Below are 115,343 nucleotides of genomic sequence, written 5' to 3'. Positions count from 1 at the left end.
AAGCGCCGGCGGGCAATTGAGCCAGCGAGGAATAATGATTTGAAACAAACACATCTCGCGGTTCTTCACGCTGTCCCATGACCGGCAATATCAAGCCGGGCGGAAGCTCCATAGGCACATCTTTCATGGAATGCACCGCGATATCCGCGCGTCCGTCCAGCAAGGCTTCTTCAAGTTCCTTGACAAACAACCCCTTACCCCCGATTTCGGTCAGGGTCACATCAAGGCGGCGGTCTGCCTGGGTAGTAATCCCCAGGAGATCAACGGAAAGATGCGGGTGATGCTGGAGCAGCGACAATTTGATCGATTCTGCCTGGGCCAGCGCAAGCGGGCTTTCGCGCGTCGCGATGACTATATGACGTTTGGTCATTCAAAACCCCTATTGCGTTTTCTCGGATATCACACCATAGTTATGTTATAAATTGATCATTACCTGGCGGGCATTATATACCCCATTAAACGCCCATTGAACCGCAAGATATGATAATCACCATTATTCTGGCGGCCGCAACCGGCTCAATGACGGAAAAAACATTATCCACACCTTATCGGAAGCTAGCCATGCAAGAACGAGCACGACAAGAATTCGCTGTAGACATCACACAAAAGCTTTATGAAAAACACTCTCCGCACGGGACACTCGCAGTTTATGAGACCACCCCCTACGGCAAATTGCTGACACTGGACGGTGATATCGTTTTATCCGAACAAGACGGCTTTTTTTATCACGAGATGCTGGCACATCCGGCGCTTTTTTCCCATTCGCGCCCACAGCATGTCGCGATCGTCGGCGTCAACCATGGAATCCTGCAGGAAGTGCTGAAGCACTCTTCTGTGGAAACTGTCACCTGTTTGTCAGAAAACTCCGATATCCAGGAACCCGTCGCGCTTTATTTTTCTCACTGGTCGCAAGAAACAAAGGACCAGAGAGTACGGCATCACCGCCAGAATCCCCTGGACTGGTTCAGGCGGCAGCCTGACGCTGCCTTTGACATCATTATCCAGACACACCGTTTGGAAAGCACTTTCAGCGGACATTATCAATATTATCTTTCAGCCCTGAAACCAAACGGCATTCTGGTTCAACCCTGTCTTACCTCTCTGATTCATTACAAGGCGTTAAAACCCATGATGCAGCAAATCCTGGCTTCAGGGTTCGAAGAGTGCCAGACGCTGAATTTTCCACAACCCAGTCATCCGTATGGTTCTCGCACCATTCTCATGGCTGTCAAATCTCCGGCCGTGAAACGCATTCGTGAAAAAGATATTTTTAACCGCTGCTTCACCACCCGTTACTACAACCTTGAATCGCACAAGGCAGCGCTCGCGCTGCCGGAATATGTGCGGCAGGAACTGGATTTCGCGGAATAGGATCATGGCTCGCCGATCCCCTGGCTTGACGGTCCCGGCCGCAAGCTGGCAACCGGCTGCATCAATTACAGAAGCGGTTTAGCGCCGTGTGTGAGCCTTTCAAACCCGCAATAAACGGCTATGTTCGGAAACCTCATCGTTTTCCATGGTTTCAGCGGCGTTAAGCTGGCAGGTTTTCACCATACCCACCGAGCACAGGACACCCGCGCTCAACAGTAACGTCGTCGCGACAACAGCTTGATGACCGATTCCTGTTTCATCCGCGTGCAGCAGCGAATCCAGCACCGGACCAGCATAATGGCTAAGCAGATTCAGTCCAATATAAGCCAGGCCCATGGTGCCCGTCATGGCGCTGGCCGCCATGATCTTTGGATAATGACTCACTGCGCGCTGGAAAAATGACAGGCAAGAATAACTTTGCGTCGGAAGCGGGCCCAGTGACCGGATTTTCACATCCAGCTCTTCGCGGCTATCCAGATGCGTCAGCGCAGTACGCCTAGGCTCGGATACGGGTTCAATAATCGACTGATGTGCTTGCACTTCTTGTTTCTGTTTTTTCGAATCCTGTTCTTTTTGTGAAATTTCCCTTTCACAGGCATTGCGAAACAGACTTAACTCGCGTGTACTCGCAAGCAAGCCCTTGATGAATTCTTCATTGTCCGCGCCGCCAGTCTTCTTGGAGCCAATAGAAAGCATGGTCTGATAAATTCCGGTGGAAATCGTAGCGACTATCTGATCAGCGCCATGAGGCATCTCGTCATCATAGACAAAATCCAGAGCCGCCGCACAAGCGAGGCGAATATCGCTGAATTCTTTCTGATTTTTGGGCTTGCCGCACTGATCATGGAAGTGCACCAGCTGATTAATCAAGGATTGGAAGTGTTCTCTGACACTATGACTGCACCATGACATAATTTTTCCTCATATTAAGATAAATGGATTTCATTGTTTATCCCTGGCGGATAATGGTCACATTTTCATGATTAATCCCGATTCCACATCATGATCGCGGCTGGCGCTGTTTGCGCAAGCACTTCTCACCGCGGCTGACGCGCATGCAGTCACGCCCAGCAATATCAAAGCCAGCGCAAAAATCGTATTATGATGCACGCCTGTCTGGTCGGAGTGAATAAGCTTGTCCAGTTCTTCTCCTATAAACAGACTGAGAGAAGACAATCCCCAATATCCCAAACCCAGTATGCTAAAACCAGTGCCGGCCATGATGGATTTTTGATATCCGTAAAAAGTTCGGCCAAAGAATGAATAACAGGAACTCGTGTTTTCTTGCGGCATTCTCTGCGGCAGCAGTAACTGTTCTTCGTCCGGCTGGTGATTATCACGCTGAATAACCAGAACGGGATCCTCTTCGCGCTCCGGCAAATAATTCAGGGATTCAATCAAGCGCAGCAACGGGTCATCAATCATGTCAGCTGAAACAGGCGGCTGCCCGCTGTCCGCGGTGCTGTCTTGCGTCCTCAATAACGACGTGGATGCGGATGATTGAGCGTTTGCCAGACAACTCTCATAGGCAGCGACCATTCGATTCAGATTCGTAACAATACGCACCACACTCTCCATCAGGCTGATCCTGTTACCTTTCTCGGCAAGATGGGGCGAGTTCTCTAATATGGATGCCGCGATGCGGGGAAGATGTGTTTGAATGACGCCGGACAATGTGGAGATAATGGTATTGGCCTCCGCAGGGATATTGTCAGCCACGATGAGTTCCCGCATCTGGGTGCAAATTTTTGCCAGAATGGCAAATCCTGCCTGGCTCTCTTTAATACCATAATTGTCATGAAAACTGGCCAGCAGCCGTAAAAAAGACAAAAACCGATCCCGCACATTCTGATTCGCTCTAAGCATAGCCGCCACTCCGAGATTTCTAATAATTGATAATTAAAAACCCAGATCGCAAAGAAACCATAAGGGAAAGAAAATACAAAGCACAAACCCTTGCGGCCAATCCTGGGTAAAGCTCGAGATAAACCAGGCATTTTTACCATGCTTTATCCGCAAAGGCAAAACACGCGGCAAGCGCACGCCGGCACGGTAAAACGAAGCAAGCCATAAAAACATAAAGCTAACGCACGGTATCTGCCAGCCGCCGGTGCACACATCGTCTATAATTAGCATATATCTCTAAATATACTAAAAAAACGGGGAAACGATGACCAATACCAGACCGACAAACCTTCCTCAATCCGGTGAGTTCTCGTTTGAAGCCATGATAAGCATGAAGAAAAATCAGCTGGTTACGCTGATCCGCGAAGGAGGCATATTTGATTCAGACACCCTGGCAGCATTCGACCAGTCCAGAAAACCGGACGGAACTTATACCATCCAGACAGGCGAACCGGCTCTTGTCAGCAATGCGAAATCTGTCATTAATATTCTGCAGTCCCTAGAAAAGCTCTTGCCAGCCATTCTTAAGCCGCTTCTGGAATATCTGCAGTCGGAATCTTCTTTCAGATCAGTCTGGCCATTAGGCAAAATGCTTGCCGGAGGCATCTGGAATGCCGGCAGCATTTCACAAGCCTACACTGATATCCGCAATCTTCCCTTCTACCTTAATCAATTACAATCCATACTCGCTACGCTTCCTGGTATTGATTCCACATTCTTCCCGCTGGTCGCAGAACTGAAAAACGCCATAGGCAGAGACATCCAGCCTGCGCTGGAACAAATCAAATTATTACAGGCAGATACCGACCAGCCCATGGCAGATTCGAAGGAAAACATTGATGTCGTTCTTCAGTCATTTGATCTGGCAGCAACCGGCGGCGGACACGAAAGCGAGAACGCATGGCTGCCCTTGGAAACAGGAGAAAAAAGCAGATTTGAATCCGTTCTCATCAATCTGGATAATGTAAAAAACAAGATACAGGTTTCTCTCAAACAGTGGAGCGATAAAACACCTGATCCTGAAACCGGCTGCTATGCCGTCCTGGAAGAACAAAACTCCAACACGCGCAGTCTGATGCACGCCCATAATTCCATCGTTATTTTTGGAAGCGCGCTAAATCGCATTGATCAGGCTCTCAATTTTAAAAAAATCCAGAGTATGGATATTTTCAAGGACCTGGGTGCCGCCATTCTTGAGCTGGAAAAAATTGATCTGGAAAGTATCAAACAGACCGGCGCGGAAGAACTTGTACGCATACTCGCCGGCGCATTACAAAAAATCGAACCTGTTCTGGTTCAAACCGTGCGCTGGCTGGAATACGCCGAAACCCGCCTGGGATTAAAAAACCAGGTTTTGCAAAAACATTTGCAAGGCCTTTGCGAACAATATGAAAGACTCGCCGCCACATTCGGAATGGATATAAAACACCGATACCCGTATTGGGAAGAACGGCTGCGCATACGCGAGGAAGGGTTGCAGCAAAAAAAACTGCTGTTGGAGCATTACATCCAGGCTGAAACTGCCATAAAAAAATTCAGGATTGAACCCGCCGCACCCTTGCGCGATTTGATCCACATGCGCGACGCCGCGCGACAGCTTCCCTCGCCGCAAACCTTTTATCTGGCAAAATGCCTGACAGCCCTTATTAACACCAGGACCGGCATGGACGTATTGGCAAAAGACATCACCGATATGGAAAAACGCGTATTGGAATCGAATGAAAAAGAACGCGACGCCGTGATCAAGCAGCTGAAGGAATTATATCAATTACGAGATGAAATCAGACAAAAACTTTTGGACATTGCCTCCAATCCTTCTGCGCCGCAAGACTTTTCCTATCAGCGGGACAACCCGCATCTGATCCCGGAACAGATACCCGTCACCTCCAAACATCTGCCAAAAGCTTCTGTTTATGATAATGCCTATAAAGCGGCGAACGGATTGGTCACCGCCGCAAAACAAGAAGTAGAACGCATGCGGCATTGGGTCAGCGAAGCGCAAGAACAAGTCCTTATCGACCGCATTAGCAGCCAGCCTGACGAAAGCCAGAAGGGCAAGGAATTGGCGCGTCTGCATGATTTTCTCCAGAATTTGTCGCCGTTAAGCCTGTACACCATGCCGGTGTCAGAGTTGCACGCATTAGAAGAAGCCTTGTCCAAAACCGGCTCTCCCGCTTGCACGGCATTTCAGAAAATCCTGGCGTCAGCCTATCGTGAACGCACCATGGTTGAGGAAGCCAAGATCCGTCTGCAAAAAAATGTTACCGATACAGGCATCTTAGCCCAGGCCAGAGAAATGCTGGTGAATGATAGATTCAGTGATTTTGATGGGATCAAAAAATCCGTTTGCGCCATTCTGGAAATGCCGCTAGAAGAAATGGAGAGGCAATTGAAGGAATTAAAATCCTCCTGGACGTATTATCTTACCGGTCGCATGGTATACGAGTATCCGGTAATCAAGCTGATTGACAGCAAATTAACGGATATTGAAATTCATAATCAGACATTACAAAAGGCGGGCAAATATCAGGGTACCCACCTGGAAGACTGGGAAGCAGCGCGGCAAGCCGCATTATTTGCCTTGCGTGAATCACGCTTCAAACTGGCCGCGCCCGATATTCCGCCTGTTGTCGCTCTGCCCGCCATGCCTGCGATACAAGGCGGCACTTCTCTCGCCGCTGAATCCAGCGAAGAGTTGGTCAGCCGTTTGGCCAGGGAAAGACTGGGCACGATTCGATCCACCCTGGAAATGACCCGCCAGCAACTTGTTTCTCTGATTGAAGCGGAATATTTTGATCCATCACAAACAGAATCATTCAAACAGACTCGTCAAGCCGATGCGACCTGGACGATTTTACCCGCAGATTCAGTTCTGCACAAAAATATCAAATCCTTATTGAATATTATCTCAAGATTCGATCAATTGTATCTTCTTGTTACCCAACAATTTGACACAGGCTCGTATGTGGCCATAGGGGCAAACCTTTACAAAAACACAGGCGAAATCAAAAAGAAATTTCAGGCGCTGCTGGCCGAATTTTCCGATCTTCTCTTTTATCTGGATGAAATCAAATCCGTCACTTCTTCCCTGGCCGGACCGGAACAAATGGCCATTCTGAGACAAATGAGCCAGATAGCAGCCCCGGCTGTGAGTAACATGGCAGCGTGGTTTAAAATGCCTGGATTAAGCGATGTATTGAATATCAACATGGATGAGGCCGCTCAGCGCATCAACAATGCGGCTGTCAAGCTGAAGGATGCGGCAAACCCTCCTGCAGTCAAGGAAATGGAACCGGCTGACCCTGAACAAGTGGAACATCTGCGGTTATTAAATCTTGCGATAGACAAGGTGCACCAATACAGGCAAGAGCAAACAAACAAATCACCGCGTGAAATCAGTGAAGCCACACTGGCAAATCTGAAGAAAATCGAACAGATGCTGACCTCCATGAAAAACGCCATGATATCCATGATTGATATCTCTCAAAGCAGCAATCCGCTTGCCATGATTCCCATTATGACCCATCTGATTCTGACTTATCGTGACTTGCAAAAAATTGACACGCGCGAGCTGGAAGACGTACTGAATATTGTGCGCAATGCCATTGGTTCCTTTCAGCCCCTGTTCAGTCAGCTGGCCGCTCACTCGGAACTGGCTGAAATGCGTCTCGGCCTGAAGCAAGGACAACTGACTCAGCCGGTTGAAAAACTTTGCAGAATGTATGAATCCCTCGCTGATCAATTTGATGTCCATCTCACCGATGGATATCCTTATGCTCTGACAAAAATCAAAGCCTATACCGTCTTGCTTGATCAGGAATCGTCCCGTCTCGCTGAGCTGCATGACCTCATCACCACCTTGCAGGAAAATAATTTTGACCAGCTTTCTTTTGCCGATCTGGTCAGAATGCGAAACACCCTGATATTGCTGCCTCCCTCCAAAAACCAGGCTGTGTTAACGCCGTTGAACAAAATCATCGCTGACGCTACCGGGCTTTCGACCCTGGAAGACAGGATCTCGAAAACCAGAAGCGGCCTGGCTGCGGCCGAAAACAAGATTGCCAAAGCAGAAGACTCTCTCAATTCTATCCGCCTGCAGTTGGATATGCTGGAAAAAAACAGACAGTTTCTCGGTGAAATTCAGGCTAAGCTGACAGGCCAGGCACTTCTTTCCATGCCTGAAATCAGACGTTTGCATGATATTTATTCCGATGAAAATGCAATCACCCTGAATGAATTTTGCAATAAACTCGCCTATGACAAGAGTGCTGTTTTACTGTTCGCGGCCAATGCCATTAAATCCGCCGATATCCAAATCAACCTGATGAAAGCAAATATCACTGATCAGGAAATAATAATTAACACCGAAACAAAATTATATAAACAAAAACAAGCCGAATTAAGCCGGCACGAAAATCTGGCAAGTGAATTACGCGGTAAAATCTCCGAATCAGGGAAACAGGGCGTGTCCGGCACAATATTCCGCTATGACTCCGCCTCTAACAGTCTTAAAACGGCGTCTGTCGAATTTGATACCGGACCGCTTCGCGACGCCGACAAAGCCATTGCCATTCAGGAATTACAAAATACCAGGCATATTCTCGATGCGCGATTTAGCGAACATTCGAAAAAACTGGAACGCACGATATTAGAACATGAAACGCATATCAACAACATGCTGAACAGCGTTGATAACATCCTGGCTATGATCGAAGAAAAATATGGTTTAAAAAACCGATCCCTTGCAAATATGCTGTTAAGCCCGCCGCCCAATGCGGCCGACATGAAATTAATTGAACACAAGACACATAGCGCATATCGCTTGAATCATTCACAAGGACTGCTCTCCGAACTTGTTATCAGACATCCCGATGCCAGCAGGCGGGCACGATATCAACGCGCCATTGAATCAACCGATGATTCCCACGCCCAAATCAAAGCTGTCGCCAAGGTGGCATCCAAGAAATCCAGGCGTTTGGGCAGACTGTTTCGCAGGTTCGCCAAACATCCCTCCCATGATGATCTGATTTATTACACTTCGCATTATTTATTGAAGGATGCGAATTATAGGAAAGCATATGGCCACGACAGCGGATCTTTCATCACACCATCATCCAGCAGCATGATCATGACATCCTTGCCCGAACATCCCTCTGGCGTCCGCGGTGAAACCTTGCCGGCGCCCGATCCGCAGCCATCACTTGATCCTGCCGAGGAGACGAAGGCCGCGAAACCAAAAATTCCGCCGACCACGCCGGTCTCTCCTCAACATACCGCCGAGGAAGAACACGACAATAAAGGCAAGCGGCCGCAGTTTCACTAATCCTGCGGTCGGGAATCGGTCATGAAGGATGACGTCCATTTCCAGACACGCTATAATCTTGTTATCAGGGAACCATCGGAATCCTTATATATGTCTAAAACCAATTTTTTAAAATCCCTTGCCACACAATTGTCTGAAGCTCTCCCTGCCCATGTGGGGACGCTCAAAAAAGATTTTGAAAAAAACTGCCATAGTATACTGGCGAAAGCTTTTGCCAAATTCGACCTGGTCACGCGTGAAGAATTTGATACTCAGACAAAAGTCCTGGGACGCACGCGTAAAAAACTGGAAGAGCTGGAACAGCACATTAAAACACTCGAAACCATGCTGAAAAGCAAACACCACAAGTAATGCTTGCGAGGCTGTGACAGCGAGGGAAGCTAGCCTGCTCCGAGCATGTTCATCGAACACGCTCCTCGCTTCTGCTAGTGAAAACGCTTTGTATTCTTCTCGCAATCTGCCCGCTGCGCGAATAAAATCATCATTTATACGTTTATTAATGTCCGGATCCCTGCCATGACTGAAGAAAAAATACAATCATTCACAAAAAACGATTTTGAAATCGTAAACCGCAAAACTGTTTATGAAGGTTTTTTCAGCATGGTGCGCTATCAATTGAGGTACAGGCTTTTTGACGGCGGATGGAGCAGTACGCTGACCAGGGAAGTCATGGAGCGCAAATCCGCGGCCGGAATACTGCCTTACGACCCCATTCTTGACCACGTGGTGCTGATAGAACAGTTCCGCCCCGGCTCTCTCGCCGCGCCCGACAGCCCCTGGCTGCTTGAAGTCGTGGCAGGGGTCCTTGACCCGGATGAAAACCCCGCCGATGTGGCCGCCAGGGAGGCCGTGGAAGAAGCCGGGTGCGAAATCCTAGACCTTTATCCCATTTGCGAGTATTTTGTCAGCCCCGGCGGCTCGAATGAATATTTTTCACTCTATTGCGGGCGTATTGACGCGAGCGAGGCGGGCGGGATCCATGGGCTGAAAGAAGAAAATGAAGATATACGGACTTTCACCCTGCAGGCTGATGAAGCGTTTATGTTATTGCAGGAAGGAAAAATCAGGACTTCACCGGCGATCATTTCTTTGCAATGGTTACAATTAAATAGGGACTGGTTAAGACAATTATGGCAGACAAAATAACTCCCAAGTCATCACGGTCAAAACCCGCGTATACCGCGGAAGCCATCGAAGTATTAAGCGGACTGGAGCCTGTGCGCCGCCGTCCCGGCATGTACACAGACACCACCAATCCCAACCATCTTGCGCATGAAGTCATTGATAACAGCGTGGACGAAGCCCTGGAAGGCTTCGCAAAACGCATAGATGTGATTCTGCATAAGGACGGGTCGCTGGAAGTGGCGGATAACGGCCGCGGCATGCCGGTTGACATCCATCCTGAAGAAAAAGTATCGGGGGTCGAGCTCATTCTCACCCGGCTTCACAGCGGAGCTAAATTTTCAAATAACCAATATCGGTTTTCCGGCGGTCTTCATGGCGTGGGCGTTTCTGTCGTCAATGCCTTGTCCAAAAAACTGGAAGTGACCATACGCCGTAACGGCATGGCATATTCCATGAAATTCGCGCACGGAGAAAAGACATCCGATCTGCAAACGCTGGGAAAAACCGCCAAAGGAGAATCCGGCACCAGCGTACGCTTTTGGCCCGAAGAAAAATATTTTGATTCGGCGCGCTTTTCAATCAACAAATTAAAACACACTTTGCGCGCGAAAGCTGTGCTCTGCCCCGGCCTGCATGTCACTTACACCGATGCCGTCTCCAACGAGACCGAAGAATGGTATTACGAGAATGGACTGAGTCATTACCTTACGGAAACACTGGGCAATGTAGAACGCATCCCGGAAGAACCGTTTCTGGGCTCGTTTGCCAGCGAGCGGGAAGCGGTGGACTGGGCTGTTGTCTGGCTTCCGGAAGGCGGCGACCTCGTTGCGGAAAGTTATGTCAACCTCATTCCGACCGCGCTGGGCGGCACTCATGTATCGGGATTCCGGACCGGGCTTACCGATGCATTGCGGGAGTTTTGTGAATTCCGCAACCTGCTGCCTAGAGGCATCAAGCTCACCGCTGACGATATCTGGGATCAGTGCGCGCATATCATTTCCGTAAAACTGCACGATCCCCAATTCGCCGGCCAGACCAAAGAGCGCTTGTCTTCGCGGGAATGTTCGACTTTCGTCTCCGGCGTAGTCAAAGATGCTTTCAGTTTATGGCTGAATCAGCATGTGGCGGTTGGCGAGTCTCTCGCCGGTCTCGCGATCGCCAACGCGCAAAAAAGACTGAAAGCGGCGCAAACTGTAGCCCGCAAAAAAGTGACCGCGGGGCCAGCGCTGCCGGGCAAACTGATAGACTGTTCCCTGCAGGATGTCAGACGCAGCGAACTGTTTCTGGTTGAGGGGGATTCCGCAGGCGGCTCAGCCAAGCAGGCGCGCAACCGCGAATTCCAGGCAGTGATGCCGCTGCGCGGCAAAATCCTTAATACCTGGGAAGTCGAGTCCGGAGAAGTTCTGGGATCCCAGGAAATTCATGATATTTCCGTCGCCATCGGCGTTGACCCGGGATCAGCGGACCTTGCGGGTTTACGATATGGAAAAATCTGCATCCTGGCGGATGCCGATTCTGACGGAAATCATATCGCAACATTATTATGTGCGTTGTTTGTCAAACATTTCCGTCCGCTTGTCGCAGCCGGACATATTTATATCGCCATGCCGCCGCTGTTTCGCGTCGATCATGGCAAAGCGGTTTACTACGCGCTGGATGAAGCGGAAAAGCAAGGCATACTCGACCGCATCAGTGCTGAGTTCAAGGACAAAAAATCCAAAGTGAATGTTATCCGGTTCAAGGGACTGGGCGAGATGAATCCCATGCAATTGCGCGAAACCACCATGGATCCCGACACGCGCAGGCTGATGCAGTTAACCATCAAGGAAAAAGACGATACTGATGAAATGCTGGACATGCTCCTCGCCAAAAAACGCGCCTCGGACCGCAAATCGTGGCTGGAACAAAAAGGCAACCTGGCGGAAATTGTGTAAGATCGGACGCACTCGTTAAGAGAGGGTTAACCATGGCAACTGCTAACAATATTGAACACATTCCCGTGCGGGATTACGCGGAAAAGGCTTATCTCGATTATTCCATGTATGTCATTCTGGACCGCGCCTTGCCGCATGTCGGTGACGGCCTCAAGCCGGTACAGCGCCGCATTATTTACGCCATGTCTGAACTAGGATTGAAATCGGTATCCAAATTCAAGAAATCCGCGCGCACCGTCGGTGATGTGCTGGGCAAATTTCATCCGCATGGCGACATGGCGTGTTATGAAGCACTGGTCCTGATGGCGCAATCCTTTTCATACCGCTATCCTCTCATCGAAGGACAAGGCAATTTTGGTTCACCCGATGATCCCAAATCATTCGCCGCCATGCGCTATACTGAATCGCGTTTGTCCGGTTACGCAGACAGCCTGCTCGCCGAACTTGAAGAAGGGACGGTAGACTGGGTTCCCAATTTTGACGGCACGCTGCGTGAACCCTCGCTGCTGCCCGCGCGTCTTCCTAACGTCCTGCTGAACGGAACCACGGGAATAGCCGTGGGCATGGCCACTGATATCCCCCCGCATAATCTGCGCGAACTGGTCAACGCTCTCATCCATATTCTGGATAATCCCGACGCGACACTCTCTGAAATCTGCAAGCATGTTCCCGGGCCTGATTATCCCACGGAAGCGGAAATCATTACGCCCAAGTCTGAAATCAAGAACATGTATCAGACAGGAAACGGCGCCATTCGCATGCGCGCTGTATATTCCCTGGAAGAAGATGAAATTATCATTACCGCACTCCCCTATCAGGTTTCCGGCAGCAAGGTTCTGGAACAGATAGCCCAGCAAATGCAGGACAAAAAACTGCCCCTCATCTCCGATCTGCGCGATGAGTCCGATCATGAAAACCCTACGCGTCTTGTCATCATCCCCCGTTCCAACCGCGTGGATGTCACCGCGCTCATGGATCATCTGTTCGCCACGACAGACCTGGAACGCAGCTATCGAGTCAACCTCAATATGATAGGCCTGAACGGGAGGCCCCAGGTCAAAGGTCTGGTGCAAATTCTGAATGAATGGCTGGAATTCCGGCTCGCGACCGTCAAACGGCGCCTGCAGCACCGTCTGGACGCCATTAATCACAGGTTGCATATCCTGGAAGGGTTGATCATTGTCTATCTGAACCTGGATGAGATCATACGTATCATCCGCAAGGAAGATGAGCCCAAGCCGGTGCTCATGAAGCGTTTCAAACTCAGCGAAGAACAGACTGACGCGATTCTTGATACCCGCCTGCGCAATCTTGCCAGACTGGAAGAAATGCAGATACGCAAGGAACAGGACAATTTGTCCAAAGAACGCGATGAAATTGAAAAAACGCTGCATTCATCCGCGCGCATGAAAAAATTGATACGCCAGGAATTATCCGTGAGCGCGGAAAAATTCGGGGACAAGCGTCAGTCGCCCATTATCGAGCGTAAAGAAGCGCAAGCCATGAAAGAAACGGAAATCCTCCCCAGCGAACCGTTGACTGTCATTCTTTCCTCCAAGGGATGGGTACGCGCCGCCAAAGGTCATGAGATTGATCCCGCCAGCCTGAGCTACAAAGCCGGCGATGAATTTCTGTCTTCTTCAACTGGACGCAGTAACCAGCCTGCTGTGTTTCTGGATTCCACCGGACGCGCTTATTCGATTCCGGCGCACACTCTCCCGTCGGCACGCGGACAGGGCGAGCCCCTGACAGGAAAATTGAATCCGCCGCCGGGAGCGGAATTCATCGGCACCCTGTTTGGAGAACCAGAGCAATTATACGTACTGGCTTCAGACGCGGGTTATGGATTTATCGTCAAACTGGGGGATCTTTATGGAAAGAACCGTGCGGGCAAAGCCGCTCTGTCACTTCCCAAAGGAGCGCGCGCGCTGATGCCAAAACTCGTAACAGATGTGGAAACTGAATTTCTTGCCGTGGTTTCGAATATTGGCCACTTGCTGGTGTTTCCATTAAAAGATCTGCCAGCACTCTCCAAAGGCAAAGGCAATAAAATGATCAGCATTCCCGGGAGTAAAGTGGCAACCCGCGAAGAATTCGTCAAAGACATGGTTGTCGTAAACGCGGGCCAGAATATTCTGATCGTCGGTGAGGGCAAGCCTTTTACGCTAAAACCCAATGACTGGAAAAACTTCCTTGGAACACGCGCGCACCGGGGACACAAACTGCCGCGCGGATGCCGCAGCGTCGGCAAATTAATGGTTGAAAACGCCGGGTGACCCTTTTACCCGGCGTTTTCAGACGGGTCTGGTTTTTAGCGCATGCCTCGTTTTTTCCCTCGCGTTATGTGAGGCCGCCCAAGGTCATGGAAGCGCCAAGATCGCTGATGACTTCACCACTTAACCCGCTCGCGACACTGGTATTCATTGATTTTGCCGGAGCAAAAAGACCGGATATATTCACCTGAGGTGAGGCGTTCTCATCTCGTGATGTCAAATCCTCTCTCTTTTCTGAACTATCAGAAACCAATGGCGGCGCTGCCAAAGCCGCGGGTTGTTCGTCATGTTTGATTTCAATGCGTTCGGAGTGAGAAGAGGCTCCGCATAACAGGCTGGCCAGCATCAAGCGTCTTGCATTATCAATTTTGGGAACCAATGTCAGGGTATCGCGCTGCGCGGATTCAGACGCTGAAGAGACTTCCTGTTCCGGCTGCTGCCTGGGCTTGAGCAGTTTGCCTATGCGTTCAGCCAATCGCTGAAATTGAGGGTTATCTGACTTGGGACCGCGCAGTTTCATTTCCTTGAATGCGCGGCGCGGTTTTTTGCCGTCCGCGACAGACACATCACCTCCGTGTTCGATCATTTCCAGCGTCTTGGCGTCGTTAATTTTTGTCCGTATCCCGTCCGAATACAACACCCCTAACGATTCACGCATCTTGGCATCCTGCTTTTCGTGCAATTCCTTTTGTCTTTGCTCTTCCAGCTTGACCTGAAAAAAGCCTTCCATGAAGGAACGCACCGCCTTGTCATTGGTTTTATTTCTTGCATGACACATCTGCTTGACTTCTTTCAATCGTGCCTCCCGCTCCGCCCTGGCAGCCTGATCTTCTTCTCCTGGTGCGGTTTGCGCCTCATCAGATGCATGGTTCGAGCCAGGCATGGGCTTGCCGGACAGCGAAGCCTTGGCTTTGGCGAGCGTTCCGCGCATCCCTTCCAGTTCGGCGCGTTTTCTTTCATTCGCGCTCCACTCGGCAAGATAGGTCTTCATGGCCACTTCGCCTACTTGCTTGGCTTCATCCATCACATTAGCGAGCTGGTCTGGCGCAAACTTCTTGATATCAAATTCAGGATTAAGCAGCAGCAAGGTCTGGCGCGCGGATTCCAGCTCTTCCTCTCTTCTTCTCTTTTCAGCCGCGAGCGCCATCAATTGTAATTCATAGGCATGTTCACGCTGGTTTTTATCTTCTTCCAGTTCTTTCAATTGCAATAAGAACATTTGTAATTCGCGTTTTTTCCCGGCCTTTTCCTGTTCAATATCGCTCAACTCCCGGCCTGTTGCGGATTTTGCATTCTGCAATTCCTGTATCCGCGATTCATTCTCGGCAATCTCTTCTTTTTTTCTCAGCAGCAGCTGTTCTTTGGACAGAAGCTCTTTTTTCATGCGCAGGGTTTCCTCGTCTATCGCCTTGAGCCTGGCTTCTTCTTCAATCAATTTGGCTTCCGCCTGCAAACGCTGGTCAATCGCAAGGAACAGCAAATCTTTCAAGACGCGGATTTCGTTCAGCGTCAATTCCACGCCGGGATCGTAGTTATGCAATTTCTTCAACATGGCACGCAGCAGATTGGTATTCGCCGATGTTTCTTCCCACCCCCCTTCTTGCAACATTGACTTGACTACTTCAATAATGGATTTGGGTTTGGGAGTTTGTTTGGAAATGGCAGACATCGCGAGTGCGCCATCCGCGCTTTTGCTCAGGGATCCGGCATCTTCCCTCTCTCCCAAATCGGAAGGCTTGATGATGTCAGACTTGGACAAGCTTTCCGTATCTGATTTTTGCAAATCGGGCATGTTATCGACAGGCAATTGCTCTTCATTGACAGGCGGAGTTTGTTTTAATTCATCTATAATCTGATCCAGCTGAGCCCGCCGCGCGCGTGAATAAAACACAAACCAGAGCCATGATTCGGCCGGCGCCCCGTATGACTCTCTGACCTCTGTCATGACCTGAAGAAATTCATCACGATTGATATGTCTCAGGTAAAAAGCCAGGTCACGGGCAGTTTGAGTCAAACTATGCAAAGGGTTAATTAGCCTTGACGAAATCATGGTCTATCCTCCATGGTGGACACTTGTTATTGACAATATGAATTAGAGTTAGATCAATAATTCAGGAGTGAGGATCCGGAACGCTTGAATCGTTATGCCATTATGTGGTCAGGCCAAGCTCTTATTCAATAAGTATTAATACCTAATTACTCTATGAATAATATAGTTTTCTTAAGGAAATCTTAAATGGCTTTCTCTCTTTCGCCCAGGTGTGCGGCAGCCTGATGTTATTGAAAAACAGCGAGCTGTGATCGGGTATGCATGTTGACAATAATTAACTAGATATGTAACCCTTGCGTGAAATAAGTTCTAGATCTCCCATGAATAATCGCTATGTGCATAGACAAAATGATACGCGGGATAGATGGACTCTCATCATTTATATGGCGTTTGTCATTATTCTGGTGGCCAGTCTCGTTTACACAAAAATTAAAAAATCTCTCCGGCGCCGCCGTGCTCAGACCGGAGAGATAGAGAGAATACGCAATAAACTCAAAAGTGAGCCCCCTTCCAGGCATCCGGAAAAAAGGCCGCAACCCGCTGCCAACACGCAGATAATCGCCTCCGGCTCGACGTCGTCAAAAACTGAGTCATTCCTGCCGGCGCCGTCCCGGCCGCAGCTCAAAACCGGCAAACCGGCTTCACGTGTCAAAGACACGCGTCACGATAAAAACTCACAAGCCTATATTCAAGCCGTGATTCAGGAACGTCAGGCGCTGAAAGCAGCATCCAGACAGGAAGCCATTGACGAAGCCGCGCGCAAAGCCAGGCTACAGGCTGAGCGCAGTAAACTGCATTTACAACGCTTGTCTGAAAAAAAACAGCTAAAGACCCAGTCCGGCACAGACATCCACGCTGCTGAAACACGCGCGCCAGAGAAAACAGAAACGGTAAAAAAGCGTGAGACCGCGCACCAGAAGCCGTTATCCATCCATAATGAAGCCAAATCCGGTCTGGAGAAACATGCCTTGTATTTGTTGAGTTTCACCTTTGACAGCAATCAAAATGCTCCCGCGAGTCATTTCCAGCGGACAGTTAAAACACTGGCATTTTTATATCATTTTCATCGCTATAATCTTGCCAGGCGCATCTTGTATTCAAGCCGCGACCCCGAGATAAAGGACGCCGTTCAATTACGCACGCTGCTTGTGCATTTGTCCAACAAAGTCAATATCGATGCTGATCTGGTCATGAAAACGCAGGCATCTATGCGTGAATTCTTGCATACTGAAACCGCGAGGTTAAGACAGCAGCATACTCATCTCTGGAGACCGACTAACAGGATTCAGGAAGCATTGAACAAGCTCGCCAGCCTGCCATTATATACCATTACCTTTGCATGCATGGAAAACCTCCCGTTGACCAGGATCTTGTATCAGCACGGCGCGGAAATCGACCAGCTGGAAAACTCGTGCCAGAAAGTTTCTTCTTCGGCATGCAGTCTCTGGTTTCAACAATACGCCATTCCTTTCATGGTCGAAGCATACAGATTATCCACGTCCTCAAGTCACTTCAGTCTGGAAGGCATGGTCTATAATGAATTCATGGCCGCCGTCAAAATGATGATCATCCTCGCCGGTGAATATTGTCCGCATGGAAAAATCAAAAATTTACTCGCGCACTTCGACTCAAAAGATCTGGAAGAAGAGGCGTCGCGCGATCAAATCCGGGATTATTTTCTCTTGTGTCATAAACTGAGAAATGAGCTGGCGCACAATATTTTCGAAATCGGCGAGGACGAACTGGATACCTTGTTAAAACTGGCTTCCGGTATTAGCCGCGATCCAGTCGATATTTTCTCGTTCCGCATGCAGCTTGCGCCGGTTTTAACGAAAAGTCCCGCGCTTTTCCCTGCCTTGTCAGCTGCAGAAACAGACCAGGCCGTCACGCAAGCACAACCCGCCAAACAAGACGCAAGCCTTGCGTATTCAGATATCCTTTAACCAGACTGCGATATCATGAGGCATGGATTTTCCCACTCTGTCGCTGATGTAAATGCCTATGTGGCCGCTGGGATAGAGTTTTTCGATATAAAGGCTGGGATCGACATAATCCTTTAATACACGCGTGGCGCTGACCGGCACAATTTCATCTTCGCTCGCCATGACATTAAAAACCGGGACGGCCAGGTTTTTCAGTTTAATGCGTTTACCGTTTACTTGATACGTCCCCTTGACAAGTTTGTTGCGCTGATAAAAATCACTGATTAAGCTTCTAAACGAAGCGGCGGTTTGATCAGGCGCGTCATAAAGCCATTTTTCCACACGGAGAAAACGTTCCGTCAGACTCTTGTCTTCAATTTTATCCAGATAACGCAGATATTTTTTTCCCACCAGTTCAAAGGGGCGTAATGATATGAAAAACTGGGTCAGCCACATTCCTGGAATATTCCCGGTCAGACGAATCAACGCTTCCACATCAATTTTTTTAAAAATCTTGCCAATTACATTGTCTTCCGTTTGAAAATCAACAGGCGCTGAAATCAAGACCAGCTTTTTGATGGTTTGAAAGAGTATGGAATAACATAGACATATCAGCCCGCCCTGACAAATGCCCGCCAGGTTAATGCGCGGCTGACGCGAACGCTCGATGACCTGCTGCACACAGAGATGCAGGTAATGAGTGATGTAATCATTGATGGAAATGGCGTAATCACCCGCGTCCGGATATCCCCAATCAAGCAAATAGACATCCATCCCGTTATCCAGCAACCCCCCGATAAATGAATGGTCAGGAAACAAATCCAGGATTTCAGGCCGGTTGACCGTCGCGAATACCACTAAAACGGGTATGGAATGCGGTTTTTTTTCCTTAGGCTGATAGTGATACAATTTCACCTTTCCGCATTCATACACTTTTTTTCGCGTATTATACTGATATTCAAGCTTATGAACCTGCGACAGCTCAAACAGTCCTTTCGCTGTCTTTTCCAGAAAGACGACATCGTCCTTCATGATGTACCGCCCGATTCCTGTCATTTCTGCAACACGGATTTCCAAAAGTGAATGGTTGCATTCATCATGTCGCCATAAGCATCCTGGAAGGATTTGGAATGCATGCCTTTGTTATACACTTCATTGCAGCAATTCAGCCACAACTCATAAAGGTCGCGCACGCTATTCACCGGATTATCCTGTTTGTTTCGCTGTATCCATTGCTGCACCATCATGTCCGATGCGTCAGAACACATTTTTGACATCATTTTCCAGTAATTCTCATAGGCTTTTTGTTGTTCATTCAGGTTTGCGTACTGCCATTGGCTCTTCAATGCTTCCAGCCATTGATTGATTTGCTGCATATGATCTTCAGGATTGGGTCTTGAACCCTGCTCAAACATTCCGCGCAGATTTTTATCCGCGCTGTCAAAAAAATCCTTGCTCTGTTTCATCCATAGATCGTACCAGTTTGTGTCAAAATTAAATTTTGTTTCCTTTTTTCCTTTGTTCATGACAACTCCTTAGACAATTTGACCGCTTCCTTCTTATGATGATCCACGCTTAAAATGGCCAGCGCGCATGCAACAGTGCTGGAATAAACATCGTTAATGCGGCTCATTAAAACGGGAACACGGCTTCCCAGCAATAATCCCGCGTTACGGGATTCAGCGAGATATTCCAGCTGTTCCGCCAGAATATTGCCCGTCTCCACGCTTGGCACCACCAGAATATCGGCATCGCCAATCACTGGCGAAGTGATGCCCTTGGACTGGGCCACTTCTGCTGAAATCACGTTATCAAAAGTCAGCGGCCCATCCAGAATGCCGCCTTTGATTTGTCCGCGCTCTGCCATTTTGCAAAGCCCCGCGGCATCCACCGTGGAACGCATCGCCGGACTTACATTATCCATGCCCGCCAATATGGCAACTTTGGGTTGTTCCACTCCCAGCGCCTTGGCGAAATCAATGGCGTTTTGTGTGATGCCGCGTTTGACTTCCAGACCGGGATCCACATTCACCATGGGGTCCGTTAAGATCAGCGCCTTGGGATACGTCGGAACATCCAGCACCAGAACATAACTCATGTGCCGCTCCGTCATCAGTCCTTTGTCAGGCTTTTGCATGGCATGCAGCAATTCTTCCTTGGTAACGCCGCCGCGCACCAGCATGCCCACCTCGCCGCTGCGCGCAAGCGCGATGGCTTTTACCGCGGCAAGATGACTGTGTTCCACGTCAATGATTTCATAATCACTGACATCGATTTCAGCCTCCTGCGCCGCGCGCAGGATCAATTCCTTCTTTCCCATCAGGACCGGAATGATAAAACCTGACCGCTGCGCGTCATGCACCGCTTCTATGATCTTGGCATGCACGGGATGGATGACACCCGCGCGCAAGGGACCAATCTTTTTTGCCTCTGTCAGATAAGGATCAAACAGAGAATAAGGCCGGCGCAATGCGATATGCGGCAGCACGGCTTTCAAACGGCGGATTTTTTTGACGGGCGCGACCACTTCGGCCTGGCCTTCCATGACCATGTCATTATCCTGGTTGCGCACTTCACACGCAAATGTTACACGTTTTTTTTCCGGATTCTTTTCCGTGGCCGTGACCTTCACTGTCAGGGTATCGCCGATTCCCACCGGCCTCTTGAAGCGGATTGTTTGACCCACATAAATGGTTCCGGGACCGGGCAGTTGAGTTCCCAGCACCGTGGAAATCAGCGCGCCGCCCCACATGCCGTGACCGATGATTTTATGAAACATGTCGCTTTGCGCATATTCAATATCGACATGCGCAGGATTAATGTCGCCCGACATGATGGCGAAAACCTGTATGTCTTTTTCAGTAAGAGTCCGCGTCAGGCTGTCGGTATCGCCTATCTGGATTTCATCGAAGGTGCGGTTTTCAAGGTATTCCATGTAATGGCATCTCATTCCATTGGTCTGATATTTCATTTTAGCTTTTTTTATTACAGGCTGTCACAATGAACCTGCCGCTTTATTCATTTGACCCTCGAATATCCGCCAAAACAGCAAGGGAAAAGATATAAATATAATAATTATCAATAGCTTGATAGTATTTATCCGCTACCGCGAAGATAAGATGATTGAATTATCAGGATAATTCAAATATGTCAGGATGTGATCAGCAGTTAATGTAGATATAAGGCAAAACTCCATTTACTTACTATACTGAAGTGTAAGGTATTCATAGTTATAACTGATAAGCATGAATACGATTAAAGTAAAATAAAAAATATTTATAATAATCATATGGTTATCACATAGCAATGAGGAGGGGAAAGTAATGACTTCTACACAATCCCAAACAACGTCTGGCATTCAAGATATCATTCAGCAGCTGGAATCCTTTCTCGCCTCTCCTCCTGACCAAAGACAAGGCGATATGAACGCTTTGATCAGTCAGTTTGATCAAGCCTTAAGCCGGCCAGAGACAAAACAATTGCTGGGGTCAAATCCGCAGCTTAGAGAAAAAGTCGCGGAAATGCAGGGCAGGATTATTGATGTATATGCCACCACATTAACACATGCTGCTGAAACAGCTTTCAATACTCTCAAAATTGAAGATGTCAAGAAACCGGGGGATATTGAAGATCTGGCAAAACATATCGCTGTTGCCTCCAGTAATCTTTCTGAAGGTATCAAATGGAAGATCCTGAGCATTGAAGATCCTGAAATTAGAAGACAGACGATTGAACGCTATATTTTTATTGCGGAGGAAATGACTAAATCAGGCAACTTCTTCGGCGCCCAGGCCATTTACTCCGGATTACATATGGATGGCGTTTATCAATTGTTCAGAACTGATGAGGGCTTATATGGTCTTTCACCAGAAGCATCAAAAGCAATGGAAAAACTGCGCGGATTATATAAAGGCGACATCTCAACAGATGAAATCCTGGAAGCAGAGACGACAAAATTTCAGGGCCATAAAATCCCGAATATTAACATATTAATGCGGCGTATCGGCGTCTGCATGGCCGGGCATAGTGATGCCATGCTATTCGCCTATTTAAATACAGAAGAGAAAATCAAACTAATAAAGCAAATACGCGAGCCCGCGGATAGTGATGTGCTAGAGGAAGCCAAGAAAAATCTAAATGACAGAGATTTTGCCTCTCTCAAAAAAGACTTGGCCGCCCTTCAACAGAAGCGCGCAAGCAAATCCACAAAAGAGGGTCCTGATGCGGAAATGCAGGCTATTATCGAAAGCCTAAAGGATTTGTTAAGTGAGCGCGGCTTGACCTTGGAAGATGTGGACAAGGCATTGGCAACTAAAAAGGGAAAACCGCTTTTGATTCTGGAAAGCTCACATTCTGACTACAAGAAGGATGAGCAAGAACAAATCGAAAGCATACTGAAAGGTCTTTTGAATGACCACCCTGTTGTTGATCTAGATGCAACTGAAAGAAAATTGAGTGACCACGCCTTATCCCTGAAACAACAGCGAAATGCTCAAGAGCAGAAAAATTTGAAATTGGTAAAAGAGGTATATGATCAAGCATATCAGCCATTCGGAAATGCAATAGACCAAGCCAAAGTCATACCGGCCGTAAATCCCGCCAATTTTCCCGAGCTGGTTGAAAACATGAAAATCCTGAATGTGAAAGCTGAACTTCTTGCTCTCACCAAAGAACTTGAGTCAGCTATAACGAAATCCATAGACAAGGAAAACAAGGATCTCTATCTAGAGGCAATTCAAAATTATCTTAATGGTGTTGGTCATATTATAAATCAATATCCGCAAGGTTATCCGAAAGAACTGGATACTGTCAAAAAGGCATTCGAAGAAATCGTCATAGAAATTAAAAATCCTGAATTTAAAGTGACCAAATCAGAGCGAATTAAATTGAACAGCAAAGCCTCTGATCCGGCTTCACAAGCGACGCAGAGTTTATCAAGAAAACTTTCTGATGCTGCAGCAAAGATGTTAAAAGCCTCTAAAAGCTATACTGAAGCCCCGCGCGAAGAGGCAAAACAACAGCTTATTGCCGCTGCTCCTGCTTATGCACAACTTCTTGAGTACCAGGCAGAACTGGCTGAACGCGTAAAAGAAATTAAAGATCGAAATCCTGGTGTCAAGGATGATGATCTTCGCGGAAACGATAAAATTATAAACCGTCGTTATGAGGCACTAAAAGAAGTCACCGCAAAAATGCTAAATATGCACCTTTGCGGCAAAACCGAAGACATGATGATTTATCTGCATGAACAGATGACCAGCTCCTGGCTGACCACGCACCATCAGGCAAAAATCAATGTGAGGGAAATGAAAAACCAGGATACAACAGTGGTTGCACTTATAAAGGAAGTATATGGTCAATTACTCACACCTGATGCAGAACTCAAAGTTTCGCCTATGGAACAAGCCCGCCGTGACCTGACTGACAAATGGATTGGCTTGCTTGAATACCGGAATTCTCTGCAACACGACACTTCCACTATTGGTATTGAACGTCAGAAATTCATTTTTGGCGTGATTGGAACACTCACCTTGCTGAGCACAACTGAGGAGAAATACCAATACATAAATCGCTTACTCGAAAACAAAGCTGATAATCCTATCCTGCAAAAGCGGCATAAAGATGCAACCTCGCTTGTCAGCTCGGTTAAACATGAGGAAATCAAACTGGTACGCGTGCTGGAAGCATACAGGGACAGCATCACCCAATTAAACAGTCTGGAAATGGAGCAGGCAAAAAAAATGGAACAGGTACAACAAAGCAGCGCTGCCCGCGTCCAATCCCCCAGCGGAGCAACTCCAACTTCTACGAAGAAGCCTCAACAACAGCGCAAAGCACCGCCGCCGACCCCGTTTGAGGCATTGGCGAAATACAATCAACAACCGCCAGAAAGCATTATCAAGGCCTTGAAAAATGTTGAAAATACCCTGTCAGCCGCCAACATCCAATTTACCGCTGATACAGGCCCCCGACAACTAACCCGGCAAGATATTCAATTTTTATATAATGAATTCCTTGACCCAGTGAAAAAATCATCCCTTGATGCCACGCAGGTTAAAAATGGCGAAGCCATGCTGCAAGCCATTGCTGTCAATGCCGCAGCACTGGAGAAGCAACATCGCGCAGGCGTGAGCGCAAAAGGGAAAGCACAGCCAGAAGCCGTGTCCGGCGCAGATTCCGTCAGCCCGGTTTCTACGCAACCAAAAAGCCAGTATGCGCGATGGCAGGATATGCAAGTACAAGTTAACCTTGCATTACAAAAATGTGAAGGATTACTACAAAATGATGCTACAAACCCCGAACTGATTCAAATCCATGAACATCTATTGAAACGCCGCGGTCAACTTTCCACATTCCCTCTCACTAAAGAGAACCAAAATGCAATTGACTCTGGCAAGTTTGACAAAATTGTTGAACTCATTAATGCTGATTTCAAACAAAATGTCGAACAACGACTTGATGTGATTTCCCGCCAGATAGAGGCAAAACAGGCTTCTCTTGCCAAACCCGAACCACAGCCGCAAATCGACCCGTCATGGGATAACAAGGGCGGAACCGTCATACCGCCAGCCATCTGGGAAATGATGAAATCCGGAGATGCAAAAGATCTTAATGAAATTGATACTTATTTTATGAATAATGAATCCATGTGTAAATTAATAGACTCTTATGATGCCGATGGAAAAACATTGTTTCATCACCTTGCTGAACGAGCCGCGGCTGCAAGTAAAGCAGGAAATCGTGAATTAGCAGATGAACTGAATCTTTTGGCAAATAACCTTATAAGACGAGGCGCTGATCCGTTACTGTCATCCAATAATGCTCAGAAACAAACCCCGTTTGATATTGCAAAAGATTGTAAGGAATTCAAGGAAACATTGGATGAGGCAATACGTGAAAAAATGAATACATCAAAAGATCCCGAAGCAAGAAAAGTTTATAATGATTGGCGCGCTGAACTGTATGGCATGAATGTGAAAGACCGTCAATTTGACACACACCAACCGTCACCTATTACACATCCAAAGCCTGTCACACCCGTCAAGCCAACTTCCGAGGCGGCATCCAAACTGGACGCAGGTCATCAACAGGATAAACGGAAAGTTCCCCACAAAGGCAAGGTCATACGCAATCCTATAAAACTGGTGACATCACTATTCAGAAGTAAAAAACAGGACAAATTAGCAACCGATCATTCTAAAGATTCAGAAAGCAGTTATAAAAACCGTCATTAGATGCATTAGTTAATTTGATCATTAGCTGCATATCCTATTCATGCCGACAATATGCGCATTATCAAGCTAAAAACTCAGGAAGAAATAAAACTGTTCGGATTTCCTTGAGGTCAGCGGCAAGGATTTTACGCTCTTTCCAGCTGACACAGGAGAGCGACTGACGGATTTTATGGACAATGCATAGCTGCACTTTCGCATGAGGATAAACCGTTTCAATCGCCTTAGGGAGCCCCGTCAGGCCATCAACGCAAGCAATGAATATTTCATCCAGGCCGCGATTTTTCAGGTCAGTTAACACATTCAGCCAGAATTTGGCGCCTTCATTTTGGCTGATCCACATTCCGAGCAGCTCCTTATTGCTGCTGACATTGACCCCTAACGCCAGATAAACCGATTTATTGATAATGCCTTTATCGGTCTTTACCTTAAAATCTTCCTGTGTCTTACAGGTGCTTACTATTTCTTTAATCAATTCATCTATATTTTTAGGCATAGTTTTTCTCTTTATAATTGTCCGCTCCTCATGGAACGAACAGATTATACACTATGGCTAATTACACAAGATTATTTACAGATCCTGCGGATGGCGCTGAAGATATTCTCTAGTTTTACTCGCCAATAAAATTTCTTCTATTACTTCAAGATCATTTAACTCGATATGAGTTTTTTCAACCATTAATACTATTAATTTCTTCCTTAACATGACTTAGCTCCTTGCTGACGTGACATATGTTTATCGCATTAAAATCCATTAATACGACACTATGCACCTCAAATATTAAGCAAACATTAAATCGGCAAGAATAGAGCTAGATTTTAAGCATTTTTTACAAAAACGTTTTAAATGGTTTTTTATAATATTCGACAAGACGCTCATTTAGTTCAGGTAGGAAAAAATTTTATTGATACCCAGCTTATGATTAATCCCACACAAATAAAAATTGCCGCTGGAATGAGGCTGCGAAATGGCAGGAAGCTAATCGCAATCACATTTAATATGACGGCTAGCCAGGGAATTATCATAGGAATTTGAAATGTTTTGGCGTCTATTTTTTTCTTTGCCAACTTGATTTTTATCAACGCAATATTACTAAACGAAAACACGACTAACACGATTGCACTTGTTGAACTTGCCAGTTCTTTTAATGTGCCTACTAAACCTAGTCCAAGAACCAATGGAAATATCAAAAGAATTGCAATATAAGGTGTATGATATTTACCATGTACGGTTTGCAAAAATTTCGGTAATAAACGCGATTCTGACATACCATATAGTAAGCGTGATGCCGTGATATAATTTAATAATGTCGTATTAAAAACCGCAAAAATCGCAATGAGTGAAAAAATATAAATGGGCATTGCCGGATAAGATTTTCTGACGACATCTAACAAGGGTGCCTCTGATTGATTAAGCACGTTCCCAGGAATAATTGCGGTAGCTGCCCAGCTTACTGTTAAATATAAAACACCAGCGATGCCAAGAGAAGACAGTATAGCGCGCGGTATATTTCTCTCTGGTTGTTTTACTTCCTCCGCCACATTGGCAATATCTTCAAAACCCGTGAAAGCAAAAAACGCTAAGGCAGCTCCTTGAAATATATCTACCATACCAGGCATTGCTTCAGATGACATAGCAATAGCTTGATGTTCTGACTTAAATAAATACCAAAATCCACAACCTAATACAATGAATAACCCGCTTACTTCAATAGTAGTACTTATGATATTAGCTACCGAAGATTGTTTAATTCCGCGCACATTAATTATTAATAGAATGACAAAAAACCCAAAGACGTCTAACCAATTTGGTAAATTAAACCCTATGCCTTTTATATAACCTGCAAACGCTTGCGATAAGGTTGACATGGAGAAAACAGTCGCGCTGAAAAGGAGTAAACCTACACAAATCGATAACCACTTACGATCAAAAGCTTCTTGAACATATACCGAAACGCCGCCGCTTCTTGGAATACGGCTGCCGAGCTCGCTGTAACTAAGTGCGGTAAGAAATACGATAGCCATTGCAATAGCGAAAGACAGCCACGTCAAGGGGCCCGCATGACCTGCAATTTTTCCCACGAGAGCATAAATTCCTGCACCCAGGATATCGCCTACGCCATAGATAATTAAGGCGCCCAGTCCAAGTGCTCGTATCAAACCGCTATGAACTTTTGAATTCATTAGAATATCCTTATTCTTTGGTGACATCGTATCATGTCAGCTCATGGTAAGGGCAACAATATCAATCCGCTTTCTATAAAGCATGCCATTCCATTCTGCAACAATGATTTTCTATTGATAAGTTTGCAAGTTTAGATAATAAAGCCTTACATATGCCTTGATGTCTATACGCTTCTTCAACAAATAAATCTTCCAGATAAAGAATAGGAGCGCCTGATGATGCAGAATAAGAAAAAAATATAAGGCATAACCTACCAATATTTACAGATCCTTATTAATCTTTGTTAATTGAAAGAGCCTCGAATTGAAGAGGGACCTTCAAATTTGTCAACTTTCAACATGGACTCACTTTCCACGTGAAGAGATTTTGTCTGAGGAAACTTTTCCCTTGCTTTATCCATAAAATCCGTCAATTCAGCAATATTCTCAAACCGCTTGACCATCAAGTGAGGCTTCTTTTGTGATTTTTCTTCCTGCCGTTCCAGCACTGATATTTGCTGATCCAGTTTTTGAATTTTCTCTTGATTCTCACTTATCTTGTCTTGAGACGGACATTTTCTGATGATTTTTTCCGCCTGATCTTTAATTTCACTAGCACGCTGCTGCATGACAACATCAACCTTATCAATGAATCTGTCTATGGCTTTATTTTCAATTACCCGGGATAACACATTGTATAATTTCTCATGAATTTTATTTTCTTTTCTCAGTTGATCAAGCCGTTCAATGGATGGATCTTTATTGAAATCCTTTAAAAAATTCTTCAGTTGTTCTAACTCCCTGAGTTTAGCATACGTCTGGCGCAATTCTTCGGGAATATGCATGTGCCACTCCAGTTTCAATGGAATAAGTGGTTTTCCACTGTTGGCAATGTCAAGAAATGAAACTATTCTGTCACATATTTTTTTCTGGATCATCAATTCATTTGATTCATCATTATTTTTGACTAACTGCTTTCTCTCTTCCCTCATATCCCTCAGGATTGACGCTTGCGAATTTCCGGAATCCGGATTAACGTCGGTAAAGCCCAAACCGTCAAACATATCTGAGCCATTCGGATAAACGCGCAGTTCGAAAAACTCCTTGAAACCGGTATGCCCGGCCGACAGGGAAATATCGCCGTCCTTGCCTTTCCAGTCATTCGCTCGCAATAATTCTCGCAGTTCGGCTTCCTGTTGTTTCAATAGATTTTTATGAGAAACATGCGGATGCTCGGCGAGATAATTTTGCCTGCATTTTTCTGTCTGTTTAATCATTCTGGCCACATATGGCTTGAGGCTTTCATTTGACTGTTTATTCAGATATCTGATCACGTCATCAAACACGCTCAATGTCTGATTTGTTTCTATCATTTTATCAATTTCTTTCTGAATACTTTTCAGGGCTTTTTTCTTGTCCTTTGATTTTAACACAGGCAGCGATTTTAATATTCGAGAGACAGTTTCCCGCAAAGGTTTTACATGCTTCTTCAAGTCGGCTTGCTCTTGCGCGCCTTTCAGGAGATTAGGCGCATTCATCTCCGGTTTCTCAATTTTCTGCCTGCTCTGGATTTCGCTCAGACGCGAAATAGCTGTGCCAATGACTGCGCTTACAGGCACATGCCCCATAGACAAGGTGAATGTCTTGTCCAATTTGCCATTGTGCCGCATGAGGACTTCCTGGAGTGCCTTGAATTTCGCTTCTGAATCGTTCTTGGCATTCACATAGTTATGCGCCGCCCGATATATTTCACCAGCGGCACTGCGAACCTTGCCGCGTTCCAGATGATATTCGGCGTTTTTCTTTTGTGTCCAGGCCAGAGAGGCGAGCAGTTCCTGCACCACTGTTTTTCGGGATTGGTCAAGAAACCGGTTTCTTGTTTCCTTATATTCAGCCAAATTACCAACTGTCACGCCAGGAATTTTTTGCGCAATTTCCGTTACAGAATCAAGACTGACCAGTACCGGGTAGAGCCGGGATTGCGCTGACGCAGTTAAAGAGGCATTCGCATATTTAATTGATAACTGGATCGCAAAATCCACGTTTTCCGCCAGTTTTTCCCTGGTTTGATTTTCAACCTTTCCTTTTGCAAATTCAACGAGCTTTGCTTTGTCTTCATCTGTCAATAAGGAATAATCGCCTGTAATATTCAAGACATCTCTAAAGACCAATAATAATTGCCGGTAGCATGACTTGACTGCATAATCCCTTTGAGGATCTCCATAGACGCTGTCATTGGTAGGCTGTGAAAATTCCAGATATGCCCTATCTGTATCCAGCGCATAATCCAGATTGCGTACCGCCATTCTTTTTTCTTTACGCTCAGCGCGTTTTTGCCGGTGATGCGTCACCTTTCTGGCCTTGAGTTCGTTACCAATATCGACATTTTCCAGGAATCCAATGCGCGCCTTGTTAAACGGCTCTTCACGCAGCTGCTGTGGTATTCTCGCTTGCAAATCCTTGCGGTATCCTTGCCACATGATTTGCACTTCGGCTTCAAATTTTTTGAGACATTTATCAAGCTCCGAATGATCCAGGCGCCCGTCACTCCCGCGTCTGATATACGGGTTTGCATATTCATTATTTGGGTCGGAATCATTCAGGATCTTGTTCCAGCGGTCTTCTATTTCAGTGATTAATTCTTCACGCTTGGCCAGCAATGACTTGGCAAGCGCAGGATCATCAATACCTAATGACACGAGCAATTTATTCCACTTGCCAAACTGTTTCATCAACACATTCTTGATGCCGTCCATCTCCTGTACATAGTAACGTTCAACTGCCGCTTCTTCACCCATGCGCTTTTGAATCGCTTTCACCCTGGCTTCACGTTCATTTGGACTCAGTTTGGACAGATCTTCATTATAACGGTGGATAATATTATTGCGGTCATAAATGGCTGAATATTTTCCAATCATTCCGTTACGCGCACTGCGGCCTATAATTTGCTGTGTGGTGCGGCTGGTATCCAGATAAGTCTGTATGACATGAAGGCCGGTATCTTTAGGAGGCTTGATATTGGTGCCCCTGCCCATTAATGAAGTCGAAATGGTAATGACGTTTTTTCCGCCTGCCTTTTTAGTCATTTCTTCGCGTTGTGCTTCTGTTTCATCACCAACGACCAGCTGGAATTCAATATTTTGTCCCTCAAGCTGCAATTTTAATTTTTCCAGTAACTGGCGGGCTTCGCTGGCATTTTCACATATCATCAATATCGGCGGACGGTCTCCTTTTTCATCTACAGCGTCATTCACGGCGTCGCGAATTGCCTGAACGTGGGCTTCACTTGTCTTTTTGACTTGCAGCGGTTCATATTGACGCTGATTGGTGTTATGCGGCGGAATACTGATGACTTCCAATCCAAATTTGGCATTTTGTTCTTTCAGTTCCACCAGTGTGCCAACCGTGCCTGATATCCCGACGATTCGTCCATCCTTGCGGTTGTAATAATCCACGAAATTTTTTGCTGACTCCGACGCCACGAACAACATTTCCGCGTCAATGGGAAATCGAGCGGTTTTTTTACCCGCCTGAAGACGTGCATGCAAAAACTGATGCACACCGTTGCTGTATGAAGAGCCCGGCTGCGGAATATTGTCAATCAAGGGGATGGCCGCATCCAGCTCAATCTCTTCTTCGCCTGCTTTGCGCTTGATTTTTTGCACGGTGAAATCCGTACCTTCCTTAAGCTGTTTGGCGCTGCAGGCGGCATTAATCCATTTATCCAGCTTTCTGTCTGAAATATCCTTTAACAGTATTTTGTGTTTGTTGGACGTAACATGTTCATAGAGAAAATTCTTCAACGCAATGACATCCTGCTCATCAGTCAAAACCTTTCCTGTCTTGTCATCAATATTTGCAAATTCATGACTGTCAATGAATTCATTGACTAACGGATATATCCACGCATAGGTATTTTCAAATGGATCACTCCCTGATTCCGGACTGGTGGCATAATTGAATAATGTTTTATCATCCAACAGCGCATAATCGGATTCGTCAAGAATCAGACTGACCGGCACCTTGCTTCCATCTCTTGTTCTGAGATGTTCTCCTTCAAGCTTTGCTCTAGACCGGTATAATGACATTTCCGAAACGGTAGAATAGTTAATGCCGCCCACCTTGTAAGTTCCCGGTTCCGATTCCGCTCTTACCATGGATGTCTCAATACCCAGCATTTGAAAGAATGGCAAGTGTTCTTCATAATCACGCTCAGCCAAATCCTTGTTTGCCGTGCAGACATCCACCGTCTGCCCCAGTGCGTGCTGCATGGCTGCGAGCAGCGCTGTCGTGATTCCCTTGCCCTCGCCTGTATTGATTTGCATGATCAGATTGTCTGGATACTGCAGGGAAATGAGCACCGACAGGATTTGCGTGGAATAGGGAAATGGCGCATCCTTTTCGGCTCGGTACATGACTTCCCTCATCACCGCCAGCAGCTTCAACTGAGCCAGCTCCCGTTTACTTTATCCTGACCGCTAACTTCCGCCCTGAGGTGCTTTGCCAATTCCTGTAATTCGGAGCGGGTGAAATCAATCAACGGTTTGGCGCTGCCTTTTCCCGGCACGGGCTCAATGGGATATTTATAGCCAATGTCATTGATATATACGAGTTTTCGCGCCAGTTCAAATTGCAGCTGCCCTGAAATCGCAGATCCCTTGAACATGTTCTGGATTTCTTGCAGAACCGGCTTCACGCGTGACAGTGAAAACTGATCTTCCAAAACCTGTTTATTTTGTCGTTTCCCGCTGGGGTCTTTGTCAGCGCGGCTAATAAACTTATCAATTTCCTCATCCGATTTTTTCAACTCCGCAGCTAGTCGTGCGATATCAGGCGCGGGTGAAAACTGGTAGACAGAAGCAATTTTCTCTATAAACAGCTTGTCGTCAATCCGGGAAATCAGCCCGGACATGACGCTGTCAATTTGCTCTGGCGTCAGCTTGCTGACATCACCCGCTTTGATCGCACTGACAAGGATATCAATGACCTGTTTGTATTTTTCAAGCTGATCTTCCTGTGCAGGTATCTTGTTCAGAATTGCCAGACACTGATTCGCAGATGCATCTCCTTCAAGGCATTTTACCAATAACAGATTACTGAATGTCGTTATTGAAGGAATCTTGTCTGAACATTGACGGATTTTATCCGGAACCTGATCAAGTATCTTTGTGAACACTTCTCCTGTCACTGAAGGAGTTGTTATTAATTTTGTCAGGTTTTTAAATAATTCAGCGCATTGTTCCTTGGATATATTTTCATTGGCACGATCCAATGTTTGCACAGAAATAAATTTGGCTATGGGGAATGGTGAATCTTGCGTCAGGTTATGCTGCAGGGAAACCTTCAGCAGCTGGCTGAATTGTTCGCGAGACAAGCTTTTCTGGGCTTTGACAAGAGACTCAAGCCCTGTGAATGCCTGTTCAAATTTATCAGTATTGTTGTTTGTATTTATAATTTCATATGCATCCCTGACAAGACTGGCAAGCGGAATACTCTCATGTGCGCCAAGAATTTCCCATATTCTGTTATGCATTTCAGGCGCAAACAGTTTCTGGTTTGCTTCATATAAGGTGACTAATTGACGAAAACCTTCTTCATTGCGCTGCTTTTCCCTGATCAGCAGATCACAGAATTTTTTGGCATGGGTAAAGCGTTTATTATAGCCATCCAGTTCTTCCGGAGAAGGTTTCAACGGCAATATGCCCAGATAACTCTTCATTTGCTGCGCAAGCGTGTCATCCTTAAGTCTTAGCATCCGCAGAGACATTGTAGTTTCATTTTCAAATTTATTCACCAGTTTGGCATGTATCAGGTGCCAGATCGTTGGATCGCTGATGAATTTGTTGATATCACTTTCATTTTTCGATCCTATCAACTCACCCACCGCTTCATTCAGTTGCTCCTTGTTGCCAAGTTTTCCAGCCAGTCCCAGCAGACTCTTGAATGATTCATCGAGTTTTTGCATGGCATCAAGAAGCACATCCGCGCTGGTCACGGATTGTGACATTATATCGGAAAAGCGTTTCAAATTGAGATTGAGATTATCAAGCATCTTGATGATGGAAGCACCGATAAGCGGAACGCTTTCAATTTCACCGCGGTTTTCATTGAAAACCTCATAAAAATCCGTCAGCTTTTGAATAAACCCGGATTCCTGTATGTATCCCTTGATCAGACTGACGGTATTTTCCAACGAAGCTTCCACGGGTTCCTTGCCGATTTTCGTCTGCGGTAATTTCTCTTGTACCAGTTCACGAATCAATTCTTTCTGCTTGCCGGCTTCCTGTGTCTGAATGTCTTTTTCTTTTTCAGCCACAACTTTGACAATTTCAAAGATTTGATCCAGAGTTGGCAGTTTGGCGGAGCCTGCAATATCTATATCACCCAGCGCCTCCAGCAGCAGCATCGCCACATTCCTGTCAAGCTTTGAAATATGCGTGGCCAGGGCATTTTTATTGGTTTCCTCGATTTCAGAAGCATCGACAAATGCTCCCGCTCCCCCGATCTGCGGATAACCTGCAATCTTCTCCTTTAAATCGAGTAATTGATTTTTGTCCTTCAAATCAAACGTTCGCAAGTCCACTACGCCCAGCATTTTGATAAATGCATTTCTTAGCGCGGGATCCTTGTCAAATTCCAGAATGCGATCAAGATCTGGCTTGATTTCTTTCGCCATGTGGCTGAATCCGTCCAGATCCAAAGGATGGATATCGACTGACTTGTTGCTGTCCAGTTTAAGCCTGTCCGCATGCATATCCAGAATTTCATAACCGGCATCGCCGTATATTTTCACCAGACCAAATATCGTCTTATAGGTATTGATATCCGAGACCTTCATTAATTTGATCAAATCCCTGAACGTCGGCATGGCATCAAGCGAGCACTGATTCATTTCCTGATTAAAATTCACCATGATCGATCGAATGTTTGTTCGAGTAGTCTCAAGCACTTCGAACAGCGCTTTAAAATCTTCTTCCGGATTATTCATGGTTTCCAATGCTCTCGGTCCTGTGGCCGCCATGACCATGACTTGCAGAAGATTGACCTTGATGTACTCATCATCTTCTGGTCTTTCCGAAAAATTCCTTTCATTCATTTGTCTAACCAGATTTTTATAGACATCCAGCGGATAAGCATATTTTTGCTGACCGATTACTCTATAGAAATGTTTTAATGCTTCAGCATAGGGCACACCTACCGGCAATTTAAGAAATCGAAACTTTTCATCCCTTGGCGTTTCATAGCCTGAAGCCAGTTCGTTTTGTTTGTTGAGTTTGGCAAATTCGGAGCGGATTTTCGCGACATCCAGCACACTGGTGTCTGTCAAGACATCTTGTTTCTTCATGGCACCGGGGACAAAATAATCTCCCTTTCCAGAATAAGGATAGGTGGTGAGCTGCACCATGGTGGGAGCGGCGCCCATCATTTTCCCCACTTTGGCACTACTCTCAGCTTGCAGCTGTAGGACGACAAAATAAGGTTGGCCTTTGGAAACACCCTTGTAGATTGCCTGTATAGGATTTTTTTTATCGTGTAATCTGCCGTCATCATACAAATGACCGAATTCAGGATCGCCCGGCGAGATTAATTCAAATTGTGATTTTAATTTTTTATCATGCGGCGGATTGCTTTGTGTGCTGAACATGGCACCGACAATATCACTGGGCGGACTGCCAAACAAATCCAGCGTTTTGGGGAAGCTTTCACTAATATGCTGGCGCACGGGCGTCAAACGCATATCAGACGTGACCAGTTTATAGTCCTGATAACGGCAGGCGTAATATGCGCCATCCTGGCTCATATCCAGACGGTCCAGATTCAATATCTGTTCTTCCTTGTCAACAGCGCCATTCAAGATAAATAACGCCCTGTCCATGGCCAGTTTCATGTTTTTAATACCGTCAAATGGACAAACTGACGGTAACGTGCCCATATTGGCGAGGTTCTTGATTTCATCAATGAAATAGCGGTATGCCCCGAATAAATCATTGAAATCCGTTCTTGCGCCGGAGGCATGATGCTGACGCACCAAAGATACCCACCAGTTTCTTTCAGCGGCATCCATTTTCACCAAGGCATCAAGATTGGTTAAACCCTCAGGCGAGGTGAATGATGTAAAATCCTGGGTCTTGTCAAGAAAGATTTGCCTGAATTCCTGATAAAGATTCTTTTGTTTCAATTCCTCCATGCGGGTAAAAAACATCGCGACACTCTCAAGGCCGCCCTGCGCGAGTAGAGTTCCAATGCCGGTCAGATGCGAAGCGGTGAGATCAGGATACTGATTCAGATATTCTGTCAGCTGGCTTTTTAATTCGGATTTGCCTTCACCAAGTACCGCAATCAGGCCCAGCAAAATTTCTTTTTTTGTCTCTGCCGGGGTCTCCGGATTCATCAGGCGGTCAAACTGTTCAGCCGTGGCCTTGCCTTGCGGGATTTTTTCAGCTAGCGCACCAATATCACCATTCAATGCTTTCAAAAGATCTTCTTTCCCGGCCTTGCTGTCAAGAAAATGCAGCAACAAATCCCTGCCTGACGGAAGCGTTTTTTCTTTGGTGTCCACTGTCAGTGTTAATGGGTTGATTTTTTGTTTATGCTGCGCAATTAACCCGGCATCATATCTTAGTATTAATTGACCCGGCTGATCTTCCGTCTCTTGCTTTTGCAGATAAAACCCGGGCGGCAGATTATCAAACATTAATCCATAAGAAAAATCCGGATAATGGCGCAAAATTTCTTCCATGGCGGATTTTTCAACATGCGTGATTTTACACTCGAAATGCTCAGACGGCACTTCCATACGGCCGACCAGGTCGTACCAGATTTTCGCCAGTTGACTGCTCTCAATCTTTAACTGCCCCGCGAGCCCGCCAAGTTTTGTATCGATATTCTCTCTGGTGATCAATTCTCCTAACGGGGATTTATCCGATCCATCAGAGATAACAACCTGCGCGGCGGGTTTATACTCTTCCAGCATTTGTGCGCGCTTGCGCGCGAATTGCTGCTGTTGTTGCTGCTGTTGCTGTTGCTGCTGTTGCTGCTGTTGCTGTTGCTGCATTTTGGTGGCAGCTTTGGTGCCGTTAGCCAGATTGACTTTCGCGCGCCTGACGCGGCTGAGATCGACGGCTTGAGAAGTGGAAGTTTCCAGCTTGACCCCTTTGGCAACCTGATGCAGTTGCTGATTTCGGGAGAAAAGACGCTCAAGATTACGATTGTTTTCTTCAAAACCCTCGCCCTTGACAATAATCCTGCAAGGATATTTTTTCTGGTAAAGATAATGAAGCAACTCATCCAGCTGCGCCTTGTTTTCATTATCCACATCCAGGGTCAATTGAATGACAGTGTCTGGTTGATTATTGTAGATTGCTTCCAGAAATTCCGTGATTGACTTACTGTCATTCCTGATTGCCTGGCCATTATGATCGAGCGCGGAAACAATTTTTAAATGATTCAGTTTCGTTTGCGGCTCTGTGATTTGTCGATGAGAATCTGTCACATTCGCCCCCGTCTTGTCATTTATTCTTATTTAATTTGGCAATTATACATTTAGTATATACGACCAGAGGCGGGAACATTGTTGTTGGCGGCGTAGAATAAACCCAAACGCTTATTAATTGCTAATCATTTGATTATTAATCAAAAACTCCCGTCTTTGATCCCCGGCGGGATTTTCAGGCTGCGTGTAAATATTACCTGTAAAATCAGTAAGATAATGACATGAACCGGGTAAGGTGATGCTTAATCTTGCGAATTGCGGATAAGTATATCGCTGGAAACGCGCGGGAATTAGGGGGGATAAACAGCCCTTCGAGACGGACACTGACGTGTCCTCCCCAGGGTGAACGGAGTGGTGAAAATCCCGTTCGTGGTGAGGAGCCGCGCAAGCGCGGCGTCTCGAACCATGAACAGCATAACAGGAACGGAATTTTCAATCCCGCTTTAATACCACCCGATAAATCCATGCGCACAGCATAAATGTCACGATAATGCTTAAGACACCGGCAAATGACATATATTGTTCCGGCATGAGACGCAAGGCATCCGAGCTTTGCTTGATGGCAAACGGAATGGCCAGCATCACGCCCATTAGCGATGCGCCAGCCACAATACCGCAGCACAACAACAAACCGCGATGACGGTGAGCATTCATTTTAATTTCAGTCTCCGGTTCACCGCGATGACGGTGATAAATACTGTCGAGACGGAACTGAACAAGATAAGCCAGTATGCCGCCGATAACACAGGGCACGGAGCTATCCAGAGGGAGATAAATACCCAGACCTACGGCAAGCACAGGCAAACGCGTACCATAATGTTTTTTAAGAAGCTCATCAATCACGATGCAAATAACCGCAATCAAGGCGCCTATGCCTATCATGTTCCATTGCAGCTGATGACTGAATACTCCCTTGGCCACTGTTGCCATCAAGCCGGCCTGCGGCGCAGCGAGCATTTGCGCCGGATTCATGTCTGGCCGCGGGAAAACGCCGCCTATGCCGTAAGCGTTATACAACAATTGCAGGATAGGCGGAATAACAAACGATGACACCACCACGCCCAAAATCAGCATGGTCTGCTGCTTCCAGGGAGTTGAGCCGACAATCTGGCCAACTTTCAAATCCTGCATGGTGTCATTAGAAATCGAGAGTGCCGCGCCTATCACCACCATGCTGCCAATGGCGACTACCGACCCTATCATTTCCTTGGTCTGGCTGTCCCACTCTGTAAAACTAAAAAATGCCATGAAAACCAGACAAATGATCAGAAGCGCTGAAACCAGCAGACCGGACACGGGACTGTTGGTCGAACCAATCAATCCGGCGAAATAAGCCATGATGGAACAAAAGGCAAACCCGCCGACCAGGATATAAAACGTGCCAAAGCCGGACAGAAAATAGCGGAAACCCGGCGCGATATTGAATTCAGATGGAATAATGGAATTGGCAATGAGAAAAAAGATAGGGATCAACAGCACAAGCGCGGAAATAAAAACATAATGAATCGGAATATCGCGTTCGGTGCGCAATGTATCCGTCTGCTGGCCCACGCGAATTTGTCTGACCGCCGCAAAAGACATGGCCATGCTGTGAATGACCGGTTTGAACAAGGTGGACAAAGTCCACAATCCGCCAATCAACATGGTGCCCACCCCCATATAGCGGATGTGGGATTTCCAGATAACCATGGCCATCTGATTTGCGGTTTCCGCATCGGGCAAGCCATAAACATACGAAAGCACGGGTACGCCCGCCAGCCAGCCGATAGCGATACCAACCAGAAGGCTCAGCGCCACATTAATACCGACAATATATCCTGCCGCGATCAAGGCCGGTGACAAACCCAGGCCAAATCCGAAGATGGCGGCGGATGATTTCACCCAATATTGAAAAGTATCCGTGAGAATCTGAAACCCGGATTGAAACAGCGCGATGACGCCGCCAATCAATCCTCCAAAAACCAGCTGGCGCAAATCGCCTTCTTCGCGCTTGGCGCTCGCTTTCAGCACGTTGCCTATGGCCACGGCTTCAGGGTAACGCAGCGTTTTGTCCTGCAATAAAGCCCGGCGCAGCGGGATGGTAAATAACACTCCCAGTCCGCCGCCCAGCAGGCTGGTAATGACGGTCTGCCAGTAATTGAAGCGGTCCCACACATGCAAAATAATCAGCGCGGGCAGGATAAATGCGATTCCCGCGGTAAGGGCTTCACCGACTGAAGCCATGATTTGCACCATGTTATTTTCAAGAATATTGGAGTTGCGAAAGAAGCGTAAAATACCCATGGAAATGACCGCGGCCGGTATGGATGCCGACACAGTCACGCCGACCTTCAGGCCAAGAAAGGCGTTGGCCGCCGCGAGTACCACTGTCAGTATCACGCCTAGCACCAGGACTCTTATCGTAATTTCGGGCAGGGAAACATTTGCTGGTATGATGGGTTGGTCGCTGTCCTGTCCGGTTATTGCATCACTTGATTGGATATTTCCCGCCATGTTTTATCCTCACTCATTCAATTGTTCTTGTTGTGTCATTTATTTAAAGCCGTACCATTGGTCCAGCAATGCGTGCAGTTCGCTTAACCCCCGCCCTTTCAAAGCGGAGAAGACTTGGAAAGTAACAGAATTGCGATACCCCGTCAAAGCGGCTTTGGTTTCCCTCAGGGTTTGCGCGACCTGGCTGTTGGTCAGCTTGTCCGCCTTATTCAGCAGAATATGCACCGGCAAGCCCCGGTGATCGCAATACTCCAGTAATTTCACGTCTAATTCCTTGAAAGGATGACGGATATCCATCACCAGTATCAAGCCTTTGAGACACGCCCTGTCACTAATATACTGGTCTACCGTTTTTTGCCACTTGAGCTTGGCGGCCAGCGGCACCCTGGCATACCCGTATCCGGGTAAATCCGCGATGCGGCGCCCGGGGTCCAGAACGAAGATATTGATCAGCTGGGTCCTGCCAGGCGTTTTGCTGACCCGGGCCAGGTTTTTGCTTTGCGTAATCCGGTTCAGGACACTGGATTTGCCAGCATTGGACCGGCCAACCATGGCGACTTCAACCCCTTCATCCGGGGGCAATTGCTGCATTGCTGCGGCGCTAATAAGAAAATAAGCTTTTTGATACTGTCCAGTCATATTAGAATACGTCACTCATATTTTTAATTGATAATTTTCGACATGATACTCAATTCGCTCAATCCAGCACAGCAAGAAGCGGTGCGCGCGCCGCTGGGCCATCAATTGGTGCTTGCCGGTGCCGGCAGCGGCAAGACCCGCGTGCTGACACACCGTATCGCGTGGCTCGTTGAAAATGAAAAGATCGCTCCATCCCGTATCCTGGCGGTAACCTTTACCAACAAGGCCGCCAATGAAATGCGCGCGCGCATTGAAAAAATGCTGCATGTGCCGGCAAAAAGCATGTGGATAGGGACATTTCACGGCCTGTCTCACCGCTTTCTCCGTGCCCACTGGCAGGAAGCGGGATTGCCGCAGTCTTTCCAGATCCTTGATTCGGACGATCAGTTTCGCATGATTCGCCGTGTCATTCATGCGCTCAACCTGGATGAAGACCGCTTTCCGCCCAAGGAATCACAATGGTTCATCAATGCGCAAAAGGAAGAATGCCGCGAGCCGCACCAGGTTGAAGTCCGCGACTTTACCGTCCAGACCCAGATCCGCATCTATCAGGCATACCATGAAGCCTGTCTGCGCGCCGGCGTCATTGATTTCGCGGACCTGCTCCTGAAAACCTACAAACTTCTGCTGACCAACGCTGAATTGCGCGCACACTACCAGGACCGTTTTCGCTGCCTGCTGGTGGATGAATTCCAGGATACCAATACCATACAGTACGCCTGGCTGAAATTATTCGCCGGCGACTCCAACTCGGTCATGATTGTGGGTGATGATGACCAGTCCATATACGGCTGGCGCGGCGCGCGCATCGAAAATATCCAGCGCTTTTCCAAGGACTTTGCCGGAGCCAGGATCATCCGCCTGGAACAAAACTACCGCTCGACCGGCACCATATTAAAAGCCGCCAATGCGTTAATCTCGCAGAATGCCGGCCGCCTAGGCAAAAACCTGTGGACCGAAGGCAAGGACGGCGAACCCATCACGGTTTATGCCGGCTTCAATGAAACAGACGAAGCCTTTTTCATCGTCAACCGCATACGAGAATTAAAACAGAAAAGTGATCATGTCTTGCGGGAAATGGCCGTTCTCTACCGCTCTAACGCGCAGTCGCGCGTCATCGAAGAAGCGCTCATGCAGTTTGGCATCCCGTATCGCGTCTACGGCGGGCTGCGTTATTTTGACCGGCAGGAAATCAAGGATGCCCTCGCCTATTTGCGTATCATCGCAAACCGCTCGGACGATCCGGCGTTTGAACGCATTATCAACACTCCCGTACGCGGCATCGGCGACCGCACACTCGTTTCCATACGCGAACACGCGAAAAGCCATGCCCTCACGCTATGGGACGCCTTGCTGCAGCTGATAGAACAGAAACATTTTTCCACCCGCGCGGAAACCGCGCTGCTCTCCTTTGTCAACCTCATCAACACCATGACGGAGCGGACGCTGGCGCTTGAATTGCACAAGCAGGTTGAATATGTATTATACGCCAGCGGATTGATTGAACATTACCGCAAGGAAAAAGGTGAAAAAGGCTTGACCCGCCTTGAAAACCTGGAAGAACTGGTTAACGCCGCGCATCAGTTTTCACAAGACGGCGTCACCGACGACATGCCGCCGCTCGCCGCCTTTCTCGCTTATGCCGCCCTGGAATCCAGTGATGAACAGGCGGATGCGTATGACGACTGCGTGCAGCTCATGACTCTGCATTCAGCAAAAGGTCTGGAATTCCCCGTGGTGTTCCTGGCGGGCTGTGAAGAAGAATTGTTCCCGCATTACCTTTCCATGAACGACCCCAAAGCGATTGAAGAAGAGCGCCGGCTTTGTTATGTCGGCGTGACACGCGCCATGCGCAAACTCTATATGACATACGCGGAAGTCAGGCGCACCTACGGCAAGGAAGCTTATCACCGGCCATCGCGGTTTTTGCATGAAATCCCCGCGGAACTCATTGATGAAATACGCTTCCGCACCAAGACAGCCCGGCTCGGTAACCATGCGCAAGCTTATTCTTCCGGCACAGGCGGAAATCATTTCACAACCGCTGCCGAAACACAAAATGCTTTCCGCGTTGGACAGGAAGTGCGTCACCGGATTTTTGGCGAAGGCATCGTTCTGGATTGCGAAGGCGACGGCGAAGACATGAAAGTCAAGGTGCGCTTTGCGAATGTCGGCACCAAGGTACTGATTGCGAGTTACCTCAGCGCGAAATGAGTTTTATTTCTTCAGGCATGCCGGCTCAGGGCAGACTTTTTGAATATTTCCGGATGCCAGCTAAAAACATGCTGGCATGACAGCGCAGCTGATTCTAGAGGGACAGTGACTCACCGATCTGATTAATGAGACCGATCAAATGATTTTCTTTTCCATCAAAGCTGCTATTTACAGTGATTGAAATGAGCGTCTGCCGTTCAGGATAATAAAAATAGATAGCGCGATAACCCAGCGTCATTCCCTGATAAATGTAATAACTGGTGTTGAACCCTGGCCCGAACTGCGCGCGAATACCCAGTCCAAAACCCACCGGGTCGTTCACCGACAGTGTGGCCACCGGGCGTCCGCTTTGTTGTGAAATCAGTGTTTTCATTTCCAGCAATTCAGATTCGGTCAGAACCAGGTCGGGCGTAAACAGGGATTTTATCCAGACAGCCATGTCCGCACTGTTTGATATCATGCCGCCGGCAGCATCCATATATGACAGGCTATATTCAGTGACATCTTCTCCACGGGGTATGTAATCATGAAACCCCTTTTCAAACTGATACCCCCGCACCAGCCTGGAAAAAACACGATGACCGGGATAATGTGCTACATAATAAGTATTTTTCAAGCCCAAGGGTTTAATGAGCCGGCGTCTGATTTCATGACCTGTGGTATGTCCGGTCAGTTTTTCAATCAGCATCCCCAGTAAAAGATAATTGGTATTTGAATACAGATAACCCGCTCCAGGGCTAAAGCGCAAGGGATGTTGATACATCCGGTCAACCCAGAATGACGGGCTGTGCCTGCGATAGGGATGCGCGGCAAAGTCTGAGAACATATCCCGGTCAGTAATATAATCCGGTATGCCGCTGGTCATGTTCATCAACTGTTTCACACTGATTCCACGCCACTTCGAATATTGCGGAAAAAACTTGTCCACAGGATCATCCAGTCTAAAGTGATTTTCCGGATCACGCGCAAGCTGCAACAAGACGGCGGCGATGAATGATTTGGTCAAACTGCCGACCTGAAACAGGCTGGAGGCATCCACTGTCTTTTCCTGTTCAGTACTGACTGTGCCTGAATAAACTGTCAAAGGGTGTGTGATCCGGGCGGAATCAACAGTGACCGCCAGACCACTGATGTGTTCTTCCACACGATGCTCCCGCAAGAATTGATCCGCCAGGAATTGCAGGCTGATGTGATCTGACGCTTCATCCGCCATGACCAAACAGGGGATCAAGAGCATGAATATAAAGTGTATTATTTTTAACATCTTTATGAATTGATTATGATTAACTAGATAGCATAATATCATTTTGTGATTATTTTTTTAACTACTTATTAAATCAATGAGAGAGAAACTGTATTTAAAGGAAGTGTAAAGCCGTCCATGGTTCGAGACGCCGCTGACGCGGCTCCTCACCACGAACGGGATTTTCACCATCGTTCGCCCTGAGGAGGCACGCAGTGCCGTCTCGAAGGGCCTGTCCTGAGGAGGATACGTCAGTGTCCGTCTCGAAGGGGCTGTCCTAAGGATGACAGAGAGATGATGTTGTGATAGAACACCACAAACGGTGGCAACACCTATAAACGGCAATGAATCAATTTCAACCTGATAATACTTTCAGACTCAACCATGTATTCGATTTTAAAAAAAATCTTCTTCGCCCTGGATCCGGAAACAGCTCATTATGCCGCGCTAAAGAGTCTGGACCTGGCAAAACGCTCCGGTTTGTCCCGCTGCCTGAAAAACCAGCCTCTGCGCCCGGTCACGGTAATGGGACTCTCGTTTCCTAACCGGATTGGGCTTGCCGCTGGTTTTGACAAGAACGGGGATTATATCGACGCCCTGGCTGAGCTAGGCTTCGGATTCATCGAAATCGGCACTGTGACTCCCAGGCCCCAACCCGGCAACCCCAAACCCAGACTGTTCCGCCTGGCGGAACAGCAAGGCATCATCAACCGGATGGGATTCAACAACAAGGGGTATGATTACGTCGTAAAACGGCTGGAAAAGACGGATTATCGCGGAATATTAGGCATCAACATCGGCAAAAACAAGGATACGCCGCTGGAAAACGCCATAGATGATTATTTGCTGGGTTTCAGGACATTCTGGAAATACGCGAGTTACATCACCATCAATGTTTCATCGCCCAACACACCCGGACTGCGTGATTTGCAGCACAGTGATTTTCTCGCGCGATTATTGTGCGTGCTTAAACAGGAACAGCATGCTGTTTTTCTGAATGAGAAAAAACATGTGCCTCTGGTGTTAAAAATATCACCGGACCTGACTGATAACGAACTGGCTGACATTGCTGAAATCGCCATCAGGGAAAAAATCGAAGGCATTATTTCCACGAATACGACCATACACCGTGAAGGCGTGGAAAATTCGCCTTATGCGCATGAACCTGGCGGATTGAGCGGCCTGCCCCTGTTCAAGCGCAGCACTCTTCTCACTTCGCGGCTGCATAAGTTTGTTCAAGACCGCATTCCTATCATCGCATCCGGCGGCGTCATGGACACACGCACCGGAAAGGAAAAACTGAATGCCGGTGCGCAATTATTACAGGTTTACTCAGGATTTATTTATAGCGGCCCCGACATTATCAGTCAGCTGGCACTGATGGATTAAATTAATCATCAGATTGCCGCCACAGATTCTTCCTTCCATAATTAATATGGAAGGAAGTATTTAACGATAGTGACCGGGAGCGTTTATTCAACCGTGACGGATTTAGCCAGGTTTCTGGGCTGATCAACATCCGTACCCTTTAGCACCGCCACATGGTAAGCAAGCAGTTGAAGCGGTATGGTGTATAAAATCGGAGCCAGGGCGGCATGCAGGCAAGGCATGGCGATAATATGGGCGCCCGCAAACGAATCCTGATCAAACAAATGGACTTGATCAGTCAGGACATAAAGCTTGCCTCCGCGCGCGCGTACTTCCTGAAGATTGGAAAGACTTTTTTCCAGCAGTTCGCCGCCGGGCACGGTGGAAATCACCGGCATGTTAGTGTCAACCAGAGCGAGAGGGCCGTGCTTGAGCTCGCCGGAAGGATAACCTTCCGCGTGAATATAGGAAATTTCCTTCATCTTCAGCGCGCCTTCCATCGCAACGGGATACAAGGCGCCCCTCCCTATAAATATCGCGTGTTCCTTGTTCATCAGCGCGCGGGCCCAGTTCACGATCGCGGCATCCTGCTGCAACACTTTTTCCACTAATGCCGGAACACGCCGCAGCTGGGCAACCAGCTCGACTTCCAACTGAGTGTCTGCCGTCCGCTTTTGTCTCAAGGCAAGCACAAATAAAAACAAGGCGGTTAATTGCGTGACAAAAGCCTTGGTTGAAGCAACACCGATTTCAACACCGGCGCGGGTCAGAAATTGCAAATCCGCTTCGCGCGTCATGGAACTGCCCGGAACATTACAAATGGCAAGAGTGCTGAGATAATCCATTTTCCTGGCCAGCCGCAATGCAGCCAGTGTATCCGCGGTTTCGCCCGATTGAGACAAGGTCACAAACAAACTGTTTTTGGAGGGCGCAATTTTTCTGTAACGGAATTCGCTGGCCACTTCCACTGTGCATGGTATGTCAGCCAGTGATTCCAGCCAGTATCGCGCCACCATCGCAGCATGGTAGCTGGTTCCGCAAGCAACGAGCTGGATATGTTCGACTTGTGAAAAAATCGCATCTGCTCCAGGCCCAAAAATTGCGGGTAACACATGATCATCCGTCACCCTTCCTTCGAGACAGGACGCAATCGCTTCCGGCTGTTCCATGATTTCCTTTTTCATGTAATGCCTGTACTCACCCCGTTCGACCGCATCATGGCTGATGGACAAGGTATGCTGCTCACGTTTGACTTCTTGCATGTCCATGTTAAAGATTTTGATATCTTCCAGCGTGATATCAGCCATATCATTATCTTCGAGATAAATAAATTGCTGCGTCACTGACAAAAGGGCCAGCGGATCGGAAGCAATAAAGTTTTCACCCTGGGATTTGCCTATGACCAGGGGGCTTCCCTGCCGCACCGCGACTAACCGTGACGGGTCATGTTTGGAAATAATACCAAGCGCATACGCACCTTTTAATTCCATGACAGCGGCGCGGACAGCGGCTAGCAAATCCTGATTTTTCTTGTAGTTTTTATGTATGAGATGGACTACCACTTCCGTATCCGTATCAGAATGAAAACAATAGCCATCGCGCTGCAGTTGATCACGCAACACCGAATGGTTTTCAATGATGCCGTTATGAACCAGTGCAAATTCATCGTGGGAAACGAAGGGGTGGGCGTTTTTCTCGGAAGGAACGCCGTGAGTTGCCCATCTGGTATGGGCGATGCCGGTCTGTCCCTGAAACAGATGGTCATGCATGACACTTTCCAGCTCCCGCACCTTGCCAGCCACGCGCAAGCGTTTAAGCTGGTAGTGAGCGTCGATGACAGCCACTCCCGCCGAATCATAACCCCTGTATTCAAGTTTTTTGAGACCATCTATCAATAGCTTGGCTATTGGCCTTTTCGCTACCGCTCCAACGATACCGCACATGAAATCTGTTCCTTAAATGAAGGTTTGCACAGCTGAAAAAATGTCAGCCATTATAGCTTGCGGTAATCCAGGATGGGAAGGGCGTCGCAGCCTGACGGCCGGATTGATCAACCGGTTTGTGTCCGTGTGAGTTGACGGTTGGCAGCCAAGTCCGTTTCATTCATTAGTTTCAAAGGCTTATGAGCCAGCTCCTGATATCTGTCCGAGCACCGCTGCAACAGTGACGCCTCCTGCTCCATTCTATGCTCGTATTGCGCTTTCAACCGGGTATTCTGGTCTTTTTCCACCATGATGCGATATTGCTCTTTATAAGGAGCAGCCGTTTCAACTTCCGCGACAGCAGCTTCAAGAATGACAGGCTTGTTTTTCCCCTTGATTTCCTTGAGCAGTTCCGAACCCCAATTGATTTCTTCCACGCCTGAATCCTTTTGCGCGCGCATGTCATTGATGCAGCCCAGGCATATTTTAAATGCCGCGGCGATAGCCTGGTTTTGCGGCAGTTTCGTGATGGCGTCTTCCATGGTAGGCAGCTGATAACTCTTTTCATCCGCGATTTTTTTGTCATCTGCCATTTTCACGTCGTTCGCCGTTTCCCGATCATTTTCCTGCTCCCGGGCATTCTTCAGTTGCCCAGTAAACGCGTTGGACAACTCCCGAATTAACAACGGCGGAGGCGGTGATGAATACGCATAGACTAAAATAGCCTGGGCTTGTTCGCTGCGCACATTCACCACGCGATATTCCCTGGTAATGGCGTCCCGGACATACAAGGGTGTTTTCGCGGCTTCCAGTTTTTGAGTCACTGCCTGGACCCGCTTTTGAATGCCTGTCTGCCAGTTCCGCAAATTTTGCACTTCATCGCGTTCAAGATGCGTCAGTTTCACATCAAGGGTTTCAATTTTTTCCTGCAAATCTTGAATGACTGACCAACACTTTTCCGCAATGATTTTAATTTCATCGGAATTATACCGCTGCAAATCCCCAAACAGCATTTTTCCCTGTAACGGCTCCGGACGCGCGAAAAATTCCTTTTGCCGCAGACTTTCCCGTTCGATACTGTCTTTGAGCTCTTCTCTCTCTTTTTCATCCAGCTCGATGCGATGCTGCAAATAACGTTCTATCAATTTTAACATGACCAAATCAATCGCCATGCCGGCAATCAGCATATTCATCATGTCTCTATAAGCAGGGGATCGGGGATTTTGTAATGCAAGAGCCAGATCTTCGGGCGTTCGAGGTTCGAAAACCCGGCGTATATATTCTTCCTCCCGCGAGACTTGCGCTCCGCCAGCCGGTTGTGCCGCCGGATCACTAATGAGTTGAGAGATATTTGTTGTCTTGTGCAGCGCCATAATCATGCCACGCTAACTGACTTATTTTTTAAGTATAGCAAATGATAAGGGAATCAAACGGTGTGGCCGGCGTTTTCCATGCTCTTGAATGCGTTGGTAAAAAAGCGTTTGGCCGCGTGTAGGGATTATTTTGAGAATGCTCATTGAACCGTGTCAGTCCAATAAACATTCTCATTATTTTTGGGATTCTGGCAGAGGACGCTGCCAGTGATCGATGGTTTGCTGGGGCGCGCGGGACAGCGTCAGTTTATCCGGCGGCGCATCATGTATGATGGTAGATCCCGCTCCTATGGTTGCGCGCGCACCAACCGTGACTGGCGCGACAAGCTGGGTACACGATCCGATGAATGCGTTATCGCCTATGATAGTCCGATGTTTATTGACGCCGTCATAATTACAGGTAATCGTACCGGCGCCGATATTGACCTGGCGGCCGATTTTGCTGTCGCCTATGTAACTCAGATGATTGATCTTGGTGCCTTCCGCAATCCGGCTTTTTTTAACCTCCACAAAATTGCCAATATGCACCTTGCCGCCAAGCTGTGTGCCGGGACGGACTCGCGCAAACGGTCCGATCACGCACTCGTCCGCGATTTGCGCGCCGTCTATCAATGAATGCGGCCTGATTTCCACATTTTCCCCTAAAGTGGTATCGCGCAGAATGGTATGCGCGCCTATCAGGCATCTGTCGCCTATCACCACGCGTCCTTCCAGGATAACATTGACATCAATGACGACGTCACGGCCAATCCGCACTTCTCCGCGTATATCCACCCTCTCCGGATCAAGCAAGGTCACCCCCTGGCGCATCAGATTCTCAGCGGCTTCCCGCTGGTAGAAGCGTTCAAGACGCGCAAGCTGAATGCGGTCGTTGACACCCAGGATTTCTTCTGTTTTCGCGGGCTGCACCGCCTGCACAGGGATGGACTCATTGACAGCAAGCGTTATGACGTCTGTCAAATAGTATTCACCCTGGGCATTGGTGTTCCCCAGACGCGGCAACCATTTTTTAAGGTGTGATCCCTGCAGTAAATAAATCCCCGGATTGATTTCCGTGATGGCCCGCTCTGTTTCGGTCGCGTCTTTTTCTTCCACAATGCCCACGATTTGGTTATGGGCATCGCGCAGGATACGGCCGTATCCTGCCGGATCCGGCAAGCGCGCGGTGATCATTCCCAAGCCCTGAGCGGGTGTCGCGGCGATCAGCTTGTTCAGCGTATTCACTGAAATCAGCGGCACGTCACCGTAAAGCACCAGGACCCGATCCTGATCCTTCACTGCCGGCATGGCCTGAAGCAGCGCGTGGCCTGTTCCCAGCTGTTCCTTTTGTTCCACCCAGCTTGCGTCCTGCTCTCCCAGCTGGTCTCTCAGGATTTGCCCCTGATGGCCATACACGATGACAGGCTTTTTCCCCGGCGCCACAGCAAGCGCGGTATCAATTACATGTTTTAACAGCGGCTTGCCGGCCAGCGCATGCATCACCTTGGGTAAACTGGAATGCATGCGCTTGCCTTGTCCGGCAGCCAGAATGACGACTTGAATAGTCATGAGTAACAGGCCTTATTAAACTCGCAATGGTTCATCATTATAACGACAGTGAGAATAGGTAAAAAGCTTGTCATACAGCTGTCATTAAACCAGCCTGGTTCCTGGCCCGTTTTGTCTTTCAATTGCCGGTTCTCGCTCCTGGTCGGTCATCGCAGGGCGCGGGACAAGGAGGGTCAATCCGGTTTGATAAAGAGAGGGTGACACAGCCGGACGCGGACGCTCAGCCTCGACGGACGCCGGCTCGGAAGGCGCAGGAGCAGGAGAAGAAGAATGAAAACTCAGACCCGAACTGACTTTCTGCCGGCGCTTTGCGGGAGAAGACGAGGATGACTTGGGCTTGTGAGAATCAACCGCCTGGTCGAGAAAATCATCATGTGTTCTTTTAGGGGTGTGCGATGAAGTTCGCGACCTCCTGACCCACGTGATTTTCCGGCCATTCACAAGAACAGTCCCATCCGGATTGAATTGCGCGCTTCTCAGGCTGGCGGAAGAAACCGGATTGTCCGTTCCGGCAAAAACATAATTTCGACGGCAAAATGCATCAAGTGTGATGACTTTTCCATCCACTTCCACTTTCGCCTTTAGTGTATCGTGATTCTTACGACGCTTTTTTGAAGCAGGTAAAGGCGCGGCATCATCAAACAACCGTTCAGGCCCTGGAACAGAATCCGGTACTCGCCGTGCGTCAGGAACCGCCGTCCGCGCTGTTTCTTCTCCAGATAATCTGTATGCAGCCAATGGGGAGGGCGCCGGGTTGGGTGTAGCCGGTGAAGAAACATGGTTGATATCGCCAAGGATAGCGGCCATGAAATCCTCCGGCGAACCGGAATCCGGTCCATTCAGGCTTGACGCTGCCACCGGCATGGACTCGAATAATTCGGAGAAAAGAGAGTCTTGTTCAATTGAACCATCAAGCGCGTACGAGTCACCGGCAAAACTGGCAGAAACCGTGCCAGGCTGCGGCGGTAAAACTCCGCTTCCTGATCTCTGCAAGGCGGGATCTTCGCCAAACTGAAAATATTCCTTTCTTTCGCTGGCTCCGTCATCGAGCTCATATGCCGGAAAAAAATCGGGTAACGAATCAAAGTTTTCATCAAAATCCAGAAATGGATATTCACGAAGATAATCAAACCGGGTGTCATCGATATTAAAGTCATATTCCGGATTTATATTATTGCGATTATTGCGTAACACAGCGAAACTCCCCTTATTTTATAATGTTGACAATAAATTATAGGCTGAACTCGCTGGAAACCAGTTCCAGCTTCTTGATGAAATGCTTCATTTGCTCATCTTCGGCGATCTTTTGGTCTACCGCGAGAAAAGCCACGTGTTCCAGACGATCGGAGATGGCCTTGATCATGAAGGAATAATCACTGATTGGACGTATTTTCCCTTGCTCGCTCACGACCAGAATAGGGTCATCCTCGCCGCTGTATGAGCGATGCGGGCTTTGTATCAGCATCAGCTGCCAATCCTGCATGGCATCGCGGCGGCCTGACTTGAACACCTTTAATTCATTTTCAATGGCGGGCAGTTCGGCATGATTCAACATCACAATCTTTGGCATCTCCCTGCGCTGCAAGCGTACCGCGATTTCACAACAGGAACTGCCATCGTTCACTTCCGCGAGCTGCTTGATAAGCGCAAACACATCGTAATCACACAACTCCTTATAGGAAGGGTAATTTTGTTCGATAAATTCGCGTTTGAAAGCATCCGCGTTACGTGAATTCTCCACCGACTGATTGAAACGATTGGCCGCGATAAGAAATTTTCCCAGACGGGTATGCCGGATGTCCGCGTAAGCCCCATGATATTCAAGATTTTCAGCCAGATTCGCCAGCAGCTGCACCAACAGGGATTCCAGCGCAAGTTTTTTCTGGGAATGATAGATGTTGCGGGTCATCAGGCGCCGCGCCATCAGATAATGCTCCACCGCGCCAATGCCTTTATGAGTGATGCCCAGCCGCTCACCGTCGCCGGACTCGACTATCGCCATGCAGTGCAGCATCCAGCGAAAATCAAACTCGCCATATTTTACGCCGCAAAAATGACTGTCGCGCAACAGATAATCAAGACGGTCCGAATCCATCTGCGAAGAAACAATGTCCGCCAATACATTTTTGGTCGAGGGGGTATGCATGATCATTTCGGCGATGACGCGAAACTTGTCTTCGGTAAGATGGTAGCGGGGATTTTGCCGGTTATAATGCTGGAAAAACTCCTTGGTGCCGTAATCCGCGAGAAAAAATGGCGTCCAGTCTTCGTGTCTGATCAGCTTTTCATGAAAAACACCTTCGAAAGCATGTGAAAAAGGCCCATGCCCGATATCATGCAGCAGGCATGCAATCATCACCAGTTGCCGCTCTTCATCCGCGAGGCCGATCTTGTGCGCGATCTGGCTCGCGACATAGCTGCAACCCAGGCAATGGTTGAAACGGGTATGCACGGCCCCGGGAAAAATGAAATCCCCCATTCCCAGCTGTTTGATATGCCGCAGGCGCTGAAAATTGGGACTGTCTATGAATGGCTTCACCCAGGCATCTTCGATGGAAGTGAATTGCATGGTGCCATGCACAGGATCTTTGATGACGTGAAACAAGTTGTTCATGATTATACGTTTCCCAGTGCTTCCAGCGCCTGTTGATAAGCTTCATAGATGGCTTCGTCAAAGCAGACAAACAACACTTGTTCGACTTCCGGATGCAGCTCCAGAAACTGCGTGGTTTCCTTGACGGCGATCATCGCCGCCTGGGAGGCGGGAAAGCCGTAAATACCGCAGCTGATGGCAGGAAAGGCAATGCTTTTTACCTGGTGCTCCTGGGCCAGTTTCAGGCTGGAAGCATAACACGACGCCAATAATTTATGTTCGCCTTTTGCTCCGCCGCGCCATACCGGCCCAACGGCATGAATGATATATTTTGCGGGAAGCTTATGTCCCCTGGTAATTTTTGCCTGCCCGGTCGGGCATCCTCCTAACGCCGCGCATTCTGCCTGCAATTCAGGGCCCGCAGCGCGGTGTATAGCACCGTCCACCCCCCCGCCGCCCAGCAAAGTGCTGTTGGCTGCATTAACGATGGCATCCACTTCCAGTGCGGTGATATCACCTTTCACTAGCTGAATCTTATTTTTGGTCATACTTAACCCATTTTATTTTTCATTCTGACGAGAGTCTGGCATTGAAGACAACCATAGCATAAGATCGCACAAATTTTCCGGCTTGTCATGGATTGGGAAACCGGACCCTGGCGCGGCCGTGCATGCAGCCGCGGCGACCCGCGTTGAACATTTTGACGTTAAACGGATTTTTTATTGGCCGCAAACCGGCCGGATTATAACTTTTCACAATATATATATCAGGAGCACTGCCATGACTGCCGCCACGTCCGCTTACCCTGTCGCAGCCGATTCACATTCAGGCCATCAAGCCGCAAACACGAAAGAACCCCTGATTCTGGTGCTGAAACAAGGCGAGAATTTATTTGAAAGCCTGCTGCGCTTCGCCAGGGAGGCACGGCTTCAGTCCGCCGCGTTGAACGGATTGGGCGGCCTGTCTGATATCACCGTGGCATATTATAATCTGGATACAAAGCAATATCAGACCCGATTATTCACCGGCATGTATGAACTGATTTCGCTCAACGGCAACATCTCGTTCTTTGAAAACAACCCTTTTCTTCATATTCATGCCGCTCTGGGATCTAAGGATTATTCCGTTTACGGCGGCCATATCATGGACGCAACCGTCAATCCCTCCGCGGAAATCACCCTCATTCCCCTGCCCGGCCGAATCGAAAGAGCCTATGATGAGGTGACCGGCCTGAAAATCATGTGCCCTATCAAATGAACATGCCGCTAATGAAAAGACGTTCATAGATTCATGGAACTGCGCCAGTCTTTAAGCATGACAGATGAGCGACTGGATTTCAGGATGAAATCCTTGCCACATGGATGTGGCGTTTGGAGCGAAGTAGTCATGCTTAAAGACTGGCGCAGTTCCATGAACATTCTTGTTAATAACGATGGAATGGCCTGGTTGTCACAGATTACGACATATCTCTTCACAGAAGAGATTTTGAATCTGCCGCGGCGTTCAGCGCAATGCGTTCCAGCACAGAATAGGCCGATCCTTCCGGCTGCGGCTCGCTGCGAAACAGCACGACTTCTCTCACCGGCAGAATTTCAAACTTTGGCACTTCGCATTCATTTAAAAATCCAAGATTGATGCCATGAGGCTGCTTGATTCGCCCCAGCGTCAAATGCGCACGAAATGGACGACTTTCAATTTCATAGCGTGTCGCCTTAATGCCTTCGCCTATCTGGCTGGACAAGCTGAACAAACCCTCTTGTGGAAAAACATCCAGAACAATCACGCGCGGGCGGTAGGGATTGGGAAACAAATGCAGTGATCCCAATGAAATCTGCAAGCTGTTCATGGTCTTTTCTATCCTCGCGCGCACGTTCTCAATCAGCGCTGGCAAATGCTCGGTCTGCACTTCCGCAAGAAACTGTAATGTGATATGGAGATTTTCCGGCCTGGTCCAGCGAATCCCGTGCGTTCTGGATTTTTTCTTGAGCACGGCGATAAAACCACCCAACTTTTCCCTGGCAGACTCCGGCAGATCAACCGCGAAAAAAATCCGGATAACGGGAGGCAACATCATTCCATTTCTCCTGATGATTGATTAAGATGTTTGATGCCAGGATGGCGATCACACATTTTAATCTGCGGCCTTTAGTATATCCCGCTTATAACCAGCCTGACACCCCCGGCCTTGCCGGGCCGTGATTTTTCTGATAAGCGGCCGCACGGTTTGTTATACTATGAGACGCGGAATAAAAAGCTATCGTTCCCCTGCCGGCACTGGTTGGCGCAAACAGAAAGTTTTGGGATGGTCAAGTCAAATTAGTCAAACAGGATTGCAATATGGTTAAAAAACGTGGTCTAGGTAAGTCGTTAGATGCCTTGCTTGCTTATAAAAGCTCGGAACCTCAAACGTCTGTTGATCCGGATGACACCAGCCATGAAAAATTGGCCCGGTTATCAGTCGACTTGATCCAGCGCGGCAAGTACCAGCCCCGGCGTGAAATGGATTCGCAAGCTCTCGAGGATCTGGCCAACTCCATTCGCGCGCAAGGCATCATCCAGCCGCTGATCGTGCGCCCGGTGGGAGAAAAATTCGAGATCATCGCGGGCGAGCGCCGCTGGCGGGCCGCCCAGCTTGCCGGATTGTCCGATGTGCCCGTCATCATTCGCCAAATACCCGATGAAGCAGCCATTGCCATGGCGCTCATTGAAAATATTCAGCGTGAAAATTTAAATCCCATAGAAGAAGCGGCAGCTCTGGAACGATTGATACAGGAGTTTGGCATGACGCATCAGCAAGTCGCCGAAGCCGTGGGCAAGTCCCGTGCCAGTGTAACCAATTTATTGCGTTTGCTCGCTCTTCCCGAAGAAGTCAAAAACATGCTGGAACGCGGTCTGCTGGAAATGGGACATGCCAGGACCTTGATCACCTTGCCGGAATCCGCGCAGCTGGAAGCAGCCGAACTCATCATTTCCCGCGGCCTTTCCGTGCGGGAAACAGAAACGCTGGTACGGCAGCTGCAATCAGGTGAATCGGGAAATATCAGAAAAAAACATCAGGACCCGGATATTTTGCACTTGCAGGAGAGTCTGGCCAAACAGTTAAAACTGCGCGTTGCCATTCATTGCAATGCCAAAGGACGAGGCAAGCTGGTCATTCATTACCGCAGCCTGGCGGAACTGGACGGCATTCTTGCTCAGTTTCAGGACTAAATCCAGGTGCATTCATAAGAACCGTGTCATCCCTTGACCATGGCAAATGAGTTTTCTCCTCAATCCTGTTTCTTTGCAGTTTACATGATAGAAATGTCTGCGGTTGCCGGGCTGGCCGTCACATAATTGATGCCGTCAGAATTCAGCTGGAAAGTTTCCATCACGATTTGCTTCAAGGTGTAAAATATGGTCATACAACTGTAACCCATGCCAATAATGGATTTTAATCGAAAAGCATCGATATCAATGACATCGCCTGTTTTGATTTCTTCCGTTCCCAGATCATAAGCCGCGTTATATTGACAAGTCCCGTTAACCAGCGATCCCACATAAGCCTGTGCGTGTACGGGAAACGAAGCATTATTGGGTGTGGTGAAATAGGTTGAATGAATGGAGGGGCCGTTAACTCGTCCTTTGGAACCGATATTCCATGCAAAACTGGCATGAATCATCAACAGGCATACCGCCATGACACAAGTCCATTTTATTCGCAGATTCATGCCGTTTTCCCTCATATTTACATTCAGTATATCATTTATGAGGAAGTGAGCGCAGTTAGGACCCGCCCTAATCCCAACCTGGTTTACATGCCGGGATTTCACCCAGGCCGGTTGAGTCACAGAAATTGATAATCAAATATTATCAATCGCTTGAGTCTTTGTTATTTTTGGGCTTGTTGGCGTTCAGCATATTGAGAAATGTCTGCGCGTCCTGCCTGGAAATGCCCGAGATGAGAAAATCTCCCGTGAGCGGCGTCTGTATAACCGTCGCTGTCACTATCACCTTATTGAAAATGAGATTTAGCCGTCGTCCCGTTCCGGCCTGAGTCATTTCCGTAAACTTTTTCGCAGCCTCAGGTTTCAATTCAATATGCAATCCGCCATATTGGCGGCCAGCCTTCTCAACGATGGCTGCATTTTTCACTGTTGTGTTATCCAGCATGAATTCATCCTGAATAATGGTGAATACCAGAGCATGGTCCCTGGAATCACTGAATGGTGCTGACGGCGCGGCGGTGTTAGCGGGCTCTTGTGCATAGACGGATGCCGCCGTCAGCAGGAAACCCAAAACATAAAAATTCTTAAACATCGCGCTTCTCCTTTCTGCTTGTTTCACTTTCAGGATTTTAATTACCTGATCAGGGAGATGCAACGCTGGGCGGTTCAATATTCTGTTTGATTCCATGACAAGCGCACATCACTATGAGAAAATCATGAGATGGCGTCATGGCTCACTTCTCAAACTTTATTTATCCCGGCCCGGTCCGTCAGATATGAAGAAAATTAACAGCGCGTTGATTGCCGCGATATCGTCACTGCTATTCGCCGGCACGGTAAAATCCAGCGACTGGAGCGAGGATAATATTTTTCTGAGCGATCATACCCGTATCAATCTTATGCAGGCACTGCAGTCAAAAACTTCCATGAAACATTCTCGGCCTTATACCGTCATGGATGTCCGGCAATATCGTCAGGTTTTCGCCCAATCACGCGCCAAGATCGTAGAAATATTAAAGCTGGCGCGTCCTTACCGGCACCTGGACAAGAATGTACAGGTTGCTTTTATTGTCAGCCAGCTTGCGGATATTCCTTACCTCTATTCTCACGCCATGGGAGAAGGAGACTGGCAGCCTGGTTCATCGGTCTATCAACCAGGATTCATGCATGTTAATCAAAATCCGGTCTATCGCCTGGATGGATTGGATTGTCAAACCTTTGTCCAGGACGCCATGGCATTACTGTATTCTGACAGCCTGGATCAATTCGACGCCAACCTCCTGAAAATAGCCTACGGGGCGGCTGGAAATCCCGGCGGAGAAATCGTCCGCTATTATAATCGCAATCATTTCATTGATGCTGATTTCAACCCGGTCAATCAGAACCACGGCTGGCTCACGGATGCGACTCGCAGCGGACCCTTGTCAATCTATGCGAAAACCATAGAAACAACTGTCACGCGCCAAAAATGGTTTTCCAGGCAATTGCAAAATCCCGCCGATCATGTCCAGGTGTTGTCCGAATCCGCAGGCCCAGGCATGGTGAAACGATTCAGGAACGTTTACGCAAATCTGGAATTTCCCCGGTTCAACGCGGAACACATACGCCTGCATTACATTCCCAAGGAATCAATCGCTATCCTCCAGCCGGATGGAAGTTTTCGTCCCAATCAGGCACTACTCGATAAGATTCCCGCGCCTGCGGTACTTGAAATTGTGCGCGACGCGGACAAATGGAATTTCTATGGGATAAAAATCAAAAACATCATAGGCAGCGAGCTGGCAGTTTCACACCTGGGTCTGCTATATAGACAAGCTTTTAATAAGGGAGACTTGATTTATCATCAAACTTCCTGCCAATTCGATGCGCTGTATCGAAAGGTGTGCAGCGTCAAGCCCGTTACCTGTCAGAAAGCGAAGTGTACCGAACTCATGTATGCGCACGCGACTGACGCTTATCCCATCGGCTATTACTGGTATCAGTCATCGCCTGGCAATTATGTCTGCACGCCGCGTCAGCCTGCGCGCGGCGTGGCATATACGCGATGCAACCGCGTGGTCACCATGCCGCTTTATGATTATTTGACTGATTATCAGGCTGGCGCATACTGGAACATGAATTTGCGTTCGCTGATAGGCGTCCATATCGAGAAACTGGCTTGAATCCGTGAAACGGAGAGCATTCATTGAACTGTGTCAGTCCTTTGTCATGACAGATAAGTGACAAAAGCGGCAGCGCAGCCTGAGTTAATCATTCATGCGCCACTGCAAGCGCGTCTGCATGGCGGCGAGCAGGCTCGCGTAATTCCAGGTCAAATCTCTCGCACTGGTTTGTTTGCCGGTAGCCCTATCCAGCTGCTCGGCAAAATGCAGGCAGCTGAAATCCGTGTAACACACCGCGTACTGTCTGACCCTGGATAAAGTTTTATCGCCTTCCAGTATCAGCGCATTGATAAAGGAATAAAACCTTCCCGGGTCACCCGTCTGAGTGATGACCGCTTCCCGGTCAGCCAATCGGGAATCGATTTGCTGAAAGAACAGCAAATTTCCGGATGTCACCGTGATTTTACCCTGCTTTAAAAATACATTGGCCAGCGCGTAATAATATTGAGCCAGCGCATTGGTCGCAAGAACCCACGGATTGCCATAATCATTCTGGTCACCGTCATAAACATCATTGGGATATCGGCCCAGCATGGGTGGACTGGCAGCATGATCAATATTGATCCGATACAAACCGGAAAAAGAATTGCGAAGATAATAGACAGAACTCATGACCCGCTCGCTGGCCACACCGAACCGGTCATCAGGTTGGCCGATATCGCCATGCAGCACACCCAGGATAATGGAACTATTGATGCCGCCGCCCTTGTAATATTGCTGATTAACTGTTTCCGTAAAATATCCCCTGCCGGATTTCCAGTGTCTGTCCAGTGATTCAGTAATCTGATTCGCTGTATAGAGATAACCGTTTGCGCGTCCGGCATCACCCAATTGTTCCAGCAACGCAGCGCCATTTATCAACCCCTTGCGCTGCACCATTTTCGTATAGAAATGGTCTTGATCGTTCACTTCTTCCCATAAATCAAAACTACTGTTTCGCCACTCCCGGACTATGTAATCCAGGTCCAGTGTAATCATGTCAATCAACATTTCGCGCACATATTTTTCTTCTCCTTCCCGAAGAAACTCTTCCGCGATGGCACACAATGCGATAGCACGCAACGCCGCACCGTCATTTTGCGGACGGCCCCATTCACCCTCCCAAACCGTTCCATCAATATTATATTTCGGCTGTCCCAGCGTCTGTTCGCCAGGGCGGGATGTCTGCTTTTGCGCCTTGTTTTCAAAATTGATGTAATTGATCAAATATGGCCGCAAGCGTTTTTTTTCCGCCAGCGTCGCCTTTGAATAAAGATAAATAACTTCCTGCATGGTGATAGCCGCATCTCTCACCCAGTGAAACTGATAATCCTGTATAAAAGCGGAGCCTTTATTTGCTGGCGAGGCCAGCACAGCGCCGGGTATGGAGCGTATCACTCCTCCGCCATTCTCCTTGAGAACCACATGATCTTCTGTCGTGATGTTGTTAAACAGATACTGCTTGATGGTATTCAATTCTCCGTCAGAAAACGGAGGTGTTGATGAAACATTCAAACCGGATTGGTTGAGCGCCAAGACATTGGAAAAAATAACCAGCGTACTTGCGAAAACAAGAAAAAAACGCAGCGTCCCTTTGCCAGACATCATAATAAATTCCATATAGATAAGACAATTATGCTTGTGAAGTGTAGTGACAAGCGTGACGTCTTGCAAGAGGTGGGCATGACGCGACCCGGATTAATCTTCTCACTCCATTTTGATATCGACATCCGTGATCTGTTAGATTAGTGTTTACGTGTCGGAATCAAGCCGCGGGCGCAAAACAATGAAATACCTAAAACCATCTTTTTTATTTATTGGCAGCGTGTTTTTCACTCTTGCCGTTCACGCATCGGGTGCCTGCCCTGAATTTCCTTATTTTCAACCGAAGAATGGTCCGCTTGCCCTCGTCAATTGTGATTTTCATGTGCAATATGAAAAAAGAGTGATACAGATCATGAATTCTTTTGGCACACCAGATGGACGGCCCGTCATTCTCAACCTGGGTGGAGCTTTGCTGTTAAAATATAATGGCCGCACTGAAAATGTGAATATCACTCCTTCAACTTATCATAATCTCAAATCGTTTGCGCACGCTGCGTTTGCCATTTTTCTGGTTTTGTCCTCAACACCTCCCGGGCCATTATCAACCGCCACACAGAATACGCTGCGTGAAATTCAAAAAAATTTACAACTTGCGGCAAAGTCCCTGACAAAGCTGGAATTTTCCACTCAAGAGCGCGACAACACTAAAAAGCTGGCTGATCTGACTAATGCCTATCTCGCCCAGTTACTGCTTCGGCCTTATTATACCAGGCGGGATTTGGATACCTATTATAAAAATGCGCGCCCTCTTATGCTCAAATCTGGCAAAATGGCCGCTGAAATCGAATTGACCTTGTTAAACAAGGCCGTTAACCGTTGGTTGAGTCAGATGACACCCCAAGAGAAAAACCGCATCGGCATTGTGGTCGCCACCGCGCACCAGGCTAGAGCCCAAGAGATTTCCCTGCAATATTTCGCCAGAAAATTTAAACTTAAATTTGGCGAAGGCGCCGTGAATGAAAACGGTTTTGTCGTCATGGAAGATAAGTTTGATGAAGCATCTGCGCTCAAACTTTTAGCCCGCCATTTTCTGGATAGAGAAGCAGCAAAAATCATCTTCAATGACCCGGGCCGGTTACAGCGTGACTTATTGGCTGACGGCGGCAAAGCGGTCTTGAATAGCGCAAATTTCAAATAAAGATTCCTGTTGAACGCAAGTTTGCGTTTGTGACCCGGAGCCGCCGCATGGATTCCCGCTGACGCGCAGAAGTGTCCGGTAAAGCGGGATGAACAGCTCTTCGAGACGGCTGCTACGCAGCCTCCTCAGGGCGAACGGGCGCGATTAATAAAAAATTAAATTAAAAATCAATTGCTTAATAACTATTTCCATGATTTTTGCAATTCACGCCATCTGTATATATAATGTACAGTTAAATATTATATTAAATACCAACTTCGCCAAACGAGAAGCCTGCGTGGAAAACCAAAAGAAACTGATTGCACAACTGAGCCCGGAAGAAAAAACTGCTCTTATCAAAGCCATGCCGCATAAATTGACTCCCGATATCGGCACACATCTTGGCAGATTTCTACCTGATGACAGGTTAAAAGAGCTCGCGCTCTCATCCAAACAGTTCCATCAATTTTTTGCCGGCGCTTTACATATGCGTCTTCAGTCTAAACTTATTGAATTTGCCTCATTCGGCGAACAAGCCAAAGTCCGGCGATTATTGGAGCGGAATCCACATTTTAAAAACAATCAGCAACTCATGCTGGACTTGCTGCTCCATCACATTGCTTTTGGCCAACAAGATGAAGCGGAAGCCATCTTGAAAGCCAATCCTCATTTGCTTTACATGAAAGGAACTGTCACCGATTACGCTGATGGCCCTCGCCGCACGTTTGAAGGTATTACAGCCTTCCAGCTTGCACTTTGGTATAAAGACCGCCACATGTGGCAAATGATTATGAAATATTTGCCAGAAGATGAGGCAAAAAAGCAATTAAAACAGCATCAATCTGACACCAATCCGCCTGCGTATGTCAAAGCACATGGAAAATACTTCAATTTTGCACCTATTAAAGCGGCATATCAGGAATTCATTGATTATGCAAACCAGGTAGATTGGGCTCATTTTGAATATGGCAGCGCAGAAAACAAGAAGTTAGACTGGCTGTGGTCAAGCGTTGCGTATCAGCAGCTTAGATTACCCGTGCATGTTATCAATGAATTTCTCCGTCCTGACCGATCACTTCTTGTTAATGATAAGCCGCCAAATTTCGACGAAACAACGCTGCCCAGAGGAGCGAAATTATCGAACGGCGATCGCGTATATCCTTTGTCTGCCTCGTATCGTGTGTGGGGTTCATGGGGACTCGCTCGCGGAGGCGGGACGTGCAGGTTTAAGCCTTGTCTATGGACTAATGATGAATATGCATTGCAAGTCGTTCCGGCGCCGTATGATTTGGCGGCTATCATCCGCCTTGACGAAGTCAGGACTATCGAATACACACTGCTGTCAAATCAGCTGAACCCAAAGCCGGAACCGGAACATGTGCACAGCCTAACTGCTTAAAATGCAGCCCAAGAAAGCTGCAATACGTCCATTTTAAAACAATGCCGCGAAAGAGCCTTAACTCATTTCATTGAGCTTCAAAGCGATATCCCAAATATACCCAAAGGGATCGGCTAAACGTGCTTTTTTATCGCCCCAAAACTCCATATGCGGCTCTTCGATTGATTTGCAGCCTTTTTGTAATGCTGTCGTGTAAACTTCATCTACATTATCAACATATAAATAAAAGACGAATGGAGGAATTGTATTAGTGGTCAGAGGTGCCTTTCCCTCAAGATTAAATGACCCTTCTTGATTTAACGTGAAATTTATTCCTCTATAACGCATTCGGGCAAAAATTATTTTTCCCGATTCCTCTGGCAATTCAAAAATTGGCACAATACCAAAAACCTCTTCATAAAAATTCATGGCTTGTTTCACATCGGTCACCACTAACATAGCTGTCAACCAATTTAATCCTGGCCATGGATGCGGTCTTTCATTCACATTATCAAACCAATTTAATCGCGAAAATGAAATAGTAGTCATGAAGAGTCCTTAATAAAAATGGTCAATGCCCAGGAATAGTATTGTTATTTCATGTAAATTTAAACGTTCCGCATTTTTAAAATCATTTCACAACATCTTCCTTCTACTAATTGTCGCGGAAAAAGTATTCCCAAGGTAATATTAAAACATATCGTCAATTTTATGAAAGGATGTAACATGTCTAAACCCAAGGTTTTGGTTTTAGGAGCAACAGGACAAGTAGGCAAACTGCTTGGTGATCATTTAAAAGACGATTCCTCCCTGGAGTTGATTGTTGGAACAAGAAAAAAAGAAAAATTAGATCAACTTTCCAAGCTATACAGGCAAGCGGTTTATATTGACCTGGATAATCCACAAACGTTTGCCGGCGTCTTACAAGATATAGATAGGTTATTTCTTTTAACAGGTTATTCCGTTTCCATGTTAGTGCAAAGTAAAACCATCATTGATGCAGCAATCACCGCCGGTGTTAAACATGTTGTGCACCTCGGTGTTTTTTCTAGAGCATGGAATTGTACAGCTCCTCATTTTGCCTGGCATCAAATGATAGAAGTCTATATAAAAAATACCCCATTAAAATGGACCTTTTTGCATCCCAATTGTTTTCTGCAAAATCTAACGGCATTTTCTGTTTTAACGGGAAATGAATTACGCTGGTATACAACAAAACCCTGCGGCTGGATTGCCTTAGAAGATGTAGCTGAAGCGGCCGCAACCATACTCAAGGAAGGCGAAAACAAACATCATGGGAAAGATTATTGGTTTTCAACGGAATCCCTAGATATTTATCAAGTGGCAGACGTCATCTCGGAAGTCATTGGCACTAAAGTCATAGCATCTCCTCGTTCAGCAAATTTGTTTATTCCTGATATGGGCGGTGATCCCAAAACCATAGATCCATACTTTTTTAGTGTCGCTGAAACTTGTGAACAAATTGAAGATGGAAGAATGAGTTATATTGGCGATGTAAAAGATGATATTTCTCTTTTATTAAATCGTAAGGGGTTATCTTTACGTGTCTGGGCAGAAAAACATAAAGAAGAATTAATCAGATTAATACATGAAACAACAAGCACTAATATGAAATGGGGCAAAAATGAATAAGCAGGATCATTTCGCGACACCTTAAGTTACTCACAGATTCTGTGGATAAGTCTTTGGGTAAGTTTCTGATAAGCTGGGGAAAGACGGCAGCATCGGGGCTTGGCGAGATATGTAAAAATTTTAACCTGTGTACAACCCGGTTGATAAAACCGTCTTGGAGCCGGCTCCCGCTTCTTCGCAAACCAACCTGGGGACCAGGTAGCCGGGCAATTCCCTTGAAATTTCCGCATGCAATGCATTCGCGGTTTCTGGAGGCACATCAAAATGCGCGGCGCCTCGCACCTTGTCCAGCCTATGCAGATAATAAGGCAGCACGCCGCATGCGAACAATGCTTCACTCAAATCAGAAAGCACGCGCGCGCTATCATTCACTCCTTTCAGTAATACCGTCTGATTCAGGAGCGTCACTCCCGTGAACCGCAACAAATTCAATCCCTCTTTTACATCCGGGCTGATTTCATGGGGATGATTTGCATGCACAACAACAATGGCTTTCATCTTCACATTCGTCAGCCATGCCAACAGTTCCGGTGTGATTCTTTCCGGCAGGACAATGGGCAACCTTGTATGAATCCGCAGCCGGATAACATGCGGGATTCCGCTTAACTGATCGCTAAAACGCTGTAACAGCCTGTCATTGACTGCAAGAGGGTCACCCCCGCTTAAAATCACTTCGCTAATGGCAGGATTTTGCCTGATATAAGCAAAAATACTTTCCCATCCCATGCTGCCGGGGTTATTTTCTTCATAAGGGAAATATCGGCGGAAACAATAGCGGCAATGGACAGCACAAGCGCCGGTTAACGTCACCAGCACCCTGCCATGATACTTGTGCAGCAATCCAGGCACTGGATTCACCGCCGCCTCTCCCAGAGGATCTCTGTCAAATCCTTCTGTTTCCTGTAACTCCGCGCCTAACGGAAGGATTTGCAGCAATAGCGGATCATGGGGATCGCCTTTGCGAATGCGCGCCAGAAAACCGCGAGGAACCTTGAGAGGAAACACGCGCGCAGCCGCTTTCGCCGCATCCAGCAAGCCAGGATCCAGGTCCAGTAATTCCAGCAATTCCCTTGGGTCGGTCACCAGATCCGATAATGCTTTCTGCCATGTGTATTTTTCAGTCAACCCAGGCATAGAGAGTCCGCATTCTTAATTCAGAGAAGTGGTCAACAAGATGCGGGAACTTACCAGAATATTGCCTGAATAAACAGGACTTCGTGCGGCAAAACTCTCTCCCGTATCCCGGCTTGCGGCCGCCATGCGTGCCCAAATCCAAACCGGGCACGCACCTAACGGGAAACACATTCGCTATAATGAATTCAAGTTATTGAAAAAATTGAACTTTATCCGCTTGATGCCGGGCCTTAAATCCCTCCACAGCCAAAACATTGCTATAATGTTTTCTAGAGAGGTCTATTAATCAAACGGAAGGAGTGAGCCCGTGTTTGATGCCGACCGTCCCATCACGAAAAGCGAGCAGGACAGACTGGGCCGGTCTCTGTTCGCGAAATACCTGGCGCGCTGCATGCTTGATCATAAAGACCCTGACAGTCTGGTCATAGGATTGTACGGAGGCTGGGGCGTAGGTAAAACATCAGTGATTAATCTGGTTGTTCAGGAGTTGAATTTTGCAGCCACAAACATGGAAGATAACGAAAAACCCATTGTTCTTAATTTCAGCCCCTGGAGTTATTCAGGTCAGAATCAGTTGATTTACAGCTTTTTCCGCCGGTTATCCTCTACACTGCGCAGCGTTCCCTACCTGGAAAACTCCGACCGTATCATCCACCTGCTGGAATTATACGTTTCCTATTTCACCCAGAAACCAGTCCCCAAGCCGCTCAGAAGCCGCCGCAGCCTGCTGGACAGACTCACCTTCAGAAAGCAGGAAGATGTCTACGCCTGGGAATCGGGCCGCGATCTTACCCTGATCAAGGCGGAACTGAATGAATTGCTGCGCCAGCAAAAACACAAGATCATCATCATTATTGATAATATTTCCCGTCTTTACGATTACGAGATCAAACAAATTTTTCAGATTGTGAAATCCATGGGAGATTACGCCAACACCGCTTACCTGCTGGCGTTTGACAAGGATTATGTCGTGCACGCCATCAATAAACTGGATGGCATAGGCGGAGAAGAATATGTTGAAAAAATCGTGCAGCTTCCTTTCGACATCCCGCCTATCCTGCAGCAAGACATTGAAAAAATCTTTTCGGACAGACTGAGCGACATTGTCGCGATGGTGCCGGAAGATGCCTGGAACATAGAATACTGGGCAGACATCTATTATTCTTCCCTGAAATATTTTTTCGAAAATTGCCGCGACATCACCCGCTATGTCAACACATTGAACTTCAGTTACTCACGCCTGCGCGACCTGGTCAATCCGGTGGATTTTTTCGCCCTGACCGCCATAGAAGTGTTTACACCCGATGTCTATTTCGGCATACGGGAAAACAAGGATTTGTTCACGGATTTACTCGATCATGTCTACGTGCTGGACAAGGAACAATTAAAAAAGGACAAAAGCCGCTGTGAAGAAATTCTCTCGCGCACTCAGCGCGTGCCGCGCGAGGTTTTGCTGGATTTGATCATGCGCCTGTTTCCGCGCATACGGCATATTTATCATCCCGATGAAGCCTTTTATCACTCCGACGCCACCGCGCGCAAATTGCGTAGAATATGCAGCCCGGACGCCTTTGACATTTACTTCCGACTGTCCATGCAAGTGGGCCAGATACCGGAATCCGAGTTTGACACCATCTTGTCCCTGGCTTCCGACGCCGAAACATTTGACCAGGCTTTGACCCGCCTCAATCAGGATGAACGCATCACGAAATTCCTGGATATGCTGGACAGCAAGGTATTGACCAGCCTCCCCCGCCGCGATATCCAGGCTGTCATCAGTGCGTTACTGGATAATGGCGACCTGTTTCCCCAGGGATTGAGCGACACGCTCAGCCTGGACACACCCATGCGCATTCACCGTATCATTCATGGTTTGCTGCGGCGTTTTCAGACCCCCGAAGAGCGTTTCGTCATCTTGCAAAACGCCATCGCGAACGCGAGTAAAAGTCTTTACATCATCATCCATGAGTTGCGTGAACAAAGCCGGGAGCATATTGAAGAAACCGATACGTTCGTGCCGCGGGAATTTCGCGATCTCGCACCCGAACATCTGGATTCCCTGAAAAAGATGACGGTCAAACGCATAGAAGGATGGGCGAAGAACGGCAGCCTGACAGATCACCCCAAATTACTTGACATTCTTTACGCATGGAGCGAGTGGGGCAACGAAGAAGATGCCAGACTGTTTGTCGACACCATCACGAAAACAGACCGGGGATTGATATCATTTTTGACTTCCACGCTGGATCAGGCCATCACCCAGGCCATGACGGAATATCTGAAAGACCCCGGCTGGGACAAATACCTGGACGATATTAATGCCTTTATTCCCGCCAACCTGCTTGAAACGCATGCCAAGACACTGTTCGAAGATGAGTATTTTGAAAAATTACGTGAACGCGAGCAACTGGCCCTGATGATTTTTCTGGACTTGATCAAGGCGCCTACCAAAAAGAATATCCGCAAGACGACCGTCTAGCCGATATTATTTAACACCTTTTGCCAGCATTACAGTAAAATAATCTATTCAATAATTGACTATCCCATGTAAAATATGCTCTCATGTTACATAACTTTATGTTTATCCCTTTTGTTTGAATAATGGAGTCTACGTCAATGGAATTGAAACCTACGTTTAAATTAAGCCTGATTTTTCTGTTAGCCGCCGCACCTGCTTCCATGGTATTGGCCCAGCCTTCTGACGCCAGTCCCTGCAGTTTTAGCGGGTTCACCCTGGGTGTCGGCCTTGGCGCAACCACTTTAATGTCCGACCTGTCCAGCACCACTGCCGGCGTCAGCGAACTGCCCGCGATTGATATTATCATCCCTGCGCTGGCTCCGCTGAATCCAACTCCTGGCAACACCGTCAACAATTATGCCAGAGCCAATACCTATAAATATGGTGTCATGGGCAACATCTTCGTTGGCTATGGTTATGTATTTGATAACCATGCCTATCTGGGCGGTGAACTGGGCTTGAACTTCCTGGGTGCCAATGACGCCACCTTGAAAAACACCACCACTACCAACACCACCATGACTGTGACAGACAGCGGCCAGGAAGCCTTTGGCACAGGAAATTACGCCAATTCGCTGTTTACCAAAACCAAGGCTACCCGCAATTCCGTTGAACCCTTCCTGGATTTAAAAGCCGGCTTCCTGATTACCCCGACCGCGTTAGTCTATCTGAGAGGCGGCATCAACTATAATACTTTCAAGGTCAAAACCGAAGGTTCTTTCAACGCGGCTGGAAACACGTCGTATAGCTATAATGACGGCATTGAAACAGGCGCGTCATCCACATCAACAACATCCGCATTTACCGCTTCACGCAAGAAGAGCGAAATCGGTTACCGCGCGGGTATAGGCATGGAAGTGATGGTGACACCGGCATTTGGTGTAGGCGCTGACTATGTCTACTCTTTCTATCGCACTGTGAAAGCCAGCTCTAACACTTCTTCCAGCGATGTGGCATGCGATATATACGAAGGATGCCAGGTGGTTGGAGCCAACATGACCAATTCCAGCAAGGCGAACTTAAGCGACCAGCAAGTGACAGCACAGTTGATTTATCACTTTGGTTGATTGATTACTCCCGTTTGACCGTGACGAAAAGAGAAAACTTGTTTCAATAAGTTTTCTCTTTTTCGTATGTAGAGTAACCGCATCCATTAGTCGAAAAAAACCGAGGGGTTTTATGCTGAAACAAAACATTTCACCTTTTCATATCCGCAGCGTTGAATTCTCTGATATGGATCAATTACTGGAACTCGAAAAAGAATGGCCGGTAGATGCCCGGGCATCCGCTGAAACATTAAAAATGCGCATCGATAAATTCCAGCAGGGGTTTTTTATAGCCGAAGATGAAACCGGGATCATTGCCAGCATAATTTGCCATCCTTACCATTACATGCCGGGTGACGTAGCCAATTTTAAAAACTGGGAAGCTGTCGTCAGGCATTGTTATCATTCCATGTCTTCTGAAACCGGGGCCAACGCCTTATATATCATCTCCGGCACCACCAAACCCACCCAGCACGTCAGCGAATTGTTTAACGGCGGTGTCAATCATGTGGTTGAATTAGGCAAAAAACTGGGAAAACAATATGTGATAGGCGGCTGCCTGCTTCCGGGCTATTCACGCTACATTGAAAAACATGAAAATATTTCGGCGAGTGACTATGTATTCAAGCAATCGCAAGGAAGATGTGTAGACCCTCTGATTGAAAAATACCGCCGCCTGGGATTTCATGTTCCGGATAAAAACCATGTTATTGCCGATTATTTTCCCCATGGCCCCAGCCTCAATTATTCCGCACTGGTGGTGAAAAAATTAGGCGCATGATGATTTTGGCATCAACAGTATCTTGCATTCATACTTCTATCTGATGATGGAACATTCCCATGATTAACAATTCTCCGGCGTTTTCAGATCCTTATCCTGTTTATGGTAAAATGCTAAAACAACGCCCGATTTTTCAGGATGCCAACGGCACCTGGCACTTCACCCGTTATGACGATGTGAAAATGATGTTCACAGACCCGCGTTTCACCCGTCACCCTCCCGGCCGGTTTGGTTATGTCAACCAGGAAAAGGCGGAAACCGAACTGGACAAAGTGATAGGCAAATGGTCTCTATTTAACGACCCGCCTGAACATACACGCTTAAGGGAAATGTTAAGTGTCATGGTGAATCCGCGTTTTATCAAGGACACCAGAAGCATTATCGAATCTGTCGCCGAAGATTTGCTTGCCTCCTTGCTGCAAAAGAACTCCGCTGATTTCATGCTGGAATTTGCCTACCCCTTGCCAGTCAGGGTCATCAATAAACTATTGGGAACTACCCTGGACAATCTGACTCTCAGAAAATGGTCGCTTTCCATAGTCAACGCGCTGGATAGAGGATCACCCGATGATTTCGCCTCCATCAATTCTGTCATGGTGGAGATACAACAGTATTTCAGGGAATTAATTCATGCCAGGGAACAACACCCTGAAAATGACTGGATTAGTGATCTTGTACGGATTAAAAATGAATATCAGCTTAATGCGGATGACATGATAGCAAATTGCATATTCCTGCTGCTGGCCGGACATGAGACCGTGCAGCTATCCCTGGGATTGGGGCTTAATGCATTATTGAAAAGTCCTGAACAGCGGAATTTGTTAGTGGCCAACCCTGATCTGGCCGCATCCGCGGTGGAAGAAATTTTGCGCTTTGAATCACCCCTGAATAAAATCAGCCGCTGGACCAGTGAAACCGTTGTCGTGAACAACATCATCATTCCTGAAAATCAACTGGTGGTCGGTCTGCTGAACGCGGCCAACCGCGACCCCGAACGTTTTGATAATCCTGATAAGCTGGATATCACACGCAAGAACAACCGCCATCTCGCCTTTGGGCTGGGGATACATAACTGCCTGGGAGCGCTATTGGCGCGCCTGGAACTGCAAATTGCCCTGCAAAAACTGATTCCGTATCTAAATCAATTCAGGCTGATGGGTGACCAAACAGAATGGGTGGGAAATTCCTCCCTTAGATATCTTTTCAAGTTAATGGTCCACGTCCGGCCTGAGTCTGCATGATCATGAACGACCAGATGCCGGCGCTGTTGAACATACTGGAGAAATCCCAGTGGCTAACGGCGGAGGAAATCCGGCACAAACAGCAAAAGCATTTGAGCCAGCTGATTTTGCACGCCCGTGAAACCGTGCCATTTTATGCACGGTTTTATGCGGATATCCACTCCCAGGATTTTCAGCCCGACAATATTCTCGCCAGACTGCCTGTGCTGAAACGGGAACACATACAGGAAGCGGGAGAGGATTTCATCTCCCAAAAAATTCCCGGGGAGCATGGCAGCTGTTCTGCGCTGGAAACATCCGGCTCAACAGGAAAACCTGTCAAGGTTTTGGGTACCGATTTCACGCGTATATTTTATGATGCCTTGATGCTGAGGGAACATGCCTGGCACCAGCGGGATTTCACCAAGACACTGATGTCTATACGCTGGGCCAAAAGAGGTTTTGCCGAAGCGCCCCAAGGCCTTGCACAATCCACGTGGGGACCGCCGGTCAATAAATACAAAACGACCGGACCCAGTACTTTTATCAATGTCGCGAGCAGCACGCCCAGCCAGATCGATGCCTTGTTGTTATATCAGCCTCATTATCTGATGTCATACCCTTCTCAGCTCGCGGCCCTGGCAGAATATTGCGTCAGCCGCCGCATTGAACTTCCCTGGCTGGATGAAATCAGGACCACAGGCGAAACATTCCATCCCGCCTACCGGCGCATGATAGAACACGCCTGGCCAGGCGTTAAAATCACCGACATCTACAGCACGGAAGAAATCGGCAATATTGCCCAGCAATGTCCGGAAGCGGGTAATTATCACGTCAACACTGAACATGTCATTTGTGAAATTGTCGATGAACAACACCGCCCCTGCCAGAGTGGACAGCCCGGAAAAGTCTTGCTGACCGCGCTGCTGAATTATGCCACCCCCCTGATTCGCTATGAGGTAGGCGATTATGCCGAATTCGGCGAAGCCTGCCCGTGCGGGCGCGGAATGCCGGTCCTTAAAAAAATCCTGGGGCGTAAACGCAACCGGCTCATTCTGCCAGACGGCGAATCGCGCTTTCCCTATCTGGGAGAAAGAGCCGAAAGAAACGCCATCACCTCGGCGGTGAGGAAATTCCAGTTCGTGCAGCACACGCCTCATGACATTGAATACAAGGCGGTTGTCTCCGAACCGCTGACTCTTCTGCAGGAAGAACAGTTAAAAGCATTTTTGCAAAGAAACCTGGGATTTTCCTTCAACATCACCATTACCTATCATGCTGAAATTCCGCTGAGCGCCACTGGCAAGTATGAGGAATTCATTTCTCTGGTCAGCCAGGAATCCATTCATTCGAGCAGACAGACAACATAGGGTGCAGCCAAAGCCCATTAATCTGTATCAGTCATTGTTAAAAGTTGACGAACATCCTTATTCAATACATGCGACAGTATTATCGCCAGGAGATATTTCCGGATACCGCAGCGTAAGTCTTGCTGTAAGCTTTCCGCTGCGCCCCTTTCGAAGAAATATTCCTGAAAAACAAACAACCATCTGATTTCCGCCAGGCATCTCTATAAAACAACCCGCAAGACAGAATTGACGCTATTTTTTTCAAGAATTGACAACCATCCGTTGAAGCTTCCAGTATTTTCCTGTTCCTGTCCTCATGCAATTCAGATTGAAAATCATCCACGCCGGTTTGTAATTGCCGCACAGTCGCATATCTAGTCTCACTCAGGACCGGCAGCTTTTTTTGCGCCTTGTCCAGTATGGTGTATTGTGACGCCAATAAACGGAATTCCCTGCTTTGTTCGCGAAACCTATTCAAATTATTGGAGCAATACCGCGATTCGGGGGTATTTTTCAAATGCCCTGTTATCACTTTTCGTAATGCCTCCGGCGGCAGACTGCCGAGCAGCGTGCTTTGATTATCAAGCCTGATGTCATGAGCGACTAACAAGGCCGTCATTTGCTGTACTAACACTTCCCTGAAAGCATCGCTTTCCTCGTGATAACGCTTGATCCTGTACTGCAACGGTAATATCCGCTGGATGGTCTTTTTTTGGTTTTCGGTCAATGCCGCCCGATTCTTTAATCTGTTGATTCCTGCTTCCAGCTTGCTTTCATGGGCACAAGCAGGGTTGACTTTAACAGTAGCTGCGGCAAGAAGATTGGTAAAATTGCTTGCATCCACAGACACTTTTCCTAATACGCCAATCAACACATTCAGCTTGATCCGCAATTCATCTGTCACCTGTTCCTTCTGCAACAGGGAAGAAAAGCGGTCGACAATATGGTCGGCTGAGCTGTCCATGCCAAAATGAATGATGCAGTTGCGCATGGCTTCGATAGATTTTTTTATAGATACAGGGCAATGAACTGATTCATGAATTCTATCCAGCACGGAATCACGCTCATCATCAGACATATAGGCCGCCTGCTCCAGACGAAATTTCAATTCATTAAACCTGAGCAAATCGGTTACCTTGATTGTGTTCAACTGTCGCAACAGAATAGCCAGCGCTTCTCGCTGCTGATGCTCGCTTCTGGTTTTCTGCGCGTTCAACACAAGATTATATAACACTTGCTGGATGGCCGCACATTGATAGGTCTCTTCACTATTTGCATCCACATCCCAATTCGACAGACACTCCATGAAATCGGCAACCTGGGTTTTATTTTCCAGATCAAGATTGATTAACTCCCTGGCGAGAATCGCCCCCAATTCGTTCGCAACATCATCCGCGCCGTAAAATCCCGTTGATACTTTCAGACGCGCGGCCCCGTCTGCCCGCGCGTAAATTTTCAGTGCCGTCCGTTTTAGATGAGGACTTTTTTGTAAAAATAATTTAATCAGATTAAACATGATTCCACCCCTCGCTATGTTTTTCAGTCTGTTATGTTATTGAGACCTGCTGAAACATATTCAATTCTTATTGGTCATGGTTTAAAGCCTTATAACAAGAATAGTATAAAAACCAATTTTTGATAATGGACCCATAAATCATGATTGAATTAATAATTGGTTAATGATCATTTTCCGGCTAACGCCTCCCATCTCTTTGTCAGGCATGATAAAATGGGAAACAAATCTGTATGTAATTGGTTTTATATAAAAAACTTCAGAGATTAGTGACCTCTGCCCCGAATAAACGGAAAGCAAGTAAACCTTGCGAGGAGTGAAAAATGGATCCCAGGTCTTCAGGCAAACGCCTGAAAAGAATTAACACTAAGCTCGCCTCCACTGAAGACAAGTCTTTGTATGGACAGATGTCATCCCTGCACTTCCTTGAACATGCGCCCGTTCCGCTGTCAACCATGGAAATGCATTCCGCGTCAGGTGATCTCATCCTAGGCGCGAAACATGAAGTCTTAATGATGTTTTATAAATTTTCTTCCGATTCGGACGGCGGCAGGGAAATATTGAATGCGCTGACCGCTCTTAAAAGCCGGGCGGAAAGCGAAAAAACACCGGTCAGAGTGTGCATGATTGTTAACAGCCGCGGAAAACTGGCCGAAGCCCTTTACGGTTACAACCAGCCGCTGGGTCTGGAAAAATTGGGCGGTTCGGAATTTTTCCATCTCAAGGTGACGTATCATCCCACTTCCGCATTTGGTACGCTGCATAGCAAATTAATCCTGGTCGATTCCACTTTTGCAATGATCAGAGGTGGCGATCCACACAGCGGAAATGATCGTGACAGACACCAGTTTGAAACCGCAACCTTGATCCAGGGTCCGCTGGTTGCCATTATGCGGCAGGATTTTTGCGACGTGTGGAATGCTTACAATATCGATCCGCTGCATGTCAGCCCGGCACCCGCCACGCTGACTGATAAAAGAGACAGCACCGCCTCTTCCATTCCCTGTCTGTTTCTTTCAAAACGCGAAAACGGTAATCCTTTTTACTATGGCAGTTGCGCCGCGCCTTACAAAATTGCGTTCCTGCAGGCAATTGAAGACGCGGTGACATGCATTGATATCATGACATCCAATATTAATGATCCCGATATCTGCGCAGCCCTGGCGAAAGCCTGCAATCGCGGGATATTTGTGAATATCCTGACAGGAAAAGACCTCAATGATTCCAAGGAATACTGGTGGGGAGGTACCAACTTATATGCCCTGGCAAGCATAGTCAGACAGGTAGATACTGCCCATTTACCCTTTCTTTCCATTCGCTGGGCGACAAACGATCAAAACAACCTGGTCCACCATGGCGAGAAATTCACTTTACATGCCAAATATGCCTGCATTGACAAGCTGGTGGTATTCGCAGGTTCTTCTCCCCTGGATAAACAGGCCATGTATTATTCACGTGAAGCGGACATTATTTTTGAAGATGCCGATGCCGCGGCGCAATTCGATTTGAAGTTTTTCAGACCCTGTCATGCCGCATTCCGGGATTATTTTGATGATGCGTATTTCATTCTTTTTAACGCTATTGAGCTGGAATCAAAACGCATATCACAGTCTGCTGACACCGACTTGAAACGCGAAAAAGCAGAACGCCTGCGCGAAATGCTGGCCGCCCTCAGCCAGGTGACACGGCCGCCGCGGGATAAGCTGCTCTTTCTGCTGGACGCGGCCGGTCCATTGCTGGAAATACGGACAGGAAACAAACCCGGCATGCCTTATTCCTACAATACCGTCATGAACATGATTTACAAATACGGGCTGGAGCATCATCTTTCGGCAGCGCCGCTGATGGTTGTACCAGAAGTGGAAAAACAGAAGCATGGTTTTTTCACGCCTCCCGCTCTTCATCGCTCCAAATCCATGGGCAGTCTACACACGCAAACAGAAGACAAAGGGGAATCCTTGAAGCTTAATAGCAGTATGTAAAATCTACTTTGGAATTTATCCCGGAATGGCTTAAAAGGTATATACGCTTACTGTGACTATTTACCCAATAGATTAATGTGAGCGTCATTACTGACGCCTTTAACCGCGTGAACCGGCTGCCTGAAAATAGAATGATGATGCAATTTATTCTGGCGTGAAATTTCCGATAAAAATCTGACTGTTTTTTTCTGATCGGCATCCGCGGCCGCTTGCATGGGATTTACACCGCACGGCGCGGTCTTGCCAAGATCAACACCGCATTGTTTCAATGCTCTTAAAACACTTATCTTGCCGCTTGCCGCGGCCACCACCGCGGGAGTCATGCCGCTTTGGGTGGATTCATCCACTTTCGCGCCCAATTCATGCAATTTCAACAGATAAAGCGCATGGCCCGATTTGGCCGCCAAATGCGCCAGTGTTAAACCAGAGCCGGATTTCTTGTTCACATTCACGCCGGATTGATGCAGCGCTAATAATGTCGCGATATCGCCCGCTTGCGCCGTCAACATGGCGGGAGTCATTTCTGCCTTGCCTGTAAGGTCCAGTTTCGCACCTGCGCGGCCGAGCGCCTTGATTGTTTCAGCATGCCTGAATTTCGCAGCCAGATGCACAGGCCTGTTGCCGTCAGATTGGGGCGAATCCAGATCACTATTCAGGCTGCCCAGCCTGGTTATCACGGCATGATAACCATGCTGCGCAGCAATACTCGCCAGCGAAACCCGATTCAAGGTCTTGCGTCGGGCTTTCTCCTCCGTGATATCATGCGTTAGCGCGAAATCTTCAGACGACTTCACCTGCTCAACCATGTTCTGGCACGCCAGACGGTTGATGCCCAGTGACAAAACACTGGTCTCAAGCGCGACAAATTCGTCATGCTCTGAAAAAAAGGCCGCAAAGATGGCATTCACAAGTCTATCAGGCACTTCCGCAAGATCTTGATCATTCCGTTGATTTCCTCTGTCATTTGGAATAAAAGGAATCGGAAACCAATCGGCATTAATCACATGCCAGCCATGAATATTCTTATCATAATAAAGACTGACACTATGGTTTTCGGATTTCAGATTCAGGGCAATATTTTGCCGGGTTTTCTGCGCCGCCGCGAGAAGACTGCCTAGCAAAGCTTTTAACTCCGATCGAGTATAAATCCCCGGCCAGGAATCGACTCTCTGCAAGCCTTGCTGTTCTTCTATGCTGACAGGCACCGTCGCCATGGCGATTGTTTCGACTGACTGCTGTGTCACGTCACTGGAAAAAATATGTGAATAATTTTCCGGTTTGACATGCAATACCATTCCCTCAACCAGCGCAAGAATATCCCAGATCCAGGGATTCAGATTGACATAACAGCGAAACTGAGTATTCACCCCGTCCGGGGGTTGTGTACCCATACTGTCATAAATCCATTTGACCGTATGCTGCAAATAGGGATTTTTATAAATGAAATCCACCCGACTTGAGAAAAATCCGATTTCACCGCACATGGCGGCATGTAATCCCTTCATGGCATAACCCAGACAAACACCGCTTTTTTCCAGGTTAAAACCCGCTCCTTCAATGAAGCTCACGAGGAATTGATGGAAATCCTGATATTGATATTGTCTGCAATGCACGCGGGATCACTCGAAAATCGTTTTGTGTATTTTCAAATTTTAATGGTCATCATGATACTCAAATTTGATTAAATCAGTATTAAGCCATTTGACCAGTGCCGGCGTGGAATAGCGGCATACTGAGACACGCTGGCACAAACCAGAATAAGTCTTTGAATTAACAGGATGAAAATCAGCCGTTTCCGACGCGGTCACGCAGGTTAAAACACCGGCCTTTCAGGACGGTGTAAACAGGCCATCCGCATAATGACAAGCCCTGATACGGTGTCCAGGCACATTTGCTTTCCGTTCGGGTGACGGTTTCACGTTTCTCAAGATCCACCAGCACAACGTCATCGTAAGATGGAATATTAAAAATCCTTCTGGCGCGCTGCGACGTCAGAGAAACAATTTCTTCCAGGCTCAGTAAACCCTCATGACGCGCATTGAGCAGCAATGGCAGCATGAATTCAATGCCGGGCATGCCTGACGGGCATTCGCCATAAGCTCTGGATTTTTCCTCCAGCGTATGGGGCGCATGATCAGAACCTATCGTGTCTATGACTTTTTCACGAATGGCGGAAAACAGAATTTCCCGGTTTTTTCCATGCCGCAACGGCGGATTGACAACCGCTTTGCCGCCTAAGGAGGCATACGCGGAATCATCAAAAAACAAATGGTGAGGCGTGGTTTCCGCAAACACGGGCAAACCTTCCTGCTTGGCCGCCCTGATCAGTTCGACCTCTTCCGCGCTGCTGATGTGCAAAACATACAATCGTGTTCCATAACGCCGGCTCAATGCGATAGCTTTTGCAACCGCTGTCGTCGCCACTTCAACGTCGCGCAAGAGGGAATGCGCCTCGTAACGCATGGGTCCCTTGTAATTCGCTTTTCGTTCCTGAATCAGGTGCTCATCCTCAGCATGTACCGCTACCAGCATTTTTTCCCTGGCGGCAAGAGAAAAAACCGCATGCAGGCTTTCATCATCATCCATCACCAGATTGCCGGTGCTGCATCCCATGAACACTTTGATACCGATGACTTGATCGCGGACCAGCGGAATTTCATTTAAATGCTGTTTATCGGCGCCAAAAAAAAGATCGTAGCGCAAGGGAATCCCGGTTTCGTCCAGCTGGGAATCAATAAGGGCTTTTTTTTCAGCCAGCAGCGCCGCGGTAAAAGTCGGCGGGCGGGTGTTAGGCATGTCAAACACCAGGGTGCAGCCGCCGCGAATAGCCGCTTTCGCGCCGGTACGCCAATCTTCCTTATATTCGAGACCGGGCGTGCGGAAATGCACATGGGGATCAATCACGGCGGGCATGACCGTCAAGCCCCTGGCATCTATCACCTGGTCGCTGTCGCTCTCGACGCGAACATCAGTCTGTTCGCCAAACATGGTACGCGCGCCCTGAAATATAATCATGATTGTCGTCTCGAAATTGAAATGTGAAGATCAGATTTTTACCTTGACCAGATTGCGGTCAAATGTTTTTTCACAATATTTGCAAGCAAGAAGAATGGCTTTTCCATTGGTTTCTATATTAAAAAAGGTGTCAACCGGCTCGGTTTGCGTCACACAGGCGGGATTGGGGCAAATGAATACACCGCGAATGTGCGAAGGCAGAGAAGTAATGATCTTTTCCGTCACTTCAAAATTCCGAATTACGTTGATCGTTGCCTCGGGTGCGAAAATGGTAATGTCATTGGCTTCTTCCGTCGTCAGGACATGATTCTCGATCTTGATCAGATCTTTCAGTTTCAGGCGTTTGCTGGGCAGGTTGATCCCTATGGTGACCTTGTATTTTTTTTCCTGAAGCTTGAGCAAATGCACAATCCGGAAAGCCTGCCCGGAGTTGATATGGTCAATGACTGTGCCATTATGAATGGCGGACACAGATAATGTTTTCGTCATGAAATGATCTCCCGTCATTCTTTGTTCAGCAAGAGTGTCAGCAATGCCTGTCTGACATAAATACCGTTGGCAGCCTGTTGAAAATAATGCGCGTACGGCGTTTCATCCACTCCCGTATCGATTTCATTCACTCGCGGCAGCGGATGCAGGATTTTCAGATTCGGCCGCACGGATGACAACATGTCCGGCGTCAAAATATATTGTTTGCGTATGGCCTGATATTCCGCCTCACTGAAACGCTCTTGTTGTATGCGCGTCATATACAGAACATCCACTTTGGGAATCACTTCCTCAATTGACTGATGAAAGGAAAAACGCACGCCGACTTTTTTCAGCGTGTCGCAAATGGATTCCGGCAGGGCAAGCGCGTCCGGCGCCACTAAAAAGAGGCGGATGTTAAACAGCATGCAGGCCTGCGCGAAAGAGTGAATCGTGCGGCCGTACTTCAGATCGCCGACCAGCGCGATAGCAAGACCATCGAGGCGCTGCTGGCATTCCTGTATGGTGAACAAATCCAAAAGCGCTTGTGTGGGATGCTGATTCGCGCCGTCTCCGGCATTGATCACCGGCTTGTTGGAAACGTCTGCCGCCAACCGCGCGGCGCCTTCCTTGGGATGACGAATAATGATCAGGTCCGCGTATTCAGAAACGATGCGTATGGTATCATGCAGAGTTTCGCCTTTGCGTATGGACAAGGCTTCGTCACTGGAAAAACCAATCACGCTTCCGCCCAATTGCAAAGTAGCCGCTTCGAAGGAAAGACGGGTGCGGGTAGACGGTTCAAAAAAGCAGTGAGCGATGACCTTGTTTTTTAACAAATGCAGCGCTCGCTGTGACTTGAGCCTGGCCGCCGTTTCCAGTATCAGCTTGATGCGGGACAAAGGCAGGTCCTGCATGGAAACAATATCACAGCCATATAAATTGTTTTTCATTATGCACTCTCTTTCGCCAAATACGGATGGGGCACATGTCTCTGTATGTATTCTTGCCATGACAATACTGACTCCGGTGGTTTTCCTCTGAAATCGATAAGACATTGCAGCATGATCTGCGCGATCTGCATGTTTGTGATCAACGGGATGTGATGGTCCACAGCCATGCGCCGGATGACAAAACCATCCGAACTGGTATCCAGCGCGCTGGAAGTAGGCAGATTAATGATGAGTTCAATCTTGCGCTGGGCTATCAGTGTCTGAATATTCGGCTCATTGCCTTCACTGGATTTATAGACAAAATAAGATCCCACACCGTTTTTCGATAAATACGCATGTGTTCCGCTGGTACTGTACAATTCCCAGCCCTGTTCATCCAGTTGTTTGAGGTAGGGCAGCAATTTCGCTTTGTGGGCATCGGCGAGGGATACAAGAATCCGTTTTTCCGGCAAGGTCTGCTCGGTGGCCAGCCAGGCTCGCAAATACGCTTCGTACAGATTTTCACCCAGACACGCCACTTCTCCGGTGGAAGCCATTTCCACATTCGCGACCGGGTTCGCGCCTTTTAATCTGTGGTATGAAAATTGCGGAGCTTTCACGCCGACATAATCCAGTTCCAGTGTTTCATACGTCAGCGGAATCTGTCTGCCCAGCATTGCACGCGTCGCGATAGCGATGAAATTATAGCCCGTCACCTTGGAAACAAAGGGAAACGACCGCGATGCCCGCAGATTCAATTCAATAACCTGAATGAAGTTGTTTTTTGCGATGAATTGAATGTTGAAAGGTCCGGTGATTTGCAAGGCCGCTACGATTTCCCGGGTAATCTTTTTGGTCTTGCGTATGGTTTCCAGGTAAAGGCGCTGGGGCGGTATCACAAGCGTGGCGTCGCCCGAGTGTATTCCCGCGTTTTCGACATGCTCGGTGATCGCTTCAATAATCACGCGCCCCCTGTCAGCGACACCGTCCATTTCCAGTTCTTTCGCATCCTGAATGAATTTGGAAATGACAACCGGGTGCTCGGAAGAAACCAGTGACGCTTCCTTGAGAAACTGTTCCAGCGATTTTTCATTGTAAGCCACATTCATGGCGGAACCGGATAAAATATAGGAAGGACGAATCAGGACAGGATAGCCGATCTGCTCCGCGAATTGTCTGGCTTGCGTCAGGCTCGCGACCGTCGCCCAGGACGGCTGATCAATATCCAGCTGATTCAACAGCGCGGAAAATTTTTCACGATCTTCAGCCTTGTCTATTGATTGCGCGGAAGTGCCTAATAGCTGATATCCTCTCTTGGCCAGGGGAAGCGCGAGATTATTGGCAATCTGGCCGCCCACTGAAACGATAATGCCTTCAGCATGCTCAAAATCCGCGATATCCTGCACTCTTTCCAGAGTCAACTGTTCAAAATACAGGCGGTCAGACTCATCATAATCCGTGGATACGGTTTCAGGATTGGAATTAATCAGAATGGATTTCTTTCCCAGCTCCCGCAGCGATCGGGAAGTATTGACCGCACACCAGTCAAACTCCACTGACGAACCGATTGCGTACGGGCCCGAGCCCAGAACCAGAATAGGCCGCTCGGGAGAAGGCTCGATGTCGTGCTCACAAGCATGGTAGGTAAGATAAAGATAATTGGTTTGCGCGGCAAACTCTCCAGCGAGCGTATCAATCTGTTTGACATAAGGAACGACATTTGCCTCAATGCGACGCGCTCTCACCGCTTCTTCCGGCTGGCCGGTCAGCCTGCCGATTGCGCGATCGGAAAATCCCATGCGCTTGGCTGACTTAAGCAATGAAAAAGACAATTCTTCTGAAACCAGCCGCTTTTCCTCTTCCGCGATGGAATGAATATGGGACAAAAACCAGGTGTCGATATTGCTTAACTGCTGCGCCTCTTTCACGGTACCGCCGGACAGGAAGTATTGATATAAGGCAAACAAACGCCTGTCTGTGGGGAATTCGATTTCTCTTTTTGGATCCGGAATGATATGCGGATAATCACTGATGCAGGATGCGCCTATGTTCAACATGCCGACCGCTTTCTGCAGGCTTTCTGGAAATGACCGGCCTATGCCCATGACTTCGCCCACGCTTTTCATTTCTGTTCCTATCGTGCGCTCAGCCGCTTTCAGCTTGTGGGTGTCCCAGCGCGGGATTTTGACCACAATATAATCGAGAGCGGGCTCGAAGAAAGCGCAAGTCTTTTGTGTCACGCTGTTCCTGATTTCGTGCAGCAAATATCCCAGGCCCAGCTTGGCAGCGACAAACGCGAGCGGATAACCGGTCGCCTTGGAAGCAAGCGCGCTGGACCGGGACAGACGCGCATTCATTTCTATCACCCTGTAATCACCATTGACCGGATTCACGGCGAACTGAATGTTGCACTCACCGATGATATTAAAATGATTTGCGATCGCGATAGACATGTTGCGCAACCGCTGGTGTTCATTGTTACTCAAGGTTTGGGCGGGCGCCACGACTATGCTTTCGCCGGTATGAATCCCCATGGGATCCAGGTTTTCCATATTGCAAATGGTCAATGCGTTGCCGCCGGCATCCCGCACGATTTCATATTCATATTCCTTCCAGCCCAGAAGATATTCTTCTATCAATACCTGGGACACCGTGGCAAAGCATTCTTTAGTCCGTCTGACGAGATCCGTTTTATTGGTAATCTTGCCAGACCCCAGACCACCCAGGGAAAATCCCGCACGCATCATGATGGGATATCCGATTTCTTCCACGGCCGCCAGGGCTTCTTCCACCGTGGTCGCGCAAATACTTCTGGGTGAGTGAATGCCTATGCTTTCCAGCCCCTGCTTGAAGAGGTCGCGGTCTTCCGTCAAACGTATGGAGGATACCTGCGTCCCTAAAACCGCCACACCGTATTGAGACAAGACACCGCTCTTTTCCAGCGCAAGACCCAGATTGAGCGCGGTTTGTCCGCCAAAACCCAGTAGAATGGCATCGGGTTTTTCCTTTTGGATGATTTGCGTTACCACTTCCGTGTTGAGCGGCTGAAGATACAAGGTATCTGCCATTTGGGCATCTGTTTGCACCGTTGCAATATTCGGGTTGGCCAGAATGACCTTGATGCCTTCTTCCTTCAACGCTTTGATGGCTTGTGAACCAGAATAATCAAACTCACCCGCCTGGCCGATTCGCAATCCGCCCGAGCCGAGTAGCAAGACTTTTTTGCCGCTAAACCGCATAGTTCCGCCTCTTGTTCATTTTTCGCACCCGCTCAAACTCCGCCCGCTCTGACACTTCCGGGCGGACAAGACAAATGTGCGTTACTTGGATTAGGGCCGGCCTTGATAAATTTCTATCTTCCCGCAATCACCCGGCCCCCGGTGTGTTGCCTGAATGCCAGTCTTTCATTCTATCATCCGGCGCGATGAGTCATCGCGCCTATGCTTGCCGGGTACGAGCTGGCAACCCGACACCCCGGGCATTCCTTTTTGCTAGGACACTTCCGGCGTGCCGGAAGACACGCAGATTGCGTCAAAAAACTTTTGAAACAGCCATTGGGTATCTTCGGGCCCCGGAGCCGCTTCAGGATGAAATTGAACTGAAAAAAACGGCAAGCTGTGATGCTCGATTCCCGCGACACTCTGATCATTCAGATTCCTGAACGTCACGCGCCAGTCAGAAGAAAGACTGGCTTCATCCACGGCGTATCCATGGTTTTGCGAAGTCAGATAACAACGGTTTGTCATCAAGTGCAGACAAGGCTGATTATGGGATCGGTGACCAAATGGAAGTTTGTAGGTTTTCGCTCCCGCTGCCAGTGCCATTAACTGGGTCCCCAGACAAATTCCAAAAGCGGGTTTATGCAAAGCCATGGCTTTGCGGATAATCGTTATGGTTTTTTGACAGCGGACCGGATCTCCCGGACCGTTGGAAATAAACACACCATCGAATTTTTCATGGGTAAAATCATAATCAAATGGAACTCTTTTGACCCGGACCGGGTATCGCAGCAATGATCGGAGTATGTTTTCTTTCATTCCACAATCAATAGCGATGATCAGTTTGTCACCCGAACCGTAATATTGCGGTTCCTTGATGGAAACTTCTTCCACCCAGTTGATGGCATCAAAGTTTTCAAAATGGTCCAGTTTCGCGTTCATGGGCGCGATCGCACCGGGTTCTACTCCTTTGGTGCGCAAGCATTTGGTCAGGGCACGGGTATCGACGCCGGTCATATAGGGAATTTTTTGATCGGTTAGCCATCTTGCCAGAGAAAATTGCGAAGAATAATTTGAATAATAAGGAGAAAGTTCAGAAAAAACCGCTCCTCTCACATGGATTTTCTCCGATTCCCAGGACTGGGATGAAGACACACCGTAGTTACCGATAAGAGGATAAGTAAAAACAAGAATCTGGCCGGCATAAGAAGGATCAGTCAATGCCTCAACGTAACCTACCATTCCAGTATTAAAAACAACTTCACCAAATGAGATATGTTCCTGATGAACAGGGACTTCGCCGTAAAATACCTCTCCCGATTTTAAGACTAACTGCGCAGTGAGAGTCATCGTATTCATGCTGTACTTATAATAGGTGCGTATTTGTACCATTTTTAGGCTAATAATGTAAATAATCTTTTTTTATGATTGTGCTAAAACCTCAAACCACATTTAAAACCTGCTGCACCAATCAAAAAAGCGTATCTTCATTATAGATGTCATTGAGCGGCATAAGCAGCTGACGCCACTCAATGACGCGCTTCATTATCCCCGGGCAGCTCCGTGTTATTTACAAGCTTTTCATTATCGAGTATTTTTCTATCCAATCCAGACCCTGTAGAGACCGCCATGACTAAAGCAGCCCTGATTACCTCCCTCTATCAAATTGGCGCCATCCAGTTTGGCGAATTCAAACTGAAAAGCGGCCAGACTTCTTCTGTATACATGAACTTGCGCAAGATCATTTCGCATCCCGAGCTCTTGCGCGGCATTGCGAAAGCGATGCGGGAAGCGACAAAAGACTGTCAATTTGATCTGGTCTGCGGCGTACCCTATACCGCTTTACCCATCGCAACCTGCATTTCACTGGACTATAACATTCCCATGATCATGCGCAGAAAAGAAAAAAAGGATTATGGCACCCGGCAGATGATAGAGGGGGAATTCAAGCAGGGTCAGCGCTGCCTCATCATTGAAGATGTCATCACCACCGGCGGCAGCATTATTGAAACCGCAAGCGAGCTGGAAAACGCGGGACTACAGGTCAGCGATCTGGTCGCGCTTATCGATCGCGAGCAAGGCGGCCGGGAAAACCTGTCACAAAGAAAATATCATACCCACACCATTCTCACCCTGTCTGAAATTCTGCAATTCCTGCTGCAATCTCCATTGCTAAGCACTGCGGAACAACAGTGCGCCGAACAATTTCTCGCGGAGAGAACAGCGAAATGATCATTTCCCGGCATTCTTACACGGAACGCGCGCATTATTGCCTTTCACCGCTAGCCAAGAACCTGTTTCATCTCATGGCGGAGAAAGAAACCAATCTCGCCCTGTCAGCCGATGTGACTTCCGCGCAAAAATTACTCGACCTGGCGGAATTACTGGCGCCGGAAATCTGTGTGCTCAAAACACACATTGACATCATAGAAGACTTTACACCCGCCCTGACTCAGCAGCTGCGCAAACTCGCCTTGAAACACCGCTTCATGTTATTCGAGGACAGGAAATTCGCTGATATCGGTAATACAGTCAAGCATCAATACAATGGCGGGATTTATCACATTGCCGATTGGGCGGATCTGGTGAATGCGCACAGCCTTCCCGGACCGGGCATTATCAGCGGACTTGCCGAAGTGGGGCGCAAAAAAAACCGCGGATTGATTTTGCTGGCCGAGATGAGTTCCGCGGGACATTTGATGGGCCCGGAATACATGCAAAACACCTTGAAGATGGCCGAACAATTCTCGGATTTCGTCATTGGATTCATCACCCAGCATGCCTTGTCCCGCGATCCGCACTGGATCAACATCACCCCGGGTGTCAAAATAGGTTCAGGGTCTGACACCCTGGGTCAGCAATATGTCACACCGGAAAAAGCGATCCTGGAAAATGGCAGTGACATTATCATCGTTGGCCGCGGAATCATTCAGGCGAACGATCCTCTCACCGAAGCCCGCAAGTACCGTCAAAGCGGATGGGACTGTTATCTGAAAAGATGCGAGAAGTAAGAACACTCCCTGGCAAAATCCGGTTAATCAAAACCCTGTCACACCTATCAAAAGTAAAAAAAGCCCGGCTACGTCTCCGGGCTTTTATGTCAGACCCGGCGGTCAGGCGCATTGACTGGTGATTACACCCACCTTGTCAAAAACGCTGACAACCGCGGCCGTGTCATACTTATAATCCGCCGCTGCCTTTATCACTCCGCAAGCGCCCTGCTCAAAAGTGCTGGTCGGCACCCAATAACTGCGATTAGCCTGCACCATCACATCAAACGCTTTTCTGACGTTCCATCCCGGTGTCGTGGCCAGGAGATAAAACGCGCGATTATAGACGCCGCTGCTGAGATGAACATTGAGCCCCGGCCGGAATAACTTGGCCGAACTAATGGAGCAGTCATCGCCTGCCTCCACAAACTTGCAGTCCTTGGCAGGATCATCCAGATAACGCAAGGCAAAATCATCAGGTTTTGCGACTTCAGAACCTATCATCCAGTCGTTTTTGCCAGTGGCATAATATTTTGCCGCCTGATCCGCCATGTCTGAAAAAGATTCGTTCATTCCGCCTGACTGGTCATCGTAAACCAGGTTGGAGTGCTGGGAAGTAAAACCATGGCTGATTTCATGCGCCGTCACCCCCAGTGAAGTCAAGGGGTAAAACGTGTTGCCGCCGTCACCAAACATCATTTTTTCCTGGATATCATCCCACTCCGCATTTTCACCTTCTTCAGCAGAATGTGTTTCCATCTCCATAACCATGGGTTGGCCGTTTTTCTGCAAGACAGGAATGCCGTACCAGTCCTGGTACATGGCATTAATCGTTTTGGCAGCGAACAAGGCGTCATTATTTGGTGAATAACCGCCATTGACATGATCGCCGCCTTCATTCCAATAGATACTGGCGTGCCGGCCGTCAGGTTTCGCACATCTGTATGACGCCGTTTTTTGGGTTCTCCAGTCAGTGACCCGTGCCAGAGAATTTTGCAGATAACAGATATTTTTTGCCGCATCCCTGGTAACTTCCAGGCTGGCCAGGCTGCCTGGCAGTCCATCGTACATCAGCTTGCCGGTTCTCAGATTACCGCCCATCCCACCGCCTTTGACCGAATCGGCGGAGGCGGTTTTTCTGTCATCCCAGGTTTTATAGACATGAAAATCCAGCGCATCCAGAATGTACGCAGGCTTGGCCAGCCTGCCGTTTGCCTTGACATAGGCGCTGATCTGAAATGCCCAATGCGCCTTATTCTGGCTGTCTACATACACCATCAATTGATTGCGTTGATGCCGGACTTGTACTTTTACTCCCGCGCGGCTTTCATAATCCGAGATCGCCTGTGAGAAAGCTTTGCGTGCCTGATCCTGGTTAAACACGTAATCCGGCGTATTTTGCAGGTCTTTCTGCAAGTCTTCGTAAATCACGCCGTTCATGGTGGAAGAAGAGGCTTCAGGACCGGCAACCATCAGACTGCGCAGGGTTTTCTGGCCGCCGTGCGGTGTATGAATGACTGCGTCACCGCCGAATACGGGATAACCCGAGAAAGTCTGCTTAACACGGGTATGCACAGTTTGATTAAAATCGACCGTCTGGCTGACTTCTTCCAGGCCTGCTCCCGCCGGACCCGCTGCCGCGCCAAGCCTGGCCTTGCCCGATGCGGACAGGGATTTCAGATATTGAAAAGACTGATGGCTCAAATCAACAGGCCTGGCCGCATAGGCGGGCAAGACACCACAGCAGAAGATGCTGACAACGCTAAGCTTTATGAATCTCTTTCTGGTCATGACTCACCTCTATGAAAAATTAAATCCGGGGATTTAATTGGATTAAAACAAATGAGCGTAGCCGCTTCTGACAAATACGAAGCCGGAAAAGTGATTTTTTCTGTCCTTAGAACCCGGTTAAAGCAAAGATAAGCATTCCCTGTTTTATTCTTTTGCCTGGCCTGCCGACTTTTTTACAGTCTTACGGAATGTTACCAAGAAAAGCATAATAGCCCTCCTCTGTCAACTCATGAGAGTCTTGTGTACAATAGGCGCACCAAAAGCCTGAAAAGAACTAGAAAAATCTGCCAGATCATCGACTTAGAATTTAACAGGAGGCCATCTCAATGGTTCAGTCCACAAATGAAGTCTTTATACAATCAAAAAACCATCTCAATTTGTCTGCGAAAGAACTCGTTGAGCTAGCACTTGCCCGCGGTGAAGGTGAGCTGGCCTCCAACCAGGCGCTGGTCGTTAAAACAGGTTCCCGCACCGGCCGCTCTCCCAAAGATCGCTTCATCGTCCGCGGCCAGGCCACGGAAACCCAGGTTGACTGGAACCAGATCAACCAGCCTATCAGTGCGGACAAATTTGAAGCCCTGTGGGAAAAAGCTCTTCATTACCTGAATTCAAAAGATGCCCGTTTTACATCCTATCTCAAGGTAGGTGCTCACGAAACCCTGGGCGTGTCCGTCAAAGTGATGGCGGAACTGGCCTGGCATACCCTGTTTGCCCATGTCTTGTTTATCCGTCCCGTCACTCCTCCGACAAGCGACCAGCCCAACCAGTGGACCATTCTCAGCACACCCGGTTTCAAGACCGATCCGGCGCGCGACGGTGTCAACAGCGATGCCGCTGTCATTCTGGACTTCGAAAAACACCGGATTCTCATTTGCGGCACCTATTACGCGGGCGAGATGAAAAAAGCCATGTTTTCAGTATTAAATTTTGTTTTGCCCCAACATGACATTCTGCCCATGCACTGCGCGGCGAACGCCAGCAAAGAGGGCGATACCGCCCTGTTTTTCGGCCTGTCCGGCACCGGCAAAACCACCTTGTCCGCCGATCCCAAGCGCTTACTGATCGGCGATGACGAACATGGATGGGGAGAAGACGGAATTTTTAATTTTGAAGGCGGCTGTTACGCCAAATGTATTGATCTTTCGCCCGAGCGCGAACCGCTCATCTGGAATGCCATACGCTTTGGCACCGTCATTGAGAATGTGGTTTTAAATCCGCAAACCAGGGAACCCGATTACGCGGACGCCAGCCTCACCCAGAATACCCGCGCAGCCTATCCGCGTGAATTTATCCCGGAACGGGTTGAAAATAACCGCGGAAGACAACCGCATGCCGTTTTATTCCTGACCTGCGACCTGTACGGCGTATTGCCGCCGGTCGCGCGCCTGACGCCTGAACAAGCTGCTTATTATTTCCTGAGCGGATACACCGCTCTGGTTGGCAGCACCGAAGTCGGCCAAGGCAGCGGCATCAAACCAACCTTCAGCACCTGCTTCGGCGCACCCTTCTTCCCGCGGCCGCCCGGTGTATACGCGGAATTATTGATGAAACGTCTGCGCAATTTCGATACCCAGGTTTATCTGGTCAATACCGGGTGGACTGGCGGATCGCATGGTGAAGGCGGCAAGCGCTTTTCCATTCCAACAACTCGGTCCGTCGTCACAGCCATCGTGGAAGGAACCTTGAAAAACGCTGAATTTGAAACTTTGCCCGGATTTAATATCGAGATCCCCAAAGACGTGCCGGGCGTAGACACCCGCTTATTGAATCCGCGCAAAACCTGGGACAATCAAGCTGCGCATGATGCCAACGCGCGCACGCTGATCTCGCAGTTTATTGAAAACTTCAAACGTTTTAATGTCAGTGATGCCATCCGAAACGCCGGACCCACACTGGATTAAAATCATATCAGCCTCAAAAACCCGGATCCCTGCTTGTGCCAGGCCCTTCGAGACGGACACTGACGTGTCCTCCTCAGGCCTGTCCTGAGCTTGTCGAAGGAGCGAACGGATTCGGATTTTTCCGTTCGTGGTGAGGAGCCGCGTCAGCGGCGATGAAAATCCCGTTCGTGGTGAGGAGCCGCGTCAGCGGCGTCTCGAACCATGAACCCAAGCTGCGGATTCCCGCTTTACCCGACATGACTGGGCGAAAGCAGGAATGACGCGCCTTCTCGCCATTTCCTGCGCAGACGGTATATAATCAAATAATCCCTGCAAGGAGGTCACGTGCGTTTTCTCAAGGAATTTCAAGCTTTTGCCATGCGCGGAAATGTCATTGACCTTGCCGTGGCGGTCGTCATGGGTGCTGCGTTTAACAAAATCGTAGGCTCTTTGGTCGATGGCATCGTCATGCCTTTTATCGGTTTGCTGATAGGCGGGGTCAATATCGCAGATAAATCCCTTACCATAGGCCAGGCAGTGATTAAATGGGGCATGTTTTTGCAATCCATTATTGATTTTGCCCTGATAGCCTTCTCGATTTTCATGGTCATCAAGGCCATGAATACCCTGCGGTTAAAAAAGGATATGACAGCTTCTGCAAAACCTTCCGACGAAGTCCTGTTATTAGGTGAAATTCGTGATTTGTTAAAAAGCCGGCCCATGACCGCTGATTCTCAGTAATCCGGATGTCTTATGACCGCCATTTCAGATAACCTCGCTGCCTTGCTTGAATCCATACGCGCTTTTGAAAAAAAATATGGTCGCGACCCCGGATCCGTGAAACTGCTCGCTGCCAGCAAGAAGCAGTCTGTTGACAGTATCAAGGCGGCGTTTGACGCAGGCCAGTGCTGTTTTGGAGAAAGCTATTTACAGGAAGCGGCAGGCAAATTTTCCGCCCTCCATAACTTGCCGATAGAATGGCATTTCATCGGTCCTGTCCAAAGCAACAAGACCCGCAAGATTGCTGAATTTTTTTCCTGGGTACACAGCGTGGATAGCATGAGGATAGTGAAACGCCTGAATGATCAGCGGCCAGACCATTTGCCACCGCTTAATATCTGTATAGAAGTGAATGTCAGCGGAGAAGCTTCCAAATCAGGCGTCCTCATGGATCAGGTCTTGGGACTGGCGTTGTATTGCCAGAACCTGCCGCGTATCAGATTGCGCGGGCTCATGGCCATACCCGCCATACATCATCGCTTTGATCATCAACGCCAGGAGTTTCACAAACTGCAGTCTCTCTTTCTTTACCTGCGTGAGCACCATTTCTCCGTGGATACCTTATCCATGGGCATGTCAGATGATTTTGAAGCTGCCATCGCGGAAGGGTCGACTATCGTGAGAATCGGCACCGCTCTATTTGGTCGGCGAGTATAAATATCGCGAAATTCCTGCTTATTATACCACACCCTGATACCCCCGATTTAGGTTATAAATAACTTATGGGGTTGCGGCGGGGGAAGGGTAAATGATGATTAAAAAAATAACATTCTCCATTCTGATTTATTCATTTTGCTCACTTATCTTGTTTAATTACGCTTATGCCGCCGGCAATCCGGTCAAAGGTATTTATGTGACACAATGGAACCTGGAAAATACCACTTATCTCAACTATTTGATTAAACGTGCCAAGAGCGCCGGCATCAACACTTTTGTCGTCGACCTGGAAAAGCCCGGCAAGCGATATAAAGAAAACATTGCCTTGCTGAAAGATAACCATATCCGTTATGTGGCCCGAATCGTCATGTTCCCGGATGGCGGCACAGCCAGTCAGATTGAAAACCCGGCTGTATGGCAAAAGAAATATACTCTGGTCAAACAAGCCATTGATTACGGTGCAAACGAAATACAATTAGATTACATCCGTTATAATACTAAACAGAAACCATCCGCAGAAAATGCCAAACGTATACATGAAATCATTGCCTGGTACAAAAACAAATTATCGGGGCAAAACATTCCGCTTCAGGTGGATGTTTTTGGCATCGCAAGTTTTGGTGAGTCAAAATATATCGGCCAGAACATAAAATTATTCTCACAAAGTGTCGATGCCATTTGCCCCATGGTTTACCCGTCACATTACGCGCCTTTCCCCAAACACTTCAAACAGCCTTATGAAACCGTCTATAACTCATTAAAGAGCATAAAAGGGCAGTTTGATGATAAAATGCCCGTCAAAATGTATGCTTACATCGAGCTTTCCAATTATCATTTCCCTATGTCCCGCCCGAAAACCATTGAGTACATCAAGTCTCAATTGCGCGCTGTCCAAGCGGCGGGAGCGGATGGTTTTTATGCCTGGAGTCCGCATAACCGATACGATAACCTGTTCAATATTCTGGAAGCCCAGTCTGGCAAAAAATAACCATGATGCTGTTCCTTGTTGTACCGTGATGGCAAACAACCCCTTTAGGATGAAGGGGTTTTTGCTGTTTGTTGCAATACTTCGCGAGACACCGTCGCTCACAATTGCTTGATGAGGTGTAACATGAGTTAATAAGTCTTTGTCTCAATCCGGCATCATGCAACAGACTTCGGAGCAATCTTTCATGAGTCATCCCATCATAGCAATCATAGGCGCGGGCAATATGGGCAGCAGCCTCATAGGCGGACTGATCAGGAATGGCCATCCCGCAGACCGTCTCTGGGCCACGGATCCCCGTTCCGAAAAACGGGAAGAGTTGAAAGAAACGTTTGCCATTCATACCACCGGGGATAATGCCGCTGCCGTTCAAGCTGCGGACATTGTGGTTTTTGCCGTCAAGCCGCAAATATTTTCAATGGTTGCGGGTTCCCTGCATGAAGCGGTGCAATTGCGCAAGCCGCTGGTGCTTTCTATCGCGGCCGGCATCACCCTGTCCAGCATTCAGCACTGGTTGGGCGGCAATATCGCTATCGTGCGCGCAATGCCCAACACGCCGGCACTGATCAGCTGCGGTGCTGCGGCACTTTACGCGAATGAGGAAGTGACCGCTGAGCAGCGCAGCAAGGCTGAATCGATATTACGGTCCGTGGGTGTAGCCATCTGGTTATCGGATGAAAAACAGATGGATACAGTCACCGCCCTGTCTGGCAGCGGACCCGCTTATTTTTTTCTGATGATGGAAGCCTTGCAGCAAGCCGCGCAACAATGCGGCCTCCCCGAGGAAACCGCGCGCCTGCTGACCTTGCAAACCGCTCTGGGTGCGGCACGCATGGCGATAGAAAGTGGAAAGCAGCTGGATGAGCTCAGACACAATGTCACTTCCCCCGGCGGCACGACTGAACGAGCCGTGACCGTCCTGGAAGAAAACAATATCCGTGACGTGTTTCTGAAAGCAGTACAAGCGGCGAAACAACGGTCGGAAGAATTAGCCCGGCTTATGGAAGGGAAAGGGCAAGGATGATCTTTTGCAGCCTGCGGTCATGGTGCAAAGACGGAAATTTTAGAGTAGGCTCATAGTGTAACTCCGTCATCGTGATGGTAATATAGACAGCAACAATTCTGGTGGATAGAAGCTAAGAGGATAAGGAAATGTCAGGAACCAGTCTCAATGCGATGCTTTTTTTAATTAGCTGTGTATTCGATTTTTATATCATTGTTTTATTCATGCGGCTTGTTCTTGCCTGGGTGAATGCCGATTATAACCACCCGATCACCCAGTTCGTTGTCAAACTAACCAGTTTTGTTGTCAAACCCGTCAAAAAGTTTTTACCGGATTTTCGCGGTTTTGAAACCTCCACCCTGATCCTGATTATCCTGATTGAAGCATTGAAATATTTTGTTATCACCATCCTCAGCTTTGGGATGCCCAATATTCTCGGACTTTTCATACTTGCGGTAGGGGACTCCCTGCGTCTGATGCTGGAAACACTCTCGCTGGCGCTGGTCTTCCAGGTCATCCTGAGCTGGATGCAGCCCGGTTCGCCGATTTATCAGGTATTGTTCAAATTCACTTCTCCGGTGGTGCGTCCATTTCAAAAACTGATACCGCCCATTGCCGGCATAGATGTTTCTCCTATTCCAGCCATCATTCTCCTGCAGTTGCTCATCATCATAATAGTTAATCCCATGAAGGGCACAGGACTGGGTATAGCCATTGGCGGCTGAAGCCTCACCCTGGCATTACTGGCGGGGCAGCTCGCTTTTCATTCATGTGTTTATTCAACCGCGGGCAAGTCGCGACCAGATTACCGGCCTGATGACTTGCCCGGGCCCGGCCGGCACTGAAGAAAATTGTCTGAAAGTCAGGATTACCGCTCCTCCGCTGGAAGGACGCGCCAATAAATATCTGATAAAATTTCTCGCTCGCTGCTTCAAAGTGCCCGTGCAGCAGGTCATAATCCTCCAGGGTGAACATGGCCGCAAAAAATGGGTTCGCATTGATACACCAACCGATTTGAGTATGTTAAATGAAAGTCGTTTTAGCGAGTAATAATCCGGGAAAAGTCGGAGAATTTCAGGAATTATTAAAAAATCTGCCGATAGACCTTCTTCCTCAGTCCGAATTAGGCATAGACGAGGCCGAAGAGACCGGCTTGTCGTTTGTGGAAAACGCCATCATTAAAGCTCGCCACGCGGCACAAGCCGCGGGGCTGCCCGCCATTGCGGATGACTCGGGGCTGGCTGTTGATGCCCTGAATGGAGCGCCTGGAATTTATTCCGCCCGCTATGCGGGAAAAAACGCAGCGGCGCAAGATAATATTCACAAGCTATTGCTGGATCTGGAAAATGTTCCCGAGGAAAAACGCACCGCCAGTTTTCATTGTGTGCTTGTTTTCATGGCCCACGCACTGGATCCCACGCCGCTTATCTGCCAAGGCAAATGGTCCGGGATGATTTTACGCGCGCCGCAAGGCGGCAACGGGTTTGGTTACGATCCGGTTTTTTATGTCCCAGCGGAAAAAAAATCAGCAGCCGAACTTCCCAATCAGGTAAAAAATAAAATCAGTCACCGTGGAATCGCCTTACAATCCCTGTTAAAAATGTTACCGGATAAATTATGACCGCGCTTTCCGTCAAACAACTTACCAAGGTCTATTCCAACGGCCTGACCGCTTTGAAAGGCATCAGCCTTGAGGTCGCTGAAGGTGATTTTTTCGCCCTGCTGGGCCAGAATGGCGCCGGCAAATCCACAACGATTGGCATTATTTGCAACCTGGTCAACAAAACATCCGGCAAAGTGCTGGTATTCGGCCATGACACAGACGTGGAACTTGCACAGGCGAAATCACTGATAGGCGTGGTGCCCCAGGAAATGAATTTCAGTCTGTTTGAAAAAATTTCTCATATCCTGATCAATCAAGCGGGTTATTATGGCATCCCCAAAAAAATCGCCGCTGAACGCATGGAGCTTTATCTCAGGGAAATGGGCATCTGGGAAATGCATAACCAGCCGGCTTTTCGATTGTCCGGCGGAATGAAGCGCCGGCTCATGATCGCGCGCGCTCTCATGAATGAACCGAAATTGCTTATTCTTGATGAACCGACTGCGGGAGTGGACATTGAACTTCGCCACACCTTGTGGCGCTTCCTCACCAAGCTCAACCAGCAGGGCACGACCATCATACTGACCACCCATTATCTCGAAGAAGCTGAACAGCTTTGTAAAAATGTCGCCATCATTGATCATGGCGAAATCATTGAAAATGCCAACATGAAATCACTGATTAACCGCCTGAATGCGCAAACACTGGTTCTGGACACGCAGCAGCCCCTGCATGGCAAACTTTCACTGGATGGCTATCATTACCGCCTGGTGGATGACACTTCGCTGGAAATCGAAATTCAACGGGGGCAGTCCATCAATCAGTTATTCTACCTGCTGTCTCAGCAGCAGATTACGATTACCAGCATGCGCAACAAAACCAACCGCCTGGAAGAATTATTCATACGTCTTATTTCTGACAACAAACGCCAGGAAGCGTCCGGAACCCCGTCGGAGAACACATGATACATCGTACCGGTTTTTATCCAAACATGATTGCCCTGCAAACCCTGTTAATCAAGGAAGTCATGCGTTTTATGCGTATCTGGACACAAACACTTCTGCCGCCAGCCATCACGATGGGACTCTATTTCATCATTTTTGGCAAATTCATAGGTTCGCAAATCCGGCATATTGACGGTTATGAATATATCCAGTACATCGTGCCCGGCCTGGTCATGATGTCTATCATGACCAACGCTTACGCTAATACCGCTTCGTCTTTTTTCCTGACCAAATTCAATAAAAGCATTGAAGAAATGCTGGTTTCACCCATGTCCAATTTCATTACCCTGCTGGGATTCACGCTGGGCGGCACCATACGCGGCATCCTGGTTGGGGCGATCGTGATGGTAGTTTCACTATTGTTCACGCATGTCCCGTTGTCTCATATGGGCTTCGTCGTATCCATGGCGATACTCGCCGCCATGGTATTTTCATTGGGCGGCCTGATTAATGGAATTTATGCCAAACGCTTTGACGACATTTCATTCATTCCCACTTTTGTGCTGACTCCGCTGACCTATCTGGGCGGAGTATTTTATTCCATCAAACAATTATCGCCGACGTGGCGCAGCCTCTCCATGTTTAACCCCATCCTGGATATGGTCGACACATTCCGCTACGGCTTGCTGGGCGTATCGGACTTAAATGTTTACTGGGGTTTTAGTCTGGTTTGCCTTTTGTTTGTCATTCTTTTTTTCTGGGCATGGGCGCTGCTGCATAAAGGAATAGGGATAAAGGTTTGACATCTGCCAGGCCGCTGATTAATCTTCACATAAATAGATGGAATGAAATTTCAAGGATTCATCATGATCAAACAACTTATTGCTCTCGTTGCCTTGAGTACCGCCATCGTTCTCTCCATGTCTTATGCGCAGCAAGGCGTTCAATGGCTGGTTGCTGCCCATGACTGGGTTTCACAATTGCTAACCGAGGTTTTTTCCGGAGGACACGCTGGCAATCTGGCCAGGGGCTTGCTCGCTCTGCTCAGCATACCCGTTCTTGTGGGCCTCGTCCCTGCCGTCGTTTACTGGCTGGTCAAACGACATTGGTTCCCCTACTTCATGGAAATTGTCTGGATAGTCTGGCTGATCCAGGCAGGCGCCCTGATCGTGATGTATAAGGCGGTAGCCGTCTAAGCCGTTGTCGTCAACATGCTTTACTTGAACAATTCTCAAATCCAAAAAGCTGTTTTCACCATGATCTTTGATGTCAGGGCCATGATATGCCTGACTGGCCCGGGCAAATCGCGCGCGCCCAATGCCACGGCTTCATCTCTGTGTCTTGCTTCATCCGCTTCCATTTGCTGCAGAATGACATAACTGCGCTGATCCTTGGAAGGCAAGGCATTAAGATGGCCTTCAAGGTGCCTGATGACTTGCCGTTCTGTTTCCGCGACGAAGCCTAGGCTCCATTTATCGCCTACCATGCCCGCTGTCATCCCGATACAAAATGAACCCAGATACCAAACCGGGTTCAGATAACTGGGGTGACTGCCCAGCTCATCCAGTCTTTGTTTGCACCAGGCCAGATGGTCTCCTTCTTCTGTGGCGGCAAGGTGCATTTTTTCCTGTACTTCCTGTGAACGGGAAACCACTCCCTGACCATGATAAAGAGCCTGGGCACAGATTTCTCCCGCATGATTAATGCGCATCAACGCTGCCGCATGCCTGCGCTCATTATCACTCAAGGATGGTTCGGGAAGTTCCTTGCCGGGGTAATCCGCGCCGGTTGTTTTGACGGTATCGGTCAAAGCGCGCACGGCTTGATCAAATCCCAGACAAAGCCGATCCAGAAAAGAATAATAACGTTGAGAATTCATAGGCTGGTCTTATCGAAAACATGGGTCAAATCATACCATCCGCCCAAGCCCCGTCAACCAGGCAACAGACTTGCGTTTAAATATCTTCTCAATTAGATTAGGAAGTCCTGTTTTTAGTCAAAAAGCTGTCATGCAAGATAGAACACTATCAGATCACGTCATCATTGATATCCGGGAACTGCAAGCACTGGCTTCACGGCAGCCGCCCGCTCCCGTCATTTCATTCGCTAATCCTCAGGATTATCCTGCTGCGCCCGCAGGCCTGATCGAATTTTTCAACCTGGTTCCGGATGAAATGATAGTGCGGATTCTGCGATCATTGCCAGCGGCGGATGTCATCAGACTGTCTCAAGTCAACCGCCGTTTTCACGCCATCTGCGATGAGTATTTGACCTGTCATTTACAAAAAGATATGGCGCATCTCAAAATCCGTTTCTTCAGAAAGCAGCAAGAGCGATTAAATGACGATATCGAAGCGCTGCAAGATACCAAAACCGGCTGCCGGCAGATTTCCGGTCAAATGGCGGGCGGCGCTGTCCTGGCTGCCATCATAGGCTACTTTGAGTATCTGGTTGCGCAAACGTCTGCCGGATCTTCGCGTGATTTGAAAATAATACTGGCCGCTTTCTTTGTTATTTCAATTCTCGTCTTTTTGAAGGGTTTGTTTGACGCGGTCAAAAATTGCATGGCAGATTGCCAGGTCAGCGGACTAAGCGGCCGCATAAACGCGCTTAATGATGATATTGACCTGGCACGCCAAATCATGCGCCGTCCCTAGCAATTATCTGCCTGCCCAATGCGAACAACGCATGCAATGAGTATGTTTCTGGGGAATGTTTCTGTTTTTAATATTGTCACTTCTTCTATATAATGCCGCTCCATGTCCAATATATTTCATTCCGAAGTAGTCAAAAAACACGCTTCCCTGCCTGCCAGGGTAATGCGCATGGTGACGCCCCACGGCGAAGTACTCACCCCGGCTTTCATGCCTGTCGGGACCCGGGCGATGCTGAATTACCTGACACCGGCAGATTTGGATCTGACCGGAAGCGAAATTATTCTGGGTGGAAATACCTACCACATGCTCTGTACTCCGGGGATGGAAACCATTGAAGCAGTTGGCGGCATGCATCAATTTATGGGCTGGCATAAAGCCATGTTGACAGACAGCGGCGGATTTCAGGTTTTAAGCTTATCAAAAAAAGGCACGATTTGTATTATAGATGATCATGGGGCGCACTTTAAACATCCCATAACAGGTAAAATCCTGCATCTGAATTCACAAACCTCCATTCAGGCGCAAAAAATCATAGGCGCTGACATCATCATGGCATTTGATCAATGCACCCCTGAAACCGGCGGACGCGAAGCTGCGCTCGCCGCACTGGACAGAACGCATCGCTGGCTGGTTCTCTCCAAAGAAGAACAGTTAAAAAATCCGCATTCGGCGTATGGATTCAGGCAAGCCTTGTTCGGCATCATTCAAGGCGGAAGTTTTCGCGATTTGCGCGAACAAAGCACTGAATTTGTCTTGAGCCAGGAACTGGACGGGCTCGCTATCGGAGGTGAAGTCATCGGTTTTGACATGCCAAAAACATGTGAAATAATCGATTGGGTGCGGCCCATGCTGCCAGATGACAAAGTGCGCTACACCATGGGTGTCGGTCTTCATCCCCAGGATTTGATTGATGTGGTCGCGAAAGGCATCGATATTTTTGATTGTGTTGCGCCCACGCGCAATGCGCGGCATGGAACGTTATACTGCGGAAGCATTGTTGAGCGCGACGGCTGGCTGTCGTTCGAAGGTGAAAACGGCCAGAGCAGAATCCTTATCAAGAAAAGCCAATACGCCCGGGATACTTCTCCCGTCATGCCAGGCTGTGACTGTTACACTTGCGGGCATTTTTCCCGCGCTTACCTGCATTATCTTTTCAAGGAAGGATTGATCGCGTATTTTCATCTCTCCAGCATTCACAATATTCACGTGATGCAGAAAGTCTGCCGCCGCATGCGCGATCTGATTCTTGCCAGCTGATACGCCAGTTAATAATTGGTTAAGCAACCGGAACCCCGCACGGCCGCCAAACAACACTAGACCCCTATTTCAAAACTGTGTAGCATTAAAAAGTCGCATGGAAGAAGACTGATGACAATACCGATTTCCCACCCCACTCTGATTACTGACCTCGAAATGTTTTTCCGCATCATTTTCGCCTGTTTGCTCGGTTGTGTGATTGGCTGGGAGCGCGAGAGACATCGCAATATCATTTCTGCAGGCATTCGCACCTATGGCGCAATCTCCATGGGCGCGTGCGCGTTTGGCATTGTCGGCTTGTATATCGCGCTAGACGACCCCTCACGCGTCGCTGCGCAAGTGGTCACCGGCATAGGCTTTTTGGGCGGCGGCATTATTTTTCGCCAGGGTGATTATGTCACCGGCCTGACCACGGCCGCCACATTATGGGCGACCGCCGCGGTAGGCCTTTCTGTCGCCGTGGGCATGTATCTGACTTCCGTGCTGACATCCATACTGATATTTCTACTCCTTTACCTACCGCGCATGGCCTGGTGGAAAAAAATATCCTCCAAGTAAATACGTTTTTATTTTGAACACGTTTGATTTTGTCTTAAGATAACCTTAAGCAATATCTCGTATCGTTAGCACTTTATTTTCAATCTTGAGGAGTGACAAAAAATGTTCGGAAGGCATAAGAAACATGATAAAGAATCAGCGGATCATAAGGACAAGACCGAGAAGAAAGATAAAAAAAGCAAGAAAGCTCACACCAGGGTCGCGGTGATCGGCACTCCTGTTGATTCCGGCGAAAGCGCCACTCCCAACCCCCAACTCTTAAAACTGGATAGTATTCAACAAGGCATCAGCGAAATGACTCTGGACATGACGCTGAAACAACCTGCGCTGGACAAGATAGCAGCCATTCGAATCCTCATTCAAACATCTGCTGAACGCGCCGCCATCGTACGGGAAATCAAGGAACTGGATGAAATGGTATTAGGCTTGAGATATCAGGCTGTGGAAAAGAAAAAAGAGCAGCTGCTTGGCAACATACAAGAAGTCATGGATCACAGCGAAAATATGAATGATTTGCATAAAAAGGCCGCTGATCTGCAAGAGTTGACTCATGACGCTTTCAAACCTCGCCAAACACAGCCCGCAAAAAAACGCGGCGGTTTCTTTTCGTGCTTCCCCTGTTGCGGCGGCAATGATGCCGATGATGATGAACATCAGCCTTTGATCAGACATCACATGTGATGATGCGCTGCCACACCCGTTGCGCGGGTCAGCATCGCTTTCATCAACGCATGGCCAGAGACGCGGCACCGCGAACGCAGGACTTTAAGTCCGTTCGTTCGCCCTGAGGCTCGAAGGGCGTGCCGCTCCTCGCTACGATGATCAAGACCTGACTCCGCTGCGCCGGCATTAATATTCTGTTAAGCAACATTTCGTATTCTTGGATTTTCGATATCTAAATAGGGAACATTGAGCATGCATTCCACCCGTTCAAATTATTCCGCCATGAAAGAATCCTGGCTAAAAGACCTGTCCCAAATACGCGCGAAAATTGATAAAGTCGATGAAGCGGGCATGCAGCGAACGCTAATCACCCAATCCGAACGTCTCAAACTGAAAATCTCCGGATATAACGGCAATCCGCTCGAGTATGTCGATATTAACGATCAGATGAAATCACTCTCGGATAAAACCGATCGATATCTCTTTATTGTAGGCCGCAGCACCAGAATCTCCGCACTGCATGAAGAATTTGGATCCGGGATTGGCACACCCCGGCCATTTGACAAAAAAATTGAGTCGGTTCAAAAAAAACTGGGGACGTATAATGGCGACATGGACAGCGCAAGCCAGATAGACAAAGAGATCAAAGCGCTGGAAAGTGAAGCCCTGCATATGCGGGCAAGAAGAAAAGCGGCCAGCGGAACTGCCGCGGAACAGGCAAGACCTCTTCCCGACAGCGGATTTTCGTTGTTTTCACTATTTTGCTGCTGCATGCCCAGAGCAAGGATTGATGATCGCTCGCCCTTGCTTGACAACTCAGGCAGCAGAAAGACATTGTAGCCGGCTCGCTGAAGTATATTGACACTAGCTGCTTGATAAGACTTCCGTCTCTTCTCCTTCGCAGGCAAGAGACGGACTCCCCAAGTATCAGCCTTGCGCATTTTTAATCAATTGCTGTAATTCTCCCGTTTCATACATTTCAGACATGATGTCACTGCCGCCCACAAACTCGCCTTTGACATAGAGTTGAGGAATGGTGGGCCAATTGGAATACACTTTGATACCGCTGCGTATTTCATCATCCTGCAAAACATCCACTGTGGCGAAACGCGCGCCGCAGGATTTCAGAATATTGACGGCGCGGGCAGAAAAACCGCACATGGGCAGCTCTGCATTGCCCTTCATGTAAAGGATAATTGTGTTGTCAGCAATCTGCTGTTTGATTTTGTCTTGAACGTTCATTGATCTTTCCTCTTTCAATTATAGCAACCCCAATTGTAACTTGGCTTCGTCTGTCATCATGCTTCTGTCCCAGGGCGGATCAAATACCAGCTCCACTTTGACATCTTTCACGCCTTTGATCTGGCGGGTTTTTTCCTCAACTTCGCCTACCAGTACCGGGCCCATGCCGCAAGCGGGCGCGGTCAGTGTCATCACGATTTGTACCTGAAATTCATTCATGCCCACCGGAATGACTTCACATGCGTAAACCAGTCCAAGGTCAACAATGTTGACCGGTATTTCAGGATCAAAACAAGTCTTCAATTGCAGCCAGACCTTGTCTTCCACACTGCCTTCCATTTCATTGATGTCAGGCTGGTCCAGAATCACCAGACCCAGCGCGTCACCTTCTTTGCCAGCGATACGCACCAGATTTCCATTCACATAAACCGTGTATGAATTACCCAGCGCCTGTGTCACATACACTTGTGTGCCCGGCTGCAGCATCACTTTGGTTCCGGATGGAATCAGTGTCGCTTCAACTTCACGCCGGACTTCTACCGCTGTTTCTCGGAACACTTTATTCATTACTCCGCTCCTCTTTTCAAGATAGAGGATAGTTATTCGACATGAAAACTCTCGCCGCATCCGCAGCGGCTGGATTCATTCGGATTCGTGAAAACCAGGCGCTTTTGTTTTAATCCCGTTTTATTTTCTTCCACATAATCGATGCGCAAGCCTTGCAAAAGATCAAGCCATGCCGTATCGATATAGACTTTGAAACCTTCCGGCGTTTCGATTGCGCGGTCAGCGGGATTGGCATGGTCAACAAGAGACGGAAAGTAGGAATAGCCGGAACAGCCGGTTTTTTTCACGGACAAACGAAATACCGCGCCATGCTTTTGTTCCAGCATTTTTTTGATATAGTCACGGGCTGCTTCGGTCAATGTGATATCAAGATTCATATTTTACTCCGTCGTAACAGGATCAGGATCATTCGCCAGCGCGGCTTTAAGCGTATGCCAGGCAAGTGTGGCGCATTTGACGCGCACGGGAAACTCGGCCACGCCGCTGAATGCCGCAAGCTTGCCGACATTTCCGCGCGGTTCCCCGCCTTCGGTCACCAGCTGATGAAACAGCTCAAACAACTGATTGATTTCATCCATTGATTTTCCTTTTACCGCTTCCGTCATCAAGGAGGCGGACGCCACGGAAATGGCGCAGCCAGCTCCCTCAAAATGCACATCTTCAACCCTGCCGTTGTGTTCGACAACGTAAAGAGTCAGGCGGTCGCCGCATAAGGGGTTGTGGCCAGCCTGACAATGGTTCGCATTCGCAAGCCGCCCAAAATTACGCGGCTGTTTGCCGTGATCAACAATGATTTCCTGATATAAATCGCGCAGTGACATTACCCGAATAACCTCTTCGCCAGATGAAGGGCCGCCATCAACGCGTCCACATCATTTTCATCATTATAAATTCCAAAAGAAGCCCGCACCGTGGCGGGAATCCTGAATCGTTCCATCAACGGCATGGCGCAATGGTGCCCGGCGCGCACCGCAATTCCCTCATGGTCGAGGACGGTGCCGATATCATGCGGGTGGATATCCTGCATAACAAAGGAAATCACACCCACCTTGGGCTTTGTTGTGCCGATGATGCGCAGCCCCGGCACTGCGAGTAAACGGGGTTCCGCGTACTGTAGCAGGATTTGCTCATGCGAATAGATTTGCTGCATGCCTGCAGACTGGACATAATCTATCGCTGCCGCGAGTCCGATGACGCCAGCGATGTCTGGTGTCCCCGCTTCAAATTTTTGCGGCGTTTTTGCAAAAGTGACTTTTGAAAATGCGACCGTCTCTATCATGTCGCCGCCGCCTTGATAAGGAGGCATGGCATCCAGCAAGGCTTTTTTACCATACAAAATGCCGATGCCGGTCGGGCCATACAGTTTGTGGCCTGAAAAAACGTAAAAATCGCAGTCAATGTCCTGAACATCCACGGGCATATGCGGCACCGCTTGCGCTCCGTCTATCAACACGGGCACCTGATGGGCATGGGCAATGGATGCCATTTCCTTGACCGGATTGACGGTCCCAAGAACATTGGAGGCATGAGTGACAGCCACCATTCTCGTGCGCGGTGAAAATAATTTTTCATAGGCTTCTATGTCCATGGCTCCCTCGTCCGTGACCGGTATCACCTTGAGGACGATGCCCAGCTGCTCCTTCAGCAAATACCATGGCACGATGTTGGAATGATGCTCCATCGTGCTAAGTATCACTTCATCACCCGCCTGCCAGCGCGGACGCCCGAAACTTTGCGCAACGAGATTGATACCTTCAGTAGTGCCGCGCACAAAAACAATCTCTTCCGCATGGGCCGCATGAATAAAATTTTTTACCCGGTCGCGCGCCTGTTCATACAGACGCGTCGCGCGCTCGCTTAATTCATAGATGCCGCGATGAATATTGGCGTAATCGTGAAAATAAAAATTCGATACCGCGTCCACCACTTGCCGCGGTTTTTGCGCCGAAGCGGCGCTGTCCAGATAGATCACCGGCCTGCCGCGGTTTGTTTCCTGTAACACGGGAAAGTCACGGCGAAACACGGTGAAATCCGTCGTGAGGGTTTTCATGTTCATATGGCCTCCTGCACGCGCAAGCGTATGCCCGGATGTTCGACACGCTGAATGATTTCGTCGGCGAATCCGCTCAACAGCATGTTCACGGCCGTCTCCCTGTCTATGCCGCGCGAACGCAGATAGAAAAGTGCCTCGTGATCCAGCTGGCCGGTCGTGGCGCCGTGTTTGCATTTCACATCGTCCGCATAAATTTCCAGTTCAGGCTTGGAATAGACTTCCGCTTCCCGCGAGAGAAGCAAATTATGATTGGCTTGATAGGCAAGTATTTTCTGCGCGTTTCTCTCGACATGAAGCCTGCCGTTAAATACCGCTCGCGCCCTGGCATCAATTATGCCCTTGTACAGCATTTCACTATTGCTGCGCTGGGCGGCATGGTCAATGTCCACATGATTGTCGATATACTGGTTTTCATGCCGCAGCCGGTAAAATCCTCCGGTATGGCAGTCAGCTCCGGGTTCACGCAGCCCTATCACCAGATCATCACGCGCAAACGTGCCGCCTGTGGAAAAATTCACGAATGAAGCATGGCTGTCTTTTTTCTGATTCACAAAACTATTCGCCATGTGAACAGCCTGCCTGCCTTCCTGCTGGATTTTGATATGCTGCAGCCTGGCGTGTTCGTCCAGCGTGACGGAAGTGACGACATTCATCATGTAAGCCTGGCTGGACAGGGAAAAATATTCTTCCACCAGCGTCAACCGGCTATTCTTGCCCAAGGCTATCAGATGGTGCGGGTGGGCGATGAGGTTATCCTCGCCTATAACCAGAGAAAGCAAATGCACCGGAACATCCAGTTCGCAATCCTCCGGCACGGATAAAAACAGTCCGTCGACAAACATGGCCGCATTCAGCGCTGCAAAAGGATATTTTTGCGCGTCAATCGTCCGTGACAAGGCGGTTTGCGCCTGTTCCGCCTGTTTTATCAGCGCTTCCGCCACGCTGCAGGCAATCACATTCGCGGGCAGCCTGGAGAGATCAGACAATTCACTCATGAAGTAACCGTTCACCAGCACCAGCATAATGCTTTCGCAGCGCTGAAGCCGGTGTTGATGGATCACGTCCGTCAATCGGGATGGCTCTATTCGACGGGCGGTTGAGTAATGTTGTTGCGACAAAAAACCCAGATCCGTATATTTCCAGCGTTCGTCCTTGCGTGTGGGCAATCCGTTTTTAAGAAACGCATTCCAATGGCGCTGACGGAAATCATTAAGCCACTCTGGCGCGTGAGCCAGGGAATCGACCGTCTTGTCTTTCTGCAGCCATGTCGGAATTGTAGCCGTCACATTCATGATTTAATCTCGCTTTCAAGCCAGCCGTAGCCCTTGTTTTCAAGCTCATGCGCCAGAGACTTGTCACCGGATTTGAGAATTCTGCCATTGGCCATCACATGCACCACATCAGGCTGGATATAGTCCAGCAGGCGCTGATAGTGCGTCACGACCAGAATCATGCGGTTGGCGTTACGCAAGCTGTTGACACAACGGCCCACCATTTGCAGCGCGTCTATGTCCAGCCCGGAATCGGTTTCATCGAGAATCAGAAAACCCGGTTCCAGCATCATCATTTGCAGCACTTCGTTGCGTTTTTTTTCACCCCCGGAAAATCCCTCGTTGACCGCGCGATGCATAAACGTTTCATCCAGTCCGACTTCCTTAAGCCTGGCTTTGACCAGCATTAAAAAATCAGCGGCATCCAGCGGCGGAAGATTATTGCGTTTGCGGGATTCATTAAGCGCCGTGCGCAAAAAATACATGTTATTCACGCCGGGTATTTCCGTCGGATACTGAAACGCGAGAAATAAACCCCTGGCTGCGCGCTCTTCCGGCTCAAGCGACAATAAATCCTCGTCATTGAGAGTCACGCTGCCGCCAGTCACCTGATAGTCTTCCCGTCCTGCAAGCACATTCGCGAGCGTGCTTTTTCCCGAACCGTTAGGGCCCATGATCGCGTGTACTTCACCCGGCTTGATGGACAAATCCACGCCGCGCAAGATCGTCTTGAGATTTTGCTTTTCATCTTGAATGGTCACTTGCAAGTTTTTTATCTGTAACATTTCTCTAGCCTGTCTTAAATAACTTAAATAATGTGAGTAATCTTCCCTGAGCATGTTTAAAAGCGCACGGAATCCCTCGCCACGCATGAATTATCCGCTTCAGCCAACGCTTCCTTCCAGGCTGACTTCCAGCAGCTTTTGCGCTTCAACAGCAAATTCCATGGGCAATTCCTTGAATACCTGTTTGCAAAAACCATTGACTATCATGTTGATCGCGTCTTCTGTTTTCAGTCCGCGCTGACGGCAATAAAATAGTTGGTCTTCGCCAATCCTGGAAGTGGACGCTTCATGCTCTACGCGCGCGCTGGGGTTTTTTACTTCTATGTAAGGAAAGGTATGCGCGCCGCACGTGGAACTCAGCAGCAGGGAGTCACACTGGGTATAATTCCTGGCATTCGCGGCGCCAGGCAGCATGCGCACCAGTCCGCGATATGTGTTTTGGCCGCGGCCGGCGGCAATGCCTTTCGAGATAATGGTGCTGCGGGTATTTTTACCCATGTGAATCATTTTGGTGCCGGTGTCAGCCTGTTGGCAATGGTTAGTCAGGGCGACCGAATAGAATTCACCTATGGAATTATCCCCTTGCAGTATCACGCTGGGATATTTCCAGGTAATCGCGGAGCCCGTCTCAATCTGGGTCCAGGAAATCTTTGAGTTGACGCCGCGGCAATGCCCGCGTTTGGTGACAAAATTAAAAATGCCGCCGCGACCTTCTTCATCGCCGGGATACCAGTTCTGCACCGTGGAATATTTAATTTGCGCGTTATCCAGCGCGATTAATTCCACCACGGCAGCATGCAACTGATTTTCATCGCGCATAGGCGCGGTACAACCTTCCAGATAACTGACATAACTGCCTTCTTCCGCGATAATCAGCGTACGTTCAAACTGGCCGCTTTTCGCGGTGTTGATGCGGAAATAAGTGGACAACTCCATGGGGCAGCGCACGCCCTTGGGAACAAATACAAAGGAACCGTCGCTAAACACCGCGGAATTGAGCGCGGCGAAAAAATTATCCCGGTAAGGAACCACTGTACCCAGGTATTTTTCCACCAGTTCAGGGTATTTCAGCACGGCTTCGGAAAAAGGACAAAAAATGACTCCGGCTTCAGCTAGTCTGGCTTTGAAAGTGGTTGCCACGGAAATACTATCGAATACGGCATCCACCGCGACGCCGGCCAGCCGGCTTTGTTCGTGCAGTGGAATTCCCAGCTTTTTATAGGTTTCCAAAAGCTTGGGATCCACTTCATCCAGGCTTTTGGGACCCGATTCGGCTGATTTAGGGGCGGAATAATAAATAATATCCTGGTAATCAATGGGTTGATAATGCACATGCGCCCACGTTGGCGGCGACAGCGTTTGCCAGTGCCGGAATGCGTTCATGCGCCATTCCAGCATGAAAGCGGGCTCGTTTTTCTTGGCGGATATCAAACGAATAATATCTTCCGTCAAACCCGGCGGAATGGTGTCTGATTCTATCTGGGTCACAAAACCATATGGATACTGCTGATTTACCACTTCTTTTATGAGCTTATTTGCCATCGGACAACCCTGCGCTCGTGTATTCAGTAATGTTTTTGATAAATAATGGTCCCGTCATATCAAGTATAGTAAATCTGGACAGCAACGCATGGACCATTTTATTGATTTTTCGCCAGTTTTCTCGCATGGCGCAGAGGGAATCGATCGCGCATAATCCGCTGCTTTCACAACATTCCGTCATGGCCAATTCTCCTTCCATGGCGGCGATGACATCCGCCACAGAAATCTCCGCCGCGGGCCGCGCCAGACGATAACCGCCTTCCGCGCCGCGCAGGGAATTCACGAGGCAGGCGTCGGACAGCATTTTCAAGACTTTACTCACTGTTGGCGGGGTAAGATGCAGCGTTTCCGCCAGAAAAGCGGCGCTTAATATAGTGCCTGGGTCTTTCGCCATCTGGCTCATGATGAGCATGGCATAGTCAGTTAACTTTCCGATACGAAGCATGGGGATTGACCGGTTTTATTTGTTCTGTCAGGTAAAGGCGATGGCGTGACCCCGCCCTTACAAATCTGGCGATACAGTACCATGTTTGTACTGATTCATACAAGCTGGAATCACTGGCAGGCAAGCGCCGCTCTCCCAATGCCAGTCTTTTACCCAGGCCGTATCGAATGCTAGAATGGCCGCAGACTTTTGAGAGGATCTCGTGACATGCAATATAACAGACTCGGCAAGGCTGGCATCAGGATTAGCGAAATCTCACTGGGTTCCTGGATTACATTCGGAAAACAGATTGGCCTGAATGAAATCAAGACATTGATGCATGCCGCTTATGACCGCGGCATCAATTTTTTCGATAACGCCGAAGCTTACGCGCATGGCGAAGCTGAAATCCTGATGGGCAAGGCCTTAAAGGAATTCCATCGTGAAGACCTGGTCATCTCCACCAAAATTTTCTGGGGCGGCAATGGTCCGAACGATACCGGCTTGTCGCGCAAGCATCTGCTGGAAGGAACAAAAAATTCCTTGCGCAGACTCCAGCTGGATTATGTAGACCTGCTCTTCTGCCATCGCCCGGATCCGAACACTCCCATAGAAGAAACCGTGCTGGCCATGGATTATCTTGTACGCGGCGGTTTCGCGTTTTATTGGGGCACCTCGGAGTGGAGCGCCGACCAGATTGAAGCCGCCTTTCAGGCGGCAGAGCGTCTGAACTGTATCAAGCCCAGCATGGAACAGCCCAAATATAATCTCTTTTTCCGTGACCATCTGGAAAAGGATTATGTCAGGCTTTTTGAAAAATACGGCTTGGGAACAACAACCTGGAGTCCGCTCGCGTCCGGGATTCTTTCCGGTAAATACAATCTTGGCATACCCAGCGACAGCCGTCTTGCCAAAGAAGGCTGGCTGGTTCCGGACAACTTCATGCAGCTGGTTGAAAAAACCAAAAAGCTGGGCGTACTGGCACAAGATCTGGGCTGCACGCTTTCCCAATTATCCATCGCCTGGTGTCTCCATAATCCGAATGTCAGTACCGTCATCACTGGCGCGACAAAAATGGAGCAATTGACTGAAAATATGGGAGCGATAGAAGTAAAACCCAAGCTGACGCCGGAAGTGATGAAAAAAATTGATGCCATCATGAAATAATATGACGGACAGGATGGGTTTCACTTGCATCCATCCTGTGGAATCGCGACGCGGCGACAAGCAGAATTCCAGAATTAAACAAACGAGGCGATATGCCAAATAAAAAATTGTACACCACCTTGTCCGTTCGCGGTCTTGAATTGAATGTTAATCTTGGCTGGAGGGACAAGGAACGGAAACAGGAACAACCCGTTTTACTGGACTTGATCATCCGGTTTCCCGCTGCGCCGCCGGCAGCATGCGAGACGGACGAACTCGATGATACCGTGTGTTACGCCACTCTGATTGAACACATACGGCATGCCATCGCGCATAAAAAATATCGGCTGGTTGAACATTTAAGCGCAGACATATATCGTTCTGCCAAGACACGCCTCCCCAGGCCATGCCGATTAAAAATACGCCTCACCAAATTCCCGAAAATTGAAGGGCTAATGGGCGGAGTAACCTTTGATTATGGTGACGAGGCATAACCATGATCATTCTCGGCCTGGGTTCCAATATGGGTGACCGCCTTTTAAACCTGCGCAATGCCTTGCAGGCAATCAAAAGCATTCCCGATTTCACGGTGAAGCAGGTTTCTCCGGTTTATATTTCCGATGCCCTGATGCCGGAAAACGCGCCGGCGGAATGGGACATGCCCTATCTCAATCTGGCCATGCGCTGTCAATCATCACTCAACCCTGTGGAATTACTCAAACAGTTAAAAAATATCGAATGGTCAATTGGCCGTAAACCTGAAGTGCGTCACTGGGGCCCACGCATCATTGATATTGATATTCTCGCGTGGAACGACGTTGTTATTCAGAGCGAACCGTTGACCGTTCCACACGCGTCTCTGCAGGAAAGACCCTTCGCTTTATGGCCTCTTGCAGACGTAGCCCCCATGTGGAAGTTTCCTCTCTCGGGCGCAAACCAGGGAAAAACCGCCGCCCAGATGGTGGAAGCGTGGGGTTCCCGCTTTTCGGGAAACGCCCCCTTTCATACCCGCCAGATCAACCAGCGTGTGGATACTTCCCGTCTGGTCGGCATCGTGAATATCACCCCTGATTCATTCTCCGACGGCGGCAAATTCCTTGAACCCGAAAAAGCATTACAACAGATTATCCATCTTGTAAATGCCGGTGCTGAAATTATTGATATAGGCGCGGAGTCGACAGCGCCATCCGCTGCGCCGCTGGATGCGGACACCGAGTGGAAACGACTTGAGCCGGTGATGTCGGCGATCCGGGACGCACGCTCTTCATGGATGCTTTCTCCAAAAATCAGTGTCGATACCCGTCACAGCCGCGTCGCTGAACAAGCGCTTTTGATGGGGGCTGACTGGATCAATGATGTTTCCGGACTGGACGATCCCGGCATGCGGGAGATACTTGCGGGATCCGCTGCGGAATGTGTGGTCATGCATCACATGAGTATTCCTGAAAGGCGGAATCATGTCTTGCCCCGGCATCAAGATCCGGTCAAGGCTGTTTATGAATGGGGTGTTAAACGCCTGCATGAGCTGGAAAAACAAGGAATTACCCGGGACAGGGTTATTTTTGATCCCGGCATCGGATTTGGGAAAATGGCGGAACAATCCCTGATCCTGTTAAAAAATATCCATGTGTTTGCCTCGTTGGGCACTCGCGTCCTGGTAGGACATTCACGCAAGACTTTTCTCTCTCTGCTATCCGGCATGCCATTCGCAGACCGCGATATCGAAACCATGGTCATGTCGCTTTTTCTGGCCCGCCACGCCGTCGATTATATCCGGGTGCATAATGTTGAAATCTGCGCTCGCGGCCTCAGGGTTTCAGGCGCCCTGGAAACCCTGGCATAATTATTTCTGTTTATACTCCCAAACGGAAATTTTCATTCTTTTCTCGCCCGCCAGGCCTCAGCGACAGCATGAAAGGAACCAAAAACAATGACACGATCACCCATGCGGGCGCTTTGAATGGCTGCTTGATAAGCCTCGGCCAAGGTAGAGAAAAACCTGACCTGGCTGATTTCAGCCGCAGCAAATGATTCTTCCAGCAGTTCCATGGTCGAACTTCTTTTGGTCTGCAACGATGCCGCATACCATTCATCAATCCTGTCCTTTATAACCGTCAGGCTGCCGATGATATCCTTATCCGACAGCATCGAAAATACTGCCAGCGTCCGTCCGGTGCACATCATGGTATCCAGCTTTTGCTTGAGAAAAGCGACAGCATCGGGATTATGCGACACATCAAATATTTCCGTCACATCATCCGCAATAATTTGTATACGCCCCGGCAGCGTGACCTCCTTCAAGCCCTTGTCAATGGCTTCACGTTTAACGGGCAGTTTCGCCTGTAATAATGTAATGACCATCAGTACCACTGACATGTTCTGTGTTGAAAGGGAATTCAAAGGCAGTGATTCATAGCGGATTCCTTGATGGGTCCATGTCCAGTGATCTGTGGTTTCTTCAAAATCAAAATCGCGGCCATGAAAATATAATGGAGCAGGCAAATCAGCCGCAGCTTCTATCAAAGAAACCGGCGGGTCAAAATCACCGCATACTGCAGGACGTTCGGCACGGAAAATACCGGCTTTTTCACGGCCTATCAGTTCACGCGTATGCCCCAGCCAGCTGATATGATCGATACCAACACTGGCAACGACCGCCACATCCGCATTCAATATGTTGACGGCGTCCAGCCGCCCGCCCATACCCACTTCCAGTATCATGATATCTAGCGGGTAATTTTGAAAAATACACAATGCCCCGAGTGTGCAATATTCAAATGGAGTAAGCGATATGCCGCCGCGCGCAGACTCAACCTTAGCAAATGCTTCGCAAAATTCTTCATCTTTAGCCAGATTGCCATTGATTCGTACTTGTTCATTCTGCCGGAACAGAATCGGCGAGGTAAAAGCGCCGGTCTGATAACCCGCAGCGCGATAGATGGCTTCCAGTCCGGAGACCGTAGATCCTTTCCCGTTAGTGCCGCCTACAATGATCACGGGACATTTTGGAGTCAAAACCCCTAGTCTTTCCGCCACCATTTTCACTCTTTCCAGGCCCAGGTCTATTTCTGTTGCATGTATGGATTCTATCCAAGACATCCATTCTGATACTGTGGATAAATGCATGGTTATCCCTCTGATAAATTGTGTATAAGACGCAGATAATTTGAGCGCTTGCATTCCGCTTCAAGTTATCCCCGACAACCGGAATTTCATACGCGACTTTTCCACAGGTTATAATTTAAATAAGTATATGATTATATACAATTTTAAGCGGTAATCCACAGAAAATGCCTTGCTACATAACCAGAATCATCTTTAAAAGAATAAAAGATATATTTTAATTATGAGAGGGCTGGAAAGGAAACAATCCGCCAGCAAGGCAATAAAACCCTAAGAGATAAATGAAAAAAATGTCAGACAAAAAAACCCGCCATCGGGCGGGTTTTCCAGAAAGAATCACAGGCGGGATCAAGAAGAAATGCGCACACCAATTTCATGCGGTAGACCATCGCGTTCTTTTTCCACGAAAGCCACAGCCTGCCAGTCAATCAAAGTATCCTGGTTTTTAGTCAAGTTATTGATTTGGGTAACAGTGCCCGGTAAGGTCGCATCAAAAGCGCCGTTATGTTCTTCTAGCGGAGGGTGCGCTTCAATATAGAGACGATTGCCTTGCCAGCCGACTTTAATCGGGGAATTAATAATGGCAACCGGAATGCCGCTGTTAATGGTGGGAAAGAAATCCTTGATATCGGATTCATACATGCGGATACACCCGAAACTGGCGCGTTTGCCAACGCTTTCTGGAAAAATCGTACTGTGAATCAGGTATGTCGGTACACTCATATAGATAGCATAAGGGCCTAGCGGATTATCCGGGCCCGGCGGCATGACCTGGGGAAGGACTACACCCTGGGCCAGGTTGAATTCGCGTATATCTTCTGGCGGCACCCAGACAGGATCTTTGGCTTTTTTGGTAATTTTAGCCATGGTGATGGGAATGGTCTTGCCTATCTTGCCGATTCCAATGGGGTAAGTCGCCACTTGCGATGTGCCAGGCACAAAATAATACATGCGCATTTCCGGCAGATTGATAATGATTCCTTCGCGGGGTTGATTGGGCAATAAATGCTGAGAGGGAATTTTCACCGATGTGCCGTAAGAAAGCGGTTTGGTCAGATTGACGTGGGGATTGGCTTTTTCCATTGCGTTATATCCCACATCATAGTGTTGGGATAATTTCACCACGGATTCGCCGAACCCGGCGGAGCTGTATTTGATCTGTCCGATAATAGACTGATTTTCAGGGGGCACGGGATAATATGCGGCGATAGCCTGAGTAGACGCGAATAATATCGCTGCGGATAGCGCCTTTCCTAGTTTAACATTCATGGTAATTCCTTAATCATTACATTGATTAAATTCCATATCCGTAACTGTCACGGTTTCCTTGCGCGACGGACTCAACAGGGAGAGTCGTCATTCTCCCAGGTTGAATGAATAAATCCGCTGAACACGGCATCGGGTGAAATGGATTTCACTCAACTGTCTGCATTGCCGAAATGTGTTTCAGGTTAAAACACATTATCGCATATGCAGAATAAAACCAACACGCGTCAAATCATACCCTCTGGTATTACGCAGACAGGAATGGTGATCGTGAAAGCCATTTTCTGTCGGGATAATAAGCGAATACGACGGATTTTTCCTTGATGGTGTTGATGAGGGGTTTGGCCAGGCTTGAACCAACCGCGGGACATCCCCAGCTGCGGCCAATTTTTCCATAATATCTCAGGTTGTCCGCGTTGGCATAGGCTGCTCCGTGAATGACAATAGCCCGTGAATAGGCATAATCATTGACGCCGCGTTCCAGGCCGCGCAGACGCAGGGAATATCCATTTTTGCCGATATAAGGCTGATCGGTAAGAAAGACGCCAATGCTGGATTTCAGACTGCCGGGGCTGTTGGAAAAAGAGGTTGCATTAACGCCGCCGCTGTTTTTGCCGTGAGACACCCAGGTATTAAACAGGGTACGGTTTTTTTTCAGGTCAAAGACCCATAGACGACGCTCGGTGGAAGGCTTGGAGTAATCAATGACAGTCAGGACCTGCTTTCCTGCATAACCATGTTTGCGGGCATTGAGATAAGCAGTCAGGCCAAGGCGCAAGACTTTGTCATCAATATTTCCGGCTTGGGATTTGAGCAAGCGGATTTCTTTTTGTACCCAGTCGCTGGTGCCAAACGTTGCGGTATTAGGGGTGGAAAATAACCAAGAAAAAGGCCAGCTAAAACCGAAGGAGCCCAAAAGGGCAAATATAAAGATAGTCTGTTTTAATTTCATTATTATGTTCTCAGCTTTGTTTAAAGTTAGTCTTAAGTCGTTGTTTCATAAAGATTCCCCTAAGGCAATCCTTTGAACAATCTTTGAACGAAGCGAACATTTTTAAACATTTTTACCACAGTGTCAATCTTTTCAGCCCCCCGCTGACAGGCAGGAGTTAAATCTGTTATATGGATCAAAAACATAAAAAACCGTATCAGGATGGCGGTTCAAACAGAAAGCGGGTATAGTTTGCAGAATTGC

Annotated in this window: 92 protein-coding genes and 1 pseudogene (1 of these 93 running past the window's edge); 43 read left to right on the top strand and 50 right to left on the bottom strand. The window is 48.2% G+C overall.

Annotated features, from left to right (window positions below):
- Positions 1 to 370: the 5' end (the start) of a hydroxymethylbilane synthase gene (gene hemC, locus AQULUS_RS00460; RefSeq protein WP_148337569.1), read on the bottom strand. Its footprint begins 554 nt before the window's first position; 370 of the gene's 924 nt are visible here — the first part of the coding sequence; the start codon lies at positions 368 to 370; its stop codon lies off the left edge, out of view.
- Positions 371 to 480: 110 nt separating this feature from the next.
- Here hemC and AQULUS_RS00455 point away from each other — a divergent pair, with 110 nt between their 5' ends.
- Positions 481 to 1,371 carry a spermine/spermidine synthase domain-containing protein gene (locus AQULUS_RS00455; RefSeq protein ID WP_148337567.1) on the top strand — a complete coding sequence of 297 codons (891 nt, stop codon included), beginning with the start codon at positions 481 to 483 and terminating at the stop codon, positions 1,369 to 1,371.
- Positions 1,372 to 1,470: 99 nt separating this feature from the next.
- Here the strand turns inward: AQULUS_RS00455 and AQULUS_RS00450 are convergent, their stop codons facing one another.
- The 3 genes from AQULUS_RS00450 to AQULUS_RS00440 are packed head-to-tail and all read right to left on the bottom strand — an operon-like array spanning position 1,471 to position 3,450.
- Positions 1,471 to 2,283 (bottom strand): hypothetical protein, encoded by an 813-nt coding sequence (locus tag AQULUS_RS00450; protein WP_148337565.1) that lies wholly within the window; start codon positions 2,281 to 2,283, stop codon positions 1,471 to 1,473.
- Positions 2,284 to 2,340: 57 nt separating this feature from the next.
- Positions 2,341 to 3,237, bottom strand: coding sequence for a hypothetical protein (locus AQULUS_RS00445; protein WP_148337563.1), 897 nt, complete (start codon positions 3,235 to 3,237; stop codon positions 2,341 to 2,343).
- A 33-nt stretch (positions 3,238 to 3,270) separates the two neighbouring features.
- Positions 3,271 to 3,450 (bottom strand): hypothetical protein, encoded by a 180-nt coding sequence (locus tag AQULUS_RS00440; protein ID WP_148337561.1) that lies wholly within the window; start codon positions 3,448 to 3,450, stop codon positions 3,271 to 3,273.
- A 91-nt stretch (positions 3,451 to 3,541) separates the two neighbouring features.
- Between AQULUS_RS00440 and AQULUS_RS00435 the strand changes: the two genes are divergently transcribed.
- From AQULUS_RS00435 to parC, 5 genes are all read left to right on the top strand, one after another.
- On the top strand, positions 3,542 to 8,599 hold the full coding sequence (locus AQULUS_RS00435) for a hypothetical protein (protein WP_148337559.1): 5,058 nt from the start codon (positions 3,542 to 3,544) through the stop codon (positions 8,597 to 8,599).
- A gap of 21 nt (positions 8,600 to 8,620) precedes the next feature.
- Entirely contained in the window at positions 8,621 to 8,950 is a 330-nt protein-coding gene (locus AQULUS_RS00430; RefSeq protein WP_269472859.1) for an accessory factor UbiK family protein, read from the top strand.
- A gap of 165 nt (positions 8,951 to 9,115) precedes the next feature.
- On the top strand, positions 9,116 to 9,745 hold the full coding sequence (locus tag AQULUS_RS00425) for an NUDIX domain-containing protein (RefSeq protein WP_148337557.1): 630 nt from the start codon (positions 9,116 to 9,118) through the stop codon (positions 9,743 to 9,745).
- Positions 9,730 to 11,658 (top strand): DNA topoisomerase IV subunit B, encoded by a 1,929-nt coding sequence (parE, locus tag AQULUS_RS00420; RefSeq protein ID WP_148337555.1) that lies wholly within the window; start codon positions 9,730 to 9,732, stop codon positions 11,656 to 11,658. The genes AQULUS_RS00425 and parE overlap by 16 nt, the downstream gene beginning before the upstream one ends.
- A gap of 32 nt (positions 11,659 to 11,690) precedes the next feature.
- The gene (parC, locus tag AQULUS_RS00415; RefSeq protein ID WP_148337552.1) at positions 11,691 to 13,934 is read left to right on the top strand and encodes a DNA topoisomerase IV subunit A; all 2,244 of its coding nucleotides are present in this window, start codon (positions 11,691 to 11,693) and stop codon (positions 13,932 to 13,934) included.
- A 64-nt stretch (positions 13,935 to 13,998) separates the two neighbouring features.
- Here the strand turns inward: parC and AQULUS_RS00410 are convergent, their stop codons facing one another.
- Positions 13,999 to 15,981 (bottom strand): coiled-coil domain-containing protein, encoded by a 1,983-nt coding sequence (locus AQULUS_RS00410; protein ID WP_148337550.1) that lies wholly within the window; start codon positions 15,979 to 15,981, stop codon positions 13,999 to 14,001.
- Between the two features lie 320 nt (positions 15,982 to 16,301).
- Between AQULUS_RS00410 and AQULUS_RS00405 the strand changes: the two genes are divergently transcribed.
- On the top strand, positions 16,302 to 17,924 hold the full coding sequence (locus AQULUS_RS00405) for a hypothetical protein (protein ID WP_148337548.1): 1,623 nt from the start codon (positions 16,302 to 16,304) through the stop codon (positions 17,922 to 17,924).
- On the opposite strand, the gene AQULUS_RS00400 is transcribed toward AQULUS_RS00405, so the two are convergent.
- From AQULUS_RS00400 to AQULUS_RS00390, 3 genes are read right to left on the bottom strand one after another with little or no spacing between them, the layout of a single operon-like run.
- Entirely contained in the window at positions 17,910 to 18,935 is a 1,026-nt protein-coding gene (locus AQULUS_RS00400; protein WP_172622678.1) for an alpha/beta fold hydrolase, read from the bottom strand. The genes AQULUS_RS00405 and AQULUS_RS00400 overlap by 15 nt on opposite strands.
- Positions 18,936 to 18,955: 20 nt before the next feature.
- A complete protein-coding gene (locus AQULUS_RS00395) occupies positions 18,956 to 19,429 on the bottom strand; it encodes a poly(R)-hydroxyalkanoic acid synthase subunit PhaE (protein WP_148337544.1) in 474 nt (157 codons plus the stop codon).
- Positions 19,426 to 20,838: a bifunctional enoyl-CoA hydratase/phosphate acetyltransferase gene (locus tag AQULUS_RS00390; RefSeq protein ID WP_148337542.1), complete on the bottom strand. Its 1,413-nt coding sequence runs from the start codon at positions 20,836 to 20,838 to the stop codon at positions 19,426 to 19,428. Before AQULUS_RS00390 ends, AQULUS_RS00395 begins: the two co-directional genes overlap by 4 nt.
- Positions 20,839 to 21,226: 388 nt before the next feature.
- Here AQULUS_RS00390 and AQULUS_RS00385 point away from each other — a divergent pair, with 388 nt between their 5' ends.
- Complete coding sequence (locus AQULUS_RS00385; RefSeq protein WP_148337541.1) at positions 21,227 to 25,138, top strand: RasGEF domain-containing protein; 3,912 nt, start codon at positions 21,227 to 21,229, stop codon at positions 25,136 to 25,138.
- 97 nt (positions 25,139 to 25,235) lie between these two features.
- On the opposite strand, the pseudogene AQULUS_RS00380 reads toward AQULUS_RS00385, so the two are convergent.
- The 8 genes and pseudogenes from AQULUS_RS00380 to yihA all read right to left on the bottom strand — a co-directional run.
- Positions 25,236 to 25,565: pseudogene (locus AQULUS_RS00380) on the bottom strand (transposase); the annotation flags it as partial.
- 141 nt (positions 25,566 to 25,706) lie between these two features.
- Positions 25,707 to 25,841 (bottom strand): hypothetical protein, encoded by a 135-nt coding sequence (locus AQULUS_RS13080; protein WP_269472858.1) that lies wholly within the window; start codon positions 25,839 to 25,841, stop codon positions 25,707 to 25,709.
- Between the two features lie 179 nt (positions 25,842 to 26,020).
- The gene (locus tag AQULUS_RS00375) at positions 26,021 to 27,319 is read right to left on the bottom strand and encodes an APC family permease (RefSeq protein WP_197737263.1); all 1,299 of its coding nucleotides are present in this window, start codon (positions 27,317 to 27,319) and stop codon (positions 26,021 to 26,023) included.
- A 73-nt stretch (positions 27,320 to 27,392) separates the two neighbouring features.
- Positions 27,393 to 27,560, bottom strand: a complete 168-nt coding sequence (locus AQULUS_RS12980; protein ID WP_408608946.1) for a GNAT family N-acetyltransferase — start codon at positions 27,558 to 27,560, stop codon at positions 27,393 to 27,395.
- Between the two features lie 43 nt (positions 27,561 to 27,603).
- Positions 27,604 to 31,713 (bottom strand): helicase-related protein, encoded by a 4,110-nt coding sequence (locus AQULUS_RS00365; RefSeq protein WP_172622677.1) that lies wholly within the window; start codon positions 31,711 to 31,713, stop codon positions 27,604 to 27,606.
- Positions 31,714 to 31,739: 26 nt separating this feature from the next.
- Positions 31,740 to 36,791 carry a hypothetical protein gene (locus AQULUS_RS00360; RefSeq protein ID WP_172622676.1) on the bottom strand — a complete coding sequence of 1,684 codons (5,052 nt, stop codon included), beginning with the start codon at positions 36,789 to 36,791 and terminating at the stop codon, positions 31,740 to 31,742.
- Between the two features lie 432 nt (positions 36,792 to 37,223).
- Positions 37,224 to 39,284, bottom strand: a complete 2,061-nt coding sequence (locus AQULUS_RS00355; protein WP_148337530.1) for an OPT family oligopeptide transporter — start codon at positions 39,282 to 39,284, stop codon at positions 37,224 to 37,226.
- Between the two features lie 39 nt (positions 39,285 to 39,323).
- Positions 39,324 to 39,923 (bottom strand): ribosome biogenesis GTP-binding protein YihA/YsxC, encoded by a 600-nt coding sequence (yihA, locus tag AQULUS_RS00350; protein ID WP_148337528.1) that lies wholly within the window; start codon positions 39,921 to 39,923, stop codon positions 39,324 to 39,326.
- 42 nt (positions 39,924 to 39,965) lie between these two features.
- Here yihA and uvrD point away from each other — a divergent pair, with 42 nt between their 5' ends.
- The gene (gene uvrD, locus AQULUS_RS00345) at positions 39,966 to 42,137 is read left to right on the top strand and encodes a DNA helicase II (protein WP_172622675.1); all 2,172 of its coding nucleotides are present in this window, start codon (positions 39,966 to 39,968) and stop codon (positions 42,135 to 42,137) included.
- A gap of 94 nt (positions 42,138 to 42,231) precedes the next feature.
- Here the strand turns inward: uvrD and AQULUS_RS00340 are convergent, their stop codons facing one another.
- The gene (locus AQULUS_RS00340; RefSeq protein ID WP_172622674.1) at positions 42,232 to 43,401 is read right to left on the bottom strand and encodes a serine hydrolase domain-containing protein; all 1,170 of its coding nucleotides are present in this window, start codon (positions 43,399 to 43,401) and stop codon (positions 42,232 to 42,234) included.
- A 363-nt stretch (positions 43,402 to 43,764) separates the two neighbouring features.
- Between AQULUS_RS00340 and AQULUS_RS00335 the strand changes: the two genes are divergently transcribed.
- Positions 43,765 to 44,769 (top strand): quinone-dependent dihydroorotate dehydrogenase, encoded by a 1,005-nt coding sequence (locus AQULUS_RS00335; RefSeq protein ID WP_148337523.1) that lies wholly within the window; start codon positions 43,765 to 43,767, stop codon positions 44,767 to 44,769.
- A gap of 83 nt (positions 44,770 to 44,852) precedes the next feature.
- Here the strand turns inward: AQULUS_RS00335 and glmS are convergent, their stop codons facing one another.
- The 6 genes from glmS to AQULUS_RS00305 form a co-directional block, all read right to left on the bottom strand.
- Positions 44,853 to 46,691: a glutamine--fructose-6-phosphate transaminase (isomerizing) gene (glmS, locus tag AQULUS_RS00330; RefSeq protein ID WP_148337521.1), complete on the bottom strand. Its 1,839-nt coding sequence runs from the start codon at positions 46,689 to 46,691 to the stop codon at positions 44,853 to 44,855.
- Between the two features lie 107 nt (positions 46,692 to 46,798).
- Positions 46,799 to 48,043 (bottom strand): hypothetical protein, encoded by a 1,245-nt coding sequence (locus AQULUS_RS00325; protein WP_148337519.1) that lies wholly within the window; start codon positions 48,041 to 48,043, stop codon positions 46,799 to 46,801.
- Positions 48,044 to 48,217: 174 nt separating this feature from the next.
- On the bottom strand, positions 48,218 to 49,591 hold the full coding sequence (gene glmU / locus AQULUS_RS00320) for a bifunctional UDP-N-acetylglucosamine diphosphorylase/glucosamine-1-phosphate N-acetyltransferase GlmU (protein WP_197737262.1): 1,374 nt from the start codon (positions 49,589 to 49,591) through the stop codon (positions 48,218 to 48,220).
- An 84-nt stretch (positions 49,592 to 49,675) separates the two neighbouring features.
- On the bottom strand, positions 49,676 to 50,785 hold the full coding sequence (locus tag AQULUS_RS00315; protein ID WP_148337517.1) for a hypothetical protein: 1,110 nt from the start codon (positions 50,783 to 50,785) through the stop codon (positions 49,676 to 49,678).
- 37 nt (positions 50,786 to 50,822) lie between these two features.
- Positions 50,823 to 52,205, bottom strand: coding sequence for an HD domain-containing protein (locus tag AQULUS_RS00310; protein WP_148337515.1), 1,383 nt, complete (start codon positions 52,203 to 52,205; stop codon positions 50,823 to 50,825).
- A 2-nt stretch (positions 52,206 to 52,207) separates the two neighbouring features.
- Positions 52,208 to 52,732 carry an O-acetyl-ADP-ribose deacetylase gene (locus AQULUS_RS00305; RefSeq protein WP_148337513.1) on the bottom strand — a complete coding sequence of 175 codons (525 nt, stop codon included), beginning with the start codon at positions 52,730 to 52,732 and terminating at the stop codon, positions 52,208 to 52,210.
- A gap of 232 nt (positions 52,733 to 52,964) precedes the next feature.
- Here AQULUS_RS00305 and AQULUS_RS00300 point away from each other — a divergent pair, with 232 nt between their 5' ends.
- Complete coding sequence (locus AQULUS_RS00300) at positions 52,965 to 53,441, top strand: PPC domain-containing DNA-binding protein (protein ID WP_148337511.1); 477 nt, start codon at positions 52,965 to 52,967, stop codon at positions 53,439 to 53,441.
- A gap of 214 nt (positions 53,442 to 53,655) precedes the next feature.
- On the opposite strand, the gene thpR is transcribed toward AQULUS_RS00300, so the two are convergent.
- The gene (thpR, locus tag AQULUS_RS00295) at positions 53,656 to 54,258 is read right to left on the bottom strand and encodes an RNA 2',3'-cyclic phosphodiesterase (RefSeq protein WP_148337509.1); all 603 of its coding nucleotides are present in this window, start codon (positions 54,256 to 54,258) and stop codon (positions 53,656 to 53,658) included.
- Positions 54,259 to 54,521: 263 nt separating this feature from the next.
- Between thpR and AQULUS_RS00290 the strand changes: the two genes are divergently transcribed.
- Positions 54,522 to 55,394: a ParB/RepB/Spo0J family partition protein gene (locus tag AQULUS_RS00290; RefSeq protein ID WP_148337507.1), complete on the top strand. Its 873-nt coding sequence runs from the start codon at positions 54,522 to 54,524 to the stop codon at positions 55,392 to 55,394.
- Between the two features lie 80 nt (positions 55,395 to 55,474).
- Here AQULUS_RS00290 and AQULUS_RS00285 read toward each other — a convergent pair whose 3' ends face one another.
- A complete protein-coding gene (locus AQULUS_RS00285; protein ID WP_148337505.1) occupies positions 55,475 to 55,894 on the bottom strand; it encodes a hypothetical protein in 420 nt (139 codons plus the stop codon).
- 142 nt (positions 55,895 to 56,036) lie between these two features.
- Positions 56,037 to 56,483: a SecDF P1 head subdomain-containing protein gene (locus tag AQULUS_RS00280; RefSeq protein WP_148337502.1), complete on the bottom strand. Its 447-nt coding sequence runs from the start codon at positions 56,481 to 56,483 to the stop codon at positions 56,037 to 56,039.
- A 184-nt stretch (positions 56,484 to 56,667) separates the two neighbouring features.
- Here AQULUS_RS00280 and AQULUS_RS00275 point away from each other — a divergent pair, with 184 nt between their 5' ends.
- Positions 56,668 to 58,053 (top strand): N-acetylmuramoyl-L-alanine amidase-like domain-containing protein, encoded by a 1,386-nt coding sequence (locus AQULUS_RS00275; protein ID WP_172622673.1) that lies wholly within the window; start codon positions 56,668 to 56,670, stop codon positions 58,051 to 58,053.
- Between the two features lie 84 nt (positions 58,054 to 58,137).
- Here AQULUS_RS00275 and AQULUS_RS00270 read toward each other — a convergent pair whose 3' ends face one another.
- Positions 58,138 to 59,640, bottom strand: coding sequence for a glycoside hydrolase family 15 protein (locus AQULUS_RS00270; RefSeq protein ID WP_172622672.1), 1,503 nt, complete (start codon positions 59,638 to 59,640; stop codon positions 58,138 to 58,140).
- Positions 59,641 to 59,818: 178 nt separating this feature from the next.
- Here AQULUS_RS00270 and AQULUS_RS00265 point away from each other — a divergent pair, with 178 nt between their 5' ends.
- Together AQULUS_RS00265 and AQULUS_RS00260 are read left to right on the top strand one after the other, a co-directional pair.
- Complete coding sequence (locus tag AQULUS_RS00265) at positions 59,819 to 60,775, top strand: hypothetical protein (RefSeq protein ID WP_148337496.1); 957 nt, start codon at positions 59,819 to 59,821, stop codon at positions 60,773 to 60,775.
- A gap of 277 nt (positions 60,776 to 61,052) precedes the next feature.
- Entirely contained in the window at positions 61,053 to 62,153 is a 1,101-nt protein-coding gene (locus AQULUS_RS00260) for a hypothetical protein (RefSeq protein ID WP_148337494.1), read from the top strand.
- Positions 62,154 to 62,210: 57 nt separating this feature from the next.
- On the opposite strand, the gene AQULUS_RS00255 is transcribed toward AQULUS_RS00260, so the two are convergent.
- Positions 62,211 to 62,681, bottom strand: coding sequence for a VOC family protein (locus AQULUS_RS00255; protein WP_148337492.1), 471 nt, complete (start codon positions 62,679 to 62,681; stop codon positions 62,211 to 62,213).
- Between the two features lie 177 nt (positions 62,682 to 62,858).
- Here AQULUS_RS00255 and AQULUS_RS00250 point away from each other — a divergent pair, with 177 nt between their 5' ends.
- Positions 62,859 to 63,785: an NmrA family NAD(P)-binding protein gene (locus AQULUS_RS00250; protein ID WP_197737261.1), complete on the top strand. Its 927-nt coding sequence runs from the start codon at positions 62,859 to 62,861 to the stop codon at positions 63,783 to 63,785.
- A gap of 120 nt (positions 63,786 to 63,905) precedes the next feature.
- Here the strand turns inward: AQULUS_RS00250 and epmB are convergent, their stop codons facing one another.
- The gene (gene epmB, locus AQULUS_RS00245; protein ID WP_148337488.1) at positions 63,906 to 64,919 is read right to left on the bottom strand and encodes an EF-P beta-lysylation protein EpmB; all 1,014 of its coding nucleotides are present in this window, start codon (positions 64,917 to 64,919) and stop codon (positions 63,906 to 63,908) included.
- Positions 64,920 to 65,226: 307 nt separating this feature from the next.
- On the opposite strand from epmB, the gene AQULUS_RS00240 reads away from it, so the two are divergent.
- The 5 genes from AQULUS_RS00240 (at position 65,227) to AQULUS_RS00220 (ending at position 71,854) form a co-directional block, all read left to right on the top strand.
- Positions 65,227 to 67,398, top strand: coding sequence for a KAP family P-loop NTPase fold protein (locus AQULUS_RS00240; RefSeq protein ID WP_148337486.1), 2,172 nt, complete (start codon positions 65,227 to 65,229; stop codon positions 67,396 to 67,398).
- A 137-nt stretch (positions 67,399 to 67,535) separates the two neighbouring features.
- A complete protein-coding gene (locus AQULUS_RS00235) occupies positions 67,536 to 68,504 on the top strand; it encodes an outer membrane protein (RefSeq protein WP_172622671.1) in 969 nt (322 codons plus the stop codon).
- Between the two features lie 112 nt (positions 68,505 to 68,616).
- Positions 68,617 to 69,264 (top strand): hypothetical protein, encoded by a 648-nt coding sequence (locus tag AQULUS_RS00230; RefSeq protein WP_148337482.1) that lies wholly within the window; start codon positions 68,617 to 68,619, stop codon positions 69,262 to 69,264.
- Positions 69,265 to 69,323: 59 nt separating this feature from the next.
- Complete coding sequence (locus tag AQULUS_RS00225; RefSeq protein WP_148337481.1) at positions 69,324 to 70,505, top strand: cytochrome P450; 1,182 nt, start codon at positions 69,324 to 69,326, stop codon at positions 70,503 to 70,505.
- Positions 70,502 to 71,854: a phenylacetate--CoA ligase family protein gene (locus AQULUS_RS00220; protein WP_148337480.1), complete on the top strand. Its 1,353-nt coding sequence runs from the start codon at positions 70,502 to 70,504 to the stop codon at positions 71,852 to 71,854. Before AQULUS_RS00225 ends, AQULUS_RS00220 begins: the two co-directional genes overlap by 4 nt.
- Before the next feature lie 79 nt (positions 71,855 to 71,933).
- Here AQULUS_RS00220 and AQULUS_RS00215 read toward each other — a convergent pair whose 3' ends face one another.
- Positions 71,934 to 73,349, bottom strand: coding sequence for a hypothetical protein (locus AQULUS_RS00215; RefSeq protein WP_148337479.1), 1,416 nt, complete (start codon positions 73,347 to 73,349; stop codon positions 71,934 to 71,936).
- Positions 73,350 to 73,669: 320 nt separating this feature from the next.
- Here AQULUS_RS00215 and AQULUS_RS00210 point away from each other — a divergent pair, with 320 nt between their 5' ends.
- Positions 73,670 to 75,328 carry a phospholipase D-like domain-containing protein gene (locus tag AQULUS_RS00210; protein WP_148337478.1) on the top strand — a complete coding sequence of 553 codons (1,659 nt, stop codon included), beginning with the start codon at positions 73,670 to 73,672 and terminating at the stop codon, positions 75,326 to 75,328.
- Between the two features lie 56 nt (positions 75,329 to 75,384).
- Here AQULUS_RS00210 and AQULUS_RS00205 read toward each other — a convergent pair whose 3' ends face one another.
- From AQULUS_RS00205 to carA, 6 genes are all read right to left on the bottom strand, one after another.
- Positions 75,385 to 76,941 (bottom strand): ankyrin repeat domain-containing protein, encoded by a 1,557-nt coding sequence (locus AQULUS_RS00205; protein ID WP_148337477.1) that lies wholly within the window; start codon positions 76,939 to 76,941, stop codon positions 75,385 to 75,387.
- Positions 76,942 to 77,113: 172 nt separating this feature from the next.
- Entirely contained in the window at positions 77,114 to 78,343 is a 1,230-nt protein-coding gene (locus AQULUS_RS00200) for a dihydroorotase (protein ID WP_148337476.1), read from the bottom strand.
- A 30-nt stretch (positions 78,344 to 78,373) separates the two neighbouring features.
- Positions 78,374 to 78,832, bottom strand: a complete 459-nt coding sequence (pyrI, locus tag AQULUS_RS00195) for an aspartate carbamoyltransferase regulatory subunit (RefSeq protein WP_197737260.1) — start codon at positions 78,830 to 78,832, stop codon at positions 78,374 to 78,376.
- Between the two features lie 14 nt (positions 78,833 to 78,846).
- Positions 78,847 to 79,764 carry an aspartate carbamoyltransferase gene (pyrB, locus tag AQULUS_RS00190; RefSeq protein ID WP_148337474.1) on the bottom strand — a complete coding sequence of 306 codons (918 nt, stop codon included), beginning with the start codon at positions 79,762 to 79,764 and terminating at the stop codon, positions 78,847 to 78,849.
- Positions 79,764 to 82,982: a carbamoyl-phosphate synthase (glutamine-hydrolyzing) large subunit gene (gene carB / locus AQULUS_RS00185; protein ID WP_148337473.1), complete on the bottom strand. Its 3,219-nt coding sequence runs from the start codon at positions 82,980 to 82,982 to the stop codon at positions 79,764 to 79,766. Before carB ends, pyrB begins: the two co-directional genes overlap by 1 nt.
- A 252-nt stretch (positions 82,983 to 83,234) precedes the next feature.
- A complete protein-coding gene (gene carA, locus AQULUS_RS00180) occupies positions 83,235 to 84,320 on the bottom strand; it encodes a glutamine-hydrolyzing carbamoyl-phosphate synthase small subunit (protein WP_197737259.1) in 1,086 nt (361 codons plus the stop codon).
- Between the two features lie 270 nt (positions 84,321 to 84,590).
- Here carA and AQULUS_RS00175 point away from each other — a divergent pair, with 270 nt between their 5' ends.
- Together AQULUS_RS00175 and pyrF are read left to right on the top strand one after the other, a co-directional pair.
- Positions 84,591 to 85,193, top strand: a complete 603-nt coding sequence (locus AQULUS_RS00175) for an orotate phosphoribosyltransferase (RefSeq protein ID WP_148337472.1) — start codon at positions 84,591 to 84,593, stop codon at positions 85,191 to 85,193.
- A complete protein-coding gene (pyrF, locus tag AQULUS_RS00170; protein ID WP_232051807.1) occupies positions 85,154 to 85,972 on the top strand; it encodes an orotidine-5'-phosphate decarboxylase in 819 nt (272 codons plus the stop codon). The genes AQULUS_RS00175 and pyrF overlap by 40 nt, the downstream gene beginning before the upstream one ends.
- 102 nt (positions 85,973 to 86,074) lie before the next feature.
- Here pyrF and AQULUS_RS00165 read toward each other — a convergent pair whose 3' ends face one another.
- Positions 86,075 to 87,742 carry a M4 family metallopeptidase gene (locus tag AQULUS_RS00165; protein WP_148337468.1) on the bottom strand — a complete coding sequence of 556 codons (1,668 nt, stop codon included), beginning with the start codon at positions 87,740 to 87,742 and terminating at the stop codon, positions 86,075 to 86,077.
- Between the two features lie 326 nt (positions 87,743 to 88,068).
- Here AQULUS_RS00165 and AQULUS_RS00160 point away from each other — a divergent pair, with 326 nt between their 5' ends.
- The 11 genes from AQULUS_RS00160 (at position 88,069) to AQULUS_RS00110 (ending at position 96,790) form a co-directional block, all read left to right on the top strand.
- Positions 88,069 to 89,643, top strand: a complete 1,575-nt coding sequence (locus AQULUS_RS00160) for a phosphoenolpyruvate carboxykinase (RefSeq protein ID WP_148337466.1) — start codon at positions 88,069 to 88,071, stop codon at positions 89,641 to 89,643.
- Between the two features lie 324 nt (positions 89,644 to 89,967).
- Positions 89,968 to 90,363, top strand: coding sequence for a large-conductance mechanosensitive channel protein MscL (gene mscL / locus AQULUS_RS00155; RefSeq protein ID WP_148337464.1), 396 nt, complete (start codon positions 89,968 to 89,970; stop codon positions 90,361 to 90,363).
- Positions 90,364 to 90,375: 12 nt separating this feature from the next.
- Positions 90,376 to 91,059, top strand: a complete 684-nt coding sequence (locus AQULUS_RS00150) for a YggS family pyridoxal phosphate-dependent enzyme (protein ID WP_148337462.1) — start codon at positions 90,376 to 90,378, stop codon at positions 91,057 to 91,059.
- A gap of 91 nt (positions 91,060 to 91,150) precedes the next feature.
- Positions 91,151 to 92,047 carry a putative glycoside hydrolase gene (locus tag AQULUS_RS00145; RefSeq protein ID WP_148337460.1) on the top strand — a complete coding sequence of 299 codons (897 nt, stop codon included), beginning with the start codon at positions 91,151 to 91,153 and terminating at the stop codon, positions 92,045 to 92,047.
- Between the two features lie 184 nt (positions 92,048 to 92,231).
- Entirely contained in the window at positions 92,232 to 93,068 is an 837-nt protein-coding gene (proC, locus tag AQULUS_RS00140) for a pyrroline-5-carboxylate reductase (RefSeq protein WP_148337458.1), read from the top strand.
- A 128-nt stretch (positions 93,069 to 93,196) separates the two neighbouring features.
- Positions 93,197 to 93,772 carry a YggT family protein gene (locus AQULUS_RS00135; RefSeq protein WP_148337456.1) on the top strand — a complete coding sequence of 192 codons (576 nt, stop codon included), beginning with the start codon at positions 93,197 to 93,199 and terminating at the stop codon, positions 93,770 to 93,772.
- Positions 93,762 to 94,097 (top strand): DUF167 family protein, encoded by a 336-nt coding sequence (locus tag AQULUS_RS00130; protein WP_148337454.1) that lies wholly within the window; start codon positions 93,762 to 93,764, stop codon positions 94,095 to 94,097. Before AQULUS_RS00135 ends, AQULUS_RS00130 begins: the two co-directional genes overlap by 11 nt.
- Positions 94,075 to 94,668, top strand: a complete 594-nt coding sequence (gene rdgB / locus AQULUS_RS00125) for an RdgB/HAM1 family non-canonical purine NTP pyrophosphatase (protein ID WP_148337452.1) — start codon at positions 94,075 to 94,077, stop codon at positions 94,666 to 94,668. Before AQULUS_RS00130 ends, rdgB begins: the two co-directional genes overlap by 23 nt.
- Entirely contained in the window at positions 94,665 to 95,615 is a 951-nt protein-coding gene (locus AQULUS_RS00120) for an ABC transporter ATP-binding protein (RefSeq protein WP_197737258.1), read from the top strand. Before rdgB ends, AQULUS_RS00120 begins: the two co-directional genes overlap by 4 nt.
- A complete protein-coding gene (locus tag AQULUS_RS00115) occupies positions 95,612 to 96,397 on the top strand; it encodes an ABC transporter permease (protein ID WP_148337448.1) in 786 nt (261 codons plus the stop codon). Before AQULUS_RS00120 ends, AQULUS_RS00115 begins: the two co-directional genes overlap by 4 nt.
- A gap of 63 nt (positions 96,398 to 96,460) precedes the next feature.
- Positions 96,461 to 96,790: a hypothetical protein gene (locus AQULUS_RS00110; RefSeq protein ID WP_148337446.1), complete on the top strand. Its 330-nt coding sequence runs from the start codon at positions 96,461 to 96,463 to the stop codon at positions 96,788 to 96,790.
- Between the two features lie 35 nt (positions 96,791 to 96,825).
- Here the strand turns inward: AQULUS_RS00110 and coq7 are convergent, their stop codons facing one another.
- Complete coding sequence (coq7, locus tag AQULUS_RS00105; RefSeq protein WP_148337444.1) at positions 96,826 to 97,473, bottom strand: 2-polyprenyl-3-methyl-6-methoxy-1,4-benzoquinone monooxygenase; 648 nt, start codon at positions 97,471 to 97,473, stop codon at positions 96,826 to 96,828.
- A gap of 130 nt (positions 97,474 to 97,603) precedes the next feature.
- On the opposite strand from coq7, the gene AQULUS_RS00100 reads away from it, so the two are divergent.
- The 5 genes from AQULUS_RS00100 to AQULUS_RS00080 all read left to right on the top strand — a co-directional run bounded on the left by AQULUS_RS00100 (position 97,604) and on the right by AQULUS_RS00080 (position 101,569).
- On the top strand, positions 97,604 to 98,251 hold the full coding sequence (locus tag AQULUS_RS00100) for an F-box protein (RefSeq protein ID WP_148337442.1): 648 nt from the start codon (positions 97,604 to 97,606) through the stop codon (positions 98,249 to 98,251).
- Between the two features lie 102 nt (positions 98,252 to 98,353).
- A complete protein-coding gene (gene tgt, locus AQULUS_RS00095) occupies positions 98,354 to 99,508 on the top strand; it encodes a tRNA guanosine(34) transglycosylase Tgt (protein ID WP_148337440.1) in 1,155 nt (384 codons plus the stop codon).
- Positions 99,509 to 99,619: 111 nt separating this feature from the next.
- Positions 99,620 to 100,066, top strand: coding sequence for an MgtC/SapB family protein (locus AQULUS_RS00090; protein WP_197737257.1), 447 nt, complete (start codon positions 99,620 to 99,622; stop codon positions 100,064 to 100,066).
- Between the two features lie 102 nt (positions 100,067 to 100,168).
- A complete protein-coding gene (locus tag AQULUS_RS00085) occupies positions 100,169 to 100,747 on the top strand; it encodes a hypothetical protein (RefSeq protein ID WP_148337438.1) in 579 nt (192 codons plus the stop codon).
- Between the two features lie 234 nt (positions 100,748 to 100,981).
- Positions 100,982 to 101,569, top strand: a complete 588-nt coding sequence (locus AQULUS_RS00080) for a hypothetical protein (protein ID WP_148337436.1) — start codon at positions 100,982 to 100,984, stop codon at positions 101,567 to 101,569.
- An 87-nt stretch (positions 101,570 to 101,656) separates the two neighbouring features.
- Here AQULUS_RS00080 and grxD read toward each other — a convergent pair whose 3' ends face one another.
- The 9 genes from grxD to AQULUS_RS00035 form a co-directional block, all read right to left on the bottom strand.
- Positions 101,657 to 101,971: a Grx4 family monothiol glutaredoxin gene (grxD, locus tag AQULUS_RS00075; protein ID WP_148337433.1), complete on the bottom strand. Its 315-nt coding sequence runs from the start codon at positions 101,969 to 101,971 to the stop codon at positions 101,657 to 101,659.
- An 18-nt stretch (positions 101,972 to 101,989) separates the two neighbouring features.
- Positions 101,990 to 102,538, bottom strand: a complete 549-nt coding sequence (sufT, locus tag AQULUS_RS00070) for a putative Fe-S cluster assembly protein SufT (protein ID WP_148337431.1) — start codon at positions 102,536 to 102,538, stop codon at positions 101,990 to 101,992.
- A gap of 32 nt (positions 102,539 to 102,570) precedes the next feature.
- Complete coding sequence (locus AQULUS_RS00065; RefSeq protein ID WP_148337429.1) at positions 102,571 to 102,915, bottom strand: HesB/IscA family protein; 345 nt, start codon at positions 102,913 to 102,915, stop codon at positions 102,571 to 102,573.
- Between the two features lie 3 nt (positions 102,916 to 102,918).
- Positions 102,919 to 103,359, bottom strand: coding sequence for a Fe-S cluster assembly sulfur transfer protein SufU (gene sufU, locus AQULUS_RS00060; protein ID WP_148337427.1), 441 nt, complete (start codon positions 103,357 to 103,359; stop codon positions 102,919 to 102,921).
- The gene (locus AQULUS_RS00055) at positions 103,359 to 104,594 is read right to left on the bottom strand and encodes an aminotransferase class V-fold PLP-dependent enzyme (RefSeq protein WP_232051806.1); all 1,236 of its coding nucleotides are present in this window, start codon (positions 104,592 to 104,594) and stop codon (positions 103,359 to 103,361) included. Before AQULUS_RS00055 ends, sufU begins: the two co-directional genes overlap by 1 nt.
- Positions 104,591 to 105,883, bottom strand: coding sequence for a Fe-S cluster assembly protein SufD (gene sufD / locus AQULUS_RS00050; protein ID WP_148337425.1), 1,293 nt, complete (start codon positions 105,881 to 105,883; stop codon positions 104,591 to 104,593). Before sufD ends, AQULUS_RS00055 begins: the two co-directional genes overlap by 4 nt.
- Positions 105,880 to 106,647 (bottom strand): Fe-S cluster assembly ATPase SufC, encoded by a 768-nt coding sequence (gene sufC, locus AQULUS_RS00045; protein WP_148340224.1) that lies wholly within the window; start codon positions 106,645 to 106,647, stop codon positions 105,880 to 105,882. Before sufC ends, sufD begins: the two co-directional genes overlap by 4 nt.
- A gap of 99 nt (positions 106,648 to 106,746) precedes the next feature.
- The gene (sufB, locus tag AQULUS_RS00040; protein ID WP_148337423.1) at positions 106,747 to 108,189 is read right to left on the bottom strand and encodes a Fe-S cluster assembly protein SufB; all 1,443 of its coding nucleotides are present in this window, start codon (positions 108,187 to 108,189) and stop codon (positions 106,747 to 106,749) included.
- Complete coding sequence (locus AQULUS_RS00035) at positions 108,179 to 108,634, bottom strand: SUF system Fe-S cluster assembly regulator (protein WP_148337421.1); 456 nt, start codon at positions 108,632 to 108,634, stop codon at positions 108,179 to 108,181. Before AQULUS_RS00035 ends, sufB begins: the two co-directional genes overlap by 11 nt.
- 207 nt (positions 108,635 to 108,841) lie before the next feature.
- On the opposite strand from AQULUS_RS00035, the gene AQULUS_RS00030 reads away from it, so the two are divergent.
- The 3 genes from AQULUS_RS00030 (at position 108,842) to folP (ending at position 111,602) form a co-directional block, all read left to right on the top strand.
- A complete protein-coding gene (locus tag AQULUS_RS00030; RefSeq protein WP_148337420.1) occupies positions 108,842 to 109,780 on the top strand; it encodes a potassium channel beta subunit family protein in 939 nt (312 codons plus the stop codon).
- Positions 109,781 to 109,872: 92 nt separating this feature from the next.
- Positions 109,873 to 110,253 (top strand): dihydroneopterin aldolase, encoded by a 381-nt coding sequence (locus AQULUS_RS00025; protein ID WP_148337418.1) that lies wholly within the window; start codon positions 109,873 to 109,875, stop codon positions 110,251 to 110,253.
- A gap of 2 nt (positions 110,254 to 110,255) precedes the next feature.
- The gene (gene folP / locus AQULUS_RS00020; protein WP_148337416.1) at positions 110,256 to 111,602 is read left to right on the top strand and encodes a dihydropteroate synthase; all 1,347 of its coding nucleotides are present in this window, start codon (positions 110,256 to 110,258) and stop codon (positions 111,600 to 111,602) included.
- Positions 111,603 to 111,634: 32 nt separating this feature from the next.
- On the opposite strand, the gene folC is transcribed toward folP, so the two are convergent.
- The 3 genes from folC to AQULUS_RS00005 all read right to left on the bottom strand — a co-directional run bounded on the left by folC (position 111,635) and on the right by AQULUS_RS00005 (position 115,100).
- A complete protein-coding gene (gene folC / locus AQULUS_RS00015; protein WP_172622670.1) occupies positions 111,635 to 112,885 on the bottom strand; it encodes a bifunctional tetrahydrofolate synthase/dihydrofolate synthase in 1,251 nt (416 codons plus the stop codon).
- A gap of 345 nt (positions 112,886 to 113,230) precedes the next feature.
- The gene (locus AQULUS_RS00010) at positions 113,231 to 114,151 is read right to left on the bottom strand and encodes a L,D-transpeptidase family protein (protein WP_148337412.1); all 921 of its coding nucleotides are present in this window, start codon (positions 114,149 to 114,151) and stop codon (positions 113,231 to 113,233) included.
- Between the two features lie 244 nt (positions 114,152 to 114,395).
- Entirely contained in the window at positions 114,396 to 115,100 is a 705-nt protein-coding gene (locus AQULUS_RS00005; RefSeq protein ID WP_148337410.1) for a murein L,D-transpeptidase catalytic domain family protein, read from the bottom strand.
- Between the last annotated feature and the right edge of the window lie 243 nt (positions 115,101 to 115,343).

Source organism: Aquicella siphonis (assembly GCF_902459485.1).
Taxonomy (GTDB): Bacteria; Pseudomonadota; Gammaproteobacteria; order DSM-16500; family DSM-16500; genus Aquicella; species Aquicella siphonis.
Note: the sequence above shows the minus strand (reverse complement) of the source record. Positions and strands in the feature narration are given on the sequence as shown.

What these genes read in the sequence shown, in the direction of transcription:
- carA (WP_197737259.1), bottom strand. Translation starts at nt 84,320, where the DNA reads ATGAATACGATGACTCTCACTGCGCAGTTAGTCTTAAAATCGGGAGAG.
- AQULUS_RS00455 (WP_148337567.1), top strand. Translation starts at nt 481, where the DNA reads ATGATAATCACCATTATTCTGGCGGCCGCAACCGGCTCAATGACGGAA.
- AQULUS_RS00265 (WP_148337496.1), top strand. Translation starts at nt 59,819, where the DNA reads ATGAAATACCTAAAACCATCTTTTTTATTTATTGGCAGCGTGTTTTTC.
- AQULUS_RS00405 (WP_148337548.1), top strand. Translation starts at nt 16,302, where the DNA reads ATGAATAATCGCTATGTGCATAGACAAAATGATACGCGGGATAGATGG.
- AQULUS_RS00220 (WP_148337480.1), top strand. Translation starts at nt 70,502, where the DNA reads ATGATCATGAACGACCAGATGCCGGCGCTGTTGAACATACTGGAGAAA.
- carB (WP_148337473.1), bottom strand. Translation starts at nt 82,982, where the DNA reads ATGCGGTTTAGCGGCAAAAAAGTCTTGCTACTCGGCTCGGGCGGATTG.
- AQULUS_RS00030 (WP_148337420.1), top strand. Translation starts at nt 108,842, where the DNA reads ATGCAATATAACAGACTCGGCAAGGCTGGCATCAGGATTAGCGAAATC.
- AQULUS_RS00165 (WP_148337468.1), bottom strand. Translation starts at nt 87,742, where the DNA reads ATGACCAGAAAGAGATTCATAAAGCTTAGCGTTGTCAGCATCTTCTGC.
- AQULUS_RS00085 (WP_148337438.1), top strand. Translation starts at nt 100,169, where the DNA reads ATGTTCGGAAGGCATAAGAAACATGATAAAGAATCAGCGGATCATAAG.
- AQULUS_RS00230 (WP_148337482.1), top strand. Translation starts at nt 68,617, where the DNA reads ATGCTGAAACAAAACATTTCACCTTTTCATATCCGCAGCGTTGAATTC.
- AQULUS_RS00385 (WP_148337541.1), top strand. Translation starts at nt 21,227, where the DNA reads ATGACTTCTACACAATCCCAAACAACGTCTGGCATTCAAGATATCATT.
- AQULUS_RS00355 (WP_148337530.1), bottom strand. Translation starts at nt 39,284, where the DNA reads ATGGCGGGAAATATCCAATCAAGTGATGCAATAACCGGACAGGACAGC.
- AQULUS_RS00110 (WP_148337446.1), top strand. Translation starts at nt 96,461, where the DNA reads ATGATCAAACAACTTATTGCTCTCGTTGCCTTGAGTACCGCCATCGTT.
- folP (WP_148337416.1), top strand. Translation starts at nt 110,256, where the DNA reads ATGATCATTCTCGGCCTGGGTTCCAATATGGGTGACCGCCTTTTAAAC.
- grxD (WP_148337433.1), bottom strand. Translation starts at nt 101,971, where the DNA reads ATGAACGTTCAAGACAAAATCAAACAGCAGATTGCTGACAACACAATT.
- sufT (WP_148337431.1), bottom strand. Translation starts at nt 102,538, where the DNA reads ATGAATAAAGTGTTCCGAGAAACAGCGGTAGAAGTCCGGCGTGAAGTT.
- AQULUS_RS00120 (WP_197737258.1), top strand. Translation starts at nt 94,665, where the DNA reads ATGACCGCGCTTTCCGTCAAACAACTTACCAAGGTCTATTCCAACGGC.
- AQULUS_RS00010 (WP_148337412.1), bottom strand. Translation starts at nt 114,151, where the DNA reads ATGAATGTTAAACTAGGAAAGGCGCTATCCGCAGCGATATTATTCGCG.
- AQULUS_RS00150 (WP_148337462.1), top strand. Translation starts at nt 90,376, where the DNA reads ATGACCGCCATTTCAGATAACCTCGCTGCCTTGCTTGAATCCATACGC.
- AQULUS_RS00445 (WP_148337563.1), bottom strand. Translation starts at nt 3,237, where the DNA reads ATGCTTAGAGCGAATCAGAATGTGCGGGATCGGTTTTTGTCTTTTTTA.
- parC (WP_148337552.1), top strand. Translation starts at nt 11,691, where the DNA reads ATGGCAACTGCTAACAATATTGAACACATTCCCGTGCGGGATTACGCG.
- AQULUS_RS00425 (WP_148337557.1), top strand. Translation starts at nt 9,116, where the DNA reads ATGACTGAAGAAAAAATACAATCATTCACAAAAAACGATTTTGAAATC.
- glmS (WP_148337521.1), bottom strand. Translation starts at nt 46,691, where the DNA reads ATGTGCGGTATCGTTGGAGCGGTAGCGAAAAGGCCAATAGCCAAGCTA.
- sufD (WP_148337425.1), bottom strand. Translation starts at nt 105,883, where the DNA reads ATGAATGTGACGGCTACAATTCCGACATGGCTGCAGAAAGACAAGACG.
- AQULUS_RS00290 (WP_148337507.1), top strand. Translation starts at nt 54,522, where the DNA reads ATGGTTAAAAAACGTGGTCTAGGTAAGTCGTTAGATGCCTTGCTTGCT.
- AQULUS_RS00285 (WP_148337505.1), bottom strand. Translation starts at nt 55,894, where the DNA reads ATGAATCTGCGAATAAAATGGACTTGTGTCATGGCGGTATGCCTGTTG.
- epmB (WP_148337488.1), bottom strand. Translation starts at nt 64,919, where the DNA reads ATGCCTGGGTTGACTGAAAAATACACATGGCAGAAAGCATTATCGGAT.
- AQULUS_RS00410 (WP_148337550.1), bottom strand. Translation starts at nt 15,981, where the DNA reads ATGATTTCGTCAAGGCTAATTAACCCTTTGCATAGTTTGACTCAAACT.
- sufC (WP_148340224.1), bottom strand. Translation starts at nt 106,647, where the DNA reads ATGTTACAGATAAAAAACTTGCAAGTGACCATTCAAGATGAAAAGCAA.
- sufU (WP_148337427.1), bottom strand. Translation starts at nt 103,359, where the DNA reads ATGTCACTGCGCGATTTATATCAGGAAATCATTGTTGATCACGGCAAA.
- AQULUS_RS00430 (WP_269472859.1), top strand. Translation starts at nt 8,621, where the DNA reads ATGAAGGATGACGTCCATTTCCAGACACGCTATAATCTTGTTATCAGG.
- uvrD (WP_172622675.1), top strand. Translation starts at nt 39,966, where the DNA reads ATGATACTCAATTCGCTCAATCCAGCACAGCAAGAAGCGGTGCGCGCG.
- parE (WP_148337555.1), top strand. Translation starts at nt 9,730, where the DNA reads ATGGCAGACAAAATAACTCCCAAGTCATCACGGTCAAAACCCGCGTAT.
- AQULUS_RS13080 (WP_269472858.1), bottom strand. Translation starts at nt 25,841, where the DNA reads ATGTTAAGGAAGAAATTAATAGTATTAATGGTTGAAAAAACTCATATC.
- AQULUS_RS00175 (WP_148337472.1), top strand. Translation starts at nt 84,591, where the DNA reads ATGACTAAAGCAGCCCTGATTACCTCCCTCTATCAAATTGGCGCCATC.
- coq7 (WP_148337444.1), bottom strand. Translation starts at nt 97,473, where the DNA reads ATGAATTCTCAACGTTATTATTCTTTTCTGGATCGGCTTTGTCTGGGA.
- AQULUS_RS00145 (WP_148337460.1), top strand. Translation starts at nt 91,151, where the DNA reads ATGATGATTAAAAAAATAACATTCTCCATTCTGATTTATTCATTTTGC.
- AQULUS_RS00025 (WP_148337418.1), top strand. Translation starts at nt 109,873, where the DNA reads ATGCCAAATAAAAAATTGTACACCACCTTGTCCGTTCGCGGTCTTGAA.
- AQULUS_RS00440 (WP_148337561.1), bottom strand. Translation starts at nt 3,450, where the DNA reads ATGTTTTTATGGCTTGCTTCGTTTTACCGTGCCGGCGTGCGCTTGCCG.
- rdgB (WP_148337452.1), top strand. Translation starts at nt 94,075, where the DNA reads ATGAAAGTCGTTTTAGCGAGTAATAATCCGGGAAAAGTCGGAGAATTT.
- proC (WP_148337458.1), top strand. Translation starts at nt 92,232, where the DNA reads ATGAGTCATCCCATCATAGCAATCATAGGCGCGGGCAATATGGGCAGC.
- glmU (WP_197737262.1), bottom strand. Translation starts at nt 49,591, where the DNA reads ATGACTATTCAAGTCGTCATTCTGGCTGCCGGACAAGGCAAGCGCATG.
- AQULUS_RS00055 (WP_232051806.1), bottom strand. Translation starts at nt 104,594, where the DNA reads ATGAACATGAAAACCCTCACGACGGATTTCACCGTGTTTCGCCGTGAC.
- AQULUS_RS00310 (WP_148337515.1), bottom strand. Translation starts at nt 52,205, where the DNA reads ATGAACAACTTGTTTCACGTCATCAAAGATCCTGTGCATGGCACCATG.
- AQULUS_RS00450 (WP_148337565.1), bottom strand. Translation starts at nt 2,283, where the DNA reads ATGTCATGGTGCAGTCATAGTGTCAGAGAACACTTCCAATCCTTGATT.
- AQULUS_RS00235 (WP_172622671.1), top strand. Translation starts at nt 67,536, where the DNA reads ATGGAATTGAAACCTACGTTTAAATTAAGCCTGATTTTTCTGTTAGCC.
- yihA (WP_148337528.1), bottom strand. Translation starts at nt 39,923, where the DNA reads ATGACTGGACAGTATCAAAAAGCTTATTTTCTTATTAGCGCCGCAGCA.
- AQULUS_RS00435 (WP_148337559.1), top strand. Translation starts at nt 3,542, where the DNA reads ATGACCAATACCAGACCGACAAACCTTCCTCAATCCGGTGAGTTCTCG.
- AQULUS_RS00305 (WP_148337513.1), bottom strand. Translation starts at nt 52,732, where the DNA reads ATGACCAAAAATAAGATTCAGCTAGTGAAAGGTGATATCACCGCACTG.
- AQULUS_RS00375 (WP_197737263.1), bottom strand. Translation starts at nt 27,319, where the DNA reads ATGAATTCAAAAGTTCATAGCGGTTTGATACGAGCACTTGGACTGGGC.
- AQULUS_RS00225 (WP_148337481.1), top strand. Translation starts at nt 69,324, where the DNA reads ATGATTAACAATTCTCCGGCGTTTTCAGATCCTTATCCTGTTTATGGT.
- AQULUS_RS00065 (WP_148337429.1), bottom strand. Translation starts at nt 102,915, where the DNA reads ATGAATCTTGATATCACATTGACCGAAGCAGCCCGTGACTATATCAAA.
- AQULUS_RS00270 (WP_172622672.1), bottom strand. Translation starts at nt 59,640, where the DNA reads ATGATGTCTGGCAAAGGGACGCTGCGTTTTTTTCTTGTTTTCGCAAGT.
- AQULUS_RS00255 (WP_148337492.1), bottom strand. Translation starts at nt 62,681, where the DNA reads ATGACTACTATTTCATTTTCGCGATTAAATTGGTTTGATAATGTGAAT.
- pyrB (WP_148337474.1), bottom strand. Translation starts at nt 79,764, where the DNA reads ATGAAAAACAATTTATATGGCTGTGATATTGTTTCCATGCAGGACCTG.
- AQULUS_RS00005 (WP_148337410.1), bottom strand. Translation starts at nt 115,100, where the DNA reads ATGAAATTAAAACAGACTATCTTTATATTTGCCCTTTTGGGCTCCTTC.
- AQULUS_RS00135 (WP_148337456.1), top strand. Translation starts at nt 93,197, where the DNA reads ATGTCAGGAACCAGTCTCAATGCGATGCTTTTTTTAATTAGCTGTGTA.
- thpR (WP_148337509.1), bottom strand. Translation starts at nt 54,258, where the DNA reads ATGATGTTGCCTCCCGTTATCCGGATTTTTTTCGCGGTTGATCTGCCG.
- AQULUS_RS00395 (WP_148337544.1), bottom strand. Translation starts at nt 19,429, where the DNA reads ATGAACAAAGGAAAAAAGGAAACAAAATTTAATTTTGACACAAACTGG.
- AQULUS_RS00300 (WP_148337511.1), top strand. Translation starts at nt 52,965, where the DNA reads ATGACTGCCGCCACGTCCGCTTACCCTGTCGCAGCCGATTCACATTCA.
- AQULUS_RS00335 (WP_148337523.1), top strand. Translation starts at nt 43,765, where the DNA reads ATGTATTCGATTTTAAAAAAAATCTTCTTCGCCCTGGATCCGGAAACA.
- AQULUS_RS00280 (WP_148337502.1), bottom strand. Translation starts at nt 56,483, where the DNA reads ATGTTTAAGAATTTTTATGTTTTGGGTTTCCTGCTGACGGCGGCATCC.
- AQULUS_RS00215 (WP_148337479.1), bottom strand. Translation starts at nt 73,349, where the DNA reads ATGTTTAATCTGATTAAATTATTTTTACAAAAAAGTCCTCATCTAAAA.
- pyrI (WP_197737260.1), bottom strand. Translation starts at nt 78,832, where the DNA reads ATGACGAAAACATTATCTGTGTCCGCCATTCATAATGGCACAGTCATT.
- AQULUS_RS00160 (WP_148337466.1), top strand. Translation starts at nt 88,069, where the DNA reads ATGGTTCAGTCCACAAATGAAGTCTTTATACAATCAAAAAACCATCTC.
- AQULUS_RS00275 (WP_172622673.1), top strand. Translation starts at nt 56,668, where the DNA reads ATGAAGAAAATTAACAGCGCGTTGATTGCCGCGATATCGTCACTGCTA.
- sufB (WP_148337423.1), bottom strand. Translation starts at nt 108,189, where the DNA reads ATGGCAAATAAGCTCATAAAAGAAGTGGTAAATCAGCAGTATCCATAT.
- AQULUS_RS00400 (WP_172622678.1), bottom strand. Translation starts at nt 18,935, where the DNA reads ATGAAGGACGATGTCGTCTTTCTGGAAAAGACAGCGAAAGGACTGTTT.
- AQULUS_RS00115 (WP_148337448.1), top strand. Translation starts at nt 95,612, where the DNA reads ATGATACATCGTACCGGTTTTTATCCAAACATGATTGCCCTGCAAACC.
- AQULUS_RS00090 (WP_197737257.1), top strand. Translation starts at nt 99,620, where the DNA reads ATGACAATACCGATTTCCCACCCCACTCTGATTACTGACCTCGAAATG.
- AQULUS_RS00200 (WP_148337476.1), bottom strand. Translation starts at nt 78,343, where the DNA reads ATGATTATATTTCAGGGCGCGCGTACCATGTTTGGCGAACAGACTGAT.
- AQULUS_RS00100 (WP_148337442.1), top strand. Translation starts at nt 97,604, where the DNA reads ATGCAAGATAGAACACTATCAGATCACGTCATCATTGATATCCGGGAA.
- AQULUS_RS00080 (WP_148337436.1), top strand. Translation starts at nt 100,982, where the DNA reads ATGCATTCCACCCGTTCAAATTATTCCGCCATGAAAGAATCCTGGCTA.
- AQULUS_RS00340 (WP_172622674.1), bottom strand. Translation starts at nt 43,401, where the DNA reads ATGTTAAAAATAATACACTTTATATTCATGCTCTTGATCCCCTGTTTG.
- AQULUS_RS00390 (WP_148337542.1), bottom strand. Translation starts at nt 20,838, where the DNA reads ATGGAATACCTTGAAAACCGCACCTTCGATGAAATCCAGATAGGCGAT.
- AQULUS_RS00210 (WP_148337478.1), top strand. Translation starts at nt 73,670, where the DNA reads ATGGATCCCAGGTCTTCAGGCAAACGCCTGAAAAGAATTAACACTAAG.
- AQULUS_RS00035 (WP_148337421.1), bottom strand. Translation starts at nt 108,634, where the DNA reads ATGCTTCGTATCGGAAAGTTAACTGACTATGCCATGCTCATCATGAGC.
- folC (WP_172622670.1), bottom strand. Translation starts at nt 112,885, where the DNA reads ATGCATTTATCCACAGTATCAGAATGGATGTCTTGGATAGAATCCATA.
- AQULUS_RS00325 (WP_148337519.1), bottom strand. Translation starts at nt 48,043, where the DNA reads ATGGCGCTGCACAAGACAACAAATATCTCTCAACTCATTAGTGATCCG.
- AQULUS_RS00365 (WP_172622677.1), bottom strand. Translation starts at nt 31,713, where the DNA reads ATGTACCGAGCCGAAAAGGATGCGCCATTTCCCTATTCCACGCAAATC.
- AQULUS_RS00250 (WP_197737261.1), top strand. Translation starts at nt 62,859, where the DNA reads ATGTCTAAACCCAAGGTTTTGGTTTTAGGAGCAACAGGACAAGTAGGC.
- tgt (WP_148337440.1), top strand. Translation starts at nt 98,354, where the DNA reads ATGTCCAATATATTTCATTCCGAAGTAGTCAAAAAACACGCTTCCCTG.